General features: G+C 62.3%; 87 protein-coding genes and 1 pseudogene (2 of these 88 only partly in view). 44 read left to right on the forward strand and 44 right to left on the reverse strand.

What is annotated here, in order from left to right; translation table 11 throughout:
* The 13 genes from JFN91_RS08635 to JFN91_RS08695 all read left to right on the forward strand — a co-directional run.
* A protein-coding gene (locus JFN91_RS08635) for a universal stress protein (RefSeq protein ID WP_199388792.1) crosses the window boundary here: on the forward strand, positions 1-330 show its 3' portion. Its footprint begins 153 nt before the window's first position; only the last 330 of its 483 coding nucleotides appear in the window; the start codon falls outside the window, past its left edge; the stop codon is at positions 328-330.
* Between the two features lie 25 nt (positions 331-355).
* Positions 356-526 carry a rubredoxin gene (locus JFN91_RS08640; RefSeq protein WP_199388793.1) on the forward strand — a complete coding sequence of 57 codons (171 nt, stop codon included), beginning with the start codon at positions 356-358 and terminating at the stop codon, positions 524-526.
* 137 nt (positions 527-663) lie between these two features.
* The gene (locus tag JFN91_RS08645) at positions 664-1,344 is read left to right on the forward strand and encodes an ABC transporter ATP-binding protein (protein WP_199388794.1); all 681 of its coding nucleotides are present in this window, start codon (positions 664-666) and stop codon (positions 1,342-1,344) included.
* On the forward strand, positions 1,337-3,835 hold the full coding sequence (locus JFN91_RS08650; RefSeq protein WP_199388795.1) for an ABC transporter permease: 2,499 nt from the start codon (positions 1,337-1,339) through the stop codon (positions 3,833-3,835). Before JFN91_RS08645 ends, JFN91_RS08650 begins: the two co-directional genes overlap by 8 nt.
* Before the next feature lie 212 nt (positions 3,836-4,047).
* Positions 4,048-4,701: an arylesterase gene (locus tag JFN91_RS08655; RefSeq protein ID WP_236015036.1), complete on the forward strand. Its 654-nt coding sequence runs from the start codon at positions 4,048-4,050 to the stop codon at positions 4,699-4,701.
* Positions 4,702-4,954: 253 nt separating this feature from the next.
* Entirely contained in the window at positions 4,955-6,568 is a 1,614-nt protein-coding gene (locus tag JFN91_RS08660; RefSeq protein ID WP_199388797.1) for a PfaD family polyunsaturated fatty acid/polyketide biosynthesis protein, read from the forward strand.
* Positions 6,565-13,890 (forward strand): type I polyketide synthase, encoded by a 7,326-nt coding sequence (locus JFN91_RS08665; protein WP_199388798.1) that lies wholly within the window; start codon positions 6,565-6,567, stop codon positions 13,888-13,890. The genes JFN91_RS08660 and JFN91_RS08665 overlap by 4 nt, the downstream gene beginning before the upstream one ends.
* Positions 13,891-13,892: 2 nt before the next feature.
* Positions 13,893-21,125 carry a beta-ketoacyl synthase N-terminal-like domain-containing protein gene (locus JFN91_RS08670; protein WP_199388799.1) on the forward strand — a complete coding sequence of 2,411 codons (7,233 nt, stop codon included), beginning with the start codon at positions 13,893-13,895 and terminating at the stop codon, positions 21,123-21,125.
* A gap of 314 nt (positions 21,126-21,439) precedes the next feature.
* Complete coding sequence (locus JFN91_RS08675; protein WP_199388800.1) at positions 21,440-22,483, forward strand: 3-oxoacyl-ACP synthase III; 1,044 nt, start codon at positions 21,440-21,442, stop codon at positions 22,481-22,483.
* Positions 22,480-23,382 (forward strand): alpha/beta fold hydrolase, encoded by a 903-nt coding sequence (locus JFN91_RS08680; protein ID WP_199388801.1) that lies wholly within the window; start codon positions 22,480-22,482, stop codon positions 23,380-23,382. Before JFN91_RS08675 ends, JFN91_RS08680 begins: the two co-directional genes overlap by 4 nt.
* Before the next feature lie 3 nt (positions 23,383-23,385).
* The gene (locus JFN91_RS08685) at positions 23,386-25,035 is read left to right on the forward strand and encodes a fatty acid CoA ligase family protein (protein WP_199388802.1); all 1,650 of its coding nucleotides are present in this window, start codon (positions 23,386-23,388) and stop codon (positions 25,033-25,035) included.
* Positions 25,023-26,015: an NAD-dependent epimerase/dehydratase family protein gene (locus JFN91_RS08690; RefSeq protein WP_199388803.1), complete on the forward strand. Its 993-nt coding sequence runs from the start codon at positions 25,023-25,025 to the stop codon at positions 26,013-26,015. Before JFN91_RS08685 ends, JFN91_RS08690 begins: the two co-directional genes overlap by 13 nt.
* Positions 26,012-26,701: a 4'-phosphopantetheinyl transferase family protein gene (locus tag JFN91_RS08695; protein ID WP_199388804.1), complete on the forward strand. Its 690-nt coding sequence runs from the start codon at positions 26,012-26,014 to the stop codon at positions 26,699-26,701. The genes JFN91_RS08690 and JFN91_RS08695 overlap by 4 nt, the downstream gene beginning before the upstream one ends.
* 168 nt (positions 26,702-26,869) lie before the next feature.
* Here JFN91_RS08695 and JFN91_RS08700 read toward each other — a convergent pair whose 3' ends face one another.
* From JFN91_RS08700 to JFN91_RS08715, 4 genes are read right to left on the reverse strand one after another with little or no spacing between them, the layout of a single operon-like run.
* Entirely contained in the window at positions 26,870-27,262 is a 393-nt protein-coding gene (locus JFN91_RS08700) for a type II toxin-antitoxin system YhaV family toxin (protein WP_199388805.1), read from the reverse strand.
* Position 27,263: 1 nt separating this feature from the next.
* The gene (locus tag JFN91_RS08705) at positions 27,264-28,127 is read right to left on the reverse strand and encodes a hypothetical protein (protein WP_199388806.1); all 864 of its coding nucleotides are present in this window, start codon (positions 28,125-28,127) and stop codon (positions 27,264-27,266) included.
* Positions 28,128-28,135: 8 nt separating this feature from the next.
* On the reverse strand, positions 28,136-28,402 hold the full coding sequence (locus tag JFN91_RS08710) for a hypothetical protein (protein ID WP_199388807.1): 267 nt from the start codon (positions 28,400-28,402) through the stop codon (positions 28,136-28,138).
* Between the two features lie 30 nt (positions 28,403-28,432).
* Positions 28,433-28,723 carry a hypothetical protein gene (locus tag JFN91_RS08715; RefSeq protein WP_199388808.1) on the reverse strand — a complete coding sequence of 97 codons (291 nt, stop codon included), beginning with the start codon at positions 28,721-28,723 and terminating at the stop codon, positions 28,433-28,435.
* 204 nt (positions 28,724-28,927) lie between these two features.
* Between JFN91_RS08715 and JFN91_RS08720 the strand changes: the two genes are divergently transcribed.
* From JFN91_RS08720 to JFN91_RS08735, 4 genes are all read left to right on the forward strand, one after another.
* Positions 28,928-29,656: an OmpH family outer membrane protein gene (locus tag JFN91_RS08720; RefSeq protein WP_199388809.1), complete on the forward strand. Its 729-nt coding sequence runs from the start codon at positions 28,928-28,930 to the stop codon at positions 29,654-29,656.
* A gap of 205 nt (positions 29,657-29,861) precedes the next feature.
* Positions 29,862-30,332, forward strand: a complete 471-nt coding sequence (locus tag JFN91_RS08725; protein WP_199388810.1) for a DUF2844 domain-containing protein — start codon at positions 29,862-29,864, stop codon at positions 30,330-30,332.
* On the forward strand, positions 30,319-31,773 hold the full coding sequence (locus JFN91_RS08730) for a DUF3443 family protein (RefSeq protein ID WP_199388811.1): 1,455 nt from the start codon (positions 30,319-30,321) through the stop codon (positions 31,771-31,773). The genes JFN91_RS08725 and JFN91_RS08730 overlap by 14 nt, the downstream gene beginning before the upstream one ends.
* A 258-nt stretch (positions 31,774-32,031) precedes the next feature.
* Complete coding sequence (locus JFN91_RS08735) at positions 32,032-33,417, forward strand: S10 family peptidase (RefSeq protein WP_328746416.1); 1,386 nt, start codon at positions 32,032-32,034, stop codon at positions 33,415-33,417.
* A 6-nt stretch (positions 33,418-33,423) separates the two neighbouring features.
* On the opposite strand, the gene JFN91_RS08740 is transcribed toward JFN91_RS08735, so the two are convergent.
* Together JFN91_RS08740 and JFN91_RS08745 are read right to left on the reverse strand one after the other, a co-directional pair.
* Positions 33,424-34,191, reverse strand: coding sequence for a DNA/RNA non-specific endonuclease (locus JFN91_RS08740; protein WP_236015037.1), 768 nt, complete (start codon positions 34,189-34,191; stop codon positions 33,424-33,426).
* Between the two features lie 86 nt (positions 34,192-34,277).
* Positions 34,278-34,472, reverse strand: coding sequence for a hypothetical protein (locus tag JFN91_RS08745; protein ID WP_199388812.1), 195 nt, complete (start codon positions 34,470-34,472; stop codon positions 34,278-34,280).
* 303 nt (positions 34,473-34,775) lie between these two features.
* Between JFN91_RS08745 and JFN91_RS08750 the strand changes: the two genes are divergently transcribed.
* Complete coding sequence (locus JFN91_RS08750) at positions 34,776-35,612, forward strand: hypothetical protein (RefSeq protein ID WP_199388813.1); 837 nt, start codon at positions 34,776-34,778, stop codon at positions 35,610-35,612.
* On the opposite strand, the gene JFN91_RS08755 is transcribed toward JFN91_RS08750, so the two are convergent.
* The 5 genes from JFN91_RS08755 to JFN91_RS08775 form a co-directional block, all read right to left on the reverse strand.
* The gene (locus JFN91_RS08755; RefSeq protein WP_199388814.1) at positions 35,545-37,548 is read right to left on the reverse strand and encodes a (Fe-S)-binding protein; all 2,004 of its coding nucleotides are present in this window, start codon (positions 37,546-37,548) and stop codon (positions 35,545-35,547) included. The two genes, JFN91_RS08750 and JFN91_RS08755, sit on opposite strands and share 68 nt — an antisense overlap.
* Positions 37,549-37,901: 353 nt before the next feature.
* On the reverse strand, positions 37,902-39,215 hold the full coding sequence (locus JFN91_RS08760; protein WP_199388815.1) for an electron transfer flavoprotein subunit alpha: 1,314 nt from the start codon (positions 39,213-39,215) through the stop codon (positions 37,902-37,904).
* Positions 39,216-39,264: 49 nt separating this feature from the next.
* On the reverse strand, positions 39,265-40,077 hold the full coding sequence (locus tag JFN91_RS08765; protein ID WP_199388816.1) for an electron transfer flavoprotein subunit beta/FixA family protein: 813 nt from the start codon (positions 40,075-40,077) through the stop codon (positions 39,265-39,267).
* A gap of 83 nt (positions 40,078-40,160) precedes the next feature.
* On the reverse strand, positions 40,161-40,880 hold the full coding sequence (locus JFN91_RS08770; RefSeq protein WP_236015038.1) for a GNAT family N-acetyltransferase: 720 nt from the start codon (positions 40,878-40,880) through the stop codon (positions 40,161-40,163).
* Positions 40,881-40,965: 85 nt separating this feature from the next.
* On the reverse strand, positions 40,966-41,823 hold the full coding sequence (locus tag JFN91_RS08775) for a radical SAM protein (protein WP_199388818.1): 858 nt from the start codon (positions 41,821-41,823) through the stop codon (positions 40,966-40,968).
* A gap of 499 nt (positions 41,824-42,322) precedes the next feature.
* Here JFN91_RS08775 and draG point away from each other — a divergent pair, with 499 nt between their 5' ends.
* Positions 42,323-43,228 (forward strand): ADP-ribosyl-[dinitrogen reductase] hydrolase, encoded by a 906-nt coding sequence (gene draG / locus JFN91_RS08780; RefSeq protein ID WP_199388819.1) that lies wholly within the window; start codon positions 42,323-42,325, stop codon positions 43,226-43,228.
* A 334-nt stretch (positions 43,229-43,562) separates the two neighbouring features.
* Here the strand turns inward: draG and JFN91_RS08785 are convergent, their stop codons facing one another.
* The 9 genes from JFN91_RS08785 to nifV all read right to left on the reverse strand — a co-directional run bounded on the left by JFN91_RS08785 (position 43,563) and on the right by nifV (position 54,654).
* Positions 43,563-44,354 carry an NAD(+)--dinitrogen-reductase ADP-D-ribosyltransferase gene (locus JFN91_RS08785; RefSeq protein ID WP_199388820.1) on the reverse strand — a complete coding sequence of 264 codons (792 nt, stop codon included), beginning with the start codon at positions 44,352-44,354 and terminating at the stop codon, positions 43,563-43,565.
* A 73-nt stretch (positions 44,355-44,427) separates the two neighbouring features.
* Positions 44,428-44,757: a NifB/NifX family molybdenum-iron cluster-binding protein gene (locus JFN91_RS08790; protein ID WP_199388821.1), complete on the reverse strand. Its 330-nt coding sequence runs from the start codon at positions 44,755-44,757 to the stop codon at positions 44,428-44,430.
* Positions 44,758-44,937: 180 nt separating this feature from the next.
* Positions 44,938-45,201: a ferredoxin III, nif-specific gene (fdxB, locus tag JFN91_RS08795; protein WP_199388822.1), complete on the reverse strand. Its 264-nt coding sequence runs from the start codon at positions 45,199-45,201 to the stop codon at positions 44,938-44,940.
* A 197-nt stretch (positions 45,202-45,398) separates the two neighbouring features.
* Complete coding sequence (gene nifX, locus JFN91_RS08800; protein WP_199388823.1) at positions 45,399-45,788, reverse strand: nitrogen fixation protein NifX; 390 nt, start codon at positions 45,786-45,788, stop codon at positions 45,399-45,401.
* Positions 45,789-46,028: 240 nt separating this feature from the next.
* Positions 46,029-48,785: a bifunctional nitrogenase iron-molybdenum cofactor biosynthesis protein NifEN gene (locus JFN91_RS08805; protein ID WP_199388824.1), complete on the reverse strand. Its 2,757-nt coding sequence runs from the start codon at positions 48,783-48,785 to the stop codon at positions 46,029-46,031.
* A gap of 138 nt (positions 48,786-48,923) precedes the next feature.
* Positions 48,924-50,393: a nitrogenase molybdenum-iron protein subunit beta gene (nifK, locus tag JFN91_RS08810; RefSeq protein ID WP_199388825.1), complete on the reverse strand. Its 1,470-nt coding sequence runs from the start codon at positions 50,391-50,393 to the stop codon at positions 48,924-48,926.
* Between the two features lie 196 nt (positions 50,394-50,589).
* Positions 50,590-52,035 carry a nitrogenase molybdenum-iron protein alpha chain gene (nifD, locus tag JFN91_RS08815; RefSeq protein WP_199388826.1) on the reverse strand — a complete coding sequence of 482 codons (1,446 nt, stop codon included), beginning with the start codon at positions 52,033-52,035 and terminating at the stop codon, positions 50,590-50,592.
* Positions 52,036-52,226: 191 nt separating this feature from the next.
* On the reverse strand, positions 52,227-53,096 hold the full coding sequence (nifH, locus tag JFN91_RS08820; RefSeq protein ID WP_199388827.1) for a nitrogenase iron protein: 870 nt from the start codon (positions 53,094-53,096) through the stop codon (positions 52,227-52,229).
* Positions 53,097-53,511: 415 nt separating this feature from the next.
* A complete protein-coding gene (gene nifV, locus JFN91_RS08825) occupies positions 53,512-54,654 on the reverse strand; it encodes a homocitrate synthase (protein WP_199388828.1) in 1,143 nt (380 codons plus the stop codon).
* Positions 54,655-55,092: 438 nt separating this feature from the next.
* Between nifV and JFN91_RS08830 the strand changes: the two genes are divergently transcribed.
* From JFN91_RS08830 to JFN91_RS08845, 4 genes are all read left to right on the forward strand, one after another.
* Positions 55,093-56,034, forward strand: coding sequence for a hypothetical protein (locus JFN91_RS08830; protein ID WP_199388829.1), 942 nt, complete (start codon positions 55,093-55,095; stop codon positions 56,032-56,034).
* Positions 56,035-56,120: 86 nt separating this feature from the next.
* Positions 56,121-56,699, forward strand: a complete 579-nt coding sequence (locus JFN91_RS08835) for an antibiotic biosynthesis monooxygenase (protein ID WP_199388830.1) — start codon at positions 56,121-56,123, stop codon at positions 56,697-56,699.
* Positions 56,700-56,919: 220 nt separating this feature from the next.
* Positions 56,920-58,422: a HAMP domain-containing methyl-accepting chemotaxis protein gene (locus tag JFN91_RS08840; RefSeq protein ID WP_199388831.1), complete on the forward strand. Its 1,503-nt coding sequence runs from the start codon at positions 56,920-56,922 to the stop codon at positions 58,420-58,422.
* Positions 58,423-58,725: 303 nt separating this feature from the next.
* Positions 58,726-58,947, forward strand: a complete 222-nt coding sequence (locus JFN91_RS08845) for a hypothetical protein (protein ID WP_199388832.1) — start codon at positions 58,726-58,728, stop codon at positions 58,945-58,947.
* A gap of 78 nt (positions 58,948-59,025) precedes the next feature.
* Here the strand turns inward: JFN91_RS08845 and JFN91_RS08850 are convergent, their stop codons facing one another.
* From JFN91_RS08850 to JFN91_RS08920, 15 genes are all read right to left on the reverse strand, one after another.
* Positions 59,026-59,784 carry a DUF1499 domain-containing protein gene (locus JFN91_RS08850; protein ID WP_199388833.1) on the reverse strand — a complete coding sequence of 253 codons (759 nt, stop codon included), beginning with the start codon at positions 59,782-59,784 and terminating at the stop codon, positions 59,026-59,028.
* A gap of 118 nt (positions 59,785-59,902) precedes the next feature.
* A complete protein-coding gene (locus JFN91_RS08855) occupies positions 59,903-60,904 on the reverse strand; it encodes a methyltransferase (protein ID WP_199388834.1) in 1,002 nt (333 codons plus the stop codon).
* A gap of 358 nt (positions 60,905-61,262) precedes the next feature.
* Positions 61,263-62,744 (reverse strand): ammonia-forming cytochrome c nitrite reductase subunit c552, encoded by a 1,482-nt coding sequence (locus JFN91_RS08860; RefSeq protein ID WP_199388835.1) that lies wholly within the window; start codon positions 62,742-62,744, stop codon positions 61,263-61,265.
* A 185-nt stretch (positions 62,745-62,929) separates the two neighbouring features.
* Positions 62,930-63,832 carry a sensor domain-containing diguanylate cyclase gene (locus tag JFN91_RS22385; protein ID WP_199388836.1) on the reverse strand — a complete coding sequence of 301 codons (903 nt, stop codon included), beginning with the start codon at positions 63,830-63,832 and terminating at the stop codon, positions 62,930-62,932.
* A gap of 199 nt (positions 63,833-64,031) precedes the next feature.
* Complete coding sequence (locus JFN91_RS08870; RefSeq protein WP_199388837.1) at positions 64,032-65,345, reverse strand: hypothetical protein; 1,314 nt, start codon at positions 65,343-65,345, stop codon at positions 64,032-64,034.
* A gap of 101 nt (positions 65,346-65,446) precedes the next feature.
* Positions 65,447-70,657, reverse strand: a complete 5,211-nt coding sequence (locus JFN91_RS08875; RefSeq protein WP_199388838.1) for a choice-of-anchor D domain-containing protein — start codon at positions 70,655-70,657, stop codon at positions 65,447-65,449.
* Positions 70,658-70,680: 23 nt separating this feature from the next.
* On the reverse strand, positions 70,681-70,938 hold the full coding sequence (locus tag JFN91_RS08880) for a hypothetical protein (protein ID WP_199388839.1): 258 nt from the start codon (positions 70,936-70,938) through the stop codon (positions 70,681-70,683).
* Between the two features lie 40 nt (positions 70,939-70,978).
* Entirely contained in the window at positions 70,979-71,662 is a 684-nt protein-coding gene (locus JFN91_RS08885) for an FKBP-type peptidyl-prolyl cis-trans isomerase (RefSeq protein WP_199388840.1), read from the reverse strand.
* Positions 71,662-73,620, reverse strand: a complete 1,959-nt coding sequence (locus JFN91_RS08890) for an NHL repeat-containing protein (protein WP_199388841.1) — start codon at positions 73,618-73,620, stop codon at positions 71,662-71,664. The genes JFN91_RS08885 and JFN91_RS08890 overlap by 1 nt, the downstream gene beginning before the upstream one ends.
* Positions 73,621-74,134: 514 nt before the next feature.
* Positions 74,135-75,037: a Ppx/GppA phosphatase family protein gene (locus tag JFN91_RS08895; protein ID WP_199388842.1), complete on the reverse strand. Its 903-nt coding sequence runs from the start codon at positions 75,035-75,037 to the stop codon at positions 74,135-74,137.
* A complete protein-coding gene (locus JFN91_RS08900; RefSeq protein ID WP_199388843.1) occupies positions 75,034-76,704 on the reverse strand; it encodes a Na/Pi cotransporter family protein in 1,671 nt (556 codons plus the stop codon). Before JFN91_RS08900 ends, JFN91_RS08895 begins: the two co-directional genes overlap by 4 nt.
* A gap of 130 nt (positions 76,705-76,834) precedes the next feature.
* On the reverse strand, positions 76,835-77,110 hold the full coding sequence (locus tag JFN91_RS08905; protein WP_183349941.1) for an HU family DNA-binding protein: 276 nt from the start codon (positions 77,108-77,110) through the stop codon (positions 76,835-76,837).
* A gap of 26 nt (positions 77,111-77,136) precedes the next feature.
* The gene (locus tag JFN91_RS08910) at positions 77,137-78,213 is read right to left on the reverse strand and encodes a tetratricopeptide repeat protein (protein WP_199388844.1); all 1,077 of its coding nucleotides are present in this window, start codon (positions 78,211-78,213) and stop codon (positions 77,137-77,139) included.
* Positions 78,214-78,238: 25 nt separating this feature from the next.
* Entirely contained in the window at positions 78,239-79,552 is a 1,314-nt protein-coding gene (gene rlmD, locus JFN91_RS08915; protein WP_199388845.1) for a 23S rRNA (uracil(1939)-C(5))-methyltransferase RlmD, read from the reverse strand.
* Positions 79,545-79,937, reverse strand: a complete 393-nt coding sequence (locus JFN91_RS08920) for a hypothetical protein (RefSeq protein WP_199388846.1) — start codon at positions 79,935-79,937, stop codon at positions 79,545-79,547. The genes rlmD and JFN91_RS08920 overlap by 8 nt, the downstream gene beginning before the upstream one ends.
* Positions 79,938-80,117: 180 nt before the next feature.
* On the opposite strand from JFN91_RS08920, the gene infA reads away from it, so the two are divergent.
* The 7 genes from infA to JFN91_RS08955 all read left to right on the forward strand — a co-directional run bounded on the left by infA (position 80,118) and on the right by JFN91_RS08955 (position 87,098).
* The gene (infA, locus tag JFN91_RS08925) at positions 80,118-80,336 is read left to right on the forward strand and encodes a translation initiation factor IF-1 (RefSeq protein WP_012530490.1); all 219 of its coding nucleotides are present in this window, start codon (positions 80,118-80,120) and stop codon (positions 80,334-80,336) included.
* A 159-nt stretch (positions 80,337-80,495) separates the two neighbouring features.
* The gene (efp, locus tag JFN91_RS08930; protein WP_199388847.1) at positions 80,496-81,059 is read left to right on the forward strand and encodes an elongation factor P; all 564 of its coding nucleotides are present in this window, start codon (positions 80,496-80,498) and stop codon (positions 81,057-81,059) included.
* Positions 81,060-81,061: 2 nt separating this feature from the next.
* Positions 81,062-81,973, forward strand: coding sequence for an EF-P lysine aminoacylase EpmA (epmA, locus tag JFN91_RS08935; RefSeq protein WP_199388848.1), 912 nt, complete (start codon positions 81,062-81,064; stop codon positions 81,971-81,973).
* 137 nt (positions 81,974-82,110) lie between these two features.
* Positions 82,111-83,097, forward strand: a complete 987-nt coding sequence (bioB, locus tag JFN91_RS08940) for a biotin synthase BioB (RefSeq protein ID WP_199388849.1) — start codon at positions 82,111-82,113, stop codon at positions 83,095-83,097.
* 126 nt (positions 83,098-83,223) lie between these two features.
* Complete coding sequence (gene bioD, locus JFN91_RS08945) at positions 83,224-83,943, forward strand: dethiobiotin synthase (RefSeq protein ID WP_199388850.1); 720 nt, start codon at positions 83,224-83,226, stop codon at positions 83,941-83,943.
* Between the two features lie 156 nt (positions 83,944-84,099).
* On the forward strand, positions 84,100-85,461 hold the full coding sequence (gene bioA, locus JFN91_RS08950; protein ID WP_199388851.1) for an adenosylmethionine--8-amino-7-oxononanoate transaminase: 1,362 nt from the start codon (positions 84,100-84,102) through the stop codon (positions 85,459-85,461).
* 260 nt (positions 85,462-85,721) lie between these two features.
* Positions 85,722-87,098, forward strand: a complete 1,377-nt coding sequence (locus JFN91_RS08955) for a TatD family hydrolase (protein ID WP_199388852.1) — start codon at positions 85,722-85,724, stop codon at positions 87,096-87,098.
* Here the strand turns inward: JFN91_RS08955 and JFN91_RS08960 are convergent.
* Positions 87,095-89,179 carry a sensor histidine kinase gene (locus tag JFN91_RS08960; protein ID WP_199388853.1) on the reverse strand — a complete coding sequence of 695 codons (2,085 nt, stop codon included), beginning with the start codon at positions 89,177-89,179 and terminating at the stop codon, positions 87,095-87,097. The two genes, JFN91_RS08955 and JFN91_RS08960, sit on opposite strands and share 4 nt — an antisense overlap.
* 526 nt (positions 89,180-89,705) lie before the next feature.
* Between JFN91_RS08960 and JFN91_RS08965 the strand changes: the two genes are divergently transcribed.
* From JFN91_RS08965 to JFN91_RS08975, 3 genes are all read left to right on the forward strand, one after another.
* Complete coding sequence (locus JFN91_RS08965; RefSeq protein ID WP_328746492.1) at positions 89,706-91,850, forward strand: sensor domain-containing diguanylate cyclase; 2,145 nt, start codon at positions 89,706-89,708, stop codon at positions 91,848-91,850.
* Between the two features lie 245 nt (positions 91,851-92,095).
* A complete protein-coding gene (locus tag JFN91_RS08970) occupies positions 92,096-94,189 on the forward strand; it encodes a PilZ domain-containing protein (RefSeq protein WP_199388854.1) in 2,094 nt (697 codons plus the stop codon).
* 3 nt (positions 94,190-94,192) lie between these two features.
* On the forward strand, positions 94,193-96,121 hold the full coding sequence (locus tag JFN91_RS08975; protein ID WP_199388855.1) for an HD domain-containing phosphohydrolase: 1,929 nt from the start codon (positions 94,193-94,195) through the stop codon (positions 96,119-96,121).
* Here the strand turns inward: JFN91_RS08975 and JFN91_RS08980 are convergent.
* Complete coding sequence (locus JFN91_RS08980) at positions 96,109-96,924, reverse strand: methyltransferase domain-containing protein (protein ID WP_199388856.1); 816 nt, start codon at positions 96,922-96,924, stop codon at positions 96,109-96,111. The genes JFN91_RS08975 and JFN91_RS08980 overlap by 13 nt on opposite strands.
* A 131-nt stretch (positions 96,925-97,055) precedes the next feature.
* Between JFN91_RS08980 and JFN91_RS08985 the strand changes: the two genes are divergently transcribed.
* A complete protein-coding gene (locus JFN91_RS08985; RefSeq protein WP_199388857.1) occupies positions 97,056-98,279 on the forward strand; it encodes an OmpP1/FadL family transporter in 1,224 nt (407 codons plus the stop codon).
* A 272-nt stretch (positions 98,280-98,551) separates the two neighbouring features.
* Here JFN91_RS08985 and JFN91_RS08990 read toward each other — a convergent pair whose 3' ends face one another.
* The 5 genes from JFN91_RS08990 to JFN91_RS09010 form a co-directional block, all read right to left on the reverse strand.
* Positions 98,552-99,487: a hypothetical protein gene (locus JFN91_RS08990; RefSeq protein WP_199388858.1), complete on the reverse strand. Its 936-nt coding sequence runs from the start codon at positions 99,485-99,487 to the stop codon at positions 98,552-98,554.
* 374 nt (positions 99,488-99,861) lie between these two features.
* On the reverse strand, positions 99,862-100,872 hold the full coding sequence (locus tag JFN91_RS08995; RefSeq protein ID WP_199388859.1) for a transglutaminase-like domain-containing protein: 1,011 nt from the start codon (positions 100,870-100,872) through the stop codon (positions 99,862-99,864).
* Positions 100,873-100,915: 43 nt separating this feature from the next.
* Positions 100,916-101,683 carry a rhodanese-like domain-containing protein gene (locus JFN91_RS09000; RefSeq protein ID WP_199388860.1) on the reverse strand — a complete coding sequence of 256 codons (768 nt, stop codon included), beginning with the start codon at positions 101,681-101,683 and terminating at the stop codon, positions 100,916-100,918.
* Positions 101,684-101,767: 84 nt separating this feature from the next.
* A complete protein-coding gene (locus tag JFN91_RS09005; protein WP_199388861.1) occupies positions 101,768-102,934 on the reverse strand; it encodes a double-cubane-cluster-containing anaerobic reductase in 1,167 nt (388 codons plus the stop codon).
* The gene (locus JFN91_RS09010) at positions 102,931-103,692 is read right to left on the reverse strand and encodes an acyl-CoA dehydratase activase (protein WP_199388862.1); all 762 of its coding nucleotides are present in this window, start codon (positions 103,690-103,692) and stop codon (positions 102,931-102,933) included. Before JFN91_RS09010 ends, JFN91_RS09005 begins: the two co-directional genes overlap by 4 nt.
* Positions 103,693-103,839: 147 nt before the next feature.
* Between JFN91_RS09010 and JFN91_RS09015 the strand changes: the two genes are divergently transcribed.
* Positions 103,840-104,745: a selenium metabolism-associated LysR family transcriptional regulator gene (locus JFN91_RS09015; protein ID WP_199388863.1), complete on the forward strand. Its 906-nt coding sequence runs from the start codon at positions 103,840-103,842 to the stop codon at positions 104,743-104,745.
* A gap of 209 nt (positions 104,746-104,954) precedes the next feature.
* Here JFN91_RS09015 and JFN91_RS09020 read toward each other — a convergent pair.
* A pseudogene (locus tag JFN91_RS09020) lies at positions 104,955-105,275 on the reverse strand (peptide chain release factor-like protein); the annotation flags it as partial.
* Between the two features lie 292 nt (positions 105,276-105,567).
* Here JFN91_RS09020 and dmpI point away from each other — a divergent pair.
* From dmpI to JFN91_RS09035, 3 genes are all read left to right on the forward strand, one after another.
* Positions 105,568-105,759 (forward strand): 4-oxalocrotonate tautomerase DmpI, encoded by a 192-nt coding sequence (dmpI, locus tag JFN91_RS09025; protein ID WP_199388865.1) that lies wholly within the window; start codon positions 105,568-105,570, stop codon positions 105,757-105,759.
* Between the two features lie 16 nt (positions 105,760-105,775).
* Positions 105,776-106,348, forward strand: coding sequence for a flavin reductase family protein (locus JFN91_RS09030; protein ID WP_199388866.1), 573 nt, complete (start codon positions 105,776-105,778; stop codon positions 106,346-106,348).
* Positions 106,349-106,447: 99 nt separating this feature from the next.
* On the forward strand, positions 106,448-106,672 hold the full coding sequence (locus JFN91_RS09035; RefSeq protein WP_199388867.1) for a hypothetical protein: 225 nt from the start codon (positions 106,448-106,450) through the stop codon (positions 106,670-106,672).
* Positions 106,673-106,781: 109 nt separating this feature from the next.
* On the opposite strand, the gene JFN91_RS09040 is transcribed toward JFN91_RS09035, so the two are convergent.
* Positions 106,782-107,564, reverse strand: a complete 783-nt coding sequence (locus JFN91_RS09040) for an ADP-ribosylglycohydrolase family protein (RefSeq protein ID WP_199388868.1) — start codon at positions 107,562-107,564, stop codon at positions 106,782-106,784.
* A 47-nt stretch (positions 107,565-107,611) separates the two neighbouring features.
* Between JFN91_RS09040 and JFN91_RS09045 the strand changes: the two genes are divergently transcribed.
* The 6 genes from JFN91_RS09045 to JFN91_RS09070 all read left to right on the forward strand — a co-directional run.
* Positions 107,612-108,190, forward strand: a complete 579-nt coding sequence (locus JFN91_RS09045; RefSeq protein WP_199388869.1) for an acyl carrier protein phosphodiesterase — start codon at positions 107,612-107,614, stop codon at positions 108,188-108,190.
* Positions 108,191-108,486: 296 nt separating this feature from the next.
* A complete protein-coding gene (locus JFN91_RS09050; protein WP_328746514.1) occupies positions 108,487-108,930 on the forward strand; it encodes a chemotaxis protein CheW in 444 nt (147 codons plus the stop codon).
* Positions 108,923-110,377 carry a CheR family methyltransferase gene (locus tag JFN91_RS09055; RefSeq protein WP_328746503.1) on the forward strand — a complete coding sequence of 485 codons (1,455 nt, stop codon included), beginning with the start codon at positions 108,923-108,925 and terminating at the stop codon, positions 110,375-110,377. Before JFN91_RS09050 ends, JFN91_RS09055 begins: the two co-directional genes overlap by 8 nt.
* A gap of 33 nt (positions 110,378-110,410) precedes the next feature.
* Positions 110,411-111,016 carry a chemotaxis protein CheW gene (locus JFN91_RS09060; RefSeq protein WP_199388870.1) on the forward strand — a complete coding sequence of 202 codons (606 nt, stop codon included), beginning with the start codon at positions 110,411-110,413 and terminating at the stop codon, positions 111,014-111,016.
* Positions 111,017-111,156: 140 nt separating this feature from the next.
* On the forward strand, positions 111,157-113,013 hold the full coding sequence (locus tag JFN91_RS09065; RefSeq protein ID WP_199388871.1) for a methyl-accepting chemotaxis protein: 1,857 nt from the start codon (positions 111,157-111,159) through the stop codon (positions 113,011-113,013).
* A gap of 36 nt (positions 113,014-113,049) precedes the next feature.
* Positions 113,050-115,343 carry the 5' portion of a hybrid sensor histidine kinase/response regulator gene (locus tag JFN91_RS09070; protein ID WP_199388872.1) on the forward strand. Its footprint extends 1 nt past the window's final position, so only the first 2,294 of its 2,295 coding nucleotides appear in the window; its start codon is at positions 113,050-113,052; the stop codon is cut by the window's right edge — 2 of its three bases fall inside, at positions 115,342-115,343.

A 115,343-nucleotide genomic window follows, 5' to 3' on the forward strand; every position in this document is an offset into this window, starting at 1 on the left:
GGAGGCGCGCTCAACGCCCCCAGCGCCATCCCCGACGATGTAAAGAACTACGCCAGTGTCAGGGAACGGGCCAAGGACGAACTGGATCAGATGATCGGGCACGAGATACGCGCCGGGCTCCCCATCAAGGTCATCATCAAAGAGGGCAAACCGGTAGATGAGATCATGCAGGTGGTCAAGGACGAGAAGATCGACCTCATGGTGCTGCTGGCCCATGAAGAGGGGCGTATCGAGCACATGCTCTTTGGCCGCGACAACGATGCCATCCTGCGTCGCATGCCTTGCAGCATTTTGCTGATCAAGAGGGAGCCGGACGCGGTCAAGTGGTAGCTCGCGCAAGCGAAGGGAGATAACCATGCAGCGATGGACCTGCACCATTTGCCAATATGTGTACGATCCCGACGAGGGAGACCCCGTCAACGACGTTCCCCCCGATATCTCCTTCGAGGAGTTGCTGCCCGACTGGCATTGTCCCGTGTGCAAGGCGGCCAAGAGCTTCTTCGAACCGTATCCTGAGGAGCCCTAGCGCTGACGGGAAAGCGATGCGACGACTGGATGAAACCTGCGGGGGCAGGTCCTGGGACCTGCCCTTTTTTATGCCTCTGTCTGTAAACCTCCCCTCGTGGAGATTCACCTTGATCGAAGAAACGGAACCCTGCCCTGATGACCATCCTGCAAGCGCTCGACGTTACCAAGAACTACCGCATCGGCAACCGCGACATAACCGTATTGGACCGTGTCTCCCTGGCAGTATCGGAGGGGGAATTCCTGGTGGTGAAGGGTGAAAGCGGCAGCGGCAAATCGACCCTGCTCACCATCCTTTCCGGCCTGGACCGCCCGGACCAGGGGCGTGTCCTAATCGAAGGACGCGACATCACCGATCTTACCGAGGATGCCCTGGCGCCGCTGCGCAACAGCACCTTCGGCTTCGTGTTCCAGTCCTTCCATCTGGTCCCGTCGCTGACCGCCCTGGAGAACGTCACCTTTCCAGCCGAACTGCGGCAAGACCGCGGGGCCCGGGCCAAGGCCGAGGCGCTTATGGAGCGGGTGGGACTGGCGCACCGCATGACCAGCTTCCCGCACCAACTCTCCGGTGGCGAAAAGCAGCGCTGCGCCATCTGCCGCGCCCTCATCAACGATCCCCGCATCATCTTCGCCGACGAGCCCACCGGCAACCTCGATTCGGTCAACGGTTCCGCCGTACTGCAACTGCTGCTGGAACTGCAGCGCGAACGCGGCACCACGCTGCTCATGGTGACCCACAGCCCGGAAATTGCCGGGAGCGCCGACCGCGTGGTGACGCTTAAGGACGGGCGGGTAGTGACGGACGCGGCGCATGGTTAATCTGCGCTTCATCGTGCGCCAGATGACCGGGGCAAAGCGGCAGTGCGCCGTCTTCATCCTCTGCGTCGCCCTCTCCATGATCACGCTGGTGTCGCTGGGGAGCTTCCGGGAGAGTGTCGAGAGTTCCCTGTTGCGCGACGCACAGTCACTGCACGCCGCCGACATCATCGTCCGATCCCACGCCCCACTCCCCTCAGCCCTGGACCAGGAAATTGCCACTCTGGTCCGGAATGGGCAGGTAAAAAGTGCGCAGTACTGGGACTTTTACTCGGTAGTACAGAAAGTAAAGGGTGAAGGTTCTCTGCTCTGCGACCTGAAGGTGGTCGAGCCGGGATACCCCTTCTACGGCCGCGTTCTGCTGCGCTCGGGCAAGGGGCTCGCCGAGGTGCTCAAGCCGGGGAGCCTCGTCGTCGAGCAGCAGCTTTTGGACCGCCTGCACCTGCAACCCGGCGATTCGCTCAAGGTGGGCAATGCGACGCTGGTGGTGCGCGACGTGGTACTGCAGGAGCCGGACCGGCCGGTGAACTTCTTTTCGCTGGGACCGAGGGTATTCGTTGCCGCCGCGGACAAGGAGTCCTTGGGGCTGATCGGCCTGGGAAGCCGGGTGGAGCACGTGACCCTGCTGAAAGTAGCCCGCCAGAAAGACCTGGACGCCATCGCCTCCCGTCTGGCCGCCACGACCGATGAAACCCGCGTGCGGGTCGCCACCTATAAAAACGCCGGCTCCCGGGTAAAACGTTTCTTCGACAACCTCCTGTTTTTCCTCAATCTGAGCGGCATATTCACGCTGCTCCTCTCCGGTTTTGGGATCCAGAGCACACTCTTTGCGCTGTTGAAGGAACAGGAACGAACCATCGCGGTGCTGAAGGCGCTCGGCGCCAAGAGTCGTTTCATCATCGGCCATTTCCTGACCGTCACCCTGGTCCTCGGCGCCATCGGCACCCTGGTGGGTCTCACCGGCAGTTTCCTGTTGCAGCGCTTTCTCCCCGCCCTGTTCAGCGGGCTCATTCCGGCCCAGGTGACGCTGCAGATCTCGTCCGGCGCGATCTGGCAGGGGATGCTGATCGGCCTCATGGTGGTGCTCCTGTTCACCGCCCTCCCCTTGTACCGGCTCAAGGAAGTCAAGCCGCGCGCCATCTTCGGAAAGGAGGAATCCGCGCGGCTCTGGAACCGCGCCACCTGGATCATCGCCGCGTTGGGTGTACTCTTCTTCCTCGCCATGGTGCTGGTGCGACTGCGCGATCTGAAAACCGGGCTCTATTTCATGCTCGCACTGCTCGGCCTCATCCTGGTTTCCTACCTGCTCGCGGCCCTGGTGCTGCGGCTGTTAAAGAAGAGCACGCCCGGTAACCTTGCGCTCAGGCAGGCCCTCAAGGGGCTGTTCCGTCCGCACAACGCCTCCCTTTCCATCATCGTCACGCTTTCCGCCGCCCTTGGCGTCATCTTCTCGCTCACCCTGGTCGAAAAGAACCTGGATGACAGCTTCATCACGTCTTTCCCTTCCGGTGCCCCCAACGTGTTCCTGATCGACATTCAGCCAGACCAGAAGGATGGTGTAGCGCGGCTGCTGGGGCCAACGGCCTCGTACTACCCCATCGTCAAAGGGACCGTCAGCGCGGTCAACGAGAAGCCGATCAATCCCGAGCAGGAGCGGCAGTCGCGTGGTGACAACCTCGGCCGGGAGATGAACCTCACCTACCGCAACGATCTTCTTGCCGACGAGCGCGTCGTCTCCGGCGGCAGGATGTTCCGCAAGGACTGGGGCGACGCCTTGCAGGTTTCCGTGCTGGACACGGTGCTCAAGATGCACGATATGAAGGTGGGCGACAGCATCACCTTCAAGATCCAAGGCGTTCCGATGACCGCACGTATCGCCAGCATCCGCACCCGCACCAGCAGCGGTTTCACGCCCTTTTTCTACTTCGTGTTCCCGCCGGACGCACTCGCCGGCGCGCCACACACCATCTTTGCCGCGATCCGGGTGGACAAAGAGCGCATCAGCGAGCTGCAGAACCAGGTGGTCGCTCAGTATCCCAACGTGAGCGTCATAGACCTCACCGAGACGGTGGTGATCTTCGGTCGCATCATGGGCAAGCTCTCCACCATCGTCCGCTTCTTCACTTCGTTCAGTATCGCTGTGGGTGTGCTGATTGTGATAAGCTCAGTGTTCGCGACGCGCTACGCCCGGATCCAGGAAGCCGTCTATTTCACCATCCTCGGCGCCAGGCGCAGGTTCGTGCTGGCCGTTTTTGCCGCCGAGAACCTGTTGCTGGGGTTGGTCAGCGGGGTCATCGCTCTGCTCATGTCCCAGGTGGCCAGCCTGCTCATCTGCCGCAAGGGCCTGGACATGGAGTACCGCTCCTACCCTGCCGACAGCCTGCTGCTGGTGGCGGGCACCACGCTGCTGGTGGTTGCGGTCGGCCTGGCGGTGACACTGCCGCTGCTGCGCCAAAAGCCGGTGACCTTCCTGCGCGAACAGTCGGACGAGTAGAAAGGTGTTAAGGGGACTGGCTCCGCAAGGTGCCTGTCCCCCTTGGTTTACCGTGCCCGCTTCACAGTTCAAAGTTTGTGGGACGGGCCTTAGGCCTCCTCCCCCCGGAGGGGGGAGGTCGGGAGGGGGGGCAGGAAGGCCTAAGGGGACAGGCACCTGCGGAGCCAGTCCCCCTCAGGCTGCGGCACATGCTTTACGCAAAGGAGAACCTCATGCGCAATCTTTTCACTATATTCACCCTCGCCCTCTGCACCGTCACCGGTGCCGGACCGGCCCTGGCCGCGGGCGCCGCCAAGCCCGACAGCCACGGCACCATCGTCGCCTTCGGCGACAGCCTCACCGCCGGTTACGGTGTCCCCGAGTCGGAGGCCTACCCGGCCCAGTTGCAACGCAAACTGCACCAGTCCGGCTACCAGTGGACCGTCATCAACGCAGGCATCAGCGGCGAGACCAGCACCGGCGCCCTGGCCCGTGTCGACTGGCTCATGAAGCTCAAGCCCGACATCGTCATCCTGGAAACCGGCGCCAACGATGGCCTGCGCGGCCAGGACCCCGAATTCACCCGCCGCAACATCGACAAGATCGTCTCTTCGCTGCAAGGCAAGGGCGTCATGGTGGTACTGGCCGGCATGAGAATTCTGAGGAACCTCGGCCCCTCCTACACTGCTAAATTCGCCGCCATCTACCCCCGCGTCGCCAAGGAGCGCAAGGTGATCCTGGTCCCGTTCTTCCTGGACAAGGTTGCCGGCAAGGAGGGGCTCAACCTCTCCGACGGCATCCACCCGACCGGCAAGGGGTACGGCATCGTCACAGAGACCGTTTACCCATACGTGGTTAAAGCGATCAAACAAAAGGGAGGAGCATGACTCTCAACCCTCTTCCCGCACTGTTAAAACTTGCCCTGAACCCGCGTCTTGTCTTGCTTTTTTGCTCGATTTAATGTACACGTACTCTGTTAAACTGGGCGCCAATACTTACAGCCGGATCCGGCTTTCGTTGCAGCAATCGACATGATGCGTGGACCTGCCTCCTCGATACCCGAGCTTTGTCCCTCTGCCGATCCAGTACCATTAGGCATCACAACTCCGCTGCAAATTCGTGGCAACAGGAGAATCCCGTTTGGATCTTTTTTCACTTCAGGGTGAGCCTGGCGCTCGCTCTGCCAAATCTGAGAATTCCGAGCCTGCCGTTATGAGTCTAAGAGACGCGCTCCGCGTCGTGCGTCATCCCCTGTACCTGGTACAGCGCGGCGGCGAACTGGTCCCCCAGTTGGGCGGCGCAGGCAGCGTTGCCTCCTGTGTCGGCTATGCCCCGGCCTGCCTCCCGGAAAACCTGGGTGACCCCTCATTCTGCCGCGAGATCGGCATCCGCTACCCGTACCTGGGCGGTTCCATGGCCAAGGGGATCAGTTCAGCAGCCATGGCCGAGGAACTGGGGCGCGCAGGGATGCTCGGTTTCTTCGGCGCTGCCGGCCTTCCCATTGCCACGGTCTCGGACACCGCCGACCGCCTCAAGCAGTCCCTGGGCGACATTCCCTATGGCTTCAACCTGATCCACTCCCCGCACGAGCCGGAGCTGGAAAAGGAACTGGCCGAACTCTATATCCGCAAGGGTGTGCGCATCATCGAAGCCTCGGCGTTCCTCGCCCTGACCCTCCCCCTGGTACGCTACCGCCTGCACGGCATCAAGCGCGCCGCCGACGGCAGCATCGTCACACCCAACCGCATTATCGCCAAGGTCTCCCGCGAGGAACTGGCGGCGAAGTTCTTCGCCCCTGCCCCGGAGAAACTGCTGCGCGCCCTGGTAGAGAACGGCTCCATCACCGCGGAACAAGCCGAACTGGCCGCCCACGTGCCCCTGGCGCAGGACGTCACCGCCGAGGCCGATTCCGGCGGGCACACCGACAACCGCCCGGCCATGGCCCTCTTCCCGACCATCAACTCGCTGGCTGCGCGGCTGGAGCGCCAGTACGGCTATGACTGCAAGCTGCGCGTCGGTCTCGGCGGAGGTGTCTCCACCCCGGCTTCGGCCGCCGCCGCCTTCGCCATGGGCGCCGCCTACGTCATGACGGGATCGGTAAACCAGGCCTGCGTCGAGTCCGGCACCTCCGACACCGTGCGCGGCATGCTGGCCGGCACCCGCCAGGCCGACGTCACCATGGCCCCTGCCGCCGACATGTTCGAGATGGGTGTCACCGTGCAGGTCCTGAAGCGCGGCACCATGTTCCCGATGCGCGCCGCGAAGCTGTACGACCTGTACCGCGCCTACGGCAGCATGGACGAGATCCCGGCCGCCGAGCGCGAAAAGCTGGAAAAGACCATGTTCCTGGCGCCCCTGGAAGAGATCTGGCGCGGCACCCGGGACTACTTCCTCAAGCGCGACCCGTCCCAGGTTGAGCGCAGCGAGCGCGACCCGAAACACAAGATGGCGCTGGTCTTCCGTTGGTACCTCGGCATGGGGGCACACTGGGCCAAAGACGGCGTTGAAAACCGCAAGATGGACTACCAGGTTTGGTGTGGCCCCGCCATGGGTGCCTTCAACGAATGGGCCGCCGGCTCCTTCCTGGATGCAGCCGCCGAGCGCAAGATCGTGACCGTTGCGCTCAATATCCTGCACGGTGCGGCGCACCTGACCCGCGCCAATTTCCTGCGCAGCCAGGGCATAGAGCTCCGCCTGGAAGAGATCGCACCGCAACCCCTCGAAATCGCTCAAATCAAGGAGTACCTTTGTTGAAAACTGATGATCTGAAACCTGCCGTCTCCAGCAACGGAACTCAGCTTGCCATCATCGGCATCGGTTGCCTCTTTCCGCAGGCCGCGGATAAAAACGCCTACTGGGCCAACATCAAGGACGGGGTCGACGCCATCACGGAAGTCCCCTCCACCCACTGGCCGGTGGACGCCTATTACGACGAGGACCAGAAGAGCCCGGACCGCACCTACGGTCGCCGCGGCGGCTTCCTCTCGCCGGTCGATTTCAACCCGATGGAATTCAACATCCCGCCCAACGTGCTGGAGGCGATCGACACCTCGCAGTTGCTGGGACTGGTCGCCGCCGGGCAGGCGCTCAAGGACGCAGGTTACGGCCCCGACCGGGCCTTCGACAAGAGCAACGTCTCCGTCATCCTGGGCGTCACCGGAACCCTGGAGCTGGTGATCCCGCTGGGTGCGCGTCTTGGCCACCCGGTCTGGCGCTCCGCGCTGAAGGACGCCGGGGTCGACGAGGCAACCGCCAAGGACGTGGTCGAGCGCATCTCCGACTCCTACGTGCCGTGGCAGGAAAACTCGTTCCCGGGCCTTTTGGGCAACGTCGTGGCAGGCAGGATCAGCAAGCAGTACGACCTGGGCGGCACCAACTGCGTCGTCGACGCGGCATGCGCCAGCTCCTTCAGCGCGCTGCACCTGGCGTCCATGGAACTCATGTCGGGCAAGTCCGATATCGTCGTCAGCGGCGGCATCGACACCTTCAACGACATCTTCATGTACATGTGCTTCAGCAAGACCCCTGCCCTTTCTCCCACCGGCAACGCGAAGCCGTTCGACGTCTCGGCTGACGGCACCATTCTGGGTGAAGGCCTCGGCATCGTGGTGCTGAAGCGTCTGGTGGACGCCGAGCGCGACGGCGACCAGATCTACGCGGTGATCCGTGGCATCGGCTCTTCCAGCGACGGCAAAGGTGACGCCATCTACGCCCCCAGCTCCGCCGGCCAAAAGAAGGCACTGCTGAACGCCTACAAGAACGCGGACGTCACCCCGGAAAGCATCGGCATGCTGGAAGCCCACGGCACCGGCACCAAGGTCGGCGACGCCGTCGAAGTGAGCGCGCTGCGCGAGGTGTACGGCAAGGCGGAGAATCCGTGGTGCGCCCTCGGCTCGGTGAAATCCCAGATCGGCCACACTAAGGCTGCGGCAGGTTCCGCGGGCCTGATCAAGGCGGCGCTCGCCCTGCACCACAAGGTCATCCCGCCCACTATCAAGGTGCAGACCCCGCAGAGCGTTGTTATTGGTGACGAATCCCCCTTCTATCTCCCGGCCGGCAAGCGCCCCTGGTTCCCCCGTCCCGATGCCCCGCGCCGCGCCGCGGTCAGTGCCTTCGGTTTCGGCGGCTCCAACTTCCACGTGGTCCTCGAGGAGTACCAGCCCAAGAAGCAGTGCGTCGACTGGGACGGCAACACCCAGATCCTTGCCTTCTCCGGTGCCGACGGCGCCGCGCTTGCCGCCAAGCTCGACTCGGTCCCTGCCGATGCGACCTGGCGCGCACTGCGCGACCTGGCGCTCGCCTCCCGCACCTCCTTTGACGCCAAAGCCCCCTGCCGCCTCGCGCTGGTGGTGGAGCGCAGTAAGACCAACCTCGCCTCGCTGGTGAAGAACGCCCGCGCCATGCTGGACAAGAACGCGAAATCCGCCTGGCAGACTCCCGACGGCGCCTACTTCGCCTGCGGTGGGGCCCCCGGAAAGCTCGGCATGCTGTTCCCCGGCCAGGGCTCGCAGTACACCGGGATGCTCAACGACCTCGCCTGCAGCTTCCCGGAAGTGCTGGACGCCGTAGCCGCCGCCAACGAAGGTTTCGTCGGTGCCGACGGCAAGATGCTTTCCGACCTGATCTATCCCCCTTCCGCCTATGATGACGCGACCCGCGCCAGGCAGGAGGAGGAACTGCGCGCCACCCAGGCCGCCCAGCCCGCCATTGGCGCCACCAGCCTCGGAGCGCTGCGCGTGCTGCGGGACTTCGGCGTTGACGCCGACGCGGTTGCCGGTCACAGCTACGGCGAACTGACCGCACTGTGCGCCGCCGGCAGGCTCGACGAGAGCGCGCTGCACGAGCTGTCCCGCCTGCGCGGCAAGCTGATGGGCGCAGGCTCCGGTGACAAGGGGAGCATGCTGGCCGTCTCCGCGCCGCTGGAGAAGATCGCCGAAGTGGTCGCCGCAGAGAAGCTCGACCTGGTCATCGCCAACAAGAACGCCCCCACCCAGGCCGTTCTTTCCGGCGCCAGCGCCGAGATCAAGCGCGCCGTCACCGTCTTCAAGGGGCTTGGCCTCACCTGCAAGGAACTGCCGGTTGCCGCCGCCTTCCATAGCGCGCTGGTCGCCGACGCCGCCAAGCCGTTCCTGGCTGCCCTGGAAAAGATCGACATGCCGCAGGCGAAGATCCCGGTCTACGCCAACACCACCGCCGCCGTCTACCCGGCCGATGCGGCTGCCGCCAAGGCGCAGCTGGCCGCACAGCTCGCCAAACCGGTCGAGTTCGTAGCCGAGATCGAGGCCATGTACGCGGCAGGTATCACCAACTTCGTCGAAGTCGGCCCCGGCAATCGCCTGACCGGCCTCGTGCAGGCCATCCTGGGCAACCGTCCCCACCTTGCCTTCGCCCTCGACGCCTCGTCCGGCAAGCGCGCCGGTGTCGCCGACCTGGCCCGCACCCTGGCGCAACTCGCCGTGCTTGGCTACGGCGTGAACCTCGCGCTCTGGGACGAGGGGCATACCCCCGCTCCGGCACCGACCGGCAAGAAGCCCGCGTTGACCATTCCGCTCTGCGGCGCCAATTACGTGAAGGCCAAGCCGAAAAAACCGCCGGTTCAGCCGAAACCTGCTGTGGTTGCCGCAGCGCCGGTCGCTCCTGCAGTTGCGCCTGCCGCGCCGGTCCAGGCTGCCGTTGTTGCTCCGCAGCAAGCGAGCTACCAGTCTGCTACACCTGCTACACCTGCAACGCCGGCGTACCAGCCGCAGACCGTTGCCCAGCCGGCCTCTCACGCTGCACTGAACGAATCTCTCCGGGTGGCCCGCGAAGGCATGGCCGTCCTGCAGAAGATGCAGGAGGATACTGCGCTGCTGCATCGCCGCTTCCTCGAAGGACAGGAAGCCGCAGCCAAAACCTTCCAGACGCTCCTCGAGCAGCAACAGCGGTTGATCATGGGTGCGCCCTCGGCTCCGGCCATGCAGGCGGCACCGATTGCTGTTGCTCCGGTTGCGCCTGCCGCCCCTGTCCAGGCGCCTGCCTACGTGGCTCCGGCCGCAGCCGTTGTGGCCCCGGCGGTCGCTCCGGTGCCCGCTCCCGCGGTTGCCAAGGCTGCTCCGGCACCGGTGGTCGCCGCCGTTGCGGGGACTGGCTCCGCAGGTGCCTGTCCCCCTTCCCGCGTGACTGAAACTCTTCTGGCCGTCATCTCCGAGAAAACCGGCTATCCCATAGAAATGCTTGAACTCGACATGGGCATGGACTCCGACCTCGGCATTGACTCCATCAAGCGCGTCGAGATCCTTTCCACCTTGCAGGAGCGCCTCCCCGGCTCCCCCGTGATCGGGCCTGAGCACCTGGGCACCCTGCGTACCTTGGGCGACATCGCCGGCCATCTCGCCGCAGGCGCCGCGTCTGCCGTAGCGGCAGCACCGGCCGCCGCCAGCGCAGTCACCAGCACGGGGACTGGCTCCGCAGGTGCCTGTCCCCCTTCCAACGTGACCGAAACCCTCCTTGCCGTGGTCAGCGAGAAGACCGGCTATCCGGTCGAGATGCTTGAACTCGAGATGGGAATGGACTCCGACCTCGGCATCGACTCCATCAAACGCGTCGAGATCCTCTCTACGCTGCAGGAGCGCCTGCCCGGCTCCCCGGCCATCGGCCCCGAGCATCTTGGCACCCTGCGTACCCTTGGTGACATCGCCGGACATCTTGCTGCAGGCGTCGCACCTTCCATTGCGTCCACCGCGTCCATCATGTCCACCACCGCTGCTGCCGATGTGACCGCGACCCTGCTGGCCGTAGTAAGCGAGAAGACCGGCTACCCCGTGGAAATGCTCGAACTTGAAATGGGCATGGATTCCGACCTCGGCATCGACTCCATCAAGCGTGTAGAGATCCTGTCCACACTGCAGGAGCGTCTTCCCGGCTCTCCCGCCATCGGTCCCGAACACCTCGGCACCCTGCGTACCCTCGGCGACATCGCCGGTCACCTTGCTGCAGGCGTCGCACCTTCCATTGCATCCACCGCGTCCATGGTGTCCACCACCGTTACCGCCGATGTGACCGCCACACTGTTGGACGTGGTCAGCGAGAAAACCGGCTATCCCACTGAAATGCTCGAACTCACCATGGGCATGGACTCCGACCTGGGCATCGACTCCATCAAGCGCGTCGAAATCCTGTCCACGTTGCAGGAGCGCCTCCCGGGTTCCCCAACCATCGGTCCCGAGCACCTGGGCACCCTGCGCACCCTGGGTGACATCGCCGGCTTCCTCGGCGCCGGTTCTGCCGCGGCCCCGGCCGCTGCCGCTGTTGCCGCCCCGGCTGCACCCGCTGCACCGGTCGCTGCCCCCTCAGCCGCCGTCGTCGACCATGCCGCCGTCTGCCAAGCCCTGCTCGAAGTCGTCAGCGACAAGACCGGTTACCCGGCGGAGATGCTGGAACTGACCATGGGCATGGATTCCGACCTCGGTATCGACTCCATCAAGCGTGTCGAGATTCTTTCTGCCCTGCAGGAGCGCCTCCCGTCCTGCCCGGCCATCGGCCCGGAGCACCTGGGCACCCTGCGTACCCTGGGTGACATCGCCAACTTCCTTGCCGGTCCGGCACAACCTGCTGCTCCCGCTGCTCCGGCTGCGACCACCGCCGCCGAGATAGCTGCTCCTGCCACTGTAGAGGCCGCACCTGCCGTTACCGCGGCAGCGCCGGTGGAAAGTCCCGCGCACCCCATCGAGCGCAGCTCCATGGCCCCGGTACTGCTCGGCGACAGCGATGACGACGCGATCACCCTCGCCAACGACGGCGAGATCTGGGTCACCGACGACGGCTCCGCGTTTGCTGCGGAGTTGTGCGGCATCCTGCTCGAGCACGGTTGCTCGGTGCGCAAGGTCAACGCGGCGCAGGCGCAACAGATCGCACCGGCCGGCAAGCTTTCCGGCCTGGTCATCTGCGCACCCGTGGCCGGCACCGATGATCTCTTCCTGGAAAACGCCTTCCGCCTGCTGAAGAACGCCGCGGCGGCCCTGGGCGAGTCCGGGCGCGCCGAGGGCGCGGTCTGCGTCACCGTTTCCCGCCTGGACGGCGCCTTCGGGTTCGGCTCCGGCAAGACCTTGAAGGATCCCCTTTCCGGGGCCCTGGCCGGTCTAACCAAGACGGCCGCTTTCGAGTGGCCCGAGGTCGCCTGCAAGGCCATCGACCTGGGTGAGTTCGCCCACCCCGCAGCCGCCGCAGGCGCCGTGGCCATCGAGATGCTGCGCCGCGGCCCGGTCGAAGTAGGCCTGACCCCGGAAGGTCGCTTCGGCCTCCAGACCGTCGTTCTCCCCGCCGCACCGGCCCCGGTTGATCCGGTCCTGGATCAGGGTGACGTCGTAGTGATCACCGGCGGCGGACGTGGCGTCACCGCGGTTTCCGCCCTGGCGCTCGCCAAGGAATACCATCCCTTCCTGGTGCTTTTGGGGCGCAGCCCCGAGCCGCAGGAAGAGCCCACCTGGCTCTCCGGTGTCAGCGATGAGGCCGAGATCAAGCGCGCCATCATGCAGAACGCCACCGGTAAGCTGCACCCCCGCGAGATCGAGGAGCGCTACCGCTCCGTGGTGGCCGGGCGCGAACTGCGCGAAACCCTGACCGCCATCGCTGCAACCGGCGCCGAGGCAATCTACCGCTCGGTCGATATCCGCGATCAAAGCGCGATGGAGCTTCTGCTGGGCGAAATCCGTCGCGCCCACGGCCCGATCCGCGGCGTGGTGCACGGTGCCGGCGTCCTGGCGGACCGTCTCATCGTGGACAAGACCCCGGAGCAGTTCGAACAGGTCTACAGCACCAAGGTGCACGGCCTGCGCGCCCTGCTGCACGCAACCCGCAACGACGACCTCAAGTTCGTGGCCCTGTTCTCGTCCTCCACCGGCCGTTTCGGCCGCGTTGGTCAGGTCGACTACGCGGTCGCCAACGAGGTGCTCAACAAGACGGCCCAGGCCGAGGCGCGCCGCCGCACCGGCTGCCGCTGCGTCAGCATCAACTGGGGTCCGTGGGACGGTGGCATGGTCACCCCGGCACTGAAGAAGGTGTTCGCTGCGGAAGGGATCGGCGTCATCGGCCTCGCCGAGGGTGGCGAGTTCCTGGCGCGCGAAATCTCCGCCGCCGACGCACCGGTCGAGATCGTCGCCATAGCCCAGCTCCCCGAGCAGGTTAGCGCCGCGGCACCCGCAGCGGGCAAGCCGCAGAGCCTGTCTGAGGCCTTCTCGCTCACCCTGACCGTGCCGGAATACCCCTTCCTGCGCTCCCACGTGCTGGACGGCAAGGCGGTGCTCCCCATGGCGGTCATCGTCGAATGGCTCGCCCACGGCGCACTGCACGGCAACCCCGGCTTCCGTTTCCACGGCTTCAACGACCTGCGCATCTGCAAGGGGGTGGTCTTCGAGGACAACACGCCGTTCACGCTCAACGTGATGGCGGGCCGTGCCGAAAAACGCGAGTCATTCTGGCTGGTACCGGTTGAACTGTCCAGCCCGGGCGTCAACGGCAAAACCATCCTGCACGCCCGTGCCGAGATCGTGCTGGCCACCAAGCACCCGGAGGGTATTCGCTCCATCAAGGAGATCCCGAGCACCCCGTACGCCCCGCATGACGGCGTGATCTACAACAACGAGCGCCTGTTCCACGGGCCGGACCTGCACGGCATCGAGCAGGTGGACGGCTGCTCCGCCAAGGGAATCGCCGCCTCGGTCAAGGGCGCCCCGGCGCCTGCCAAGTGGATCAGGCGCCCCCTGAGGAGTTCCTGGCTCACCGATCCGCTGGTCCTCGACAGCGCCTTCCAGATGATGATTCTCTGGAGCTTCGAACGTTTCGGCGCCGGTTCCCTCCCCTGCTTCGCCGGGCGCTACCGCCAGTTCCAGGAGTCCTTCCCGCGCGAAGGCGTGCAGGTCGTCATCCGCGTCACCTCCGAGAGCCAGCACGGCGCCAGTGCCGACATGGAATTCCTGGACCGCAGCAGCGGCAAGCTGGTGGCGCGCCTCGAAGGGTACGAGTGCGTCATCGACCCCTCACTGAAACAGGCCTTCCAGCGCAACAAGCTTAGGACCGTAACGGTTGTGGGGGCGGCATAGGCATGAAGCAGCAGTCGCCTTCCGTGGCAATCGTCGGCCTGGGCGGGATCTTTCCCGACGCGCCGGAACTGACAACTTTCTGGGAAAACATCCGTAACGCCAAGAGCGCGGCGCGCGAGGTCCCGGCCGGACGCTGGGCCCTCGCGGCTGACGCCGCCTTTCATCCCGAGGCCGGCAAGCCGGACCACGTCTACTCCAAGCGTGGCTGCTTCATCGACAGCCTCCCTCCCCTGTCCTCGCTTTCCGGGCTGCAGATCGACCCGAAACTCGCCGACGGACTCGATCCCGCCTGCCACCTGCTGCTGCACGCCGGCAAGAGGGCCTTCGACAGTGCGGTCACCGCCAAGGTCGATCGCTCCCGCGTCGGCGTCATCATCGGCAACCTGGCGCTCCCCAGCGAGAAATCCGCCGAACTCTCCCGCGCCCTCCTGGGGCGGACCTTCGAGGAAAAGCTTTTAGGCCACGCCGGCAGCGACCCGATCCCCAACCCGCTCAACCGCTACGTGGCCGGCCTTCCCGCCGGTCTCCTTGCTGCCGCGCTCGGTCTCGGCGGCGGCTGTAGCACCCTGGACGCCGCCTGCGCCTCCTCGCTCTACGCGATAAAGCTCGCCTGCGACGAACTCCTTTCCGGCCGCGCCGATGCCATGCTCACCGGCGGCCTGTCCCGTCCCGATCCGCTCTATACCCAGATGGGCTTTGCCCAGTTGCGCGCCCTGTCGCGCCGCGGCATCTGCTCGCCTTTCGACGCCTCCGGCGACGGTCTGGTCGTGGGCGAAGGCGCCGGCATTTTCGTGCTGAAGCGGCTGGATGACGCCCTCGCGCACGGAGACAGGATCTACGGCGTTATCAAGGGGATCGGCCTCTCCAACGACGTGGGCGGCAGCCTACTGGCACCGATGGCCGACGGCCAGCTGCGCGCCATGCGCTCCGCCTACGAGAAGGCCGGCTGGCAGCCGCAGGACGTGGACCTGATCGAGTGCCACGCCACCGGTACCCCGGTCGGCGACGCCACAGAAGTCGGCAGCCTCAGGGAACTGTGGGGCGACGCCACCGGCAAGGGATGCGTCATCGGATCGGTAAAGTCCAACATCGGCCACCTGTTGACCGCCGCCGGTTCCGCCGCGCTGACCAAGGTGCTGCTGTCGATGGCCGAAGAAACCCTGCCGCCGACGGCAAACTTCAACCAGGCACCGGATAGCTTTCAGCTGGAAGGAAGCCCTTTCCGCGTCCTCAAAGGCGCAACCCCGTGGCAGCGCCGCGCCGAGGGTGTGCCCCGCCGTGCCGCGGTCTCCGCGTTCGGTTTCGGAGGCATCAACGCGCACCTGCTGGTCGAGGAATGGCTGCCCAGTGGCGTAGCGGCTGAACCTGAAAGCAGGGGGACAGGCACCTGGCGGAGCCAGTCCCCGGCCGTGGCGGTGGTCGGGCTCGACGCCCGCTTTGGCAAGTGGCAGGATCTGAAATCCTTCCAGTCCCGTGCGCTCGGTGGCGATACCGCTGCCAAGCCCTCCCAACCCAAGGACTGGTGGGGCGCCGAGCAAAGTGCCTGGTTTGCAGCGGAAAAGCTGAAGGACACTCCCTTCTCCGGCTTCTACCTGGACGAGTTTGCCCAACCGACCGACCAGTTCCGTATTCCGCCCAAAGAGCTGGAGGAGATGCTGCCGCAGCAGCTTCTGATGCTGCAGTCCGCCGCAGCCGCCATCAAGGATGCGGGCATGGAGCGCGGCGACAACCTGCGCGCCGGCGTCTTCGTCGGTATCGCGCTCGATCTGAATAGCACCAACTTTGCCTTCCGCTGGACCATAGCGGAAAAGGCGCAGGCATGGGCCCGTCAGCTCGGCCTGCAGCTCTCGCCTGAGGAACTGGAGCGCTGGATCGAACAACTGCGTGATCAGGCTGGCCCGGCACTTACCGCCAACCGCACCATGGGTGCCTTGGGGAGCGTGGTCGCCAGTCGCGTGGCGCGCGAATTCCGCTGCGGCGGCCCCAGCTTCACCATGTCCAGCGAGGAGAGTTCCGGCCTGCGCGCGCTTGAAACCGCGGTGCGCCAACTGCAGTCCAACGAGATCGATCGCGCCATCGTAGGTGCCGTAGACCTTGCCGGCGATTTCCGGGCGGTCATCGGCCAGCATCTGAACCGCCCCTACTCCGGCTTTGGCAGCGCCACCCCCTTCGACCAGTCCGCCGACGGCACCGTAGTCGGCGAGGGCGCAGCCACCGTGATCCTGAAGCGCCTGGAAGATGCCGAGCGAGACGGAGACCGGATCTACGCGGTAATCGGCGGTGTGGGGAGCGCCAGTGGCGAAGTCATGCTCCCTGGCGTCCCTGCCTACCGTCACGCCCTGGAACGTGCCTACGGCGAGGCGGAGGTTGCTCCCGCCGGCATCGGACTAATCGAGGCCCACGGCAGCGGCAACGCGGCCGAGGACCGGATGGAAGCCGCGGCACTTACCGAGTTCTTCGACGAGCCGGGGCCCACGGCGCAACCGAGGCGAATCCCCGTTGCCAGCGTCAAGGCCGACATCGGCCATACCGGCGCAGCTTCCGGCTTGGCCTCGCTGGTGCGTGGCTGCCTGGCGCTGTACCAGGAGATCATTCCCGGTACCCGTGCCGGTGAGCGCCCGGTGAGCCAGCTCTCCGGCAACGGCGCCCTCTTCCTGCCCAACGGGTCGCGTTACTGGCTGAGAAACCGCAGCGAAGGCGCACGCCACGCCGGTGTCAGCGTCTTCGGCGTGGACGGCAGCGTGAGCCACGTGGTGCTGCAGGGGTACGACAACGTCCCCGAGCGCGCATCGGTCGAACGGGTGGCACCGCTGGCGGGGTGGGACGAATTCCTGTTCATCATCGCGGCAAGTGATCGCCAGGAATTGGCTGAAAGCGTGCGGCAGTTGCGGGAAACGGCGGAAAAGAGGCCGGCTCCAGAGATGTCCATCCTTTCCCGACGCGTCTGCAAGGAAAGCAGCGCCTCCGGCGCACCGCTTGCGGTTTCCCTGGTGGCCCGCAGCGCCGACGAATTGGTCTCGCTGTGCCAGCAGGGAGAGCGGATCCTGCGCTCCGACGCGGCCTACGCGGAGGCGGTGCTGCACCCGTCCCAGCGCGACCGTCTCTTCTTTAACGCCAACCCCATCGGCAAAAACGGCAAGATCGGCTTCGTCTACCCCGGTTCCGGCAACCATTTCGCCGGCATGGGGCTGGAGCTGTCGGCCCGCTGGCCCGAGGTGTACCGCCGCCAGGACGCGGAAAACCTGTACCTGCGCGAGCAGTTCCAGCCGGAGCAGTTCTGGAACGGCGCGCCCATCGACAGCGTGCACGAGAACCATCTCGCCGTGATCTTCGGGCAGGTGGCCACCGGATGCGCCGTCACCGACGTGGTGCAGCGCTTCGGGATCAAACCGAACGCGGTGATCAGTTACAGCCTGGGCGAATCCGCCGGGCTCTTCGCCACCCGCACCTGGACCGAGCGCGACCTGATGCTGACCCGCATGAAGGCGTCCACCCTGTTCACCCGCGATCTTGCCGGCGAATGCCGCGCCGCCCGTGAGGCCTGGGGCGAGCCGGATGGCAAAGAGATCAACTGGAGCATCGGCGTCGTCGACGCACCCGCGCGCGAAGTGCGCCGCGCCCTCAAGAAGACCAGCCGTGTCTACCTGCTCATCGTCAACACGCCGGACGAGTGCGTCATCGGCGGCGACGTTAAGTGGGTGAAACACCTGGTGGCCATGCTCGACTGCCGCTTCTTCCCGCTGCAGGGAGTGACCACCGTGCATTGCGAGGTGGCGCGCCAGGTGGCCAACGCCTACCGCGACCTGCACGTCTTCAACACCAACCCGCCCGCCGGCGTGACCTTCTACAGCGGTGCCGCCGGCAACGCCTACCAGGTGAACCGCCGCAGCGCAGCCGAGTCGATCCTGGCCCAGGCCGTGGAAGGGATCGACTATCCCAAGGTGATCGAAGCCGCCTACGAGGAAGGGGTCCGCTACTTCATCGAGATGGGTCCCGGCGCTTCCTGCAGCCGGATGATCGGGCGCATCCTCAACAACCGTCCCCACGTGGCCCGCTCGGTCTGCCAGCCGGGTACCGACGCCAACTCCGGGCTCCTGCGTCTCTTGGCCCAGCTCAGCGCCGAGCGTGTACCGGTTGACCTGGAGCCGCTCTTCTCGAACGTGCCCGATGTCCCGGTGCTGGCATCGGTAGTGGCACCCGAGCCCAAAGGCCTTCGCTTCTCCACGGGCGGCGCACCCTTCGCGCCGGAGAGGGGACTGGCTCCGCAGGTGCCAGTCCCCCTAGCACCCACGACCGACGTCGCGCCGTTGGCTGCAGAGAGAGAACTGGCTCCGGCTGCAACCGCCGCACCGGTAATGCCCGGCGTAAATAAACCGGTAAGTACAATCGAAAAAACACCGGTAACGGCAGGCTTTACACCCGCTGCAGCTGTAACTGTCACGACTGTTAACGCACCTCTGGCTTCGGCACAGCCCACACCTATTACGGCTGCATCGGTCGCTGCGGTTGCTCCTCCTGTCGCTCAGGCGGCTGCCGCCGAGCCGGTCGGCGATCCTTTGCTGGGTGATTTTGCCCGTGCACGTGACGCCCACCAGCAGGCACACGATGCGTACCTCCGCGTGGCCAACGACCTGAGCCGCTCTATCGCTGACGCGCTGGCGCTGCAGATCTCCATTCAGGAACAGATGGTGGCTGCAGGGATCGCGGTAGAGGGGCAAATCCCCTCTGTCTCCCCTTCGCAAAGGGGAGGACGTGAGGCATCTTCTGTGGTTGAAGCTGCAGCATTCTCTCCCGTGGCAAGTCAGGCCCCAATTCACGCTTACGCTCCCACTGAGACTCAGGCTCAGGTCCCGGCTCCAGCCCCCTACCCTGGCGCGCTGCCGGCGCTGTACGACTACGACATGTGCCTGGAGTTCGCTATCGGGTCGGTGGCCAAGATGCTTGGTCCGGAGTTCGCCGGGGCGGATAGCTACCCGACCAGGGTGAGGCTCCCGGACGTGCCGCTGCAGCTCGTGCACCGCATCGTGGCGCTCGAGGGCGAGCCGAAATCGATGACCAGCGGCCGCGTGGTCACCCAACACGACGTCCATCCCGGCGCCTGGTACCTGGACGGCGGCCGCATCCCGACCTGCATCGCGGTAGAGGCGGGCCAGGCCGACCTGTTCCTGTCCGGCTACCTCGGCATCGATTTCATCACCAAGGGACTCGCCGTGTACCGGCTCCTGGACGCCGTGGTGACCTTCCACCGCGAGCTTCCTGCGCCGGGCGAGACCATCAACTACGACATCCGCATCGAGCGCTTCTTCAGGCAGGGCGAGACCTACCTGTTCCGCTTCCACTTTGAGGCGACCGTGAACGGAGAGCCGCTTCTCTCCATGCGCAACGGCTGCGCTGGCTTCTTCTCTCAAGAAGAGCTCGATGCCGGCAAGGGGATCGTACGCGGCGCCATTGACCTGCGTCCCCGCACTGGCAAGCTGCCGACTGACTGGCAGTACCTGGTCCCCATGCAGCCCGCCTCTTACGACGCACGCCAGTTGGACGCTCTGCGCCGCGGCGATCTGGCCGGGTGCTTCGGCCCGCTCTTCGCCGGTCTGCCGATCCAGCGGCCGCTCACCATCCCCGGCGGCAGGATGGAACTGGTGCACCGCGTCATGGAACTGGTCCCCGACGGCGGGCGCTGCGGCCTCGGCTTCATTCGCGCCGAAGCGGACATCCATCCCGACGACTGGTTCATCACCTGCCACTTCGTCGATGACCGCGTCATGCCCGGCACGCTCATGTACGAGTGCTGCATGCACACGCTGCGCATCTTCCTGCTGCGCCTTGGTTGGGTCGCCGAGGCCGACGGTGCCGCCTGGCAGCCGGTCCCCGGCGTCGCCAGCCAACTCTGCTGCCGCGGCCAGGTTCTGGAGACCACCAAGGTGGTCACCTACGAGGTCACCGTGCGCGAGCTGGGGTACCGCCCGGAACCGTACGCGATCGTCGATGCTCTCATGTACGCCGACGGCAAGCCCATCGTCGAAATCACCAATATGTCCGCGCGTCTGACCGGCACCACTCGTGAAGCACTGCTTCAGTTGTGGCAGACCAAAGGCTTGCAATCGCTCAACTTTGCCCCCGCTGCAGTGCAGGCGCCTGCCTACGATCAGAAGCCGGCCATCTACACCAAGCAGCAGATCCTGGCCTACAGCAACGGCAATCCTTCCGAAGGGTTCGGCGACCGTTACAAGGTCTTCGACAGTGAGCGGAAGATCGCCCGCCTCCCCGGCCCGCCGTTCCAGTTCATGGATCGCGTCACCGGCATCAAGGGCGAACCGTGGCAAATGGTGCCTGGCGCCATGGCCGAGGCGCAGTACGACATCCCGGTGGACGAGTGGTACTTCGCCGCCGACCGCCAGCCGCGCATGCCCTTCGCCGTGCTCTTGGAAGCAGCCCTCCAGCCCTGCGGTTGGCTGGCGGCCTACGTCGGCTCCGCGCTTACCAGCCCGACCGACATATCCTTCCGCAACCTCGGCGGCACGGCGATCCAGCATCGCCCTGTTACGCCGGGCAGCGGCACCCTGACCGCCACCGCGACCCTTACCAAGGCGGCCACCAGTGGCGGGATGATCATCCAGGAGTTCGACTTCTCCGTTGCCGACCGTCATGGCGTGCTGTACGAAGGCGAGACCATGTTCGGTTTCTTCGCCAAGGAGGCGCTGGCCAACCAGGTGGGAATCAGGGAAGCGGCTCCCTACATCCCAAGTGCCGAGGAAGCCGGTCGCGGCCGTTCCCTCCCCTACCCCGAGCAGCGTCCCTTCCCGGACAAGATGCTACGGATGATTGACAGGATCGACCTCTACGTCGCCGATGGCGGGCCGGCAGGCCTTGGCTATATCAGGGGGACCAAGACGGTCGTAGGCGAGGACTGGTACTTCAAGGCGCACTTCTATGAGGATCCGGTGACGCCGGGATCGTTGGGGCTGGAATCGTTCCTGCAGTTGATGAAGTTTGCCGCCGTCGAGCGCTGGGGCTGGAACGAAGGGGACACCGTCGTCGCCGTAGCCCTGGAGCGCAAGCACCGCTGGCTCTATCGCGGCCAGGTCGTGCCGACCAACAAGGAAGTCACCGTATTAGCCTGGATCACCGCCGTGGACGACGCCAACTGCGTCCTCACCGCCGCAGGCTTCCTGTACGTCGACGGCCGGGCCATCTACCAGATGAACGACTTCACCGTGCAGGTGGAGAGGGGCTAAAACCGGTTCTACGTTCTACGTTCTAGGTTCTAGGTTCTAGGTTCTAGGTTCTAGGTTCTAGGTTGCGATAACTGGACAATGCTGCCCACAAAGCGCTGCACCAGCCCTAACGTCCCCCCCTTTGCGAAGGGGGGACAGGGGGGATTTCCCTCCCCCACAAAACCAAATCCCCCTAAATCCCCCTTCGCAAAGGGGGACTTTCGCCACCGGGGCAACCATTTATTTTTTTCTCTGTGCCCTCCGTGGACCTCCGTGTCCCCTGTGGTCATGCTTTTCGCTTCCATGTTTTCAGCTTCAGTTTCTTAAGGTGATTGATGAAGTATTCCAAGGTATATATCGAGTCTTTCGGTTACGAACTCGCTCCGGTGGTGGTTACCTCGGACGAGCTCGAGGCGCGGCTGGAGCCGCTTTACAAGACGCTGCACTTCACACCGGGACAGCTGCAGGCCCTGACCGGCATCCGTGAACGGCGCTGGTGGGAGCCTGGTTTTCAGCTCTCCAAGGGCGCCATCGCAGCCGGTAAAAAGGCGCTGGCAGCGGCGGGCATTTCCCCCAACGAGATCGGCGCCCTGCTCTACACCGGCGTCTGCCGCGAACGCTTCGAGCCGGCTACCGCCTGCCGCGTCGCCGCCGGCCTGGGCGTCTCGGGCAACGCTGCCATCTACGACCTCTCCAACGCCTGCCTGGGCGTCCTGAACGGGATCCTGGAAGTCGCTAACCGCATCGAGTTGGGGCAGATCCGAGCGGGCCTGGTGGTCTCCTGCGAGAGCGCGCGCGACATCAACGACGTCATGATCGCCAAGATGCTGGAAGACCGCAGCATGGAGAACTTCGCCAGTTCGCTCGCCACCCTCACCGGCGGCTCGGGTGCGGTCGCGGTGCTCCTCACCGACGGCTCCTTCTCTAAATCGGGCCGCAGAAGGCTGCGCGGCGGCATCGCCCAGGCGGCCCCGGAACACCACGGGCTCTGCCTCTGGGGCATGACCCCGGACGGCAAGGGTGGCTACGAGCAGTCCATGAGTACCGATGCCGTCAGCGTCATGAACTACGGTGTGGAACTGGGACGCCGCACCTGGGACGATTTCCTGCCGGAGGTGGGCTGGAGGGAGACCGACGTGGACCGCGTCATCTGCCACCAGGTCGGGAGCGCGCACCAAAGCGCCATCCTGAAAACGCTCGGCATCTCGCTGCACAAGGATTTCACCAGCTACGAGTTCCTGGGCAACATGGGAACCGTGTCGCTGCCGCTGACTGCCGCCCTTGCCGACGAGCGGGAAGTGCTTTCCGCCGGTGATCGGGTCGCCCTCCTGGGCATCGGAAGCGGACTCAATTGCCTCATGCTGGGAGTGGACTGGTGAGAGACGAAGTGAAAAAATATTATCCCTTCACCGGCTGCACCCTCGACCTTGACGGTCTCGCCTACCACTATCTCGACGAGGGGACCGGCGCGCCGGTGGTCATGGTGCATGGTAACCCATCCTGGTCCTTCTATTACCGCAACCTGGTGCTGGCGCTGCGCGACAACTACCGCTGCATCGTGCCGGACCACATCGGCTGCGGTTTCTCCGAAAAGCCCGGCGACGACCGCTACGACTACACCCTCTCGCGCCGCATCGACGACCTGGAGCGCCTGATCGACTCGCTCGATCTGCAGGGGAAGATCACCCTGGTGGTGCACGACTGGGGCGGGATGATCGGCATGGGGTACGCGAGTCGCCACCCGGAAAGAATCGGCCGCATCGTGGTCCTCAATACCGCCGCGTTCCATCTCCCCAAGGAGAAGACCTTCCCGCTGGGGCTTAAGATCTGCCGCGACACCATGCTCGGCACCCTGCTGGTGCGCGGTTTCAACGCCTTCAGCGTCGGCGCCTCCATCGTCGGCTGCAAGAAGAACCCGATGTCGCAGGAACTGATGCAGGCCTACCGCGCCCCCTACGACTCCTGGCAGAACCGTATTGCCACGCTCCGTTTCGTGCAGGACATCCCGCTTGCCCCCGGCGACCGCGGCTACGACCTCGTGAGCGAGATCGCCAACGGGCTCGATCGCTTCCGCGACCTCCCCATGGCCATCTTCTGGGGCGAACTCGACTTCGTCTTCGATACCACCTTCCTGGCCGAATGGCAGCGCCGCTTCCCCAAGGCGCAGGTGAAGAGCTACCCCGACGCCGGCCATTACATCCTCGAAGACATGAAAGAGGAAGTGGTGCCGATGATCGTCCAATTTATGCAGCAGACCGAGACCCGGGAGACTGCCTGACCGATGGCCGAGACCGAATTCGTCAACATTGCCGCACACCTGCCGGAGATGGCCCGGCGCCAGCCGGACACCAGGGCGATCATCTTCCCCAAGGGGAAGCGGAGCCTCACCTTCTCCGAGCTGAACAGCCTGAGCGACAAGATTGCGCGCGGGCTGATAGCCAACGGCATCCGCAGCGGCGTGCGCACCGTGCTCATGGTCACGCCGAGCCCGGAGTTCTTCGCCCTCACCTTCGCCCTCTTCAAGGTGGGCGCCGTGCCGGTCCTCATCGATCCGGGGCTGGGCATCAAGAACCTGAAACAATGCTTTTCCGAGGCGGAACCGCACGCATTCATCGGCATCCCCAAGGCACATATCGCCCGCAAGCTCTTTAGCTGGGGCAAGGAGAGCATCCGCACCTGCGTCACCGTCGGCCCACGCCTGTTCTGGGAAGGGACCACCCTGGCGAAGATCATCGCGGAACAGCAGGACGATACCCCCTTCACCCTCGCCCCGACGCAAAAGGACGACGTCGCAGCCATCCTCTTCACCAGCGGCAGCACCGGCATCCCCAAGGGCGCCATCTACAGCCACGGCAACTTCTCCGCGCAGGTGCAGGCGCTCAAGGAGGTGTACGGCATCGAGCCGGGTGAGATCGATCTCCCAACCTTCCCGCTCTTCGCCCTGTTCGCCCCGGCCTTGGGCATGACCGCCGTTATCCCGGAGATGGACTTCACCCGGCCCGGCTCGGTAGATCCCAAAAAGATCGTGGGACCGATCAACGAGTACGGCGTGACCACCATGTTCGGTTCCCCCGCGCTCATCAACCGTGTGGGGCGCTACGGCGTCGAGCACGGCGTGAAACTGCCGACACTGCGCCGCGCCATCTCGGCCGGTGCGCCGGTCCCGGCTTCCGTCCTGGAGCGGTTCACCAGCCTCCTGAACCCGGGCGTGCAGGTCTTTACCCCCTACGGTGCCACCGAGGCGCTCCCGGTCTGCTCCATCGGCAGCACCGAGATCCTGCAGGAAACCCGCATGATAACCGATGCCGGCGGCGGGGTCTGCGTCGGCCGCCCCGTGAAAGGGATCCGCTTGGAGATCATCCAGATCACCGACAACCCCATCTATGGCTGGGATGACGAATTGCGCGTCCCGACAGGCAAGATCGGCGAGATCGTGGTACAGGGGGAGCAGGTGACCCGCGGCTACTACAACCGCCCGGAATCCGACCACCTCTCGAAGATCATCGACGCGGCAACCGGCTCCTTCTTTCACCGCATGGGTGACCTGGGCGGCATGGACGAAGAAGGCCGCGTCTGGTTCTGCGGCCGCAAGTCCCATCGCGTCGAGACCGAGGCGGGTCCCCTCTACACCATCCCCTGTGAGGCCGTCTTCAATACCCATCCGGCCGTGTTCCGCAGCGCCCTCGTCGGCGTCGGCGAGCCGGGAGCACTTACGCCGGTGATCTGCATCGAGTTGGAGAAGGACGTCAAGGTCGACCAGGAGCAGATCCGCAAGGAGCTGAAAACGCTGGCTGAAGAGCATATTCACACCAGGTCCGTCGAGACCATCCTGTTCCATCCCGCCTTCCCGGTGGACATCCGGCACAACGCCAAGATCTTCAGGGAAAAGCTGGCGGTCTGGGCAGCGGAGAGCCTGAAATGCGCGCGCTAGTCACCGGAGGGGGCGGCTTTCTCGGTTCGGCCATCGTCAGGCAGTTGCGCGCCCGCGGCGACGAGGTGGTCAGTTTCTCGCGCGGCGACTACCCGGAACTTGCCGCGCTGGGTGTCGAGCAGCGTCGCGGCGACCTCTCCGACCTGAACGCGGTGGTCGAGGCGGCCAAAGAGTGTGACATCGTCTTCCACGTGGCCGCCAAGGCCGGCATCTGGGGCGATTTCCAGGAGTATTACCTGGCCAACGTGGTCGGCACGGAGAACGTAATCGCCACCTGCCGCATCCTCGGCATCAGGCGCCTGGTCTACACCGGTTCGCCGAGCGTGGTCTTCGACGGCTCCGACGTGGAGGGTGGCGACGAGTCGCTCCCCTACCCCGCCCATTTCCATGCCCCCTATCCGCACACCAAGGCGCTGGCCGAAAAGGCCGTCCTCGCCGCCAACTCGCGCATCCTCTCCACCGTCTCTCTGCGCCCGCACCTGATCTGGGGACCCAACGACAACCACCTGGTACCCCGCATCGTCGCCAAGGGGCGCGCCGGGGCCTTGAGGCGCATCGGCACCCGTACCTGCCTGGTCGACACGGTCTACGTGGAAAACGCCGCCGAGGCGCACCTGAACGCGGCGGACCGCCTCGCAGTCGATGCCCCGCTGGCCGGCAAGGCGTACTTCATCTCCAACGGAGAGCCGATTGCGCTGTGGGACATGGTGAACGCCATCCTGGATGCCGCCGACGTCGCGCCGGTTAACCGCACCATTCCTGCCGGTGTGGCCTACGCCGCCGGCGTTGCCTGCGAAGTGGCCTGGAAAACGCTGAGGCTTCCCGGTGAACCTCCCATGACCCGCTTTGTCGCCAAGGAACTCGCCACCTCCCATTGGTTCGACATCTCCGCCGCCCGCAGGGATCTCGGCTATGCGCCGCGCATTTCGACGCAGGAAGGGTTGAGGCTGCTGAAAGCGTCTTTCGAGGCAGCGACATGATTGCGGTTCCCGGGCTGGAGTCGGTACGCGCGCATTTCCAGCTCGAACCGCTGCAGCGCCCGGACTACGACAAGGAGCGTCTGGTTGGCTTTTTAAGCGAAGACGAACTGCGGCGCGGGGCAAGGCTGTTCGATCCTGACAAACGTGAGCAGTTCCTTGTCGGGCGCGGTCTGGTGAGGGAGATTCTGGCTGGCCTTGTCGGGGAGGAGCCTTCTAAGCTGGTGATCCTAGATGGTGAGTTCGGGAAGCCGCATCTTGCGCCTCGACACGGAGCAGATGAACTACGCTTCAACGCCTCCCATTCCGGAGGACTGCTGTTGGTAGCGGTGTGTTACGGAGCGGAGATAGGCGTCGATCTGGAAGAGATACGGCAGGACCTGGCGTTTCGCCCCATGGCGGAGCGCTATTTTTCTGTGCGGGAGCGTGAAGAGTTGTTTCGGTTGGACCCGCGGCAGCAGTTGGAAGCCTTTTACCGTTGCTGGACCAGGAAAGAAGCCTACATGAAAGCCACCGGCAGCGGTTTTTCCCAACCCTCCACCGGCTTCGACGTGACGCTGCGCCCAGGTGAACCGGCCGCCCTCCTGGGGCACGATGCCGAGCCCGCCGAGCTTGGTCGCTGGCGCCTCGTAGACCTGCCGGTTCCCGCCGGTTATTGCGCAGCCTTGGCCGTGAGCTCCTCCCCCTGAGGGGGGAGGTTGGGAGGGGGGACCTACCAAGCAACTGCTGACTTGCAGCCCCCTCCCCGTCCCTCCCCCTCCGGGGGCGGGGACGCTGCGGTCCATAGCTCTCTGGAAACGATGCCCCCTACAGTTTTCCCATAAGTCCCATCCTTCCCATCACTCCCATGATTCCCATCACCCTTTGCTCTTACCCCTAAACGCCCGATACGCCTCCATGTGGCTCCTATACTTCACCAGGCTCACCTCGCTGTTGAGCCAGGCGTAGATGATGGCGTTGGTCTCCTTATCCCACTTGAAGAAGAGCCGGTGTTCCTTGGTGGGCTTGGCGCGGCGCCATTGCCGGTAGGCATGCCCCTCGGCCTCTCCCTGGTAGAACGAGGCGTGCTGCGGGTCAGCCGGTATCTCGTCCTTGATGGCGCGATACACCCGCGCCAAGAGCTTCGCCTGGGGCGAGTCCTTGTAGGACTGCGGGTTCCTCTCCTTTTCCTTGGCCACCACGGCGATCAGTTCGTCCAGGACCTGCTCGAACGCGGCATGAAAGCGGATGCGCGACTCGTTGCTGACCATCCTAGACCTCCACGTCCCTGATCAGTTCCTCGATCAGCTTCATCTTGTCGGGGTCCGGAACCTTGATGGTGTCGGCACTGAAGGCAAGTTCCCGCTCCATGCTGTCGTAGAGCTCATACAGAGTGCCGTTCTCGACGGAAAAGGAGAAGGCATCGAAGATGCGGGGATGGCAGGCCATGGTGGCGAGTCTCTCGGAGACGCGGTCCTCGTAATAGGTGGCTACCAGGCTGTCCGGGAGGACGAAACGGTAGTGGATGAATGAGGCGTTCTTGCCGCGCACCAGTTCGTAGCTGTAATGCTGCAGCATGGCGTCGGTTTCGGAAAAGGCAGTCCCGATAGCGCCCAGTACCGTCTTCAGATCCTGTTCCGCTAGCCCCTGGCGAGTAAGCGCTTCGGTCACCTCGTAATCGCCTTGGCGCGGGTGAGGCACCCCTTCGTGATCCTGCTGCCACTGGGACAGCAGTTTCTTCAGCAGTGAAAACCTCCCGGTCAACGGGGCGATACCGATGGCTGCGGCAAGCAGTTTCGGCTCCTGCGGGGCACGATCCAACGCCAGCAGGGCGTACTTGGCGGCCTCGTTCCAAAGGCAGGACTTTTCCAGGGCAAAGGCGTAGTACATCAGGGAGAGGTAGGAGTCCGAGAGTTCGATGGCCTGGAGATACTGGGCGTGCATCGTGGCGATGTCGTGCTCCAGGCAGGCGACCAGCCCAAGCAGGACATGGGCCGAGACGGGGTCTTTCTTCAGCAGCGTCTGCGCCGCTTTCTTGTACTTGGCCAGCTTCAGCCCCTGGGTCACGTCCCGGCGGGTGAAGCCTCCCAACTCGCGCAGGAGTTGGCCGAAATCGGCTTGCTTGCGGAAAAACATGGTGGGGCTCAGCTAAGCGCCGTGCCGCAGAACCTGCACGAGCTCTCGCGCCATTTGCTGAACTCGCTGCAATTCGGGCACTGCCGGTAGTGCCCCTGCACCGGTCGCAGCGGGCGCTGAAAGAGTGTGATCATCACGGTGGGAGCAAAGAGGCCGTTCACCAAAAACCACAGCAGCGGGTTGCGCCCCTTGCTGTAGGCGACATAGGCGCCTATGGTCCCCGGCAGGAGGAAGAAAACGACGACAAAACCCCATTCCATCATGTTGCTAGGCATGTGCGCTCCAATTGGGTGTAAAGGGCGGGATCAGGTTCTAGGTTCGGTCCTGGTGATGGTGCTGCGCAACTCGAGCCCGAGCAGCCCGGCGGCCTCGTGCACCGCGTTCAGGTAGCGTTCCTTGAAGTGCGGCAGGCCGTCGGTCGGGTTGCCATCCTCATCCCAGGGAAACTCGGTGCGCGACAGCACGATCATGATCTCTTCCAGTTCGTCCCTTTGCTTTCTCAGTTCACGGATCTCTTGCACTGCCTCTCGCAAAACCTCCGCGGTGGCCGGGTCATCGGTGGTTGCTCCCTGCAGCTTCTGAAGTATATCGGTCATGTGTCGCTCCTCTTCAAGTTGAGGCATGGTAGCAGTGAGGCGTATACGAGTCAACTGCCTTTATAGCCACGCCTTGCCGGCACTTTCCATCCCCCGGGCGCCACTTCAGCACCACATAGCACATTTCTTTTAATTGCCAAAGCGTAACAAAGGCTTTATGCTCTCCCAGTTGCAGTCAACACTACTCAAACAAAGGAAGATCATATGACCAGGTTCGTGACACTACTCATCGGCTCCGCCCTCACCTCTCTCATTGCCGCCAATGGTTTTGCCGCTGATGCTGCCCCCGCTGCAACTGCAGTAGCCGCTGCGGCCGCAGTGGTTGCACCTACCGCAGTGGTTGCACCTACCGCAGTGGTTGCACCTACCGCAGTGGTTGCACCTACCGCAGTGGTTGCACCTACCGCAGCGGTTGCACCTACCGCAGCGGTTGCACCGGCCGCAGCGGTTGCACCGGCCAAAGACGCTGACGCGACTGCAATAAAAATCGCGTACATCGACATGGCCAAGGTCGCAGCAGAATCTCCGGAAGGAAAGGCTGCCGGCGAGTCGCTGAAGAAGAAGTCCGAGCAGCTGCGCAGCAAGCTCGACGCCAAGACCAAGCAGCTTGAGAAACAGAAGGCCGCCATCGAAGCCAAGCTCCCCACCATGACCCAGAAGGAACGTTCCGCGAAGGCAGCCGAGTTCCAGAAGAAGGTTGAGGAGTACCAGAAACTGGCACGCACGAGCGAACTGGAGGTAACAAAACTGCAGGACAAGCTCACCAACGAAATCGGCGGCGTTATCAAGAAGGCGGCCGGCGACTACGCCAAGGCCCACGGTTACCTGTTGGTGGTGGAGGAAAAAGGTGTTCTCTTTGCCGACGAAAAGGTGAAGCCCAAGGACATCAGCGAAGAGGTTGCTGCGGAGCTCTCCAAGAAGGAGAAGAAGTAACCGTTACCCTGCAGCGCTGTAAACCCGCCACTCTATCGTTTCGCCGCCTCGGAATTCCCAGGCGGCGAAACTTTTTTCAGCCCCGGTTCCCGCCTTAGTTCGACGTCAAAAAAATTAACAAAATCTAAGACAAACTTACAAACGTTGGTAGACTGTCACCTTGTTTCTGGGAAGGACCAATTTCTGAGCGGCACAGGGGACAACGATGATGCTACGACTTTGGCTTATTTCGCTTTGTCTGGCGCTGTTCATCGCCTGCCGGTACGGGGTTGCGGCAGCTACCCTGGGAGAACCGGCCGATACCATCGCCAGGGACACCAGGAAGTTTTCCGGCGTGCTCCAGAAATCATCGGTCCGGGCCAAGTACCGGGTCCAGTCCTTCGCCTCGGGGACCACGGCCACCACGGTGCGTGAGTACGTGACCCCTTCGGGTATCGTCTTCGCGGTAGCCTGGAACGGTCTGGTGCACCCGGATTTGCAGGCGCTGCTGGGCAATTACCACCAGGACTACAGCAAGGCACGTTCCCGCGCCGTGCGTGAGCCGGGGCGCCGGGGTGCGAAGGTGACGACGGAGCGGTTGGTGGTGGAAACCTGGGGACACATGCGTAACCTGCAAGGGCGGGCCTATCTTCCCGAACTCCTGCCCGAAGGAGTGAGCGTCGATGAGATCCGTTAGGCTATCGGCAGTCCTGGCCATGGTGGCGGTGCTCATGGGTCTGGTGGGGTGCGGCGGCGGAGGGAGCAAGGGACCTGCACTCACCTCAATCTCGGTAGCCCCTGTCAATGCCACCATCCCCGTCGGCACGACCGGGCGGTTCACCGCCACCGGCACCTATTCAGACAACAGCAGCCGGGACATTACCAACCTGGTTTCCTGGACCTCCTCCACGGCGGGGATAGCAACCATAAGCAATGTAGCAGGGACCAAGGGGACGGTTACCGCGCTGTCGGTTGGCACCACGACGGTAACGGCAACCTTGGGAACGGTGACTGCCAGCACGATTGTCACCACTACGCCGGCGTCGAATCCTGCCGCCAACGTGATGCCGCTAACCGTCAACGGCTCGCTTTGTTCAGCCGGAAGTTACCTCAACAAAGCCTGCGTGAGCGTCACTATCTGCAACCCTGACCTCTCGGCCTGCCAGACGGTAAATGATATTCTGCTCGATACCGGCAGCTATGGCCTGCGTGTCTTTCAGCAGGCGATCCCCAACCTGACCCTGCCGCCGGTTGCCAGCGGTGCCGGTTCACTGACCGGTTGCGTCCAGTTTGCCGACGGCAGCTCGCTTTGGGGCCCGATCCGCACCGCGATGGTGAAACTGGGCAATGAACCGGTCGTCTCGGTGCCGATCCAGGTCATAAATTCCAGCTTCGGGTCGCTCCCCCTCCCCTGCGTCAACGCCGATCCTACCCCGGTCTCCTCCGGTTTCGCCGGCATCCTGGGGGTCGGCGTGTTCAAGGAGGATTGCGGTGCCGGCTGTGCCGTTGCCGCGAACAACGGCGTCTATTACAGTTGCAACGGGACCACTTGTGTCGGAACGACGGTTCCGCTCGCAGACCAGGTGCAGAACCCGGTCGCGGCGCTTCCGGTGGACAACAACGGCCTGATAGTAAGTCTGCCGCCTGTGCCGGTCGGCGGGGTGCCTTCAGTCGATGGATCCGTAATCCTTGGAATAGGCACCAGCACCAACAATTCCCTGTCCGGTCCGGTCGTTCTCAAGACCGACAACACCGGCGACTTCAAGACCGTCTTCAACGGGATTAGCACCAACGGCTTTGCCGACACCGGTTCCAACGGCTTATTCTTCCCCAATGCCGACCCGAGCGTGCTCCCGGTATGCGCCTCGCCCAATACCGACTGGTACTGTCCGCCGGTGACCCGAACCCTGCTGGCGACCAACGTGAGTGCCACCAACTCCCCCTCCTCCACGGTCAGTTTCCGGATCTCCAACTTCAATACCCTGGTGAGCAGCTCCAATCGCGTTTTCAGCGACCTAGGCGGGCAATCCGGCTTCGGTTTCGACTGGGGACTCCCCTTCTTCATGGGGCGCAGCGTCGCCTTCGGCATCGAAGGAGAGGCGTCGCCACTCGGGACCGGCCCCTACGTTGCCTATTGATACAAGCGCCCCGGGATCAAAAAAGCACCTTGCTTATTGGCAGGGTGCTTTTTTTTGTGACATAGTATCGTTGGTGTCGTGATTGGAATTGGCAGCAAAGGGGGGAGATACTTGTTCAGGTCACTACTGATGGTTCCAGTTTTACTTTTTGCCTTGGCTCACATACCGGCTTCTGCCACGGCCGCGCCACCCGAGAGCAAGCCGCAAGGCGCAGAGCATCAGGAAACGCAGAATAAGCCATCAGCACCGGCAAGAGCCGTGGTAACCACTCATAAGGCGCTCATCGGCGGCAAAGAAATCTCGTACCAGGCCTGCGCCGGTACGCTGCCGGTGCAAAATGAGGCGGGGGATACCGAGGCCGACATCTTCTACGTCTCTTACAGCGTGCCGCAGGCTGCCAGCGCGAAACCACGCCCCCTGCTCTTCGTGTTCAACGGCGGTCCCGGCGCCGCGTCCGTCTGGTTGCACCTCGGCGCGCTGGGGCCCAGGCGCGTGCAGATGATGCCGGACGGGAGCATGCCGGCGCCCCCCTTCCACCTGGTCGACAATGCCTCCAGTTGGCTCGATGTCGCCGATCTCGTATTCGTCGATCCTGTCGGCACAGGCTACAGCCGCGCCGCCAAACCCGAACTCGCCAAGAAGTTCTCAGCGGTGCAGGCGGATATAGACTCGCTTGGGCGTTTCATCAGGCTCTACCTGACACGCAACGGACGCTGGGACGTCCCCATCTACCTGGTCGGTGAGAGCTACGGCACCTTCCGCTGTGCCGGCCTGGCCGAGCACCTGGTGGAACACGGCGTGGCACTGAACGGCGTGATCCTGGTCTCCAGCGTCCTCAACATGCAGACCATAACCTTCGATTACGGCAACGATCTCCCCTACCAGCTTTTCCTTCCCAGTTACACGGCCACGGCCTGGTATCACCATAAACTCGACCCGGAGTTGCAGGCGGACCTGGGGCGAACCCTGGCGCAGGCAGAGCAGTGGGCGGCAACGGAGTACCTCCGGGCGCTGAACCAGGGGGATCGCCTGACTGCGGCGGAGCGCAAGGCAATAGCGGCGAAAATGGCGCGATTCACTGGACTCAGTATCGAACTGGTAGAGAACAGGAACCTCAGGGTCGACAACCGGGACTTCGCAAGGGAGTTGTTGCGCAGCGAGGGACGCGTAGTCGGCTTGATGGACAGCAGGTTCAACGCGGAGAATCCGGAACCGGGCAAACACCTCGGTTTCGATGCGACCGTGGCTAACATCCGTCCTCCCTTTACCAGTGCCGTCAACGCGTACCTGAGGGAGGAACTTGGCTACCAATCCGACTTGGAGTACTTCGTGCTGGGAGGCGGCATCGGCCGCTGGGACTGGGAGGCCAAGAACAGCTACGCCGACACCAGCGAGAACCTGCGTGACGCGATGGTAAAGAACCCTTACCTGAAGGTCATGGTCGCCTCGGGCCTCTTCGACCTGGCCACCCCCCACTTCGCCACCGACTACACCGTGGCGCATATGGGACTGGGGACGGAACTGCGGCGCAACGTCTCGGTCAAGCGGTATCGCTCCGGGCACATGATGTACCTGGAGACGGAATCGCTGGCCCAGCTCAAGGCGGATGCGGCAGAGTTTATCCGTCAAAGCCTGAAGCAGTAGTTTAACTTATTGCCACAGTGCAGTCGGCGTCCGCGTCTCGATCCGGTCCTGCTCTTCCTTCGGGAGAGTCGCAAAAAAATCCAGGCCGGTCTGCCTTTCCACCTCGCGCACCGGCACCAGGTACCTGGGCATGTCCTCGGTCTCCAGAGCCTGGTTCGGCATGATCAGCGCCAGCGCCTCGTGCCGGGCCGGGTCGAGGATGACTTTGTACAGGGCTGACGGCACCGCTACATGGTTGCGGCCGATGGTCTTCACACTCCCTTTCGGGTAGATCGGCCCGCTGTAGATAAAAAGTTCTCCCCGCTGTTCCACCCACCTGCGCACCTTCCCTTCCAACTCGGCCCAGATACCCCGATTCATCCCGGCGCCCGCTTGGGGCACCATGTTGGAAAGATAAAAACTCTCGGACATCGCCTGTTCGTCCCACGCCATGTCTGCTGCGGGCGCCATGTGGCCGCGATCGTAACCAGACCCGCGGTAGTCGGAGAGTTCGGCGCGCTGCCCCTTGGGGAGATCGACATCGGGACGGAAGTTGTCGGAGCGCTTCAGTTTCGCCTGCAACCGTTCCCTGGTCATCCTTTCTACTACCCAAAGCGGCGTCTTTTTTTGCGCGTCGTGGCTCAGCAGGAAGCCTTTGCGGCAGAGCAGGTCGCCGCTTTGCCCGGGCACGCCATAGGTGGTGAATTCCTGGCAGTCCTCGAGAGCACCGCCGAACGCGGCAGTTGCCGATACGAAGAAGAGAAAGACGATTTGGAAGAGATGGCTACGAGGCATGGCACCGCCGCAAGCCCCGTTGGGGGCGGTTGATTGCGCGGCAGTTTAACAGCAGAAAGCAGCCCGGTGCAACCGTCTTGGCAACCTCAGTACAGGTCCCGCTCTGTCTCAACGTTGTTGAGATTCAACTTTCTGTTTATCTCGCGCACGTACTGTGGTTCTTCCGGTTCGAGAGTCTCCCCCTTGAAGTCCAGGAGGAGCTTCAAGAGATAGCAGAACAGCCCAAGCCCGAGACAAGGCAGCACCCCACCCAGCAACAGCATAAATCCTGAATATTCCACGCCGACCTCCTTCGTCAGAATCTTCAGATTTCAGCGGGAACCAATAATATATTAGTGCAGATTAATGTCAAGCGGGTGTTTTGTTAATGTTTCGGGTCTGGTGGGCTGAGCCACGGATGGGCAGGGATTTGCGGCGGGTATGAAAAAAAATTAACCACACTGTTTACACGATGCATTTGTCGTTTATTATAGACGCTGTGAATGTATTCTAATGCTTTAAGCGAGGTGCTACTGACAATGCACGAGGGATTCCACTCAGACCACAGCCAAAGAGCTGCCGCAGAGACTTTCCATCGGACTGGCATGACCGCGCAGATCGCAGAGGTTAAGGCAAAGCTTATTCACAATGTCAGGCGCAACTCGAAGAGATATGGCGCACTGACCTCCTCCCGCATCCTGACCGTACTTGCCAAAGGACTGCCTGGTGAGTTGCAACATGGGGTGATGGACGCAATTTCAGCAGGTGCCCTCGCCAGTGACATCCGCACACTGATAACCCCTTCCGGCCAACTGTTTCTGTATTCCCAGGACTACATGAGCTCCGAAGACGCCGCCGCCAAGGGAGAGCTGGAAGAGGTTAAGCATGCCTTGGCCGAAAAAATCCGCCGTGATTCCAGGGTACTCACCGCACTAACTCCGCTTAGCAGCATGTTTGCGCTGGTCCCCGACATCAAGCCGGTAAAGATCTGTTCGCTGCTCAACGAGATGCAGGCCCAGGTCCAGTACCGGGACATCAAGACGGTCTCCGCCTTCAGCGGCGAGCTTTACCTTTATTGCGACGCCCATATCACCGAGAAATACGCCGGTTTGCTGGTTCGCTCTGCCGTTACCGACGCCTGCAGCACCATCGTGGATACGGTGCGGGAAGAATCGCGGATTTACCCCAGGCCGACCAGGGTGAGCCTTTTCACCAGCCAGGTTTACGGCATCCCTGCCGCTACCCTCCACCCCTGCATCGTCCGGGTTCTCAACTCACCGCAATACTCGGACATCCGCAAACTCGTGCACCCGGAAACCGAAGTCGAGTACCTCTATTCCACCCTCCACATGAACGAGGAGCAGGCGTATTCGCTTATGACGTGGCTGGAGGAAGAAGGGACGGCTGCAGGGAGAGCGCTACCACTTCCGCAATGTCCCTGACCTGGGTCGTGGTCCCGGGCACGTCCTTGATACCATCCTCGAACATGGTCATGCAGAAGGGACAGCTGACGCAGACAGTCTCTGGTTGCTGCGCCAGCGCCTCCTGCACCCGGTTGCGGTTGATAGGTGTCCCTTCGTGCTCCTCGAGCCACATGCGCCCTCCCCCGGCCCCGCAGCAGAAGGCGTTCTCCCTGTTGCGCCCCATCTCCCACACTTTCCGCCCGGTAGTCATCTCCAGCACCTGGCGCGGAGCATCATAGACGTCGTTGTGCCGGCCTAAATAGCAGGAGTCATGGAACACAACGCGTCCTATCTCCGCATTGCCGGTTGTCTCAAGCCTGCCTGACGTGAGCAACTGGTTGATCAACTCGCTGTGGTGTACCACCTCCAGTTCCAGGCCGTACTGGCGGTAGTCGTTCTTCAGCGTCGTGAAGCAGTGCGGGCACTGGGTGATTATCTTGGTGACACCCCGTGCCAGGAACTGCTGCACGTTCTCTATCGCCATCTGGTCGAACAGGTACTCGTTGCCCAGGCGCCGAACGCTGTCACCGCAACACTTTTCCTCCTTGCCCAATACCCCGTAGGACACGCCCGCCGCGTCCAGCACGCGCGTCAGAGCCACCGAAACCTGCTTGTTGCGGGCATCGAAGGCGCCGGAGCAGCCGACGAACAAAAGATACTCCGTCACACCCGCCTCGAACGGGCGCAGGTTCAACTGCGAGCTCCACTTGCTCCGTTCCGACGGCGCCATGCCCCACGGGTTGGAGCGCTGCTCCATGTTCTCGAAGAGGTTCAGCAACTCCTCCGGGAAACGGGCTTCCATCTGCACCAGGTGCCGACGCATCTTGACGATCTTGGGGAGGTGCTCGATGAAGACCGGGCAAACCTCCATGCAGGCGCCGCACGAGGTGCAACTCCAGAGCGCGGCCTCCTCGGTACTCCCCCCCTTCCCGTTGCCGATCAACGAGATCTCGCGCTCGGCCTCGATGTCGCCGGAAATCTTTTCCATGACTGCGCCGTTTTGCAGCAGATTCTCCTTGATGGCGTGGATGACCTCGCGCGGGTTGAGCAGCTTACCTGTGCTGGCCGCGGGACAGGATTGCTGGCAACGACCGCATTCCGTGCAGGAAAAGGAATCGAGCAGATCCTTCCATGACAGCCGCTCCACTGTTGCCGCTCCAAAGCTGTTCCCTTCCAGGAAGGTCTCGCGCTCCTGGGTAGAGCACTTGTCCAAGCTGCGCAGGAAGACATTGGGTATGGCGGTAAGTATGTGCATATGTTTACTGTAGGGAAGAAAGTTCATGAATCCAAGGAGTACCACCGCGTGGATCCACCAAAAGACGTTGCCCGCTGTCTCCAGGTGCGCCGCTGCGGGCGTGGTTTTGACGAGACCTGCGACCAGGTTCGACACCGGTGTGGCTGAAGTCTGCGGCAGCATCCCCTGCGCGATGCGTACTCCGTTCAGCCCGAAGTAGGCCAGCATGAGGGCCGCGATCATAGAGAGGATGAGATAGGCCTCGAAGGTGCGGGCCCCGTCGAAGGGCGGGTTGACCGTGCGGCGCACCGCTGCTGTTGTCACCGCCAGCAGGGTGGCCAGGGAACAGAGGTCGAACAGGAACAGCAGCGCGCCGTGCAGGGGAGCCGGAAGCAGCGCAAAAGAGACCGCCGGGATAAGGCCGGATAGCAGGAATTCAAGGTTGGCCAGCGCCAGCACCAAAAAAGCCCAGAAGATGATGCCGTGGTTCAGTCCGAAGGGACGGCTTACCACCCTCTTCTGCCCGATCGCATACACCAGCATCTCTTTCAGGCGGTCGACCGGGCGGTCGAAGCGGTTCTCGCTCCTGCCGACAGTGACGAGGGACAGCCTGCGGAAGCAGCTGAAGGCAAAGGTGGCCAGGGAAACGGTAAGCAAAGCGGTAAAAAGGGTTTGATTCATTCAAGACTCCATTTGATGCCGGGAGGGGACTGGCTCCGCAAGGTGCCAGTCCCCCTTAGCCTTGGGAAGCTGGCTGAGCTGAAAGAAGCGTTCCGCTAGAGGGACAGGCACCTAACGGGAGCCAGTCCCTTCTGCTGCGCCCCTTAGCAAAGTGCGTCGCGAAGTCCCCCTTTGCGAAGGGGGATTTAGGGGGATTTGCTGTTGGTTGATGATTTGCTGTTGGTCGGGGAGAGGCAAATCCCCCCTGTCCCCCTTTCTCAAGGGGGGAACGTCAGGCCGCGTGCAGTGCTTGGTTCAATCCTTGGCGAGCTTCGCTGATACTCAGCGTTCTTCGCGTATCAGCTTTTAGGTTTTCAAGCAGCTGTCCTTTGTTTCATCTCCTTCACCCGCGCGGTCAGCGCGGGCACCACCTGGAACAGGTCCCCGACGATGCCGTAGGTGGCAACCTCGAAGATAGGAGCCTCGGGGTCGCGGTTGATGGCAATGATCACGTCGGAATCCTGCATCCCCACCAGGTGCTGAATGGCGCCGGAGATACCGCAGGCGATGTAGATCTTGGGCCGCACCGTTTTGCCGGTCTGCCCGACCTGCCGGTCCTGCGGCAGCCAGCCGGCGTCCACGGCGCTGCGCGACCCGCCGACCACCCCTCCCAATTCCTCGGCCAATTCCTCCAGCATGGCAAAGTTATCCTTGGCCATCAGCCCGCGCCCGCCCGAGACGATGAACTCGGCACCGGCCACGTCCACCTTGTCCTTGGCGCCCTTTTCCGTTATCACCTCCAGCACGCGCGTGAAGATGGAGGCTTCCGAAATGGTGCAACTCTCGTGGATGACCGCGCCGGTCCTGCCGCTTTTCTGCTGCGGCATGGGCATCACGTGCGGACGCACCGTCGCCATCTGCGGTCGAAAGCGGTCACACATGATGGTGGCCATTATGTTGCCGCCGAATGCGGGGCGGGTCTGCATGAGGTTGCCTTTTACGTCGATGCCAAGCCCCGTGCAGTCTGCAGTGAGACCGGTCTTCACCCGCGTTGCGACCGCGCCCGCCAGGTCGCGCCCCATCCCCGTCGCGCCCATCAGCACCACCTCCGGCTTGTGCTGGTCGATCAGGTGGCACATCGCCTCCAGGAACGGCTCGGTTCGATACTGGCGGAATACCGGGTCGTTGACCAGGTACGCCTGTTCCGCGCCGTAACTGAAGGCAAGGTCCGCGAGGTGCTCGACACCGCTACCGATGATCACGGCCGATAGAGGCACCCCGAGCTGGTCGGCAAGTTCACGCCCCACTCCGGTCAACTCCCAGGAAACCTTGGCTGCTTCTCCGTCATTGTGCTCGATGAAGACCCAGACCCCCTTGTACGCCGCGATCATGCGGCGGCGTTCCAGCTCTTCTTCGTCCACCTCTTCGCCGCCGTGTTTCTCGAAGCTGGCGATGATGGCCAGTTCCTCCGGGGTGTAGAACATTTCAAGAGCGCCTGCCGGGCAGGCTTTGACGCACTTCACGCAGCCGATGCATTTTGCCGCCTCGATGATCGGTTCGCCCTGCTCGCTCATCTCTACGCCATTGACGGGGCAGACGCTTTGGCAGCGCGCACCGCAGGCGATGCATTTGCCGGTAATGACCCGTGCCTTGCCGCGCGGTTTCTTTGGTTTTTGTGGTTCAGTCATGAGGCACCTATTTTGTTGAATTGTGTCGGACAGGTCCGACAAGAATTGCCTACACCGCCAGCATGTCGCTGTCGATCAACCGGTCCAGCAGCAGGTTCGCCGCCCCCACCGGGTCGTTCATGCCGTCGCCGATGATCTCTCCTTCCTTGCGCTCTGGTGAGAAGATGCGGCTCACCCAGGTCGGAGAGCCCTTGAGCCCCACGCTGTTCACATCCAACTGCAGTTGCTCGTTGCTCCAGCACTCCACCTGCGCCTTGGCAGAAGAAAGCCGCATGGGCACCGTCGGGTAGCGCGGTCGATTCAATTCGCGCACCACGGTTATCATCGCAGGCAAGCGCGCCTCGACGATCTCGTAGCGCCCCTCCAGTTTGCGTCGCACCACGACGGTCTTCTGTACCAGGTCGATCTTCTCGATCCTGTCCACCAGCGTCAGTTGGGAATACCCCAGCCGCACCGCGATGCCTGGACCAACCTGGGCGGTGTCGCCGTCTATGGTCTGCTTGCCGCAGAAGACGATCCCCACTTCCTTCTGTTCGCCCAGCTTTTTGATGGCCGCTGCAATAACGTTACTGGTGGAGAGCGTGTCGGCACCGCCAAAGACGCGGTCAGAAAGGAGGATGCTGCGGTCTACACCCAGGGCCAGTGCTTTTCTGAGCGTTGCCTCCGCGTTGGGCGGCCCCATGGAAAGGGCAACGGCCGTAAAGCCATGACTGTCCTTGAGCCGCAAACTCTCTTCCAACGCGTGGCTGTCATAGGGATTGATGATGAATGGTATGCCATCCCTGATAAGAGTATTGGTGACGGGATCTATCTGTACCTGGGTGGTATCCGGAACCTGCTTTATGCAGGCAACAACTAACATGCGCCCTCCTTATCGACCCCTTCTACTCGTACTTACCGGCTTATTGGTTTATTGCTGTATCGTTTTGCCTGGAACCTGCTTCCCTACCCCATGCTGCCCATACTGGCCAATGCAAACACCTTCTGTGGCGCATACTTAGGCCTCACACCGAGGTACATGAGTGTGTTGCTCCCCCTGATCGAAAAACCGTTACGCGTGAGTAAGGCTGCCGCAGTGACGTTGCCGGCGGGAACATCAAGAAAAACGGATCGGCCGGCCGCAGCCAGGGCGAGCTCGAACATCGGTGCGGCCTGTCCTTCCAGGAGTCCCCCCCAGGGACCGAGCTGTGTCCCGTGGGGCCAATGCTGAACGCACAGAAAGGAGTGATTGCCGCAGATGACCTGGCCGCGGCCGCTGGTGATGGTCAAAAGTGCATCACGCCGGTCACCCCACCCGGAACTGTCCACGCGACGTAGCAGATCAGGGTCATACCAGTTCGACGTGGCCCAGCGCGCGCTCCCGCTCCCCTCCCCTACCCAGCGGTTGACGCTGTCGACGGCGATGAAGCCGAGCTTCTTGTACAACTCCACCCCTTTTGCTGAAGCCGTCAGCCAGACCGTCTCTACGCCGGCATCGAGCAACGCATGCAAGGCCCCCTGCATCAACTCGGTGCCGATACCCCCTCTGCGCGCCTGTGGCGTAACCAGTAGATTCCCGATCCAGCCGCTTTTGTGGTGGCGCAGCGACGTGATGTACCCCACCACCTCATTCCCGTCGCGTTTCACTAAGCATCCTTGCGGAAACGTCTGCAGCAGGAAGTCCATCTCCCATTTCCCGCACACCCACCCTTCTGCCCGGGCCAACTGGAGGAACGCCTCGATATGTGAGCTGTTAAACTGGCTCAGCATCTCATCGGGCCGTTGTCACGGCCAATTGCAGGTTCTCCCCGATCAGGCCGACAGCGTCGGCGCGGCACTGCTTGCAATGCTTGAACTGCCCGATCGTCTTCTCGTTATCGCGGCGCAACGCGTCCAGGCGGTCGGCAGAAGGCGGCTCGATGTGTGCGAAATCCGCCTGCGGGATGAGCGGCATGATGTTCATCACGAACGCCCCCAACTCCTTGACCTGCTTCGAGATGAGCGGTATCTGGGAGTCGTTGACTCCCGGGATGAGCACCGTGTTGATCTTGATGGTCATCCCGAGTTCTGCGGCCTGGCGGATACCTTCCAGCTGGTTGCGCACCAGGATCTCCCCCGCTTCACTGCCGCTATACGTCGTACCCCGGTAGTGCACGTATGAGTAGATCTTGCCGCCGATGACCGGATCGAGGGTGTTCAAGGTGACGGTGAGGCTGTGCAGCCCCAGTGCCTTGAGGATCGGCATCTTGTCCGGCAGCAGGAGGCCGTTGGTGCTCATGCACTTGATGAGTTCGGGAAATTCACGGTCCACCAGTTGGAAGGTCTCGAAGGTCTCGTCGTTAAAAAGGGGGTCACCGGGACCGGCAATGCCGATGACCTTGATGATCGGCCCGGTGACCGGACTGGCCATTACCTCCCGTACCCTGACGATCGCCTCTTCCGGTGAGAGCAGCCGGCTGGTCACGCCGGGTCGCGATTCGTTGGCACAATCGTGGCGCCTGGTGCAGTAGCCGCACTTGATGTTGCACTTCGGGGCGACTGCCAGGTGCATCCTTCCGTTTTTGTGGTGGTTGCCGCCGAAGCAGGGGTGTCCCTGGATTTTCTTCATCTTCTCGCACGAGGTTGCCATGGTATCCTCCTTGACCCGTTCAGGCTTGGCCTGAAAAAGAAAATGCCCGGTCGGATCTCAATCCGCCGGGCATCGTTGCCGTCACTGTCAGATACATCGTTGTACCTTATCCTTGTAAGAGCATTTAGCGTGCCACAGGTATGGTGCGGTGCTGTCTACGGTATGACCTCGGTTTGCAGGGTGATAATGGCTTGCGTGAAGACTTTGCCTAAAAGCGCGCAGAATTGGAGGTTTAGCCAAGAGCCATGACTATAATTATTCTGTCGCGCACATGACGGCAGCATCGCCGGAAGCGATGGCGACGCGGCCGTGTCGTTTCTGGGTTGCTCTGTCACACGTCACCTACCCTCGTCTATTTTTTGGGCAATGCCTAACGTCGCGGCAGTAGACCTTCACTCCTGCTCGGGTGTCGCAAGGCAAAAACAGGCGTACCAAGAGGCCTTGCAACAGTGATCGAGGCACCACTAAAGTACGGATTGGATATTGCAGCATCATCCCTATGGCCATTTCTTCGGGACATAGAGACGTTATCAGCCGGGCCCGCGGTGCATTCCTCGGCCTTGCTGTTGGTGATGCGCTTGGGGCTCCGGTCGAGTTCATGACGCGCGGTGAAATAAAAGATAAGTACGGCGTTCTGAAGGAAATGGTAGGAGGCGGCTGGCTTCGATTGAAACCCGGGCAGGTCACTGATGATACCGAGATGTCTCTTTGTCTGGCGCGTGCAACCGTCAAGGCAGGAAGATGGGACCTGCAGGCGGCGGCTGAGCACCTCGCGGGGTGGCTCAAGTCCAAACCTGTCGATGTCGGTGACACCTGCCGGCGCGGCATCCGGAATTACATGCTGCGCGGCATGCTGGAGACACCGCCCAACGAATGGGACGGCGGCAACGGCGCAGCCATGAGGACATTACCCGTCGCCCTGTGCACCGTTGGGGACCATCTCTTACTGGAACGCCTCACCCTTGAACAGGCCCATCTTACCCACAACCATCCCTACTCCGATGCCGCCTCCATATACCTTGGACGATTGCTGCACCTAGCACTTACCGGGCGCTCCATGCTGCAACTGCGCCGCGAGGCGGACCAACTGATCTCCATGCACCCCTCCTTTGCCTTTGATCCATACAAAGGGTTGGCCACCGGCTACGTGGTGGATACGATGCAGACGGTCTTCCACTGCTTCTTCCGGTCGCGCTCGTTCGAAGGGTGCGTCGTCGAGACCGTCAACCAGGGAGGCGACGCAGACACGACCGGTGCGATAGCAGGTGCCATTGCAGGAGCTTATTATGGTGAAGAGGGAATTCCGTCCAGATGGCGGAAGAAGGTGTCAAAGGAGTTGGTCGCCGAAATCTCAGACTTGGCCGAACAACTGTTGCGGTTGTCGCCGCTGGTGCAGAGGTTGTAGCGCGGCGATTGATGAGTTGTCGGACGGAACTATCGAGTTGTTGGACTGAACTATCAAGTTGTTGGACTGAACTATCAAGTTGTTGGAGGGAACTATCGAGTTGTTGTACGGAACTACCTAGTTGATGGACGGAACTATCGAATTGCTGGGCGGAACTATCGAATTGCTGGGAGGAACTATCGAATTATTGGACGGAACTACCGGGTTGAAGGACGGAACTACCGAGTTGCTCGGATGGAACTGTTGACTTGTTGAGTGATTGATAACGGGTTCGCTCCAAATTGACGAGTGAGGGGCACGATGCATAGGCTATCGCTACGGAGCTTCAACTGAGCTAAACGGTACACATAAGCCGTTTGACGCGGTACTCTCCACCGATTACAAGGCATTCCCCCTCACCCTTCAGGATCGAGTTGGGCAGCAATTCGCTGTAGAAGAATACCTTCGCCAGCGGAACCTGCACCTGCCACACGACAAAACCGAACTCCCAGGCACGTTCCTCGTCGGTCGTGAACGAGTTGAGGTTGTTGAGTCGAACGATATCTTCCCTTTTGGAGATCGTCTCGAGGACATCATACTCGGACCTGTCGAAGGTGCCACGGAACAGGGTGAGGTGCTTGCGGTCGGGATATCTCTTGGCAAGCTCGTACTGGGAGTATTCGTACAGGAGGTCGAGTTGGGAATTGATTGCCGAAGTGCGTGCGCTCCCCTTGGTACGGTCCACAGCATACTGCAGGTAGTTTTCGTCGTGGATGCCGGATACGCGCATGTTGTGAAAGGTTGGCGCGAGTCCCATCCTGCTTTCCACCCAACCCTTCAGAACCGCTCCTTCCACAGAGTTGGAGTCCATCATCCATCCCCGTAGGAAGCGAAGGTAGCTGTTTTTGAGGCTCTTGCGCGCCGTCGCGGTCTCCTGCTGCCATTGGTGCAACTGGAACTTCACCGACATGTAGTCGTTGAAGACAGAGGCACGCTCCTCATGAGATGCAATGCCGTCCAGTTTGTCGAACAGGAAGCGGTTAACGGCGCGTACCCCCTGTATTTCCAGGGGCTGCGGGTTGTCGTTGAAATGGCGGGAAGCGATTACCCAGGGTGGGAGGTTGCAGTGGTTGAATGAATTCTCCATTGAATCACCACTAAAAAGCAGATTGAGATCAAGACTGAGGTTTAGATGAAAAAGGTCCGTTCACGGGCAGCTTCTACAGCACCTTCGCTAGACCCCGCAGGACAGGTTCTATTTCGCCTTCCACGACGTACGGTTCTACGCCCAGGCGGTCGAGCTCCATCTTGGGAGCTTCACCTATCATCGAACAGACCACGGCGCGGCACCCCTGGAGAGCGTCGGCGGTGTCTTTGAGCGTGTGGGCGCGCAGTGGGTGGTCTGGGTCGAACCGGCAGTATTTCTCAACGGGCCGTTCCTCCAGGAAAGTGACCACATCATCCTCCACCTGGTAGATGAGAAAGCGCTCCACGTGCCCGAAGTGCTGGTTAATTTCTTTGCCATCTTTAGACGCTACTGCGAATAACATAGGGACCTCCAATTTTGTCTTACCCTGAACTCCCCTCTCCCCCCCCGGGAGAGGGTGCCCGGAGGGCGGGTGAGGGAGTTGCCTTTAGCCATCAAGGTCGGTGGCGGCACCGCCCTCACCCCTGCCCCTCTCCCTGAGGGCGAGGGGGAACACCCCGCGCTCTCGGGATCAAAGGTGGCTCTACGCCTCCACCGGTGCGAAGCTAAAGCACTTCTTGGAGCAGGTCCGGCCGCAGGCACCACAGCCGATGCAGTTGCCGGGGTTGTCGACTTTCATGAACATCTTGGCCGAATCGTCCTCGTCCAGTTCCTCAAACGACAATACGTCGTGGGCGCAGACCTTGTAACAGCGGCCGCAACCGATGCAGGTTTCGTCGTCGATGGCAACGATGAATTCAGGGGTCCATTCTTTCTTGCTCTTGGTCAAACCGGTGATGTAAGCCATGGTGATTCTCCTTTTGTAAGTCAGTTATCAGCCGATAGTTAATGCATCGAATTAATGTTAAGCAGAGTCTCTCGGTCTTGTTCCCTCCTCAGGAGGGGGAGGGCCAGGGAGGGGGACGCTGTCCGCGCAACACCAAGCTTCCCCCCTCCAACCTCCCCCCTCCGGGGGAGGCTAGTACTCGCCCAGGGGTGTGGAGGCTAGTCCTCGTCCAGGAAAGAACTCACCTGGTCCTTGTTCATTGCCTTGCGCAGCCAGGGGGGCGGGTTTCCCCTCAACACTTCCTGCATCTTCTCGATAGATTCCTTGAGCCCCACCTCGACGTTGGTCTTCATAGGGTGGATCCGTTTGGCCACCAGTTTGGCCGCGGCCGGACCACCAATCTGCATGGTATAGACGATGGCGCAATCGGAGAGCAGGTTGGCGCGGGCGGCGATGCGATCTTCTTCATCGCTACCGTACTCGCTCACGGTGACGGTCTGGACGTAATGCGCCTCATCCGGCCCCACCTCCCAGATATGGAAGAACTCAGCCTGGCCAAAGTGCATGTCGATGGTCTCGCCGGTCCTGGTGGTAAAAGCGATTTTCATAGCGTGGTCTCCTTAAAAGCGAGGTTAAGGTTGAGGCTAAGGTCAAGAAAGGCAGTTAATAGTTTGATCTCGTTCCCAAGGTCCGCCTTGGGAACGCAAAGCCTTTCAGAAGCTCCAGCTTCCCTCGGATACATACCTGGAGCTTTGCACCGTATGGGGTTCCCAGGCTGGAGTTTGGGAACCAGGAAAGACAAAGTAGAAGCAGTCCCCTTAGTCTTAACCTTTGTCTTTATCTGTTTCTCAGTTGTGCGCTAGTTTCTGAGCTTCCTTGGCGTTGGCTTGGAAAATGTTGGCCACTTCGAATATAAGGTTCAGCGTCCCCCGATAGCCTACCCACATCTTGTGATGCGCTCCGAGTCGGTCGAATACAGGCATTCCCGTCCGCAGATGGGCGCCGATTCCCAGTTTTTTCGCGGCCTGCCTCCCGTTGGAGTTGGCGACCAGCAGATCGGCTCCAGCCGCAGTCCGTTCCAGGTCTTCGAGATCCCCGACGAACAGGTTCTCAACCGGTAATTGGTCAAGTCCCCGGGTCCTGGTAGCCGCAATGGCAACCTGGATGTCGCAGCCGAGCCCGGCGAGGAAAGTGGTCATCCCCTTCAGATGATCCGCCTCCAGGGCGAGCGCGATCTTCTTCTGGCCGAACTGGTAGTGGCAGTCCACCATGGCATCCATGAGGCGGCTTCTCCAGCGTCGGAACTTATCCGGAATCGGCCTGCCGGCAATCGCAGAGAGCGTGGTCATCAAATGATCTGACTCGACAAGGCCGGTGATCGAGGTGAAGCCGTAGCTCGGGATGCCGAACCTTTCTTTGAGAATGGTGGCGGCGTCGGCCAGCGAATCACCAAAGTACATGGTGGCGACGCTTCTTCCCGCGGACTTGATCCGCTCGATGCTGACCCCTCCGGTGGACAGGGCCGAAACTGTGGCATCGATATGGCCGTCCAGGGCATTGGATATGTCGGGAATCACCACCGGATCAAGGCCGAAACCACGGCAGATCTCCGCAATTTCTTCGATCTCGGCGGGAGTTAACTGGCACCCGGGTAGGATACTTACCTGCCCAGGTATTGAGATGCCTCCTTCCGGCACGGTTGCGACGATCGCTTCGACTGCGGCGGCATAACCTTCCTGCATCGAGCCGCAGTAATCCGGGGTGGAAGCGTGGATAACGGGGATGTCATCGTGTTCGGGGTGGGCTTCTCTGAACTGCACGATCGCGCTTCTCACGTCGTCGCCCATGGTTTCGGTCAGGCCGGTGGTCATGACCCCGACTACGTCGGGCTTGAATTTCTCCATGACCCGGTTCAGGCCGATCTTCACGTTCTCCCAACCGCCGAAGATGGCGGCATCCTCGCTCATGCTGGTCGAGTTGAGCGCAATGGACTCCTTGAAGTGCCGGGAGAGTTGCAGCCTGATGAAGGTGGAACACCCCTGGGCGCCGTGCAAGAGGCCCAGCATGCCGTCGATGCCGAGATAGGCCAGCGTCGCGCCCAGCGCCGGTGAGTTCTTCTGCGGGTTCACCGTCGCGTTCTTGGTGGGCACCTTGACCCGTGAACCTTTCATCTCGATGGCCGCAAACGCAGCCGCGTGCCCCGCTGTTACGGCCAGATCCGCTTCCAGCGCAGCGGCATCCTTCTCCCAGGGGGCTTTGCCATTGAGAGCAGGCCAGATCGGGTTGTTCACCGTCAAGTCGAGCTGCTTGGCGAAGGTGACCATACCGGCGTATCCGGCATAGGGATGCGAGCGGCCGTGGTTGATATCAAGGAACGGGGTCTTGGTCTTCAGGGCGAGGAACTTGGTCTTGCCGCCCGCCACGATCAGGTCGGGGAGCTTGTCGTACATGACCGAGAGCAGGCCCGCCGTGCTGGTGTCGGAGATGATGGAGGCATCCTCGTGCATCAGCGCCTTCATCCGGTAGAAGTCCTCCAGGGTGGAGTTCTGGGTCCCGGCGGCAAGGATCTCGACGCCCAACTCGGCAAGCGCGTTGACCATGGACCAGGTCTTTACTCCGCCGGTGAAGAGCACCGCCCTCTTCCCTTCCAAGCGGGCCCGGTAGGGAGCAAGTTCGGCGCGGCAGGCAGCCTCGCATTCGGTTATGAGCTTCTCCACGCGATCCTGCATCACCCGCTTTTCCAGGCCGTTCACCCGGTCGTCCAACTCGCGCGCGATGTCCCGTAGCGCCTTGGCCACGTCGGTCATGCCGTAGAAGGATTCCTCGAGGTACGGGATGCCGTAGTTCTTCTGCATCTTCTTGGCGAGGTTGGTCAGGCTCTTGGAACAGACGATGACGTTCAGCTTGGCGCGGTGTGCGTAGCGCAGGTCCTCGAACTTGGAGTCACCACTGATGCAGGAAAGAACGCGAATCCCTAGTCGATCAAAGAGCGGCAGCATCCCCCACAGGTCGCCGGCGATGTTGTATTCGCCGATCAGGTTGATGTCGTAGTCCGTGGTGTACTCCGGCTCGGCGGTCCCGATCACGTATTTGAAAAGGGTTTCGCCCGCAAGACGGTTGCCGATGTTCTTGTCGCCGATGAAGCCGGGCGTGTTGACCGGGATCACCGGGATGTTCACCTTATCCCTGGCGGCATTGCAGACGGCCTCGATATCGTCGCCGGTCATGGAAGTAACGCAGGTGGCATAGACGAAGATCGCATTTGCCTCCGGATAGCGCGCCGCCAGTTCCTGGATGGCGCGGTACAGCTTCTTCTCGCCGCCGAAGATCACGTCGTTTTGCAGCATCTCCGTGGTGAAGCCGCGGCGGTAGATCTGGGAATCCGAGGAGCGTGCCCCGCGGTTGTCCCAGGAATTGCCGGCGCAGGCGATGGGGCCGTGCACCAGGTGGATGACGTCGGTGATGGGCATGAGGACCACGCGCGCGCCGTCATAGGCGCAGCTTCGTTCCGTCCCCTCACCCGGTTCGGACTTCTTGCAAAACTTGGGAGCCCCAGCGTCGTGTGTGTCGCAGTCTGTCGTGTCGTACCAATCCGGCTTCGCCATTGGAGCCTCCTTTAGAAGCGGTAAAAGCAGGGGCTAGGGATTAGGGACTAGGGGCTAGTAAAGTCAAAACCCTTCACGCTGCTGGCAGAGCGAGAGAGATGTTACCAGTCCCTAGCCCCCAGCCCCTAGTCCCTGTTTTTATCTCATCATCTCGAAGTGACGCTCATCGCAGGTTTCGTCGGTCACGTCGATGAACTTGTTGCAGATGGTGGACATCATGTTCATGACTCCCTGGTAGCCGATCAGCGGTTCGCGGTGCAGGTTGACCCTGTCGAAGATCGGGAATCCGAAGCGGAACAGCGGCACCTTGGCGTCACGTGCGGCGAACTTGCCGTGGGTGTCGCCGATGATGGCGTCCACCGGCTCGGTCATCACCAGGCTGCGCAGGTGCCACAGGTCCTTGTTGATGTAGACCTTCCCTTCCTTGCCGAACGGGGAGGAGTCAAGCAGCGCCTGCAGCTCTTTCTCAAGCTTCTTGGTCCCCTTGGAGCAGAGCACGTGGGTCGGCTTGGCACCCACCTCGAGCAGGAAGGAAACCAGGCCGAGCAGGTAATCGGGATCGCCGTAGACGGCGAACTTCTTACCGTGGATGTACTGGTGGGCGTCGGTCATGAGGTCGACTGCGCGCCCGCGCTCCTCCTTCAGCGACGCCGGGATCGGCTTGCCGGTGAGCTCGGAGAGTTTCAGCAGGAAGGCGTCGGTCTTGGCGATGCCAAAGGGCATCGGGGTGCTGGCATGCGCGCCGGAGTAGTTGTCCTTGAGCCAGGCGTAGGTCTTGGCGGTGGAGTACGTCCCCAAGGCCAGGGTAACCTTGCCATTGACCGAGTCGGCAGCGTCTTCGAGCTTGGTCCCGCCGGGGTACGGGCGGTAGGTGCCGTCGTTGGGGGAGTCGAATACTTCGGAGATGTCGGCCAGTACCGTATAGGGGATGCCGAAGGCTTCAAGGATCCTCTTGTACTCCCTGATGTTGCCGGTGTTGGCATCGAAGCCGGGAAGAAGGTTCAGCTTGCCGGTGCAGCGCCCTTCCACCTTCTTCCCCTCGGTCAGGGTCTGCAGGATGGCGAGCAGCATGGCGTCGTAGCCGTGGATGTGCGAGCCGTTGAAGCTCGGGGTGTTGGCGTACGGGATCGGGAGATCATTGGGCACGAACCCTTTGATACGAGCGTTCTTGATGAACGCGGTCAGGTCGTCGCCGATGATCTCCGGCATGCAGGAGGTAAAGACCGAGATCATCTTGGGCTTGTAGAGCTTGTAGCTGTTTTCGAGCCCCTCGTGCAGGTTGTTCTGGCCGCCGAACACGGCGCCGTCCTCGGTCATCGCATCGGAGACCGCCGGAGCCGGCTCGCGGAAGTGACGGTTCAACGTCGAGCGGTAGTAGGAGGCGCACCCCTGGGAGCCGTGCACGAAAGGAAGACTCCCCTCGAAGCCGTGGGCGGCGAGTTCCGCGCCCAGCGGCTGGCAGGCGTGGGCCGGGTTGATCACCAGAGCCTGGCGCGCGAAGTTCTTTTCCTTGTACTCCTCGGTATTGATCCAGGCCGCAACCCTCTTCACTTCGGATTCAGGGGTCTCGGTGACCGGCTTGACTTTTAGTCCAAGATTGTTTGCCATTGCATATCTCCTTTGGCGGGAGACTCATCCGTCACACCGCCATCTGTGGTTATCTACATCTGCATCGAACGCATGAGCGGTTATCGCTCCTTCCCCCGGAGGGGGGAGGCTGGGAGGGGGGAAAGCCTGATATCCCCCTCCCTAGCCCTCCCCCTCCGGGGGAGGGAACTCTCTGGGGAGGGACTGAACCCTGGGCTTAGAACGGCGCCTCGACCAGCTTCCAGGTCGGACTGTTGACCGCCATGTCGATGTCGCGGGCGAAGATGGGGAATCCCTTGTAACCGTGGTACGGCCCGGAGTAATCCCAGCTGTGCATCTGACGGAACGGGATGGCCATCTTCTGGAACAGGTACTTCTCCTTGATGCCCGAGCCGATCAGGTCCGGCTTCAGGATGTGGGCGAAGTGCTCCATCTCGATCTCGGAGGCGTCGTCGTAGACCACCGTGGCGTCAGGCATCTCGGATGCAGTCCGGTCGTAGTCGTCGGTGTGGGCGAACTCGTAGCCGGAACCGACGCAGGTCATGCCCAGATCCTCGTAGGCATTGATGGTGTGGCGGGGGCGCAGGCCGCCCACGTAGAGCATCACCTTCTTGCCGTCCAGGCGCGGCTTGTACTCCTCGATGATCGCCTGCATCTGCGGATCGTACTTGGCGATGACCGCCTCGACCTTGGCCTTGATGTTGTCATCGAAGAGCTCCGCCAGTTTCCTCAGGCTCTCCCTGATCTTGGTCGGCCCGAAGAAGTTGAGCTCGATCCAGGGGATGCCGTATTTCTCCTCCATAACCTTGCACATGTAGTTCATGGAGCGGTAGCAGTGGATCACGTTCAGCTTCACCTGGTGAGTGGCCGCGATGCGGTCCATCTCGCCGTCGCCGGTCCAGACCGCCTTGACGTTGAAGCCGCACTCCTCCAGAAGGGGCTTGGTGGACCAGGCGTCGCCGCCGATGTTGTACTCGCCGATCAGCGCGATATCGTAGGGGCCGATCGGGTCCGGGAACTCGCGGGTCTCGATGATGTAGTCGCGGATGGTGTCGTTGGAGATGTGGTGCCCGAGTGACTGGGAAACGCCGCGGAAACCCTCGCAGTTGCAGGGGATGACCGGGATGTCCAGCTCCTTCGCGGCGACCTTGGCGACCTGGTTGATGTCGTCGCCGATCAGGCCGACCGGGCATTCCGAGAGAACCGAGATCCCCTTGGCCAGCGGGAAGAGGTCCTTCGCTTCCTGGAGCAGGGTGGCGAGTTTCTTGTCGCCGCCGTAGACGACGTCCTTCTCCTGGAAGTCGGAGGTGAACTGCATCGGGAAGCTGTTGACGCCGGTGATGCCGCTCATGAGGTTGCGCCGGGTACCCCAGGAGTACCAGCCGCAGCCGACCGGGCCGTGCGATACGTGCACCATGTCGCGGATCGGGCCCCAAACTACCCCTTTGGCGCCTGCGTAGGCGCAGCCGCGGGCGCTCATCACCCCGGGGACGGTCTTCTTGTTGGACTTGACGCAGGCCGAACCCGAGGCCTGGTCGTTGGGAGCAAGGTGCGCGGCGCGCTTTTTCTTGCCCTTCTCAGGATAGAGTTCCAGGACCTCGTCGATCATCGCCTGGGTCGACTCTTTGGTGATTCCTTCTACGGTCTTTATTTCAGTGGACATATTTCCTCCAGCTCCGGTTGCCCGGGCTCGCGGTTGATTGATAATCCCCTCTCCCCTTGCTACAGCCCCCTCGCCCTCCGGGAGAGGGTTGCCGAAGGCCGGGTGAGGGCGTTGGCAGAAGCGAGATGGCTGCGGGAGCTTGCCCTCTACCGCCCCTCTCTCAGAGGGAGAGGGAGGTAGAGACATCTGGCCTACTTCGCTGCCGCCTCTGCCACCCCGACGACCGACTCGTCGTCGGCTTCCATGATGCCGAACTCCATCAGCAGTTCCTCGAGTTCGTCCATGGTGAGCGGGGTCGGTACCACCAGCATCTTGTTCTCGGAGATCTTGCGGGCCAGTTCGCGGTACTCGTCGGCCTGCTTGTGCTCGGGGGAGTACTCGATGACGGTCATTCTCCTAAGCTCGGCGCGCTGCACCTGGTTGTCGCGGGGGACGAAGTGGATCATCTGGGTGCCGAGCTTGGCGGCGAGCGCCTCGATCAGTTCGTCCTCGCGGTCGGTGTTGCGCGAGTTGCAGATCAGGCCGCCCAGACGGACCTTGCCGGAGGAGGCGTACTTCAGGATGCCCTTGGCGATGTTGTTGGCGGCGTACATGGCCATCATCTCGCCGGAGCAGACGATGTAGATTTCTTCCGCCTTGTTCTCGCGGATCGGCATGGCGAAGCCGCCGCAGACGACGTCGCCCAGGACGTCGTAGAAGACGAAGTCGAGGTCCGGGGTGTAGGCACCGTTTTCCTCGAGGAAGTTGATGGCGGTGATGACGCCGCGGCCGGCACAGCCGACGCCCGGCTCCGGTCCGCCGGACTCGACGCACTTGACGTCGCCGTAGCCGACCTTGAGCACGTCCTCGAGTTCGAGGTCCTCCACGGTGCCCAGCTCGCGAACCAGATCCATGACGGTGGACTGGGCCTTGGCGTGCAGGATCAGGCGGGTGGAGTCAGCCTTGGGGTCGCAGCCAACGATCATGACTTTCTTGCCGAGGGAAGCCAGACCTGCCACTGTGTTCTGGGTGGTGGTGGATTTGCCGATGCCGCCTTTGCCGTAGATCGCGATCTGTCTCATGTTCCTTCTCCTTTTTTGTGTGCCCCACTGCCGCCGCCGTCGTTCCGGTTGCCGCTCGACCAACTTCGTCAGCCACTCTGACGAACCCGCCGGTCTCGTCCGGTCTCCTCCGATGCGGAGGCGGCGCGGGGCTCTTTTGGTTTTTCGAGGCCGATTCCAAATGAAAAAGGGCGCACCGTATTGCTACGGTGGCGCCCTTGCCTTCTTACTCTAGTTGGAATACCTCGGTGTATCCCTATTCGGTTTTGATCTTACTCTTAGCAGCTACCGTGCCAACTTGTAAGTAGTTGCATTTGTGTCGATATATCGTTTACAAAGTATTAATTTCTTCTAGGGGCCGGCTTTGTGTCGAGGCAGCTGCCCAACTATTAGGCACTCAACCGTCGCCGGTTTGGCCGCACGGGGGTCTTGCGACTTACGCCGCCAGCGAGACCGAGCGTGCCTGGTGCAGTTTGACCAGGTCCTTTGCCGCAAGCGGCCCTTTGATGCGCTGCGCGGTGCTCCTCACCAGGGCCATCAGATCCTGAGCCTCGTCGCGCGAGATGGGAATCCCGATCTGGCGATAGCTTTCCACGATGCCGTTGGTGCCGGAGTGCTTGCCTGCCACGATATGCCTGGTGAGGCCGACCTCTTCAGGTGGAAACAACTCGTAGTTGCGCGGATCCTTCAGGACCCCGTCTGCATGCAGCCCGGACTCGTGCGAGAAAACCTTTTCCCCCACCACAGCCTTCCAGGCCGGCACCTCGCGCTTGGAGGCACGTCCTACCAGCTTGGAAACTGCATGAAAGCGCCTGGTGTCGATGCCGACATCGATGCCGCAGGCAACCTTGAGTGCCATGACCACCTCTTCCAGGGCAGCATTGCCGGCGCGCTCACCCAAACCGTTCACCGTCGTGCTGATGTAACGCGCCCCTCCCCTTACCCCGGCGAGAGCGTTGGCGGTGGCCAGTCCCAGGTCGTTGTGCGTGTGCACTTCGATATCCAACTCGGGGACCGCCGACTTCAGATACGCCACCTTTTCATAGATAGCAAAGGGATCCTGGATGCCGAGCGTGTCGCAGTAGCGGAAGCGGTCGGCGCCGTGGTCGCGTGCGGTCCGCATCAACTCGACCAGGAAGTTAACGTCGGCGCGGCTGGCGTCCTCGCCACCGACGCAGACATAGAGTCCCTTCCCCTTGGCGAAACCGAGGGCGCGCTTGAGCTGCTCTTTCACCCATTCTCTGCTCATGTTGATCTTGTGCTCGATCATGATGTCGGAAACGCTTAGCGAGATGTCAACGGCCTCTATGCCGCAGGCTATGCTCGCTTCGATGTCCGAAATAAGGGCACGGTTCCAGGTAATGAGGCGGGCCGACAGCCCCAGGTCGACCAGGGCCCGGATCGATGCGCGCTCCTCTTCGCCCATGGTGGGGATGCCGCACTCCAGTTCATGTACCCCCATCTGGTCCAGATGTCTGGCGATGGCGATCTTCTCGCGGGCGCTGAACACCACCCCTGCAGTCTGTTCACCGTCGCGCAAGGTCGTGTCGCCGATGAATACCTTATTTTGCTCACCCATGCCGCCTCCCTCCGAAGCAAATGCTTCGTGCACAAAGCGTAGCGGGCGCCGTTGCCCTTGTTCCCTGCGATTACGGACCAGAGAGCAGGAGCTGTGCCAGAAGAAAGGAAAGATTGGTATACGCAAGGCCTTCACCCCCCTAAGCGGCTGATAATTCGGGGAAAAGCCGCTCCACAGACTGCGGCGTCCTTGGCCTGATACCGGCAGGGATGACTGGTAACACAAAGAGCAAGTCGCCTAATTTAGTGGCAGGAGCACCCCGGGCAGCGTGGACATGATTCCCTTATCTAGCGGCTGGTCGGGATCTTCTTTGGCAGGACTTCTTGCCGGTGATCGGCCTAGTTCATCTTTTTTCGTTGTTCATCATTAATGTCGATGCTATCCTGCTTCGTCTATGACTCTGAAATCATTACCGCAACTTGGACCAAGGAGGAAAAGATGATCAAGAAGTTGGCCAACGTCATAACCGTGGTGATTATGCTGGCAGCGTTGGCAGGATGTGGCAGCGGAGGTGGAGATGGAACTGCGGGCTATACAGGAAAGACCGCTCCTACTGCTCTTACTACTAGCAATGCAACCGCAATGTCCCTCGACGTCGTCGACGGCCTGGGCAGCGTAACGTCTTTAGGGGGCATTGCCAAAGCCGTTTCCTCCACGCCGCAGGACTCCGTCTCCGTAAAGTCACTCACTGATGCAATTGAAGACAGCATTGCCTCGGTGGCACAGCAACCCTCTTTGGCTAAGACAGTCGCGCAAACAACCAGTGGAACCCAAAATGGTTACTCGGGGTCGTTCAGCTATGACGGCACCTATGACACAACAACAGGCAAGATTGCGGCGACCTTTACCTACAACGCCTACCAGGCGACGGCGGACTCGGCCATCCTTTCAGGCAGTGTGTCCGTAAGCGGTACGATCCTCACGCTGAGAGGCGGCGGCATAGAGCGGCTCAGTATCGTCATTACCTCTCTGCAGATTGCAGAACCGGGTGGGCGTTACGGTTCTGACGCAGGGGTATTTACCACAGTAAAAGGCAGGATGACCATCGTCAACGAAGGCGACAAAACCATTACGTTGTCGATGGTTTTCACCGACGGGGTAACCGGCAAGAGCTACTGGTACAAAGATTTCAGCACAGTGGTTTCCTATAGCACCACAACCATGTCGGGGACCTTCTACCACCCTGACAACGGTTACGTGATCCTGACCACCCTCACTCCTCTTGCCAACACGACCAACAGCTCTGGTGATCCGACTTCAGGGGTGTTGTTGTTCACCGGCAGGAATGGATCAAAAGTTCGTCTCACCTATACCAATTCCGGGATCGGGTATCTGTTAGAACTCGATGCTTCAGGCACGGGTAGCTTCACAGCGTTATAATCACCTATGTTTGACAGGACGGTTGGACAGGAAGGGGTGCACTACCGCACCCCTTCCCTTTTCCGGATCAGGAGGGGCGAGTCAGCATGGGGACAGAACAGAATACGCTGCAGAACATGAATCAAGGTGCCACGGTGGTCATCACCCACCGGGTGAAAAACGGTCAGCAAGACAGCTACGATGAATGGCTGGAAGAGATCGGTCCTTTATGCAGGGCCTCCCGTGGCCATCTTGACTGGCATATCGTCCGCCCTCTTCCCGGCCTGTCTGAGACCTACACCATCATCATCCGCTTCGACACCGTTGATAACCTGCAGGCGTGGATGAATTCGGAGTCCCGCCGGCACCTGATAGAAAAAGTACGTCCTCTGCTAGCCGGCGACGACGACTTCTTCGTGCGCAGCGGGCTCGACTTCTGGTTCGCGCCGCAAGGGGCAAGGGCGAAGGTGCCCGTCCGCTGGAAGCAGTACCTGGTGACGTGGTCGGCGATCTTTCCGCTGGCATCGTGCGTACCACTGGTAGTGATACCGCTGCTGCGCCGGCTCGGCATTCCGCCTCTCCCCTACCTCGACACCCTGGTCGTTTCCGGGGTGATCGTTTTCCTCATGGTTTACCTGGTCATGCCACGCTATACCCGGCTGGTGCAGCGCTGGCTCTTTCGCTGATCATTCCCTGCCCCCTCCCCCAGACCCCATCGCGCTTGAGGCACCTTTCATTGCCGCAAACGCAGGAATCCTCGGAATAATTCGAAAATTATTCACTTCATCTCTCCCCAAAGAGCGCGTGTTTTTTTACTGCTAAAGTCGACAATGTAATTGCCGAAGAGAGGGGACAGTCCGGTGCCGTTTGTGGTTAATGAACCCCAGAATAAAAGGAGTCGCAGTCATGTCTATTTCAAAGAGGTTGTTCCTATTGCTGTTCGTGTCGGTGTTCGCGATGGTGGGACTCACCGTGTTTAACGAGTTCCAGTCCGAGCGGGTGTACAACGCAGCGAACTATGGAAACATCAACACCGTTCCGAGCATCAACGTCCTGAACGAGGCATCCCTCGCGATGCGGGATCTACAGACCGACACCTTGATCCACATCTTGAACACGGATGAGGCGAAGATGGCCGAACTGGATCGCCATGTTCAGGAGGGGAAATCTGAGGTAGACAAGAAGCTCAAAGAGTATGAGCACCTTCTCTCGGATGACAAAGACAGGCAGTTGTTGACGGACGACCGCGCTGTCGTGTCCGAACTGAACGCCCTGATCGACAAGGTGCTCGCCTTGTCCCGCGTTAACAAAAACAACGAAGCGAAGGATGTTTTCTCTTCCAACAAGACTGTCTTCGCCAAAGCAGACGACGTCTTTGCTGCGCACTTGAAGTACAACCTCGCGCTGTCAGACAAGGGGAGCAAAGACGCCATCGCCATCAAGAAATCGTCTCTGGTTTTGGCAATCACCTCTACCATCGTCGTGGTGGCCATCGTAATCGCGGTCGCCCTATTCATCATCCGTTCCGTGCGTGTAGTTGTGGGCGAGGTCATGAACGCTGCCAATAACGTTTCCTCGGGCAGCCAGCAGATGTCGCAAGGTGCGGAGGAGTTGTCCCAGGGGGCAACGGAGCAGGCTTCGGCAGCCGAAGAGGCGTCATCGTCCATGGAGCAGATGTCAGCCAACGTGCGGCAGAACGCGGATAACGCCCTGCAGACGGAGAAAATCGCGCTCAAGACTGCTGCCGACGCCAAGGAGAGCGGTGAGGCCGTCACTAAGACGGTCCACGCCATGAGAGAGATCGCAGGCAAAATCTCCATCATCGAGGAGATCGCGCGCCAGACCAACCTGCTGGCACTGAACGCTGCCATCGAGGCGGCGCGCGCCGGGGAACATGGCAAAGGCTTTGCCGTCGTTGCCAGCGAGGTGAGAAAACTTGCTGAGCGTTCGCAGAAAGCCGCGGCGGAAATCTCCAACCTGTCCCAGGGGAGCGTCGAAGTGGCGGACAAGGCGGGCGAGATGCTGGCCCAGATGCTGCCCAACATCCAGAAAACATCGGAACTGGTGCAGGAGATCACCGCCGCCTGCAAGGAACAGGATGCAGGCGTGGTGCAGATCAACCAGGCCATCCAGCAACTCGACCAAGTGATCCAGCAGAACGCTTCCGCAGCCGAGGAAATGGCCAGCACCGCAGAGGAACTGGCCAGCCAGGCAGAACAGCTGCAAGGGGCGATCTCGCAACTCACGGCGGGCAACAGCGACCAGAAAGCGGCAGCGGCACCGATGCGCAGGACCGTGGTCAAACCGGCCGCCAAGAAACCCGCAACCAAAGGCACCGCCAGCAAGCTTACTTACTCGGGAGCGGTGCTGGACCTTGAAGAACAGGACGAGCGGTTCGAGAAGTACTAGCCCACGCCTCCTCCCCTACCCGCTACAAGTGTGCCCGGGCGATGGCGCCGGGCACACGCTTCTTGCCTTTTTCTCTCTATCTCATCGATCCAGCGTCAATAAGTTACATTCCGGTGTACCGGTATTGCGCCGTGAGGCGTCGATTATGGCGGGTCGAGCCATTGAAGTTCAGAACAAAAATTCACTAACTGTGATCCAAGTTACATCTAAATACCAAGATTTACTCCAATGTTCCGTATACGTGGATGCTTTCAGTCTTGTAGTGTGGCGGGAACAACGTCATTAACTGTAAAGGAGGACGTGATGGCTTCCAAAGATCGCAGTGGCGGTGCCAGGTTGGACTCGGCCGATTTCTGTGTCCTGCAGGTGCAGCTCTCCAGCAAGGGGGCGTTGGCAAGCTCCTCTTCCCAGACGCACTTCGTGACGGTCGACAATCGGATGGAGACACTCGATTTCGTCAACAACAACCTGGACCTTTGCGCGAAGAACATCCTCAAGCTGCTTCGAGTCAAAGAGGATAAATAAAAATCCCCGGGAGCGCTCCCCCGGGGATGAAAACCAGCCTGCATCGATCCTGGCACCGGCGCTAGCCGTGCCCCCGCCTTACTTGTGGCCCGGTGCGATCTTGGCCATGAAGGCGCGCACGCGCTTGGCGTTGGTGCCGACATCGGATATGCCGACCCGCGACACGGAGCGGATGTCGAGTAGCGATCGATCGCCCGCCGGGACGATGCGGATCACGATGTCGTCCTTGAAGCCGAACCACCTCGTCATATCGGTAGCCTCGATAGTCCCCTCCGCCGGCCGCTCGGCCACGATATCCCACCCCAGGTCCCTTGCCGTCAACAGTGCTATTTTATAGGCTTCGTTCGCCGGTACTGCCATGACCATGGTCTTCAGTTCCGGGTACGCCTTCATCTGCTGGGTGGCGACGTCGATCCCGCCGTACCTGACACCAGCGCGGCGCAAGGTGCTGATGGCCACGAAGCGGGGCGGATTGTTGAGGTCCGTGCTGATGTCGTGGATGCGCGGGTAGCTTTGCGCCTGAACCTTCCAGTACAGCGGGATCCCGAACGAGATCAGGGCCAGGATCAAGGCGATCAGCGAGACGAAGATGCCCCGGTAGTGTCTCTTCCTGGCGGAGATGACGCTTGAGGCGAGCGCCACGACGGCGCAGCCCAACCCGATATAGCCTGCCGACTGGATCATGGCAAAGCCGGTCCTGAAGGTCCAGGCATTGAGTCTCGCGCCGGGGCCGGAGGAGAAGAGCAGCAAAAAGGCAAAGGCGGCACAGGCAACCGCGAAAAGCGGCAGTACCATGGCGGTGCTGCGGACGGAAGTTTTATTCTGTTCCTGTTCCATATCGCCTCCTTCCGAGGGGATGCTTGCCTGGGCTCGAGTCCCCCTCCCCATCCCTCCCCCTCCGGGGGCGGAAGATGCACAGCCCGCTACCTATAGCAGAGTACCTTCCCGCAGTGCCTCATGGCACGCCCCCGGCTATGACACCGGCACCGTTGGGGAGTTCGATGGGGAGCCGGCGCACGTCGGTGGCGCCGGCCTGCTCCAGCATGTCGAACAACTCCCCCTGGCTGTAGGCCTGCCCCTCCGGTGTGCCGAGCAGCATGTTCAACGAGAACAGCGCCGGGAACACCGGGGCGTCCTTCTTGTCATCCAGTATGAACTCCTGGATCAGGACCAATCCTCCGTGCTCCAGGGCCTGTACCGCTTTTTTCAACACGCGGACACAGGCATCGGGACCGATGCCGTGCAGCACGTGAGAGAGCCAGGCGACGTCGAACCCCTCCGGAAGGTCGTCCTGCTCGAAATCGGCTGCCACGAAACCGATGCGGTCGGAAAGCTCGAAGCGCGCCACGGTCTGTTCCGCAAAACTCCTGGTGGTCGGCAGATCGCAGATGACGGCATCGAGTTGCGGGTTATGCAGGCAGAAGTGGATGGCGTAGGTGCCCGGGCCGCCGCCCAGGTCCAGCAAACGCCTGCGCCCCTGCAGGTCGATCTGGGGAACGATCTTCGGAGCCAGGAGCATGGCAAGGTTGAACATCCCCATCAGGAAGCTCTCGCGCGAACTCTCGACGTCCTCGTGGGAGACCCGTTCCCGGACCGGCTGCCCTGTTTTGACCGCCTCGTCCAGGCGGCTCCAGCCGGCGACCAGGTGATGGTGGTGCATGATGATGTGGCCGAGATAGTCAGGGGAGGTGCGGCTGAGGAACTTCGCGGTAAACGGGGTGGCGGCGTAGAGACGGCCTTCCTTTTTCAGCAGGCCGAGCGCGGCGAGGGCATCGAGCAGCATGGCAAGCGCGCGTGCATCACAGTTCAGTGCCCCGGCCAACTCCACCGTCGTCATTGGGGTCGAGGCCAGCGGCGTGAAAATGTTCAGTTTGACCCCGGCGTGCAGGGTGCAGGTGCTCCAGTACGAACCGGATAGTTCGAGCAGAGTTGCCGCCGTCCATTCTTTCAATTCCACTGTCCCCTCCCTCAAAGGTGTCCCGGTCAGTCCCGGTTCACATGAAATGAAACGATGCTGCTGAAATCATTAAACGGGGCAAGTCTACCCGCCAGTTTGAGCACCGTCAAGTTGGCGTAACAGCGCATTCCGGAGCTACACAGCAGAAGGGACAGGCTCCGTTAGGTGCCTGTCCCATTAGCGGAACGCTTCTGTCTGCTTAACGCGCTTCCAAAAGCGTCTCCGAAGCTCCCACTTCCCTCGAATGCAAAGCTGGAGCTTTGCGCTACATGCGGTTTCCAAGCTGGAGCTTGGGAACCAGGAATGTCGGCAGCAGAAGGGGACTGGCACCTGGCGGAGCCAGTCCCCTTCCTACCCGCTACTTAACCAGCGTCGGCGGCAGTATCTCGTGCTCCTTCTTGAACTGCAGCTTCTTGGTGCCGCGGTTGTTGGTGTACTTGGCCAGTTCCAGGTCGACCTTGTCCGGCACCCGCTCGCCCGCCTTGGCCAGCAACTGGCGCAGGTGCATGTCGGCGCCGGCGGCGTGGCTCGACGCGTCCTCGATGACGCGCATGGCCTCGGCCGGATTATGGAAGCCGGTGGAGTTCTCGGCCCCGAGGAAGATCAGGCGGTAAAACGCCTGTTCGTAGTGCTCCCTGGCCATCTCGTACAGCTCCCGGTCGATCTGCTTGCCGGCGGCAGCCGCCTTGTTGGCCATCTCGAAGAGCTTGGCATCGGTGGCGACGGTATAGCCGGTCTTCAGGTAGCGGTCGATGAAGCGGTCCTGGATGCCGATCACCTTTTGCCGCAGTTGGGCCGGAGTCTCGCTGTGGCAGGCGGCACAGGCGGACATGCTCCCCTTGAGCGGGCTCATGATCCGGTGATCGGTCAGTTCCTCGTTGTTGGAGATCATCATCGGCATGTGGCAGTCGGCACAGGTTACCCCGGCCAGGTAGTGGGGGCTCTGGTTGGAATAGAATTCGTACTCGGGGTGGCGAATGAAGGCGAGTTTGAACCCGGTGACCGCCTGGACCCACTCTCCGTGTGACGGGGAGCTCTTGATCTGCTTGATGATGTTCTCGATGGTGATATGCCCTTCGCTGCTGCCCGCCCAGGGGAAGACGACATCGGTGGAGTGCATCTCCTTGTCCTTGGGGATCATGTAGGTGACATGGCACTGGGCACAGACGAAGGTGCGCTTCTGATCTCGTGTCAGCTTGTCCTGGTCCAGACCGATCTCTCTCAGCGCCTTGCCCAAAGTAAAGCCGCGGGAAATGCGCAGAGCCATTCCCCTGTTGTCGTGACAGTCGATGCAGGCGACCCCGAGGGTCTGGTTGGCCTTGGGCAGACGCGCCAGCACTTCCTTGTACGGAGTAGAGAAGTAGGCCAGGCCCATCTCCCTGGCAAGTTTGGGCGCATAGGGAGTCTTGCAGGTGAGACAGGCGCCGCCGGCCTTGATCCTGCCTGGATCGACCTCGAGCTGGTCCTGCACCATGTAGTAGTGCCCGCGCGGCTCGTTGTATTCCGCCCCGAAGCCCCAGCCATTGTACAAAAGCGCCAGGAACGGGTATTCGTCGAGCTTGTCCCGTCGTTCCTCACCGACGTCGTAGCCGCGCTTGTACTTGCTGAGCCCGGCCGGTGTCGGCTCGCTGGTCAGTTTCCACTGCTGGTAGTGGACCGGGTAGAGCTTGCCCCAGCGCGCCGGATCAATGGCGGCATCTGCGGGGTCCAGCGGCGCTTCGGTCACCTGCTGGGCGGGTTGCACCTCGGCGGCTCGGTGGCTGCAGCCGGCCCAGATTGCGGTGGCCGCCAGCGTGGCAAGGACGGCGACAGTGTATCTCGTGGCGATCTTCACACCCATCTTTTGTTCCTCCCTTATCGTGACGGTGGACAGCTAGTTAGGAAATCAGCCCAGATGAGTCTACCATCAATTTTTCCAATGGCTGTCGGAGGGAGATGCAAAGTGTAAGAAAAACAAGACGCAGATGCGGGGGGGAACTACTTGTGAACGGAGGGAGGGTGTGGTGGGCGGCAGTTGCCCGCAGATTATCCGATGGTGAGGCGGTTCTTACCGGCAGCCTTGCTCTGGTACATGAGTCCATCGGCGCGCGCCAGGAGCGTCTGCACGGTGTCGTTTTTCACGGCCATGGTCGCGCCGATGGAGATTGTGACGCGCAGCGCTTCCCCTTCCACCAGCACGAATGATTTCTCCACCAGTCGGCGCAAACGCTGCCCCATGTGCTTGAGGTTGGCCGCAGTCACATTGCGGATGATACCGACGAATTCCTCCCCTCCCCAGCGACCGTAGAGGTCGAAGGGACGGGAGTTGGCGCTCAGCGTGCCGGCGACGAACTGCAGCACGCGGTCTCCCGTGTCGTGCCCGTAACGGTCGTTGATCTTCTTGAAGTCGTCCAGGTCCATGAAGAGGATGCCGAAGGGAATGTCGTAGCGGTGCAGCTCCTCGAGGCGGGACTCCAACTCGCGGTCCAGGTAACGGCGATTGGCCAGTTGGGTGAGACCATCCAGCAATGCCAGTTTTTCCAGTTCCTGGAGCCGTTCGTCGTTGTGGACCTGGCCGCTGTTGTCCGAGAACATCTCCACGCCGCCAATCACCTTGCCGGTTTCATCGGTGAGCGGGATGACGCGCACCAGCACCGGGACCCGGTGCCCGTTCTTGTGGTGCAGAAACACCTGGGCATCGTGGGGAGTACCGGTGTCGATGGTCGAGGCGAGGGGGCATTCGCTGCAACAGAGGTTGAGGCCGACGTCGTCGACATGACAGAGGATGTTGTCGGCGCACGGCTTGCCGACCACCTCGTCCGCACTGTACCCGGAGATCCTTTCCGCGGCGTGGTTCCAGAAGACTATCCTCCTTTCGTTGTCGACGATGTAAAGACCATCACGCAAATCGTCGATGATCTTTCTGAACGACTGGTTGCTTAGATCCACGGGCCGGACTCCTTGCCTGATAACATGAGATTAAAGAAGAGACGCAAACTGGCTAATGAGTATAGTCTGCTTCCCGTTTGTTGTCAAAGAATGCAAGCGGGCGGGCATGCCGCATTTCCCTTACCCGCCTCAGCCCCTCACCCCTTTCCAGCGCCACAATCGGGCACCCTCCTCTTGGGCGGAGGACCCACTATACAGATCATTTAGATACCTTTTTGCCTGCGGCAAGGTAGTTGGCGGTGAAGATGTAGTCGTCGTGGTAATCCAGACGCCCGTCGTTGTTAAGGTCGCGCCTCTTGATCGCCGCTTCCCCTTTGGCCTTTTGCAGGTAGACCTCGAAATCGGCCTCGGTCACCTTCCCAGAGCCGTCAAGGTCCACGTCCGCGGCTGGCGCCACGGTGAGGGGGCATTGCTTGATCGCGCCAAGGAGCATGACGACAGTGGCGCTTTCCGCACCAGAATCAGGTTTTACCTCAAGGACCCAGCCACCCTCCCCTGCCCGCAAGGAAAGCGCCTGGCACCCCTGGAAGGCGAAGTTGGGCGCCTTGTCTCCATTGCGCGGGATGGTCAGGGCAAGGACGGAGCCGGGGGTGCTGATCCCGATGGGCGGGTCCTGGTGAAAACAGGGGGACTCCCCTTGGGCAAAGAGCGAGATAAAACCGGCGGCGCTCCTTTGACCGGTGAAGGTGCGGAAGCGTTCCAGTACGCTTGGCACCTCTTGGGGCGCCGCGGATACTGGACTGGCAGCCTGTTCCGCTTCGGCCTGGACGGGAACCACGGGAGTTTGCTGGTCCTGGGTTCGGCTGACGGTTACGGGCTGTTGGATCTCCGCAGGTTCGGTCGGCGCGCCCCCCTCCTGGTCGGCGCGGTCGCGATTCTCCATCCCCCCGGAGACGGTAGGCGCTTCGGCTGCGGAAGGCGAGACGCTCCCGCCGATGAGCCTGGCCAGGCCGGTTCGGGCGGGAACCGCGGCGGAGTCGGCGACTGCGCCGTTTGCACCCCCCCCGGCCTGATCGGAGGTCGCGGCCGGAGCGGCCGCGACGGTTGAGGCGGCCGGCGGCACGGTGTCGACGGCGCTTCCGGCATAGAGCAGCACCGGCTGTTTCAGTCCCAGCGTGTCGATGATGCTCCCCCTGACACTGACTTGCCCCGTGCTTTCCCCTTGCTGATCGAAGGCAACGGTGGCGATCTGGCCGTTTCCAGTGATGGCTGGGGCACCGATGATCGATACCACTAATGTGCCGGGGGCGTTGCGGTTGAGCGCGGTGACGGCGCCCCTGGCGAGCGGCCCCTGGGTCAGGCGCGGGTTCGAGAGCTTCGAGCTGTCGTAGGTGATGGCGAGGTCGATGCCTGCGACGTTGGCGAACCCCGTGCCGTGAAGAACGAATGAACCGTTTCCGGCAGGGTCCACCGAGAGCACCGATGCGGCGGCTGACTGCTGCGGTAGGAGAAGCGGAATGCAAAGCATGAGGGAGCAAAGGAGCGCTCCCCGTAGCAAAAGACGCTGGCACATGAGGACCTCGCAGAGAAGAAGACGTCGAGTTCCCGGTGATACGGCCGGGGGCGACGGAAGTCCGGGGAGGGGTTTCCCCCTCCCCGGTTCAGGGTACCGTACTACTGGGCCACGCCTACCAGCGTGACGCTCTGGGTGCTGGTGTTGTTGTTGGCGTTATCGGTGAAGCTCACCCGGGCGTTGCGGGTGCCGGTGGTCCTGGAAGGTGCGAAGCTGACGCTTACGGTGCAGCTTGCCCCTGCGGGGAGTCCGGCGCCGCCAATCGGGCAGTCGTTGTTGACCAGCGTGAAGTCGGCCGCAGCGGTCCCGCTGAGGGAGATGCTGCTGACCAGCAGGGGGACCCCCCCGGTGGAAGTGAGGGCGATGGTCTGCGGCACACTGGTCGAGCCGCGGGTCACGCTGCCGAAGTTGATCGAGGTAGGGTTGACCCCTGCCGCGGGCCCGCTCATGCCGGTGCCGCTGATAGGTATGCTCTGCGGGCTGCCGGCGGCGCTGTCGTAGATGTACAGGGTGGCGGAGCGGGGACCCGGCGCGGTCGGTCTGAACTTGATGTTGATGGTGCACGATTCGCCCCCCACCAGAGTGGGAGGGCAGCCGTTGGTCTGGGTGAAATCGCCGGGGTTAACCCCGCCCATCGCTATGTCGCTGACCGCCATCGGGAGGTCGCTCGTATTGAGGATGGAGACGATCTGCTTCGAGCTGTTGTTGTTCACCACCTGGGCGCCGAAGTAGAGCGCCTGGGAGCTGAGCGTGATGGTGGTCCCGAGCCCGGTCAGGGGAACGGAGAAGGTGCCGGCAGGTGTCCCGTTGAAGGGATCGTTACTGACGACGGTGAGCGCCGCGCTCTTCGCCCCCTCGGCAAGCGGGGTGAAGCTGATTGCGACGCTGCAGCTTCCTCCCGGCGCCACGGTGGAGCCGCAGCTGCTGGTAAGGGAGAAGTGGGTCGGGTCCGTGCCGGTCAGGGTAATGGCGCTTATCTGGAGCGCAGTGGTTGAGCTCTGGTTGGACACGGTCACCGTCTGCGGCAGGCTGGAGGTGTTGACCAGCACGTTGCCGTAGGAAAGCGAGGCAGGGGCCACGCTTCCGACCGGCGCCACGCCGGTTCCGGCCAACGCAACGTTGACAAGCGGTGTCACAGGGTCGCTGGTGGCCACGGCCAGGTTGGCGGCGCGGTTCCCCATCGCCTGCGGGGTGAAGACGACGTTGACGGTGCAGGAAGCGCCGACGGCTATGGGCCCGCCCGCGCAGTTGCTGCTCTGGGAGAAGTCCCCCGGGTTGGCACCGGCGAACCCGATGCCGCTTACGACGAGGGGCGCTGTGCCTGCGTTGGAGATGACCACCTGCCTGGCTGCGCTCGCACTCTTGGCGAACTGATTGGCGAAATTCAGCGACGTCGGATTGGCAACGGCGATGGGGGCCGTGCCGATGACGCTCAGGGGTACGATGGCGGTGCTGGCCGCCGGGCTCGTAGTATCGATGGCGAGGTCGGCCAGGACGGTACCGGCGAGGCTCGGAGTGGCGGTCACGCTGATGGTGCAGCTGGCGGCGGGAACGAGCGTAACGGGGCAGTCGTGGCTGACGCTGAAATCGGCGACGGTGCCGCCGGTAAGCCGTATCGCCGAAACGCCGAGATCCTGGTTCCCCGTGTTGGCGAGGCTGATCGTTTTGGCGGCGCTCGTCGTTGCCACCAGCTGCGGATCGAAGATCAGCTGCAGCGGGTTGAGGGTTGCCAGCGCGGAGGCGATGCCGGTACCGGTGACCGGGACGGACAGCGCCGGACGGGCCGGGTCGTCGCTGTTGATGGTGAGCGAGGCGTTAGCCGCGGCCGCCACGGTCGGGTTAAAGGTGACGCTTATGCTGCAGCCTGCCGCGGGTGCAAGCGTAGCGACACAGTTGTTGGCGGTGACCGCGAACTCCCCGGGGTTCGCGCCAGCCAGGGCGACCGAGGTGACGGTCAGGTCGGACCTGCCCCCGTTAGTAAGCGTGATGGTCTTGGCCGCGCTCACCGATCCGTACGGCTGATCGCCGAAGGCAAGGGAAGCGGGCGAAGAGAGGGCGATCGGAATCGCCGCCACCGTGGCGATGTTGGACCAGGATGAGCGGCTGGTGGCCGCCTGCCAGTCGGGCCGGTAGCTCGGGGGGGTGGTCGGGGTGTAGTCGTCGAGCGCCTGAACCCGGTAGTAGCTACCCAGCGCAGGGGCCACCGATAGCGTCATGGTATCGCCGAACTTTGCCGCGGGTACGCTGGCGGCAACCATCCGGGTAGACACCCCGGCCAGGAAGGTCGGGTCGTTGCTGATCTGCACTTCGAAGCTCGACTCGCTGGCCGAGTTGTCCTTGAAGGAAAGATCGACGTTCGGGCCGTTGTTGGCGGCGGTGAGTGTAGCCGGCGCCAGCGGCGGCACCAGGAACGACATGGAGCGCATCATGTCGTTTTCCTCGTGGCTCAGGATGTGGCAATGCCATACGTACTCATGCCCGAAGTTGTACAGCTGGTTGACCATGGCGCCGCCGAGGTTGCCGCCGTCCTTCGGGTTCGACTGGGAGAAGCCCATGTCGGAGCCGATGGGGACCGTCGGGTTGAGCGGGCGGACGCTGTCAGGCAGCGGGAACGGCACCCGCGGGGTGATGGGACGCAGTGCGACGATGGTGTCCTCCAGGGGGCTCACCCTGATGGTGTCCTTCCACCCGAGTTCGTTGGCGTCGGGGAGCCTGATGATGCCGTCCCAGGCCACGCGGTTCAGGATCTGCACGTCGAACAGGTGGAAGTGGATCGGGTGCGTGTCGACCCCGTTGTGGGAGATCTTCCAGACCTGGATGCCGCCCGGGGTGAGCTGTTCGGTGACCGGGTCGGCGTAGTTCTGCAGCACGAAGTTGGCGTTGCCCGCGTTGGTGAACGGGAGTTCCAGGCCGAGCTTCGCCGCCATGCGGCCGAACTCGTCGAAGGATGCACCCATCTCGTCGTGGATCGCCTTGGGCTTCATGGCGAAGTTTTCCATCAGGGTGCCGTCGGGCTGCTTGAAGCTGATAGACGTGTCGGTGATCCTCGAAACGCCCCAGGTGGGCCAGTTGGCCGGGAAGAGCTTGTTGTAGGTCTGGTTGTAGGCCGTCTGCCCCACGATGACCGGCTCCTGGGAAAGCGAGAAGGCCCCCGCCTCGGTGGGGGTGGTCTTGAACGCGTTCTGCAGCTCGGTCAGCATCGCCGGGTTGTAGTCGTCGGGGGGGGCGCTGCCGCCCGAGCCGGTGACGGTGATCTGCATTACGGTACGGATGTTGGGGCCGAAGCCGACCGGAGTGCCGGCAATGCCCCCCATGTCGGTGCGGTCGGGGGCACCGGTGTAGTAGTTGTACTGAGGCACCAGCGCCGGGAAGGCCGTGGGCGCGTCGTTGTACAGGATCAGGGTCTTCCCCGCGTACTTCGAGAAGTCGACGATGACGTCGGCGCGCTCCGCAGGTCCCATGATCAGGGTGCCGCCGTTCACGTTGCCGAAGTTGAAGGTGGTCGGGTCGAGGTTCCAGGAAACCGGCTGGTTCGGCAGCACCACCGGCGCGGGGAGAAGTCCCCCTTCGCTTCCCACCTGGATGAAGGCGGGGCCGCGCAGGGCCGGGTCGGGCACCCCCCCTTCCCTCGCGTCAGCAGGCCAATTCGGATAGGCCGGCATCTCGAGCGCCGGGACCATCTTCACCTCGGTCAGGTCGGCGCAGGTGGGGCACCCCTTCGGGACGCTGGCGTCCGCCTGGTAAAGCTGCAGGTTGAGGAACCTGTCGTGGGCCGCGTTCAGGATGCGCAAGCGGTAGGGTTTCGGGTCCACGGTCAGCTTCGGGTAAGCGGTGCCGTTCACCACCATGGTGTCAAGAAATGCCTCCGCGCCCCAGGAGGTATCGGGGGTGCCGGGGATGAGCGGCGGCTGGCAGAAGCCGGCCACGGCAGGGTCGCAGGTAGGGTCGTAGTAGGGGTTCGCAACCGGCCCCTGAGCCACGCACAGGGGAAGCTGCGCGCCGTCAACGCCGCACACCGGCGTTGCCGGGTAGAACCAGGGACCGTAGAACCAGCGCCCAAAGCCGCTCATGCCGGAAAGGTCGGGGTTGAAAGGGTTCTCGGCGGGCATGTAGACGTGGGGCCACCAAAGGTCGCCGGTCTTCGCAGTGCGCTCGTACACCCCCTTGGCGTTGGGGGTTCCTGCCAGGGGGCCCGTCCCCCAGTTCCAGAGCGGGTCGGTCTTCTTGACGTAGGTCGGACTCGCGGGATCGCCGTCGACGAAGGTCTTGTCCTGGATGACGAGCGGGATCTGGTCGGCCGGGATGGTTCCCGCCTTGAAGGTGCGGCCGTTCACCGTGCCGCCGTTCACCAGCGCCAGCTCGACATCGTCCTGCAGCAGGTACCCGGCCGCCTCGCCGGCGTAGACGTTGAGGCGGGTGATCCCCATCGAGTGGTCATGGTAGAACATCAGCCTGGCACTCTGCTGGTTGGTCCAGTAGTAGGTCTGGGAGCCATCGCCCGGGTCGTTGGTCGCTCCTGGCTCGGCGCAGGTGGTGGAACCGGCGCAGGCGGAGCCGGGGAAAGTCGCCTCGGTGATCATGGTGCCGTCGGCCTTGAACCACATGTCAGGGACGTTGACCACGCTCACCCCTTTTTTGTAGGAGGTCGCCTCGCCCGCCGGTGTGATCCACTGGTGCGGCGTGCCGTCGCTGATCCAGGGGGTGCGCCCGCCGTGCAGGTGCAGGTCGGCGCGGTTTTGGGTGTACATCTCGCAGTTCTGCGGCCCCATCGGGTCCGCCGGGTCGACCGGGGTACAGTTAGGCCCCTCGCCGGAGCCCATCACGGTGGTGTCGACCGGAAGGAAGAGGTTGCCGGCGCTGCCGTTGGGGAGGCGGTTGATGAACTTGACGCGGACCGGCCGGTCCTTGGTCGCCATGATCAGCGGCCCGAGGTAATGGAACGAGCTGACGTTCGGATCGGTGGTGTTGACCTGACGGTAGCCGCGCAGCGTGGTCGGGGGAAGGTCGGAGTGCATCTTCTCCGTGTACTCCCCAAGCTCCAGCTCGTAGTAATCCGATCCGGGATAGCTCGTGGTGTCGGGAATGGCCACAGGCAGGTACTGCCCGAGGTTGTTTTTGGCGCCTGCGTTAAGGCCGGGCAGCGTGTCCACGAACTTGCGCAGCGGTGGGGAGTTGGCCCAGTTCGGTGTCTCGTAGTAATCCGGCGTGTAGCCCGGCGCCGTGTATGGTGCAGCCTGTGCGGTAGCGCCCCCTGAGGAGAGGACGGCGACGGCAACGGCAAGGCAGATGTACTGCAAGAATCGCCTGCTCATAGTGTTTTCCTCCTGGAAAGGTTTCATTGCCTGCCTGGGGCCTGGGGGGCGGTATTTTCTTCCATCAGCCTCTTTCTCGCTTCTGCGCCGCGGGCCTTGATTTCGCTTCTAAGAGCCCTCTCCTTGAGCGGGGCCGCGGTTTTTGCCGCGGGCGCCTGCAGCGCCGGTTTCGCCTCCGCCTCTTTAGCCCCCTGCCGGGGCGCCGGTTCCGGGGCCGCCTGCGCTGTCGCAAGCGACATGGTCACGGCCAGGGCCGCTATGGCTGACATCGTTTTTTTCATTGCATCCTCCTGCGGGTTAATCCCGAATATCACTTCCCGTTCAGTTGATGGCGAGAAGCTCGATTTCAAAGACAATGGTTTCATTGGGGCCCACCTTGGTGCCGTTGCCCTTGTTGTCGTAGGCCAGCTTCGGCGGCAAAAAGAGCTGCCACTTGGATCCTACCGGCATCAGCTTGAGCGCTTCCGACAGCCCCGGCACCACCCCGTCCCCGACCCGGCGCGAGGCCGGGTGCCCGGTGCGATAGGAGCTTTCGTACTCGGTGCCGGTAATCGAGGAACTGCGGTAATGGAAAGTGACGGTGTCGGCGTCGACGGGGCGCTTGCCGGCGCCTTCCCTGAGCACCCGGTACTGCAGGCCGCTTGGCAGGGAGACGACCCCTTTTTTGTTCTTGTTGGCGGCCATGAACTGGGCTCCCGCCTTCTCGTTTTCCTGTGCCGCTCCAGCCCTCGTCTTGGCCACCTTCCGGCGCACGTCGTGCTGGTAGAAGCTTATGTACTTGCGCAGGTCCTCGTCGGACATGAGCAGCGGGCCGCCGGCAAGGGCGTCGCGCATCCCCTTCACCACCAGTTCCAGGTCGATGTCGACCTCTTGCTGCTTCAGGTTGCCGATGAGGTTCACGCCTATGGCGTAGTTGATCCGCTCTTTAGTGGTGGAAAGACCTTCGGCCGCGCGAGCCGGCGCCGCCGCGAGTATAACTGCAAGTAAAATGAGGAATGATCGCATTACCGCACCCTGATGACCGTGTTGTCGTGCGCGTCGGCGACGTAGAGCGTGGTGCCGTCCGTGCTGATGCCGTTGGGGTTACGCAGGCCGGTCAGTACGGCGCCTGAGACGCCGGTAGCTATGGCGATCCTGCTTACCGAGCCGTTAGCCGCATCGGTCACGAAGAGGCTGACCCCGTCGGTGGTTATGCCGCTGGCAAAGTTGAAGGTAACGCCGGAGACCGCCATGGGCGAGAAGACGGAGCTTGCCAGCGCGAGCTTGCAGATCCTGTCGTTGCCGCTGTCGGTGATGAAGAGCGTGGTGCCGTCGGTGGTGATGCCGTAGGGAGAACTGAGACCCGCGGAGGGGGCGACCACGGTGGTGACCGCGCCGGTGGCGATGACGATCTTCCTGACCGAGTTGTTGCCGCTGTCGGCGACGTAGAGGTTGGTCCCGTCGGTGGTGATGCCGTTGGGGGAATGGAAGCTCGCCGCGCTCCCGCTGCCGTCGGCCGCACCGGTTACCCCCGCCGTGCCCGCCACGGTGGAAACGGCGCCGGTGGCGATCACAATCTTGCGGATCGTGTTGTTGCCGGTGTCGGAGACGAAGATATTGGTTCCGTCGGTGGTGATGCCGCTAGGGAATCTGAAGGAGGCGGCGGCTCCGGTTGCGTCCACGGAGCCTGGGTGGTCGGCCGTTCCGGCGAGCGTGGTCACTGCGCCGGTGGCGATGGAAATCTGCCTGATCGTGTGGTTGTTCGAGTCCGCCACGTAGACGTTCCTGCCGTCGGTGGTCAGGTCGTAGGGCGAGGTGAAGGCTGCCGCGACGCCTACGCCGTCTGTGGAGCCCACGACACCGGCGACCGTGGAGCTGTCCCCTGTGGCGACGGTGACCTTGCGCAGAAGATCGTTTCCTGCGTCGGCCACGTAGAGTGCTCCTCCGTTCAAAGCCAACCCGGCAGGGGAGCTGAAACGGGCAGCGCCCCCCGATGCGTTGTTGCTCCCGGGGGCACCTGCCACGTCGCCGGCCAGCGTGGAGACCGCATGGGTGGCGATGACCACCTTGCGCAGGTTGTTCATCTCGGTGTCGGCGACGAAAAGGTTGGTCCCGTCGGTGGCGATCCCCGCCGGAGACTCGATTCCGGCCGCAGGCTGTACCAGGGTCGAAACCACACCGGTCGCTATGACGATCCTCCTGATTGCTGAGTTGCCCTCGTCCGCCAGATAAAGGGATGTTCCGTCGGTGGCGATGCCGCGCGGCGAGTTGAAGCTGGCCGCGACGCCGGTGCCGTCGGCGAAGTCCTGCAGGCCGCTGCCGGCAAGGGTCGTGACCGCAGCCGAGGCGAGGACGATCTTACGGATGCGGTGGTTGAGGCTGTCGGCAACGTAAAGGTTGGTTCCATCGGTGGCGACGCCGCAGGGGGAGCTGAATCTGGCCGCGCCCCCCGTGCCGTTAGCGGAGCCCACGCTCCCCGCAGTACCTGCCAGGGTCGTCACCGCGCCGGTGGCGACGTCTATGCTGCGGATGGTGTTGTTGCCGGTGTCGCTGACATACAGCGTGGAGTTGTCGCTGCTGATGGCAATTCCGGTGGGATAGTTGAACCTCGCGGCTACCGCGGCTCCATCGGCCGAACCGGTAACCCCGGCCAGCCCTGCGACTGTTGATGTCGCCCCGGTGGCGAGGACCACCTTGCGGACGACGCTGTTGCCGGTGTCGACGACGTAGAGATTGGTTCCGTCGCAGGCGACGTCACTGGGAAGGCTGAATCTCGCCCGGCCCGCTGCGCCGTCTGTGGACCCGGCGGTTCCGGCGAAGGAGGTCACGCTATTGGTGAGAGCCAGCGATCTCCCCTGCAACGCCCCCCCCATGCTGGTCAGTTGCGGCGCGCCCCCGCCCCCCCCGCCACCCCCGCCGCACGAGGCCAACGCCAATGTCATAACAGCCGCGACAGATACCTTCAGCAAACGTATGAAACTCATTCTTCCCTCCACTTCCTTGTTAATGGTTCGCCTGCCAGCAACAAAATACAGAAGTTCGTAGGTAACTACTGCAGTTACCAGAACCTTTGTAGACATCTAAATTATTGAATTGGATTGTTCAGGTCTGGCTCGGTATGAACACTGCTAACGGGGGAAAACAGTTAGATTCTCCAGCACCGGAAGGTTCAGACACAGTGGCCGTTTTACGTGCTCAGCCACAGTGCAGATATTGTGCCTGCTATAGTAGATACTAAAATACGACAGTGGTTTAGACAGTTATAAGATACGAGCGCGTGGGAAAAGTAACGGGGGGCTGCGCCTAACCGAAAGGGTCGTGAAGTGATAAAGGAGGGAAAGCAGTGCAAACTACGTATTATGGTTAGGTTTTCGAAGGGGTGCAAAAAAACGTACACTGTCGCTTTTTTCGCACCCCTTCGCACGAGGATTCGGGGCTGAAAGGGGCGGGGCCAAAGGGGTGCAGCGGAGATGCGGGGGCGCGACAGCGGCCCCTCCTTTACACCCCGAGTATCACCCCTTCGAGCAGGCCGGAGTCGCTCACCTTGAAGGTCTCGAAGCCGAAGACCCGCATCGTGGTCAGAACGACCAACATCCCGGCGATGATCAGGTCCTCGCGTCCCGGTTCCAGGCCGGGAACCTTGAGGCGCTCCTCGGGAGTGAGCGGCAGCAGCCGGTCGAACATCGCGGCTACCTTTGCCAGCGGGATGGTGTGGTTGTTGACCTTCTTGTAGTCGTAATCGGTCATGCCGATGTCTATGGCCGCGAGAGTGGTGGCGGTGCCCGCGGTCCCGACGAGGGTCGAGGCCGAGAAACGGGCTGCAAGCCCCTCCCCTGCCAGTTCGCCCCGCAACGCGGTCAACTCGCGCCGGATCTTGTCTTCCATCTCCGCCACCCCGACCTTGCCTTCGGTGAGGCGCACCACGCCTATGGGGAGGCTCCTGGAGAAAAGCGGTTTTTGCTCGGCAGCCAGGGTGTACTCGGTGCTCCCGCCTCCGACGTCGAAGACGGCCAGGTCCTCGTCCTTGTTGTCAAGGATCGACGCGACCCCCCTCAGTGTCAGTAACGCCTCTTCGTTGCCGTCGATGATCTCCAGGGCGATGCCGGTCTGCTCCAGGACGCGCCTGCAGAATTCGGCGCCGTTTTTGGCGTCGCGCACGGCAGACGTGGCCACCGCGCGCAGCCGTACCACGCCGTGGCTTGCCATGTCGGCGGAAAACTCCTTCAGCGCGGTCAGCGATCTCTCCTGCGCCTCCGGAGAAAGTCCGGTCTCACGGGTGAAGCCGCCGCCCAGCCTGGTGATGATGCGCTTCAAAAGCACCTGGTGGTACGGGTCGCGGGTGGCAATCTGAAGCCGGGCGGTGTTGGTGCCGAGGTCGATGGCGGCTACCTTGTCTGTCATGGGGTGAGTCCTTTTCTTTGGGCGATTATGGAGAAGCAGAGCTGCGAGATCTTCGAGAAACTGACGATGATGTCCCCGAATAACAGCCCCGCTACGATGTTGCATTTACCGCTTTTGAGACGGCGCAGGTGGCTTGCCTGCAGTTCGCTCTCCAGCGAGGCGATTTCCAGCTTGAGATTGGTGACGTCCGGGACCTCGTCCCCTTTCAGGGCGGCCTCGCACTGGGCCACCACCTCCCCCACCTTGGCCGCGACGCGCTTCAGTTCTTCCATGGCGCTGGCAGAAAACCTGAGCCGCTCTTCCTTCTTGCGCATCAGGTAGTTGAGGATGGCCTCGGCCTGGTCCCCGACCTGCTCGATCTCGTTTACCAGTTCCAGCATGGTCGGTATCTCGACGGCCCGATCCAGGGAGAGCGTCTCCCGGGAAAGCGCCACCAGGAACTGGGACATGTCGCGGTGCAGCACGTCGAGCACCACCTCCTTGTCCCGCACGGCAGCGGCGACCTTGGGGTTGAAGCCGTCGAACTGGGACACCAGTTCCGCGTACATGGCAGCCGCGATCCCGCCCATCCGGGCCAGTTCGTTCCAGGCCTGCACCAGGGCGATGGTCGGGGTCTTGATGACCCGCACGTCGATGAAGCGCGGACGCGGCTCGCTCTCGGAGCGCCTGGTCGGCAGCAGCGTCTCCGCGGAACGGGCGAAGAAGCCGATGGTGGGGAGGAACATGAACAGGGAGGCCACGGTGAAGACGGTGTGGGCGTTGGCCAGGTGCCGGGCGATATGGGGGCGCAGCGCCTGCACCACGGCTTCCGGTGGCGCACCGCGGTGCAAGAGGGAGAGGTCGCCGGGCGACACCAGCGCCACGACCTTCAGGAACCAGGGGAAGAAGATGAGCGCCAGGGAGATGGCGACCAGGCTGATGCCGAGGTAGATGACCACGGCGCGCTTGGCGGTCTGGGTGCCGCCGATGGAGGCGATGAGCGGGATCAGGGCGGCCCCGGCCACCTCGCCGATCACCATGGCGATGGCGGCATCGTAGGAGAGGACCCCGGCCGAGGCGAGCGCGATCACGATCCCGAGCGTCGCGCTCCCCGACTGTACCAGGAAGGTAAGCAGTGCGCCGAGCAGCACCGCGACCAGGCGCAGCGAGGGGAGCCCCTGGTGCAGCCCGGCAATGATGGCGCTTTCGCTGAGCGGCAGGCAGGCCCCTTCCAGGATGGAGAGTCCGAAAAATACCAGGCCGATGCCCAGAAGCATCCCCCCCGCGTCGGCAAGCTTGCGCCGGTGCGAGAAGAAGTTGAGGAAGACGCCGATGGTAATGGCGGGAAGTGCCAGCGCCGAGACGCGGAAGGCGATGAACTGTATGGCGAGGGTGGTGCCGATACCGGTGCCGAGCAGCACGCCCAGGGCCTGGTACAGGGAGAGGAGGCCGGCGTTGACGAAGCCCACGACGAGCACCGAGGCCGCGGAGCCGGATTGGAGGATGGAGGCGAGGCAGCTGCCGATCAGGGGGGCGGCGAGGCGGTTTCCGGTGGTCCGCTCCAGCACGCGGCGCAGGCGCTCCCCGGTGACCTTCTGCAGCCCCTCGGACATGGTGCGCATGCCGAGAATGAAGAGCGCAAGGCCGCCGAGAGCTTCGACGATATAGGACCAAGAGGTGGGAAACATGGTAAGGCCAGTCCAGCAGGTTAAGGCTAAAGACGCTTCGTGAATAATGGGCGCCCGCAGACCTTGGCGGCCGGCGGGCGCAGTGGTGGTGTCGAAAGTCGGTTACTTCCGTGACTACAAAGGGGGAAAGTTAGCCGGAGACCTTCTCCTTGAGTTCCTTGCCGACCTTGAAGAAGGGCAACTTCTTCGCCTTGACGGAGATGGACTCGCCCGTCTTGGGGTTCCTGCCGGTATAGGCGTCGTACTCCTTCACGACGAAACTGCCGAAGCCCCTGATCTCGATCCGGTCACCGGAAAGGAGGGCCTCGGTCATCGAGGCGAAGACGGCGTTGACCACTTCCTCCGCCTTCTTGAAGGAGAGCGTCTTTTTAGCTGCGAGAGATTCAATGAGTTCTGATTTGTTCATTGTCCACCTCCGGAAACCAGCTTCTTTTAACAACATCCCTTTAAATATTTTTTGGTCAGGTACTTCACGTCGTCGCTGCGCCCCTGGCGGTTCAGGATCGGGATCATCCGCTCGGCAGCCGCCTTGGCCATGCTCGGGTGCTCCAGCGACTTGGTCCACAGCTCCATGGCCCGGTCGACGTCGCCTATGGTCTCGTGCAACTCGCCCAGCATGAACTGGGCCTGGTCCGGGAGGATATCCAGTTCCAGCATTTTCTGCACGGTGGCGATCGCCTGCGGGTAGCGCCCTCCGCCGGCAAACAAATGAACGAGTGCCAAATAGACGGCTGCGTTTTGCGGATTGAGCGCCAATGCTCGATTCAGGAGCGTCTCGCTCTCATGAATTTGCCCCGCACGGAACATTATAAGTGCCACTTCGTATAATACAATGTCATTTTCACCAGATAACAACATTTCTTGCAAAATGGGGAACGCATCGCGGTCATTGCCGTCATGAATCATGAGGTACGCCTTGGCGAACTTGGGGCCGAGTTCGGCGTAGCGGCCGGGGAGGTCACCGGGGAGCGGCTGGACCATGAGGAAGAACTGGTCTTCCTCGGACATGCTCATTTCCATGGGAGCCGGCTCCTCGTGGTGGTGGTCGCCGTGCCCTTTGCAGGTGGTGCAGGAACCGCCGCTGTGCGGCTTGTAATTGCCTGCACCAGCAGGTGCAGCGGCGGGTTTGCCGGCAGCGGCGGCGGGCTTGGCCGCTGCAGCCTGGGCTTCGGGCTGTTCCAGCTTGGCGGCCTCGGCATGGGCACGCGCCTTGAGGCCGGGATCGGCAGCGAGGTCGGCGGCAAGGCAGAAGTGGTCGTAGGCCTTCTGCATCTCACCGGCGCGCAGGGCGTGTTCGCCCTCCTGCAGGTTCAGCTCGCCCAGGTGGTTGCAGGCCTGGTCCAGGCCCTGACGGATGGCAGCCGCTTCGTGGGAGGCTTCTGCGGGGCACAGCTTCAGCGCCTCCTCGAAGTCCATGCGCGCGTCGGCATAACGCTCAGCGGCGAGGTGCTTGGCACCCTGGTTCTGGTAGTGACGAAAATCCTTCTTGCCGAACAGTCCGAAAAACATGCAGCCTCCGATAGGTGGATTGAATTTATATACGCACCAGTTCCGTGACGCTCTCCAGGTGGTAGGTCTGCGGGAACATGTCCACCGGTTGTGAGCGGGTCACCTGGTACCCGTTATTGCAAAGTGAAGCGAGATCGCGGGCCAGCGTGGCCGGATCACAGGAAACATAGATGATTTTCTGCGGCGCCAGCCCTGCCAGTTCGGCGGCGGCCTCGGCCCCGCCACGCGGCGGGTCGAGCACCACCAGGTCGAAGCGTTCCTTGCGTTTTACCAGCCTGCGGACGGCCTGCGCCGCGTCGCTCACCTGGAAGGTGGCGTTTACGATGCCGTTATGCTCCGCGTTGGCCACCGCGTCGGCGATGGAGGGACCGTACCCCTCGATCCCCAGCACCTGCGCAGCGTTCAGCGCCAGCGGCAGCGAGAGGTTGCCGTTGCCGCAGTACAGATCGAGCACCCGCTCCTGCCCGGTCAGCTCCGCCCATGCGCAGGCGGTGCGGATCAACTCCAGGTTCTGCCGGTAGTTGACCTGGGAGAAGCCGCCCCGCCCGAAGCGAAGCTCAAGATCCCTGGAGCCGGGCGTAATTTCGGCGGGGACCCGGTAGGTCAACGCGTCGATGCCGAAGGCCCGCTCCAGTTCCCCCTTGCGCCCGGCGGATACGAAGACACCGGCAACGGAAGGAAGCCGGGCCCGGTCCCGGGCCAGACGCTCGACCAGGGCGTTACCCCCTCCCCTGCTGTGCACGATGGCGATCCCCTGGCCGTCGTCCCCGATGGAGAGGTCGACCTGGTGGATCCATTCCAACTGCGGCAGCGTCGGCAGGAGGGCCCGGAATTCGGCGGACATGCGGTTCAACGGCGGCTGGGCCAGCGGACAGCCGGCGCCGAAATCGACGACGTCGTGGGAGCCGGTGCGGAAAAAACCAAGCTGCAACCGGCCGGCACGTGACGCGACCTTCACCTGGACCCGCGACCGGTAGCCGTAGTCAGCGGGCGATGCGGCAACCGGCAGCACCTTGTCCCTGGGCACCTTGCCGATGCGCGCCAGGGTATCGGCGAAGATAGCGCCTTTTTGCTGCAGCTGCTCCCGATACGGCAGAAACTGCCAGTCGCACCCGCCGCACTGGCCAAAGACCGCGCAGTTGGGGGCGATACGCAACGGCGAAGGCTCGACCAGCTCGACCAGTTCGGCTTCGACGAAAGACCGCTTCTCCTTCACCACCCGGATCCTGGCCCGGTCGCCGGGAGCGGTGAAGGGGACGAAACACGCCTTGCCGTCCACCCTGCCGAAGCCGGCACCTCCGTAACAAAGACTCTCTATGGCGACGACCGGATCAGCCATGCATACCGCGCGGCACGAATGCACTCCTGCGCCCGCCGGCGCGGGTCAGTTCGGACTGGACCAGCTTCTTCGGAAAGGCCGGCGTATTGAAATAGCCCAGGGAATGGGCGGCAAAGTCGGCCACGACCCGCTCCACGGTCTGATCGATAGAGAGCGTAGGGACCCCCTGGTGCTCTATCTCTTTCTTATAGACCACGCTGCCCCCGAGCAGTTTGCGGGCGGCCTGGTGGGATTCTTCGTCCGGGAAAAGATCGGGCGTGAGCGGAACTTCACAGCAGATCTGTATGCGGACCTGGTGATAGTCGCCGAAATAGCGGCGGGTGGCATCGAAGAAGCGAACGGTGAGACCGTTGGACAGCGGGATCTCCCTGATCAGTTTTTGCATGTAACGTCGGTACTCCTTGGAAAATTCTGGTCATTTTTTTAGCATGTTATGGGAGTTCTGTAAATAGCGATGATATCGAAGGGAAAAAGGCAGTGACAGCGAAATGCAGCTTGCTTTTTGCAGTAAAAATTTGTAGACTCACAGATTGTTAAAAGATGCCACAAACTCCCAGGAGCAAAAATGAGCAAGGAAGAAGCAATTGAAGTAGAAGGGACGGTCATCGAGCCGCTTCCCAACGCGATGTTCAAGGTGAAGCTGGAAAACGACCACATGGTGCTGGCGCACATATCCGGCAAGATGAGGAAGTTTTTCATCAAGATCCTGCCTGGCGACAAGGTCACCGTGGAGCTCTCTCCCTACGACCTCAGCCGCGGCCGCATCACCTATCGCGCCAAATAATACCCTTCCCCGTACGTCACCGGCGTCTGTCCCTGCCACCCTCAGCATCGCTGCAAGGCACATACGGATAACATAGGACCCAATACCGGTTTAGCTGCGTGCCCTGCGCGCAGCACACTGAACCTTTATTCAATCTCACTGTAAGAAGAGGAAGAACCCATGTACACTGCAGCCGATCTGAGAAAAGGCTTGAAGATCACCATCGACAACGAGCCTTACATCATCACCCACTTCGACTTCGCCAAGCCGGGCAAAGGGCAGGCCCTTTACCGCACCAAGATGAAGAACATGATCACCGGCTCCACCCTGGACCGCACCTACCGCTCCGGCGAGACCTTCGAGCCCGCCAACCTGGAAGACCGCGTGATGCAGTACCTCTATAAGGAAGACGATCACTACTGCTTCATGGACAACACCACCTTCGAGCAGATCCACATCAGCGAAGATGCCATGGGCGACGCCAAGAACTACCTGATCGACAACCTCCAGGTGGACGTGCTCCTGTTCAGGGAGAAGGCGATCGGCGTGGACGTGCCCAACTTCGTCAACCTGCGCGTCGTGCAGACCGACCCCTGGGTCAAGGGCGACACCTCCGGCAGCGACTCCAAGCCCGCTACCGTCGAGACCGGCTACGTCCTGCGCGTGCCGCCGTTCATCGAGGAGGGCGAACTGATCACCATCGACACCCGTACCGGCGAGTACTCCACCAGGGTCAAGGGGTAATCATGTCGGGAAGTTGGCCACTGGCCAGGCGCTCTCAAGCCCTGGCCCGGCGTGGCGCGATCTTCACCAGGATCAGGATGTTTTTTCAGGAAAAGGGGTATCTCGAAGTCGAGACCCCTTTTCGCATTCCTGCTCCCGCCCCCGAGGCGCAGATCGATGCCATACCCAGCGACGGCTGGTTTCTGCAGACCTCGCCCGAGCTCTGCATGAAGCGCCTTTTGGCCGCAGGCTACCCCCGTATCTTCCAGATCTGCCGCTGCTGGCGCGCCGGCGAACGCGGCACCCGCCACCTGAGCGAGTTCACCATGCTCGAGTGGTACCGGGCCGAGGCCGATTACCGGGTGCTGATGGACGAGACCGAGGAACTGGTGAGGAGTGCCGCCGGCGTCGACAGCATCACCTATCGCGGCACCCACATCGACCTCTCGGCACCCTGGGAACGGATCACGGTCCGCGCCGCCTTCGAGCGCTACACCGGCACCACCGCGGAAGCAGCCCTGGCCGCTGGGACCTTCGACGAACTCATGGTCGAAGAGATCGAGCCGCGGCTGGGTATCGGCCGCCCCACCTTCATCTACGATTACCCCGCCAGTTGCTCCGCCCTCGCCCGGCTCAAGAGCGACGACCCTTCCGTCGCCGAGCGCTTCGAGCTCTACCTCGGCGGGCTGGAGATCGCCAACGCCTTCTCCGAGCTCATCGACCCGGTGGAACAGCGCTCGCGCTTCGAGGCGGAAGCCGCACAGCGGGCGGGCGACGGCAAACACGGCTATCCCATGCCGGAAAAGTTCCTGGCCGCACTGGCCGATATGCCGGAGGCCGCGGGGATCGCGCTGGGGCTCGATCGACTGGTGATGGTGCTGCTCGACGCGCAGAGCATCGACGAGGTCGTGGCTTTCACCACCGAGGAACTTTAAACACCCTTCCCTCACCCCAGAGTCCACCCTGCTCCTTTGCCGCTTCGTCACCTTTTCCTGCTCAATCGTCAACCATTAACTCCGATTTGGTTGACAAGCACCTCTTGCGCGTGCTAAATCACCCGCTGGAGGATCTCATGGAAAAACTCATCACTGAAATAGCAGAAAGAATCATCGCAGGCGGCTCCATCACCCAAGAGGAGGCGGTACGCCTGTCGGACGCGCAGGGCTGCGAGCTCTACGACCTGTTCCGCGCCGCCAGCCGCGTCAAGGAGCACTTCGTGGGCAACGAGGTGCACCTCTGTTCCATCATCAACGCCAAGTCCGGCCGCTGCGCCGAGAACTGCGCCTTCTGCGCCCAGTCCGCCCATCACACCACCGACGCGCCGGTGTACCCGCTGGTCCAGGAAGAGCAGATGGTTGAATGCGCCAAGACCGCGGAAACCAACGGCTCCGCCTGCTTCGGCATCATCACCAGCGGCACGACCGTCAAAGGGCAGGAACTGGAGCAGATCCTCGCCGCGCTGCGCCGCATCCGCAAGGAAACCTCCATCCTCCCCTCCTGCTCGCTCGGCATCATCGACGAAGAGACCGCGCTGAAGCTCAAGGATGCGGGGATGGACACCTACCACCACAACCTCGAGACCGCGGAGAGCTTCTTTCCCAACATCTGCACCACCCACGAATACCGTGAAGACGTGGACACCGTCCGCGCCGTCAAGAAGGCCGGCGTCAAGGTCTGCTCCGGCGGCATCTTCGGCATGGGCGAGAGCGCGGCACAGCGCGTCGAGATGGCCTTCACACTCAAAGAACTCGACGTCGACTCCGTACCGATGAACTTCCTGAACCCGATCGAGGGGACCAGGCTCGAAGGTGCGCGCAACATCACCGCGCAGGAGTGTCTGAAAACAATCGCCATCTACCGCCTGATCCTGCCCAACAAACGGATCACCATCTGCGGCGGGCGGGAAAAGAACCTGCGCGACCTGCAGTCCTGGATCTTCTTCGCCGGCGCCAACGGCACCATGATCGGCAACTACCTCACCACCGCCGGGCGCAACGTCGACACCGATCTGACCATGTTCAGCGACCTCGGCCTCACCACGGTGATGTGCGCCCACTAAAGGGGACTGGCTCCTTAGGCTTGGGAAGCTGGCTGGGCGGAAAGGAGCGTTCCGCTAAAGGGACAGGCACCTGACGGAGCCAGTCCCTTCCGCAGCAGAGCCTCATTGTATTGAAAGGAAAGAGATATGCCTGCCAAAAGCATCTTCATCACCGGCACCGACACCGGTGTGGGAAAAACTATCGCCTCGGCAACCATCGCCATGCTGCTGCGCCGCATGGGGCACAGCGTCGGCATCATGAAGCCGGTGACCAGCGGCTGCATCGAGCGCGACGGCGCCCTGGTCTCCGAGGACGCCGAACTGCTCGCCTTTGCCGCCGACATCCCGGTTACCCGTGACTCCGCCCCCTACCTGCTCCGCGCACCGCTGGCGCCGTCCGTTTCCGCCAGCCAGGACGGCGTCCGCATCAGCTTCGACGTCATCAAGGAGGCCTACCAGAGGCTCGCCGAGCGCCACGACTTCGTCATCGTCGAAGGTGCCGGCGGACTGATGGTCCCCCTCGCGGGGGGGCTGCTGGTGGCCGACCTCGCCCTGCACCTGGGGCTTCCCATTGCCGTCATTGCGCGCCCGAACCTTGGCACCATCAACCACACCCTGCTCACCACCTTCACCGCACGCACCCTGGGGCTCAAGGTGAAAGGGGTCATCGTGAACCGCTATCCGGACACGCCGGACCAGGCGGAGTCCTATGCGCCGCACATGATCGACTCCCTCTCCGGATCGCAACTCCTCGGCCTCTTCCCCGATCTCCAGGCAGAAAACGAGCGCGAGCTGGTGACCAAGCTGACCGACCGGCTGCTGCAGATGCCCGCGACCGGGATCATGCTCAGGGAAATGTTTGAATAAGCAGCACCCGTTCAACGTTCAACGTTCAACGTTCAACGTTCAACGTTCAACGTTCAACGTTGACGGCACTACATCCTTGATGGACACTTCATCGTGACTTGCTCCACCGCTTGATGCCACCAGGGCGCGGCGGTGGTTCTTTTTTGGGAGGACGATATGGCCGAACTGGATACCGAAACACTCAGACGCTACGACAGCGAATACCTCTGGCACCCCTTCACCCAGATGAGCGAGTGGGAGAACGCAGAAAACCTCATCATCACCAGGGGGGAAGGCTCCTACATCATCGACTCCGACGGGAACCGCTACCTCGACGGGGTGGCCGCCATCTGGACCAACGTGCACGGACACTGCCGCAAGGAGATCAACGAGGCGGTCAAGGAACAGGTGGACCGGCTGGAGCACTCGACGCTGCTCGGCCTCTCCAACGATCGCGCCGCGCTACTGGCCAAACGCCTGATCGACATCGCGCCCCCGGGACTCGCCAAGGTCTTCTATTCCGACAACGGATCCACCGCCGTGGAAATCGGCGTCAAGATGGCCTTCCAGTACCAGCAGCAGACCGGTAACCCACAGAAACAGAAATTCATCCGTTTCGACAACGCCTACCACGGCGACACGGTCGGCTCCATGAGCGTGGGCGGCATCGCCATCTACCACGAGGTGTACGCCCCCCTGCTCTTCCCGACCATCAAGGCGCCCTCCCCTTACTGCTACCGCTGCCCCCTTTCCCCCGAGGGTGACTGCCACAGCTGCGGCCTTTTGTGCCTGCAGGAACTGGAGCGGCTCATGAAGGAACACGCGCACGAACTGGCCGGCCTGGTGATCGAACCGTCGGTGCAGGGCGCGGGTGGCATGATCGTGCAGCCTCCGGGGTTCGTGAAGGGGGTGCGCGAACTGTGCGACCGCTACGACGTCCTCATGATCGCCGACGAGGTCGCAGTCGGCTTTGGCCGCACCGGCGCCATGTTCGCCTGCGGCAAGGAGGGGGTGACCCCGGACATCATGGCCATCTCGAAAGGGATCTCCGCCGGTTACCTGCCGCTGGCGGCAACGCTTACCACCCGCAAGGTCTACGACGCCTTCTGGGGTGCCTACAGCGAACTGAAGACCTTTTTCCACGGCCACACCTTTACCGGCAACCCGATCGCCTGTGCGGCGGCCCTGGCGAGCCTCGATCTGTTCGAGACGGACCGCCTGTTGGAGCAGTTACCCGAAAAGATCGATTACCTCCAGGACCGCCTGCAGTGCCTCATGGAGTTGCCCCACGTGGGCGACGTGCGCCAGGAGGGGATGATCGCCGGCATCGAGCTGGTGCGCGACCGCCACAGCCGCGAGGCGTACCACTGGGAAGAGCGCGTCGGCGTCCGGGTCTGCCTGGAGGCGCGCAAGCACGGCCTCTTCCTCCGCCCCCTGGGGAACGTGATCGTGGTGTTCCCTCCCCTTTCCATCTCGCTGGACGAGCTCGCCCTGCTCATGGACGGCATCGAGGCGTCCATCCGCAGCGTCACCGAATAGGGCGACCGCCCTGAGCCTGACGTAGAAAGATCTGGCATCCGGCAAATTCATCCAGTAATATAATGAGCTTCGCCTCCACACCCCTCTCCCTCTGGGAGAGGGGCAGGGGTGAGGGTGTAGCAGCCAGCACAGAGCTTGCCTCTGGCATCGCCCTCACCCGCCCTACGGGCACCCTCTCCCACAGGGAGAGGGGACAGGCAGTAGATCGTCGTTGGCGAAGAACCAATGAAGATATCAGGCAATAGCTCAAGGAGTACTTCATGGAACTGATCGACAGCCATTCCCACATATACGGCAGCGAATTCGCAGAGGATTTCGAGGAGATGATGGCTCGCGCCCGTGAGGCGGGGGTCGGCACCATCATGGCGGTCGGCGCCGACATGGAGTCGAGCCGCGAGGCCGTGGCGCTCGCCGCCAGTCGGCCCAACATCTACTGCTCGGTGGGGATCCACCCGCATGACGCAGCGGGCGTGACCGAAGCAGACTACCAGGCCGTGCGTGAACTTGCCCTGGGTAACCCCAAGGTGGTCGCCATCGGCGAGGTGGGGCTCGACTTCTTCCGCGACCGATCCCCGCGCGCCGACCAGGAGGAGGTGTTCCGGCGCTTCATCCGCATGGCGCGGGAGCTTTCGCTGCCGCTCATCATCCACGACCGCGACGCCCACGACCGCATCGTCGCCATCCTGAAGGAGGAAAAGGCGCACGAGGTTGGAGGCGTCTTGCACTGCTTCTCGGGCGACCTGGCCATGGCGCAGGAGTGCATCGAGATGAACTTCATGATCTCCATCCCCGGGACCGTCACCTACCCCTCCAACGAGGCATTAAGGGACGTGGTCCGCGGCGTCAAGATCGAGAAGCTCATGGTGGAAACGGACGCACCATACCTCACCCCGGTGCCGCACCGCGGCAAGCGCAACGAACCGGCCTTCGTCCGCTACGCAGCGGAGCGGATCGCACAGGTGAAGGGGCTCTCCCCGGAGGACGTCGGACGCATTACCTCGTTCAATACCCGGCGCCTGTTCCGCATCGACCAGCCGGCACAGGAAGACACCATCGCCTACAAGATCCGCAATTCTCTCTACCTCAACATCACCAACCGCTGCTCGAACTGCTGCACCTTCTGCCCCAAATTCGAGGAGTTGTCGGTCAAGGGACACGAGCTCAAGCTCTCCCACGAGCCGAATTTTGCCGAGGTGATCGCCGCGGTGGATGCGGCATCGAATTACGACGAGGTGGTCTTCTGCGGGTTCGGCGAGCCGTTGATCAGGCTGGACCTGATCAAGGAGGTGGCGGCAGAGCTGAAGCGGCGCGGTCTGCGGGTGAGGATCAATACCGACGGGCAGGCGAACCTGGTGCACGGCAGGAACATCCTGCCCGAACTGGAGGGGCTGATAGATGCGCTCTCGGTGAGCCTCAATGCCGCCAACGCCGCCGATTACGACCGGCTCTGCAACACACCCTTCGGTGCGGCGGGTTTCCAGGGAATCTGCGACTTTCTCAGGGAGGCTCCCAAGCACGTCCCGCAGGTGACGGCGAGCGCGGTGACGGTGCCCGGACTGAACGTGGACGAGGTCAGGGAACTGGCGGAGTCGCTCGGGGTCATTTTCCGCGAGCGGGAATACTCCGAGGTCGGCTAAGGGGTCTCGGCCGGCGGGAGGGTGAAGTAGAAGGTCGCCCCCTCGCCGGGCCTCCCCTCGCCCCACACCCTGCCGCCCATGCGCTCCAGCATGCGCAGCACCATGGACAGACCCAGCCCGTGCCCCTGGAAACGGCTGCCGTCGTGCAGCTTCTGGAACGGGATGAAGAGCTTGCCGGCCTGGGCCATCTCGAACCCTTCGCCGTTGTCCCTTACGTAGCAGACCCCGTCTTTTTGTCCGAAGGCGATCCTGGTGCACCCTTTCAGGGCGCTGTACTTCCAGGCGTTCCCCAGCAGGTTTTCCATCACCCCCGACAACAGCCTCTGGTCACCGGTGACCAGCACGCCCTCCTGGATCTCCAACTCCACCTCACGGTCGGGGTCGGTGATCCTCAGGTCGGCCAGGATGCGCTGTGCCATGAGGCTTAAGTCGACCGTTTCGAGGGTGAGCTGCGCCGATTTCACCGCGGAGAAATCGAGCATCCGGTCCAGGGTCTGCTCCATCCTTTCACCGCCGCTGATGATGCTGGCCAGGTATTCCCTGGCGGGGCCGTCCAGCGTGTGTCCGTACCCATCCAGCAGCAGTTCCCCATAGCCGTAGATCACCCGCAGCGGGGTGCGCAGGTCGTGGGAGACCGAGTCGTAGAGGAATTCGAGCTCGGCATAGGCCCGGCTCAACTCCGAAGTCCGCTCCGCCACCCGCCGTTCCAGGTGCTCGGAGGCCTTCCTGAGCTGCTCCGACAACCTCCTCTCGTTGGCCAGGCGCATTGCGTTGCGGACGCTGATCCCGATCACCGGGGCGATCCCCTGGATCAGGTTGAGGTCGCTTTGCAGCAGCCCCCCCTCCCTGCTGGCGTCGTCTACCGCCAGGACCCCCAGGGCCTCCCCCTCGCACAGGATGGGGGCGCAGATGAAGGAGCGGACGCCCAGCGCGCTGATCAGGGCGAAGTTTTCCGGCACCGCCTGACCGCGGATTTCCTCGATGTCGCCCACGAGCACCGGCTGCTGGGTATGGAAACAGGTGACCAGCACCCCGCGCGGGGCCGGTGCGGACAGCGGGAACTCGATGCACCGCACCGTCTCCTCGTCCTCGGGGCTGAACCCGAAACAGCCGCGCAGAACCAGGATGTTGCGCTGCGGGTCGAGCAGGTAGACGATGCCGCGGCCGTAGCCCAGGCGCTTGTGCAGCACCTGGTTGACGCTGGAGAGGATCTCGGACAACTCGGTCCTGGTGGAGATAATCTGGCCGATCTCGTTGATGGCCAGGGCACGGTCGAAGTTTTCCTGGACCTGCGAGAGGAGCCGCTCACTGGAATTACGCATACTGGTCAGCGACGAAAGCAGCGCCTTACGCTCGATGTGGCGACTGAGCAGGGTGAACCCCAGGTAGCTGAGCAGCCCGAGGAACAGGGGCAGCCCCAATACGCTGTGGTTGTAAAGCAGGTCGGCCAGGAGTCCGCCGACCAGGAGCAGCGTGCTGATGCGCTGTGCCAGCAGCAGCCGGTAGGTGGCCGAAGGGCGCCACCTGATCAGGTAGCGGCACACCTTGCCCCCTTTGAAAATGCACTCGGTGTGCTCGATCTCGGGGAAGTCGTGGTCGAAAAGCAGGAAGGCCGCCTCGAAGAAACCAATCCGGTTCTCGCACTGGCGGGGATTCTCCTGGACGCCCTCATGGAAGGCGACGGTAAGTTCAACTTCGCGCGGACCGGTCTTGCGCGCACTGCAACGGGAGGAGCGCGTGAAGCGTGGGGCGATCCTGTTGACGAGGTAAAAGATGTACTCAGGGCCGACCATGCCCAGCAAGAAGGATCGCAACGGCCCCAGGGCGTCGGGTGAAGCGGAGTAGCGTCCGGCTTCCCGCGCGATGCCTGGTTCGCCGGTGATCTGCACCAGCTTGTCGTGAAACAGGTTCACCTGGCGCTGGCTGAACCAATGCCCCGGGTCGCTAACCTCGTGCTGTTTCATGCCGGCGTGCGCCAGCAGGGCCTGGGTATCGACGCTCGGATAGCGCTTGCGCAGGAGTTTAAGATAGGAGTCGAAGATACGACTGTTATATAGAGGGGTGTCAGGGGACGTTGGCATCTGCAACCTTTCAAGCATCAGTGGCGCAAAATTTTACCGATTACGTAAGCGATAATCAAGTCAGATTATTTCCTGCCGGACAAGTTCGGTGCGAAGAAACAGTCAATCGACACCAATTGCGAAGCACTGTTTAATCAGCAGGATCTAGCACTCGCCGTGGAGAGGCCTGCCGCTTGACAGCGTCACGATTTTTCCCCGCCAACCTGCCGGACAATACGACGCGCACAAAACACATTAAAATGTGATTCAAATTACTGACTTTATTGTGCCATACTCCGATATTAACATTGCCGCATTCCCTATCAGCAAAAGACATGAGAGTCTACAAAGAAAACAGCGGCGGCAACTCCAGACAGAGCTAAAGACCAATAATGATACGAATGTAATTTATTTAGTCTGTGAGTGACTGCTGCTCCACTCCTGCGACAAGACTCAGTATTTTTTGGCACAGAATGTGCGGTATTCTGACGAGCATGCCTCTTTCGTCACCAGAAATGGCATGCACCACTGAAGCCGGAGCCGACCTGTGAAACAGGACCTCGCGAACATGCCTTTTGGGGATTTGCTGTCGGAGTTGAAGGCCCTCCCCATGCTGGCGCGCTACAGCCTTACGCTCTATCGCAGGCGTGACGGCACCGTTGCGTCTAACGGGCGCTTCGAGTCCTGCGCCACCGTCGTCGAGGATCCCCTGTGCCGGGAGGTGTCGCGACACTTCTTCGAAGAGGACATGGAAGTGTTCTTCGAGGAAGGCACCCCCTCGGTCTGCCGCTACGGTGGCGGCTTTTTCGGCTTTCTCATCCCCTTTACCCTCTCCGGCGAGGACTTCTGCCTGGTGGGTGACGGCGTTCGCGAGGAATCGATAGATCTGTGGCAGTTGGCGTCACTGGCCCGCAACGGCGGGGATGCCTTTTCGCTGCTTCCTTACGTCGAATCGCTTTGCACTGCCAGCTACGAGGAGGTCGAAGAGGTCGCCGAGCAGGTCAGGCGCAGGATCGAGTCGTACCGCCTTCCGTCGCAGCGTCACCACGAGCGTGCCGCCGTCGCCCGCGCGCAGGAACCGGTCGGCGACGAGGCGCTGTACGCCGTGTCCCAGGCCCTGGAACGGCTGGACAAGATGGGCACCGTCACAGGCTGCATCGCCATCTGCTGCGAAACCATCGTCAGCGCCTTCCAGGCCGCGCGCATCGCGGTCGCCCTCCCCGACTCGGAACGAAAGTCCTTCTCGGTGACCGGCGTCTGGGGCCTTCCCGAGGAACTGGGCACGCTGAGCGTCGAGGCGCTGCAACTTTTCACCGCACCGGACAAGGCCAAAAAGACCGTGCTCTGGGACGGCAAACTGCGCGCAGCGCTTCCCGAGGTGCAAGCCACCGTCTGCACCACCTTCCCGCTCAGGGCCCAGGGGGAGCGGCTGGGGTTCCTGGTTATCTTCGACACCGACATCCTCCCTAACGCCGCGATGCTCATCTCCATGCTGGCCGGCGCCATGGCGGGGAAACTCTCCACGCTGGACAAGGACGCCACCCGCAGCAAGGAAAACGCCCTGTCCGAGCGTCTCATGTCCCTTACCGACACGCTGCTGCAGATCGACAGCAAGGACCTGCTCTACGAGTCCATCCTGAAGATCGCCTCCGACCTCATCGAGGCCACCCAGGGATCGATCATGCTCATCGACAAGGACGGCGTCGGCATGCAGATCGTCTTCACCCTGGGCATGACGCTCAACATCGCCCGTTGCCTGCAGCTCAAGGTCGGCAAGGGAATCGCCGGCATGGTCGCCAAGACCGGGCAGCCGCTCCTGGTCAACGACGTGGAAAAGGACAGCAGGGTCGCCATGGCCAACCGGCTCCGGTTCAAGTCCAAGTCGCTGATCTGTATCCCGCTCAAGCTCAAGGACAAGGTGATCGGGGTCTTGAACCTCTCCGACAAGAAGAACCTGCGCCCGTTCACCCACGCCGACCTGATGCTGCTCACCTCCTTCGCCAACCTCGCCTCGCTCATGATCGAGCGCACCGAGGTGCTGGAGGAGTCGGAGCGCTTCGAACAGCTCTCGGTCACCGACCCCCTCACCGGCCTTTACAACCGCCGTTTCCTGAAAAGCCGGCTCGAGGAGGAACTGAACCGGAGCGCGCGCCAGGGGCTCAACCTCACCGTCATCTTCATCGACCTCGATTTCTTCAAGAGCTACAACGACCTGTGCGGCCACCTGGCCGGCGACGAGGCGCTCAAGCTCACCGCGGACATCATCAAGGATTCCCTGCGGGACATGGACATCGTGGCTCGCTACGGGGGAGAGGAGTTCTGCGCGGTGCTGCCGGGAACCTCCAAAGCGGAGGCGATGATCGTGGCGGAGCGGATCCGTTTCGAGATCGAAAGCAAGCGTTTCCCCGGCGAGAGCGACATCCCGCTGCGCCGCCTCACCGCGAGCCTTGGCGTAGCCTCCTTCCCCGAGGACGGCAGGACCTTCAACGACCTGGTGCACGCCTCCGATATCGCCCTGTACGAAGCCAAGGCGCGCGGCCGCAACCGTATCGTGGCGGCACGGACCTCGTCCCAGCAGGGCGAATCCAAGCGGGAGGTCTCCGAGGCGCGCCCCGCGGCCACGCAGTCGAACCTTGCCAAGACCCTGGATTTTAACGCTTATCTCGAAGCATCCCTGCAGTCCAAAGGGTAACCCCCGCCGCGGCGCCGCCCCCTTGCTCCCCCCGCCTATTTCACCCGGAAAGCTCCTTCCCCGTCATATTCAAATTTTTCTAAGTCACACAGCTTTTTAATAGTGAAAAACTATCGAATTCATGGTAATAATCCCTACGCGTAATGGATGGATGCTTTGCATCCCTTTGAGAAACTTTGGCACACTCACAAAACCGCCAACGCCATAGTTTCTCCAGTCGTCCTTAAGGCGGCTAAGAGGTACCGATGAAAGACGCCAGCAAGATTTTGCAATTTGCCCGTCCTGATATAGTAATAGAGGTCTCTCCTGGCTCCGAAAAAGAGGTGGGGCTCAGCAAGCTGATCAACAAACTGAACTTCATCAATTTTCAAGAACAATCAATCCTCGTCAACTTCAAGCATTCGAAATATCCCCGCACGGTAACACTTGAAGCAACTCCCCTGCCCTGCCTGAACAACAAACTGGAATGCCGGTGGGTCTCAGTCGACTCCGTCGAGGTCAAGACCAACGGCTGCGTTTTCGACAGCATCCTGGTGGTCAGCGGCCACAGGATGATCACCGCCGCCCCCGAACTGATCAGCATGAGCGACGAGGGGGCCACCTTTCTCCTTCCCGAGAAGTGCACCGAAGTAAACTACCGCAAGTCCCGGCGCTACCCCTGCTCTGACATCTCCGCGGAGCTTTTTCAAAACGGCGCGCGCTTTGAAGGCATGCTTGTCGACTTCAGCGCCGTTTCTTTCCGGGTCCACGTCCCGGGCGACGACAGCCGCAACTTCAACTGGATCAACTGCGAGGTGCCGTTGCAGGTTGTTTTTAGTAGCGGCAGCACCACCCTGTACTCGGCCGAATGCCAAATCGCGACGCAAACGCCCGGGCAACGCAGCAGGATCTACGTGTTGGAGCCGGTGCAATCGCGCATGCAGCGCTTCAAGGCGAAAGAGATTCGCAGCGACCGGCACGAGCTTCTTCCCCTTCCCAACGCGGTCTTCAACCACCCGTTCAGCCAGAAAAGCGTGGACCTTAAAGTGCTGGACCTGTCAGGTTCCGGCTTCTCAGTCAGTGAAGATGCAGAGTTGAGCGTACTGCTGCCGGGGATGATTATCCCGGAACTGGAACTGCGGATAGGCAACGGCTTTGCCACCAAATGCACCGCTCAGGTCGTATACCGCGACGGTGTGCAGAAGGACGTGAAAGGGGCTACCGTTCGCAGCGGGCTGTGCTTCCTGGACATGGACATACGCGACCACGTGAATCTGCTGTCGTTGCTCTACCTGGCCAAGGACAAGCACTCCTACGTGAGCACCCAGGTCGACCTGGAGGACCTGTGGCAGTTCTTCTTTGAAAGCGGCTTCATCTACCCGGAAAAATACCACTTCTTCCAGACCAACAAGACGCTCCTGAAGGAGACCTACAAAAGGCTTTACACCGAGAACCCCAGCATCGCCAGGCATTACATCTACCAGGAGCACGGAACCATCCTCGGGCACCTGGCAATGCTGCGTTTTTACCAGAGTAGCTGGCTTGTGCACCATCACGCCGCCAACAAGTCCGAGTCGCTGAGCGCCGGGCTGGTCGTTTTGAACCAGCTTGCCAACTCCATAAACGACTCCTACAACCTGAAGTCAGCGTACATGGACTACATCATCTGCTACTACCGGCCAGACAACAAGTTTCCCAACCGCGTATTCGGCGGCGCAGCGAAGGCCATCGGCAGAAAGAAAGGTTGCTCCATCGATACCTTCGCCTATTTTCATTACCACCGCACCTTCTCGGATGACTGGAATTTCTCCGGCCCCTGGAGCCTTACCCAGACGACCCGGGAGGACCTTTATGAGTTGGAGGCCTTCTACGAGCAGGAATCGGGGGGCGTGATGCTCCATGCGCTGGACCTAGAGCCCGCCATGGCGAACCAGGACCAGCTCGCCAAAGAGTACGACCGCGCCGGCCTGTCGCTCAAGCGCTACCAGTACACCCTTAAGAAAAACGGTGACACCAAGGCCATCATTCTGGTGAACATATCGGACATCGGCCTCAACCTCTCCGACCTTACCAACTGCATCCATTTGATCGTTCTGGACCAAGCGCAGTTCCCGCGTGACATAGTCTACATACTGCTCTCCATCCTGACCCACAAGCACCAGCAAAACGATATTCCGGTGCTGGCGTACCCCATGAGTTACGTCGAAGCCGCCAATCTCCCCTATGAACGAAAGTACGCTCTGTGGGCCATAAGTTCCCACGAACACGCCTCTGACTTCATCAAGTACATTAACGACATGCAGACGCGGCATAAGACCAAGCGTACGCACGCAGCGGAACACTTGGAATCATCGGAATAAAAGATGAGCACTCCGCTTTACAACAGCAGCATCATCGACACGTACATCAAGCTCATCAAGAGCAAGTACAACTTTGTCAACGTCGGTGAGTTGTTGAGCTACGCCAACATGACCTACCTTGAGGTGTCCGACCAGGGGCACTGGTTTTCCCAGGAACAGGTGAACCTGTTTTACGAAAAGCTGCTGAAGGTGACCGGTAACGAGAACATTGCCCGGGAGGCCGGACGCTACGCGGCTTCCCCCGAGGCCATGGGCATCATCAGACAGTACTTCCTGGGCCTGGTCGGCCCCGCCAAAGCCTATAGCCTCATCGGCGAAGCAGCCAACACCAAGATCGTCCGCTCTTCTATCTATGCCTCCAGACAGATTGCCAGCAACAGCGTTGAAATAACCGTCACGCCGCGCCCCGGGACCCACGAGGAGCCCTTCCAGTGCCAAAACAGGATGGGGTTCTTCGAAGCGGTCGCCAGTGTCTTCAACGCGAAGCTCCCCCACATCGAGCACCCGGAGTGCATGTTCAAGGGGGACCGGGTCTGCCGGTACATCGTGTCCTGGGACAAGGCCGCATTCACCTTGCGGAACCACACCCGCAATGCCGCGGGGCTCTTCTTGCTGGCGCTCACCGGATACTTCCTGAAGGTCGACCCAGCCACTGCGCTGCGGGTCGTCGCGCCCTGGTCCATCACTGCGTTCCTCGCGCTCACCCTGATTTCACTCAGAAGCGAGAAAAAGGCCCTGATCCTCAGCCAGCAAAGCCTCGTCAACCTGACGGACAGCCTGTTCGAGCGAGTGGAGATCAACTACAACAACGCCCTCGTCACCAACGAGATCGGGCAGGCGATCAGCAGGCTGACCGAGGTGCACGACATCCTCTCCAACGTGATCCAGATCCTGGAAAAGCGTCTCGATTACAGCCGCGGCCTGATCCTGCTCAGCAACCCCGAGAAGTCGAGGCTCGTGTTCCAGGCCGGCTTCGGCTACCACGATGAACAGCTCGCCTTCCTGGGCAAGACCACCTTCCACCTGGACCGCCCCGACTCCAAGGGAGTCTTCGTGATCTCCTTCCGCGAGCAGCGCCCCTTCCTCGTGGCCGACGTGAAGGACATCGAGGGCAACCTCTCCGGGAAAAGCCAGAACTTCGCCAAGCAGCTCCTCTCCCAGACCTTCATCTGCTGCCCGATCATCTGCGAGGGGGAATCCCTGGGCATCATCGCCGTCGACAACCTGAAATCCAAGCGCCCCCTGGTGCAAAGCGACGTCTCCCTCCTCATGGGGATCGCCCCGGTGATCGGCATCAGCATACGCAACGCCAAGCTGCACGAGGCCAAGTCGAACCAGTTCAGCTCGTTTCTGAAGGTCATGGCGGCCTCGATCGACGCCAGGGACCCGCTCACCGCCGGCCACTCGGAGAAGGTGACTGAGTACTCCGAGGAGATCTGCGAGGAACTGGGACTGCCGCGGAACGAACGGGAGATGATCAGGGTGGCGGCCCTTCTGCACGACTACGGCAAGATCGGCGTGCCCGACGCCATTTTGAAGAAGAACGGCCGGCTTTCCGACCTGGAATACGAGATCGTCAAGACCCACTGCCACAAGACGCGCGACATCCTTGAACAGGTTAACTTCGAGGGGATTTACCGCGAGGTCCCCGAGATAGCCGGCGCGCACCACGAAAAGATCGATGGCACCGGCTACCCCAAGGGGCTGAAAGGAAAGAACATACCGCTGGGGGCGAAGATCATCGCCGTGGCGGATTTTTACGAGGCGGTGACCTCACAGCGTCATTACCGGGCCCCCATGCCCAGGGAAGATGCCTTCCGCCTGCTCAGGGAGGGGGCGGGATCCCATTTCGACAAGCACATCGTCGACGCCCTGATCGCCTGCCGCACCCGCGCCAACGAGGAAGACACCTCTGCGGCTCAGGAGGCCTGAGGCTTTCTGCCGCGGCAGGAAATGATCGGGGTATAGGTGAAACGGCGGGGATTGGCGAAGAAGGTGCGGAACTCGTCTAAAAACTCCTCGTAGCCCCCTTCGTACTCGTTGAAGTCGTAGCCCGACCGCTTGGCGGCCACCTCGACCTTCCTGGTCCAGTTGAATTCGTCCACCTCCTTCAACTCGCCGAAGATCTGGTGGTGCGCTTCGACCTTGACGTCGATGTCCTGGAACCCCAGGTCGTACAGGAAGGAATACAGCTTCCTCCCGACGTAGGGATCGAAATTGTCGTTTTCCTCGAGGCTCTTGATGGTGGCGGCGACGGCGCGCTCCATGCGCGGGGAATGGCCGAAGTGACTCAGGCAGTTGTGGTCGAGATCGATCAGGCAGAGGATGCCACCGGGTTTGAGCGCCGCCGCGATGTTGCGCACCAACTCGAAGCAGTTGGAGAGGTGGTATTCGAGCACGAAGCGGCACCAGGCGAAATCGAACTGTCCCAGCCCGGTAAGCGGCTGGTACAGGTCGCAGCGTTCGAAGCTCACCGTGGAGGAGCCGTAGTGCTCGCGGGCGAAGGCGAGGCGCTGTTCGGAAAGGTCGACGCCGACGGCGCGCCCCCCGGGCTGCACCAGTTCCCCAAGCATGCTGGTCGTTTTGCCGGGGCCGCAGCCGATGTCGATGACGCTCATCCCCGGCGTAAGGCCGGCCCAGCGGGCCTGTCTCTCGGTCACCGCGTTGTCGGTTTTCATGTCAAGCCGGAGGGATTCCCCGGCGTGTTCCATCAGGTACCGTCTTTCAGAGTGCATCACTGCTCCCGTTAACAGATTCGAATAATTAGACTTTTAGCACGAACCTTTGTGGCCAGTCAACCACGACAGCCATGTTACCTGCAGCCGCGACGATTCGTCAACGTCGCACTTTAATTCCAGGAGGATCTATGAACTACAGGAAGAGCCTGATCGCCGGGATGCTGGCTTCGGCGGTCGCGCTGGGAGCCGGCGCACCTTCGTCCGCACTTGCCGCCGGCTATGCCGTCTTCACTCACGGGGCCAGCGCCCTCGGCCAAGGTAACGCCGTGACCGCTCACACCAGCGATGCCAGCACCATCTTTTACAACCCGGCGCTGATGAGCAAGCTGGACGGGACCCAGGTACTGGCCGGCACCACCGCCATTTTCTCCTCGCGCGAGTACACCAGTTCCGTCGGCGGCAACGACGCCTCCGACGACTCCGTCTTCTTCCCGAGCCACCTCTACGTGACCCACAAGTTCAACGACCAGGCCAGCGCCGGTCTGGGCATCTTCAACCCCTTCGGGCTGGGTACCAGGTGGGACAGCAACTGGGACGGCCGCTACATCGCCACCAAGTCCACCCTGAAGACCTTCGATATCAACCCCGTCTTCTCTTACCGCGTGATCCCTTCCCTCACCCTGGCGGCCGGTCTCGACGTGATGCTTCTCGATGCCACGCTGGAGCGCAAGGTCTTCACCGGAGGCCCGGACGTCGGCTCCAGGTTCAAGGGTGACGGAACCGGTGTCGGCTTCAACATCGGCGCGGCCTACGACATCACCCGCGACCTGACCGTCGGCGCCTCGTATCGCAGCCAGGTGCATGTCGACATCTCCGGCGATGCCACCTTCTCGGTCCCCGCTTTCAACAGCGGCGGCAAGACCGACCTCACCCTCCCGCCGCAGTTCACCGCGGGCGTCGCCTACAAAGGGATCGACAAACTCACCATGGAAGCCGGCGTGCGCTGGGAAGGGTGGTCGAAGTTCAAGAACCTGGACATCCGGCTGGACAACGGCCAGTCCGTGTCCACCCAGAGGGACTGGAAGGATAGCTGGGGGCTCAACCTCGGCGGCAGATACCAGTTCGACCCGAGGGTCGCCCTTTCGGCCGGCTACGTCTACGGCGGCACCGCCGTGCCCGACAGCACCTTCGACCCCTCCATCCCGGACGCCAAGACCCACGTCTTCTGTGCAGGCACCGATATCGACCTGAAGCCCTTTACCGTTGCCGTCGCCTACGGCTACCAGTATTACGAGAACCGGAACAAGAACAACAACACCGGCCTGAATCCCTTCGTCCCCACCAGCACCGCCAACGGCAAGTACCAAAGCGACGCCCACCTCGTCGCCCTGTCGCTGGGGTACAAGTTCTAGCAGAAGGGACAGTCTCCGTCAGGTGCCTGTCCCTCTAGTGGGACACTCCCTTCAGCACAGCCACCGTCTACAAAAACTAAGGGGACAGGCACCTGGCGGAGCCAGTCCCCTCCTCCGCAGCAGCCGCGCATGATGCATGAAAAAAGGCCTCTCCCAGATAAGGAGAGGCCTTTTTTACGTTTCCCCTCGCCCACCGGGAGAGGGCGGCCGAAGGCCGGGTGAGGGCGTCGGCAGCTGCGCCTATGGTGCGCTGAGCTTTGCCCTCCCCTCCCCTATTTCTTGGCGAACTTCGGGTCCAGGCTGCGCGCCAGGTCGTCGTAGGCGACCAGCGCCTTGATCTGCGGGGCCGTCTTCTTCACCGTGGCGTCGAAGAGTTGCAGCTTGCCGTTGAAGACCTGGGCCTTGTTGCGCAGCGAGGTGGTGCTCTCGGCCAGGAAGCTCTTCTCGGCCTTCTCGTCGCTCTTCAGGAAGGACTTCGCCTTGGTCAGCGCCTCGTCGCCGGAACCCACGTAGTGGTTCACGCTCTCCAGGAAGGAAAGCGAGGAGGCGGAAAGCTGGCTGGTGGTGGTGAGACGGTCCTGCACCTCGGACATCCCCTTCAAAAGGTCCTGGTCGGCGAAGCGCACCAGGTCGGAGACGTCCTGGTTGTAGGTCGGCTTGTTCGGGTCCAGTGCGTCGGCCCTGGACAGGAACTGCTGCGAGGTCCCCAGGTACTTGTTGATGGAAACCGAAGCAGCGCCGAGGGAGACCGCCGAGTCGGAGACGAACTTGGTAAAGAGCGAGGCCTGCCCCGCGTAGGGAATCGGGAAGAATCTCACGAAGCGTGCGGCGACGGAGCTCGCCTGGATGTACTTGGAGTAACTGGCGACGTGGCCGGACATCCACTTCACGTAGCTTTCGAACTCGGCCATGGACTGGCGCTGGGCGCGCACGTCGGCGGTGATTTCCTTGAGTTTCTTGGAGTTACGAGCTGCGAGGTCGGTGGAGCTGATGCTGCAGCTCTCCATGGCCTTCAGCTTCTCCTGCAGAAGCGCGTTCTCCCTGGTGAGTGCCGCGATGGTGGCGGCCTGATCGGCAGGCGCCGCGGCGACAGGGGCCGGGATGGCACTCGTCGGCAGAGTAGTCGGGATGGCTTCGGAAGCCCCGGCCGGGGCGGTGATCAAGCTCGCGCCAAGCAGGGACGCGGCGATAACGATGCGAATCTGCACGGTATGCTCCTGGTAAGAAATTCGAAACAACTGCGTGGGAAGATACATCAATCGCCGCAGCCACACAAACAAAAAAGGTTCAGCGCTTAGCAGAAGGGACTGGCTCCGCTTCGGTGCCTCCCTCTAGCGGCACGCTCCACTCCGCTCACCCACCTTACCCAAGCCAGGGGGACAGGCACCTGGCGGAGCCAGTCCCCTCCTTCACGGTTCCTTCAAAGGACAGAGAAGCCCTCACGTCCCCCCCTTTTGCGAAGGGGGGACAGGGGGGATTTTGCTTTGCCCCTCTTTTGCAAGGCGCGCTTCCTCACCAAAAAAAGAGCCGCGCATCGCTGCGCGGCCCAAATAAAGGAACAACTGATGAAGCTGCTACTCTATTACTTTTCCTTGAAGCTGATGCGGTAGCTGAACCCCTTGGGATCGTACCAGTCCGGCACCTTGCCCCCCACTTCCGCGTAGGGATAGCCGAAGGTGTTGAGCGGAGCGCCCGCCTGCGGCGGGTTGAGCACCAGGTCGCGCCCGGAAGCGATCTTGAAGCGGTAGGGATCGATGCCGCCCCAGAAGTAGTCGCGGTACTCGCGGGTCTTGGCGTCTTTCAGCTCCAGCTTTTCCACCAGCATCGCCTTTCTCACGTCAGCCGGGTCAACCGGCACCCAGCCGGTCCCCGGGAGGAAGAACTCGACCCAGCAGTGCTGCCAGGTAGTGACATCCTCCTCCGCCTTCTTGCCCAGGCGCAGCCCGAACACCTCGCGCGCCGGAACGCCCGCCGCACGCGCCAGCGCGATGTACACCGAGGAGATGTCGGTGCACTTGCCGCCCGGCTTTTTCAGCAGTTCGCAGACGTCGCCCTTGCCGCACCCTACCGTGGCCGGGTCGCGGTACATGTTCTCGCAGGCCCAGTCGTAGATCGCCTTGGCCTTGTCGAGAACCGTGGTCTTCCCCTTCACGATGCTGTCGGCAAGTTTCTTCACCTCGCCGTCCACCGGCCCCATCGAGGTCGGCTTCAGGTACTCAGCGTAGTCGGCGCGGTTCCAGGCCGGCTCCTTTGCGGACAGGTCCTTGATGCGGATCTCTTCGCGCTGGACGTTGAAGCTGTAGACGAGCTTCCTGCTCTTGGCATCCTTGTCCCACTGGGCGTACAGCATGGGAGTGCCGTTGGCGCGGTCGGTGTAGACCGCCGATGCGGCAAAATCGCCGCTCACCTTGACGTCGGTCACGTTCTGATACGCGTCGGAGACCGCGTAGGGGATCCAGAGCCTGGTTTCCTTGCCCGCCTCCTGCTTGGAAAGATCGACCTCGACGGTCACCTGGCCGCTGCGGCTTTTGGCCCAGGCGGCGGGGGTGACACAGAGGGAAAGCGCCAGCATTGACAACAACAACCTTTTCATTCGTGCTCCTTTGTTTCTGGAAGTATTGGAATAACTACGGGTGTTAAAGTTTTGATTTTACGACGGGAAAACCAGCATCCTTCCATTCGGCCAGGATGGCCTGGAAGATGGAAGGATAGGCGAGCTTCATCAATTTTCTGTAGGCGGAATAGCTGCGCCCGCCGCTGTTGCAGTACACGATGATCCCCTTCTCTTTGGGAAGCACACCCGATTTGGCGGCGAAGCTCTCAGCGGGGATGTTGATCGCCCCATCGATGTGCCCCTCGGCAAACTCGAACTCGTCGCGGACGTCGACCAGCACGTAGGCGTCCTTTTTCTCTGCCAGGATCTGCTTGAGCTGCACCGGGCTAAGCTTGCGGGTATCGATCTTCTTGGCATACTCGGGGCCGGCTACGATCGGGAACCCCTTCTCTTCCCAGACCGGGAACCCGTCGGCATAGATGACCAGGTTGGTGTACCCTGCCTCCTTCGCCTTCTGGGCCACCTTCTTGCTTTTGCCGCACTTGACGCCGTTGCAGTACAAGACGATCAGCGCCCCTTTGTCCTTGGGGAGCAGCGCGATGTTCTTCTCGAACTCCTTGTCCGGGATACTGATCGCACTCACCAGGTGGGCCACCTGGTATTCGTCGTTGGTGCGGGCGTCAACCAGGGTGAAAGCCCGTTTCTCTTCCAGCATGTCCCTCAGGACTTCACTGGAGACCGTCTTGAACTCGGCATCCGCGGCGATAGCCGGCATCGCGGTGGCCAGCAACAGGAACAGCGCTAACAGGGAAAGGACCGAACTGCCGACAAAGCGGGTGATGCTTTTCATGGTGACCTCCATTCAATTGAAATGACATGACAGAATCGACATGGTACCTGCAGTCGTCAAACAGCTCTCCGCGCCGTGGAACTCTCAAGGGCGCCCACCCCTCCTGGTGCCGATCAACTCCAGGAAGGCTTCGATCCGCACCTTCAACTGCTCCGTGTCCGATTCGGAATAATCGGTCTCGATCTGCAGGAAAGGGACCTGCACCGTCTCCTGCAGGTGGCGCTTCACCGTAAACGATTCGACGTTGTAGGTGTGGCACCCTTGCCAGGTGAGATCGATCACCCCGTCCGCCTCGAACTCCCGCACCAGTTCCTCGAGCAGCTGCAACCGTCCCTTGTTGGGCGACATGCACGAACAGGGCACACGCAGGTACTTTTGCGCTATGGACCGGAGCAGATCCTTGCCCGGCTGCACCGGGTCCACCTTCTTGTAGGCGCCGCAGCTCTCGAAGCAGACCACGCTTCCCCCCAACTCCTCGACCAGGCGCACGACCTTATCGGAGCCGATCCCGACCGGTACCCCGGTCAACAGGATGCGCGGCGTCTTCAAGGTGAAGGGAGAGATGCCCTGCTCGCTCAGCTCGGTCAGTTCTGCGGTCAGCCGGTCGATAAGGTCGATCGCCTCGCGCTTGTCCACGGTGAAGCCGCGGTTGTGCAGCACGGTAAGCAGGTCCATGCCCGAGATCGGCGCCGGCTTTCTTTTCTGAAGATCCTGCAGGGCTTTGAGAGAACGGCGCTCCTCGTTGAGCAGCAGTATTGCCGCAGCCAGCTTCTCCGGGGTGATCTTGACGTCGAAGGCCTCTTCCAGGCGCCCTATCAGCCGCTTCAGCTCCAGGACCCAGTACTCCAGCGCCGCCTCGTCCTGCACCTGGGGCAGTTGCATCAGGTGCAGCGGTTTCATCTCCCCCAAAAGCTCGTACATCTTCTTCTTGCCGTCGCAGGTGGTCTCGGCGAGTAGCAGGTCGGAGAAGTGGAAGAAGGGACAGGTGTCGGTAAGCGCAAAACCGTAGCTGGACTTGATCAGCGGGCAAAGCGAGCGCGGCAGCACCTTCTCGGCAGCGGGGATGGGCGTCGGGCTGGTGCCGCATAGCGATACCGGGATAGCACCGGCGGCGACGATCAGTTCCACCGGAGAGAATAGGCAGTAAGTGCCGACCACCTTGCGGCCCCGGTCCTTGGCGACCTTGAGCGTGATAGCGTTTTTTTCCCTCAGGCCCGCGATCTCGTCGAAAGCTGCACAGATTTCGCTCATGCCTCGTACCCCAGGATGGCGGCACCCAGGGCACCGACCATCTGCGGCGCCTGCGGGACGCACATGTCCACGCCCAGGCTGGTACCGATAGCGCGACAGAGTTCACGGTTCAACGCGACACCGCCGCTGAAGGTGACCCGGTGCGAAAGGGATACCTTTCCTGCCAGCCCCTGGATGCGGCCGGCGATGGAGTGGAAGATGCCGGCTGCGATGCTCCCCTTGTCGGTGCCGCGCGCCAGCAGGCCGATCACCTCGGACTCCGCGAACACGGCGCACATGCTGGAGATGGGTACCGGCGTTGCCCCGACGGCCAGCTGGCCCAACTGCTCCAGGGATACGTCGAGCACGCCGGCCATGACCTGCAGAAAACGGCCGGTGCCGGCGGCGCACTTGTCGTTCATGGCGAACTCGGCCACGCGCCCCTGCGCATCCACGCTGATCACCTTGCTGTCCTGGCCGCCGATGTCGATCACGCTGCGCGTTTCCGGGTACAGGAAATGGGCCCCGCGGGCGTGGCAGGTGATCTCGGTGACCTTGCGGTCGAATATGGGGAGGGAAACCCGGCCATAGCCGGTCCCGACGATGCTTTGCACCTCATCTGCCTCGATGCCTGCGCACTCAAGCGCCTGACGATAGGCCTCGAGCCCTGCCGCCTTGGGATCCCAGCCCGTGGGGACGACCACGCTGGCGCGGATCTCGCCATCGAAGATGACCGCCTTTGTCCCTGTCGAGCCTATATCGATACCTGCTGCTACCATCTTTGTCACTCACTGAAAAGGGATGCCGAAAGGAGGAGGGGATGAAGGAAAACCACTGACATGAATAACTAATTGACCCGCGGGAGTCAAATTGATAAATTCGATGAAATTAATAACACCGATCGCATTCTCTAATAGGAGGGTATGGTGAATCTGAAACAGCTGGAAGTTTTCATCAACGTTGCCGAAACTGGCAGCTTCTCGAAGGGCGCAGAAGTCTCCTACATCACTCAATCCACCGTAAGTCAGCACATCTCTGCTCTTGAGAGCGAATTCGGCATGAAACTGCTGGATCGGACCGGCAAGGGAGCACTTCCTACCGAGGGAGGCAAGATTCTCCTGGAGCGCGCCCGCAAACTGCTGGAGTACGCCAGGGAGATACCGGTTGCGCTGGCCCGTTTCAAGGGGATCGAGGAAGCAGAGTTGAACGTCGCGGGGAGCAGCATTCCGGGGGAATACATGATCCCGGCTGCTCTCCCCCTGCTGATCGACCGGTTCCCCGGTGTGACCATAGTGCTCAGGCAGGGCGACAGCCGTGACGTGCTGGGGAAGTTACTATCCGAAGAGGTGGAACTGGGCGTGGTGGGCGGCCGTTTCGAGGAGGAGACCCTCGAATTCGTACCCTTTGCCGAGGACGAACTGGTGCTGATTGCCCGCGCCGGGCATCGTTGGGGTCAGGTGAAGGCGATCAGCAAGGAGGAACTGCTCGGTGACCCCGTGGTGCTGCGCGAAACGGGCTCCGGGACCGGCAAAGCTGCCGCCCAGGCCTTGCGTGAAGCGGGCATCGATCCGGCGCGGCTGCGGGTGGCTGCGCACCTGGGGAGCAACGAGGCGGTGAAGCGTGCGGTGATCTCGGGGATCGGCGTTTCCTTCGTCTCCGCCATTTCGGTGTGGCACGAATTGGAACAGGGCACGCTGATCCAGGTGCCGGTGGATGGCGTGTCCATCAAGCGCCAGTTTTACCTTGCCAGTCGCAAAGGGCGTGAAATGTCCCCGGCGGCACAAGCCTTCAGGAACATCATGCTGGAGATGTTCAGGCCGGTGGAGCAGTGAACCTGTAGGTGGTTCCTGGTTCCCAAGCTCCAGCTTGGGAACCCCATATGGTGCAAAGCTCCAGCTATGTATCCGAGGGAAGCTGGAGCTTCTGAAAGGCTTTGCGTTCCCAAGGCGGACCTTGGGAGCGAGATCGTATCGATACAGGGGGGCCTTCGTGCGCCCTATCCCCTGGCGAGACAAGGGCATCACGCCCCCCCCTTAACCTCTCAGCCATCGTTCGATCTGGACCTCTGCTTCTTCCTCTCCGACACCGCCTTCTTATCCGAAAGCCGCTTCTCCTTGGCGCCGCGGGGCACCTTGGTAGCGATCCGCTTCTTCCTTTTCAACTCGCGCCTGCGCAGCAGTTCAGCCAGGCGCTGCAGCGCCATCTCCCGGTTCTGCGCCTGCGAGCGGCTCTCGCTGGCCTGGGCCACGATCCCCGTCGGCAGGTGCCGGATGCGCACGGCCGAGTCGGTCGTGTTGCGATGCTGCCCTCCCGGCCCCGACGCGCGGTAAAACTCCACTTTGATTTCTGATTCCTTGATTTCTGCCATTTACCTCTTCCTTACCGCTGCCGCAAGGGGACTGGCTCCGCAGGTGCCTGTCCCCCTTACCTGAAATCCCCTTTGCTACAATCACGTGAATATATCACGACTGCACCAGCCCCCCAAGCTTTCTCACCTGGGACCGACACAACACTCGCAGTTACTTACCTGTACGGGTAATACCGCCTGTACTGCTCAAACTGTGCGAACGCCGCTTCCCGCGGTTGATGTCACGGGCAATATTTGCTACATTGGCCACCTTCAACACTACATCCGCTATAAGGAGAGTAGAACCATGCCCGTTATCACCATCGACCTCGGCATCATCGAGAACAAAGAGAAAAAAGGCCAGCTCGTGCAGGCTTTGACCGAAGCAGCCAGTTCCGTCACCCAGATTCCCGCGGAAAAGTTCATCGTCTTCATCAAAGAGATGGAGCGCGAGAACATCGGCGTGGGCGGCAAGCTGCTGTCCGACATCCTCAAGTAAAGGCACAGGAGAACATATGAAAAAGAGCGTGGGCAAAGGCCCCCACGCCATGCCGACCCCGGTATGGCTGGTGGGCACGTACGATATAACTGGTAAAGCGAACCTGGCCACCGTTGCCTGGGGCGGCGTCTGCTGCTCCGACCCTGCCTCGGTCACCATCTCCTTGCGCAAGTCGCGCCACAGCTACGACGCCATCCTGAAGCGCGGAGCCTTTACGGTCAACATCCCGTCGCAGCAGTTCGTCGTCGCCGCCGACTATGCCGGCATCGCTTCCGGCAAGAACGAGGACAAGTTCGCCCAGGCGGGACTCACCGCTGTGAAGAGCGACCTGGTCGATGCACCCTATGTCGGCGAATTCCCCCTGGTCATCGAATGCCGCCTGCTGCAAACCGTCGAAGTCGGAGTGCACACCCAGTTCATCGGCGAGATCGTCGATGTGAAGGCGGACGAGTCCGTTCTCGACGCCAAGGGGCTTCCCGATCCGGCCAAGGTGCAGCCGCTCGTCTACAGTCCGACCAACCGCGCCTACTACGCTTTGGGCGAGGTGGTCGGCCAGGGATTCGACATCGGCAAGCAGTTGATGAAGTAACTGGATGGTTGCCGTTCCTACGGTATAATCGTTCCCGTCAATAAACCAAGGGGCGCTGGATCCTGCCGGAGGCGGGCTGGGCCCGGACCGGGGACGACCATGGACAACGAGACCTTCGAGGGTGAGGTGCTGGATCGGCTGCAGCAGATCATCGAGATGCTGGCCTCCATTCTACCTGAGGCGTGTATCGAAGAAGCAGAGGCAGCGCGGGCGCCCCTACCGGGTCCGGAACCCGCGCAGGCACGTGATGCCTACGGCATACTCGAAGAAATGCAGGACGACTACCATACCGCCATGGACAAATGGCACCTCGAACACGGCTAAAGGGACTGGCTCCGTGAGGTGCCTATCCCTTTAGCGGCACGCTCCTTTCAGCTCAGCCAGCTTGCCAAACACCAAGGGGACAGGCACCTGGCGGAGCCAGTCCCATCCCTCATACCCCCCGCCCCCCCACGAACCGCCCCTCGAACTCCAGCGTCACCCTCCTCAGCGGCTCGTCCAGAAAACCGAGCGCGCTCTGCGCGATAGGAGCCGGCACCCCGCCGTAAAAGGCCTGGGCAATCCCCCCGGTGATGCAGGCCAGGGTGTCGGAATCGCCGCCCAAGGAGACGGCCAGCCTCACGGCACTCTCGAAATCCGTGGAATCAAAGAAGGCGGCCAGCGCCTGCGGCAGCGTGCCCTGGCAGGAGACGTCGAAGCGGTAATCCGGACGGATGTCATCACAGCCAAGGGACAGGTCATAACCGAAGCGACCCGCAATGAAACTGCGCATCTCCTCCTTGCCGGCGCCACTGCGCCCGAGGTAGATTGCCGCCGCTGCGGCCTGCGCCCCACGCACCCCTTCCGGGTGCCCGTGGGTGGGAAGGGAATACTCCTCAGCCTTTTTCAGCACCTCGTCGAGAGAGTCGAAAGCCCAGGCGGCAGGCGCGATACGCATCGCCGAACCGTTGCCCCAGCTGTCATAGGGCGCGGCATGGTCATCTGCCGCCCAGCGCGCGAAGTTCTTGCCGTACCCGGCATCTGGATACCTGCGGTAATAGCGCCGCATCACTTGTGCGTACGGTTCACCGGTCATGATGGCGTCCGCCAGCGCCACGGTGAGCACGGTGTCGTCGGTGAAACGGCAGTGGTCCTGGAACAGCGGAAAGTCCGTGGTCTTGATGTTGTTCCACTCGTAGATGGATCCGACGATGTCGCCGGTCAGCGCACCCAGCATGTCATCCCCCTACCCCTTCTGCCGGGGTTTTGGTATCATCACCTGCCATGAACTATCTTTTCCATCTCTACCTCTCCGGAGACGACCCCGCCATCCTCACCGGCAACTTCATGGGCGACTTCGTCAAGGGGCCGCTCGCCGGCCGGTTCCCCGAGCGCCTGCGCCGGGGACTGGCACTGCACCGGCGCATCGATTCCTTCGCCCAGGGGCATCCCGCTTTCACCGCCAGCCGCCTGCGCATCGCGCCCGAATTCGGCCTGTACCGCGGCATCCTCGTCGACCTGTACTACGATCATTTCCTCGCCGGCGCATGGCGGCAGTGGCACGATGAACCGCTACCGGTCTACCTCGGCCGGGTCAGGAAGATCGTAGAGGGGAACCGCGACCTGCTGCCGGAACGGCTGCAGAGGCTGGTCCCGGTCATCTTCGAGGACATGATCCCCTCCTACCTCACCACCGACGGCATTGCCGACGCTCTGCAGCGCATGTCCAGGCGCGTGCCGCGCGCCAATCCGCTGGCGGGCGGCGGCAGGGAGCTTACCCGCAACTACCTTGCATTGCAAGAGGATTTCCTGCAATTCCTACCCGAGGTGCACCGCTACACACAGGATTTCTTACACGGTTGAAACAGGATCAACAGACGCACCTTTGCCACTGTCAGCAAACGGAAGCAGTTTGTTTTCCCTGTGGCCGGGATTGTCACAGCAACATCGGCCACTGTAATTCGCCAACCTGATGATCATCCCCTCAAGAGCCCAGGCTCCCCACCAGTACTCCAACCCGAAACTACTGTTGCAAAAAATCACAAGATCAGTCATAAAATCGCAACAATCCGCTTGAATAGAAGCCAAGCCCGCGGTAAATTAGAGCGCCGTATTGATGTCGCACATGGAGAAGAACCATAGACACGATCCACCTGCTCATCTTCGCCCTCGACGGCACACGCTACGCCCTGAGACTCGACCAGGTCACCAGGGTGATCAGGGCTGCGGCACTCACCACGATCCCCCATGCCCCGGACGTCGTACTCGGCATCCTGGACCTGCAGGGGGAAGTCATTCCCGTCATAAATCTGAGAAGACGCTTCGGCCTGCCCGAGCGGGGCATCGGCTGCGAAGACCAGTTCGTCGTCGCCCGTACCCAAAAGCTTGCCCTTGCCCTCCACGTGGACACGACCGAAGTGGTCTGCGAACAGGCAGACGGGGGAGTGGTGCCGGCCGACGAGATCGTCGCTGGGACCCGGTTCCTGGCCGGTGTGACCCGGACGGCGGACGGGCTGGTGCTGATCCACGACCTGGACACGCTGCTCTTCCCCGAGGAACAGGCGCAGATTACGGCCACGCTGGAGCAGGTGGAGCGTGGCTAACCATCAGCACCACGCGCTGCGCAGTTTCGCGACCTTCGTAGGCAGGAATACCGGGCTGCACTTCCCCGAGGCGCGCTTTGGGGATCTGGCCCAGAAAATGACCGCGCTGGCACGGGAGGCCGGCTTCGAGGATCTCGACCACTACCTGTTCCAGCTCATGGCGGCTCCGCTGTCCCGGGAACAGATGAAGGCCCTCTGCGGCGCCCTGACCATCGGCGAGACCTACTTCCTGCGCGATCCCAAGAGCTACCGGGTGCTCGAGCGGCAGATACTTCCCGGGCTCATCGCGGCACGACGGCGCGGCGGCAGGACCCTCAAAATCTGGAGCGCGGGTTGTTCCACCGGTGAAGAGCCCTACTCCATTGCCATTGTTCTGAGCCGCCTGCTGCAGGACCTCCCCGAGTGGGACATCACCCTCCTCGGGACCGACATCAACGAGGAAGCGCTGGAGCGCGCTCACCGTGGGGTGTACAGCAAATGGTCCTTTCGCAATGCCCCGCAATGGCTCATGGAGTATTTCACTCCCGTGGGGGAAGGCCACTTCGAGATCGTGCCCCACATCCGCAACATGGTGCACTTCAGCCAATTGAACCTGGCGGCGGAGAGAGGCAACGCACTCACCGGCGGAACCGACATCATCTTCTGCCGCAACGTGATGCTCTACTTCCACCCGGAGCAGATCGAAAAGACGGTGGCGAGGTTCCACGCCGCATTGAAACCGGGAGGTTGGCTTTTCGTTGGCCCCACCGAGGTGGACCACCAGAGACTGCGCGGTTTCAGCTGCCATCACTACGACGGGGCCCTGGTGCTCAGGAAGGGGGAACCGCGCCGGAAAACGCCGCGTCCCCCCGCACCGGTGCCGGTACCGATGGCCGCGTCGAGCGTTGCTTCAGCGCCCCCTGCTGCGGCAACCGACCGACTTTATCACGGGGCCTCTGCCCTGCCGGTGGGGCCCCTGCCGGACAGCATCGAGCAGGCACACGCCGCGTACCGCGCCGGAGAGTACCAAGAGGCGGCCCGCCTGGCCCTGCTCGCGCCGCACCTCCCTGAGAACCTTGCCCTGGCGGCGCGCTGCTACGCGAACCTGGGGCGCTATCAGGAGGCGCGGGAACAATGTGAAAAGGCCCTGCTGTTGGAGCGTCTCAACGCCCACACCCATTACCTGCTTTCCATGATCCTGGAACAGATGGGTGACGGGGCCGCTGCCGAGGCGGCCTTGAAAAGGGCGCTCTACCTGGACCACGACTACCTGCTCGCCTACTTCGCCCTGGGTAACCTGTGCCGCAAGCGTGGGGAACTGCGGGAAGCAGAGCAGAGTTTCGCCAACGCCCTGCGCCTGCTGCAGCGCTACGACCCTGCGGAGGTCCTGCCCGACGCCGAGGGGATCACGGCGGGGCTTTTGACGCAGTTGATCAAGGGGATGAACGCCGGCCTGAACCGCAGGTAGCACCGGCGGCAGTACTGTATCTGGAGAAGGCGCATGTCGCTAAAGAGTTCCAACATAGACTGGACCGCCCTGCTCAAGCGCCAGGAGGCGGCCTTCACCGCGGCAGATGCCCCCTCACGTGACCCGGAGCGTGAGAAGTCGCTGCTCGAGGAACGGGCCCGCCAGCTGAGCCGGCAGCCTGAGGCGGACGCCGCAGCGGCCGGCCTGGAGTGCCTGGAGTTCATGCTGTCCGGTGAACGCTACGCCATCGAGCTCTCCTACATTGCCGCGACCCTGCCGCTCACCGACTTCACGCCGCTATTTTGCGCCCCGTCCTTCGTGCTCGGGATCACCAACCTGCGCGGCCGCATCATCTCCATCGTCGATCTGCGCCGTTTCTTCGAACTGCCGGCCCTGGGGCTCTCCGACCTGAACCGGGTCATCGTGGTGTGCGACGACCGTATGGAGTTTGGCGTCCTCGCCGACAGCATCGTCGGCACCAGGACCGTCGCGAGCGGAGAGTTGCTCCCCATTCCGGACACCTTCACCGGGCCTAGGGAAGAGTTCGTCGCCGGGGTGACCGCCGAGCGTCTGGCCCTGCTCGACATGGCCCGCATCCTCGCCGATCCGCGGATGGTGGTGCACGAAGAAGTGGGCTGAAAGGCAGACTAAGATTGAGACTAACACTGAGATTAAGGTTGAGCAGTGAGTGTGGTGACGTTTTGACAATGACATAAAGATCGGGTCGTTGAGGTTTTCTTTATCTCGATCTCAATCTTTATCTGTTTCTAGGGGGTTCCATGCTGAGCAATATGAAGATCCGTTCCCGACTGGCCGCCGGCTTTTCGGTGCTGGTGCTGTTCCTGATCCTGATCGGGGCGCTTTCCCTGAAAAACATCGCCGCCGAGGGCGACCTTCTAAGCGAGTTCTACGAACACCCCTTCACGGTCACCAACGCCATCCACCAGGTGGACAGCAACATCGTGCGCATGCACCGCGACATGAAGGACGTAGTGCTCTACGCCAACGACGCGGCGGACCTGGAAAACTCCCTCACCGACATCGATCACTGCGAGCAGATCGTCTACCAGCAGCTTGCCGTGGCCCGCGAGAAGTTCCTTGGCGACAAGGCCAAAATCGACCAGATCAAGGAGTCGATGGACCAGTGGAAGGAGGTCCGGTCCCGGACCGTATCCCTGGTGCGACAAGGCAAGATCAAGGAAGCGATGGCGTTCCACAAGACCTACGCGCGCCGGGTCGTCGCCAAGGTCGACGCACAGGTCAACGAAGTACTGAAATTTTCCTTCGGCAAAGCAGAGTCCTTCGCGCAGGAGTCCAAGCGCAACCAGCGCTCCACCTTCGCCATCACCGCGATACTGGTCACCCTTGCCGGCATCCTCGCTGCCCTCATCGCCTTCGCCATCACCGCCTCCATCACCAGGCCCCTCTCCGATGCGGTGCAGGCCGCCGACCGTTTGTCCCAGGGCGACGTCTCGGTTGAAATCGACAGCAACTCCGCCGATGAACTCGGCCAGTTGCTCAGGGCCATGGGTAAGGTGGTACAGTCCATGCGCGGCATGGGGGAGACCGCGAACCGCATCGCGCTGGGGGACCTCGACGTGGCAGTCGTGCCGCTCTCCGAGCGCGACGTCTTCGGCAAGGCCATGCGCGACATGGTGGCATCGCTCAACAGCCTCGCCGACAACGCCGACCGCATCGCGTCGGGCGACCTCACCATCGAAGTGCTCCCCGCCTCCCCCAAGGACAGGCTGGGCAACTCCTTCCGGACCATGACCGCCAACCTCAGGAACCTCACCGTCGAGATCGCCGAGGTGGTCAACGTGCTGGCCGGTTCCGCCGCCGAGATCATGACCACTGTGAGCGAGCTTGCCTCGAGCTCGGCCCAGACCGCCACCTCCATCTCCGAGACCAACGCCACCGTCCAGGAAATCCGCCAGACCACCGACCTCACCTCGCAGAAGTCGCGCCAGGTGTACGAGAGCGCGCACCGCTCCACCCAGATCGCACGCACCGGCCGCGAATCGGTCAACAGCGCCATCGGCGGCATGCAGGGGATCGACGAACGCATGGGCTTCATCGCCGAGCGCATCGTCAACCTCTCCGAGCAGAGCCAGGCCATCGGCGAGATCATCGCCACCGTCGCGGACCTTGCCGAGCAGTCCAACCTGCTCGCCGTCAACGCGGCCATCGAGGCGGCCAAGGCGGGTGAGCACGGCAAGGGCTTCGCCGTCGTGGCCCAGGAGGTGAAGAACCTGGCCACCCAGTCCAAACAGGCCACCTCCCAGGTGAGAAGCATCATCGGCCAGATCCAGAAGGCGACCACCGCCGCGGTCCTCGCCACCGAGCAGGGGAGCAAGGCGGTCGAGGCGGGGGTGAAGCAGTCCAGCGAGGCGGGCGAATCGATCCGCCAGCTCGCCGCCAGCATCGAGGAATCCTCCAACGCCACCCTGCAGATCGTCACCTCCACCCAGGAGCAGGCCATCGGCATGGACCAGATCGCCATCGCCATCCAGAGCATCAACCAGGCCAGCGACCAGAACGTCGAGGGATCGCGCCAGATCGAGGCGGCGGCCCGCAACCTCTACGAGCTGAACCAGAAGCTGCAGCAGCTGGTCAGCGGCTACAAGGTGGCATGACAGCCATGACCGCAGCCAACCGGAGACCATCGCCGCATGCTTGACAGCGACGCCCTGCTCAAAGAGCTCCTGGCGACCTTCGAAATGGAGGCGCGCGAGCACCTCGGGGAACTGGCATCCCTGCTCCTGGCACTGGAGCGCGACCCGGAACCATCCGAGGGGCGACGCCTGCTGGAGTCGGTGTTTCGCCGCGTGCATACGCTCAAAGGGGCGGCGCATGCGGTGAACCTCCCGGACATCGCCCTTGCCTGCCAGCGGCTCGAGGACGTGCTCGCCGACCTGAAGCGCGGCGACGTCCCGCTCGGGCTGGCACAGTTCGACTCGCTGCATGCCAGCGTCAACGACCTGGAGCAGCGGCTCGCGCTGGCGCTGTCCGCGGCAGCTGCGGTTGCGCCCCCCCCCCCTCGCCCCGAGCCGCCCCCCCCGGCCCCGGCTGTTCCGCCAGCGTCTCGCGAGGCCGAAAAGGTTGCCGCTGCGCAGCCGACGGGGCAGCCTGCCGCACCGGTCGCCGCTCCCCCGGCTGCCCCGCCCCCCCAACGTGCTGCCGGGTCGAAACCGGCGCAGCAGCATCCCGTCGCCGCGCGTCCGCTGGGGGACGAGACGGTCCGGGTCTCGGCGCGGCTCCTGGAAGAGCTCCTGCTGCAGTCGGAGGAGCTGGTGTCGGCGAAACAGTCCGCCTCCGCACTGCACGAGGAACTGGCGGCGCTGGCCGGCGAACTGGCCCTGCGCCAGGGTGAACGCGGACGTGCCCTGGAGAGCGCGCGCCGCGCCATGAAGGCCGCCGCCGGGCGGGAGGGCGCGCTGGCCGGCCTCTTGGAGCAGAACTGCCAGGCCGAGCGGCACATCGAGGGGCGCCTGCGCCTGCTGGAAAAAAGCTGCGACAAGCACCTGAGATCGCTGCAGGGGATGATCGATCCCCTCTTGGAGGAGATGAAGAAGCTGCAGCTGCTCCCCTGCGCCACCGTCTGCGACCCCTTCGCCAAGCTGGTGCGCGACCTGGCCCGCGAACTGGGCAAGGAGGCGGAATTCAGCTGCCAGGGGGGCGAACTCGAGATCGACCGCCGCATCCTGGCCGAACTGAAGGAGCCGCTGTTGCACCTGGTGCGCAACACGGTCGACCACGGCATCGAGGCACCGGGGCTGCGCGAGGCCGCGGGCAAGCCCGCCAGGGGGGCGATCCGCATCGACATCAGGCTGCAGGACGCCAACCGCGCCGAACTCATCCTGGAAGACGACGGCGGCGGCATCGACGTGGCGCGGGTGAAGGAAGCCGCGCTGCGGCTCGAAGCGGCCCCGGCCGAGCTTTTGGAACGCATGGCGGACCAGGAAGCGCTGCAGCTCATCTTCGAATCCGGCCTCTCCACCAGCCGCTCGGTGGGCAACGTTTCGGGGCGGGGCGTCGGCCTCGCCATCGTGCGCGAGTCCCTGGAGCGCCTGGGGGGACACGTCACCGTCGCCAGCACCCCGGGCAGGGGCACCCTGTTCCGACTGGTCTTCCCGCTCTCCTTTGCACGGATACGGGGCCTCTTGGTACAGGTGCGCGGGCGGGAATGCGTCATCCCGGCCAACAACGTGGAGGTGAGCGCGCGGGTGGCGCTTGCCGACGTGAAACGGGTGGAGAACCGCGACACGGTGCTGGTGAACGGCGAGGTGGTGGCACTGGTATCCCTCGCGCGCATCCTGGAGCTGGAGCGAAGCGCGCCGGCGCAGGAGCAGAACCTCTCTTTCGTGCTGCTGCACGCCGGCGACAAGCGGATCGCCTTCGCCGTGGACCAGGTGCTGGGGGTGCAGGAGATCCTGGTCAAGCCGCTGGGGCGCCAGCTGTCCCGGGTGCGCAACGTCTCCGGCGGCACCGTGCTCGGCAACGGCAAGGTGGTGCCGGTCCTGAACGTGGCGGACCTGTTCCGTTCCGCACTCGCCGTCGAAGCGCCTGCGCTCCCCTCCCCCGCCCCGGCAGGCAAGCCCAGGCCGGTCTCGGTGCTGGTGGCCGAGGACTCCATCACCTCGCGCACGCTGCTCAAGAACATCCTGGAAGCCGCGGGGTACCAGGTGCGCACCGCCGTGGACGGGGCGGATGCCCTCTCCCAGTTGCGGGCCGAGCCCTGCGACGTGGTCATCTCCGACATCGAGATGCCGCGCATGGACGGCTTCCAGCTCACCGCGGCCATCCGCGCCGACAGCAGGCTCGCCCTCCTCCCCGTGGTGCTGGTGACGGGGCTCGAGTCACGCAGCGACCGGGAGCGTGGCATCGACGTGGGTGCCAGCGCCTACCTGGTAAAGAGCAGCTTCGACCAGGGCAACCTGGTCGAGGTCATCCAAAAACTAACCTG

The sequence above is a fragment of the Geomonas anaerohicana genome (assembly GCF_016458305.1).
Lineage (GTDB): Bacteria > Desulfobacterota > Desulfuromonadia > Geobacterales > Geobacteraceae > Geomonas > Geomonas anaerohicana.

Excerpts from the sequence above, each read along its gene's own strand:
- bioD (WP_199388850.1), top strand. The coding sequence starts at position 83,224 with ATGCCTGCCAAAAGCATCTTCATCACCGGCACCGACACCGGTGTGGGA.
- JFN91_RS09000 (WP_199388860.1), bottom strand. The coding sequence starts at position 101,683 with ATGAAAAGCATCACCCGCTTTGTCGGCAGTTCGGTCCTTTCCCTGTTA.
- JFN91_RS09065 (WP_199388871.1), top strand. The coding sequence starts at position 111,157 with ATGCTGAGCAATATGAAGATCCGTTCCCGACTGGCCGCCGGCTTTTCG.
- efp (WP_199388847.1), top strand. The coding sequence starts at position 80,496 with ATGTACACTGCAGCCGATCTGAGAAAAGGCTTGAAGATCACCATCGAC.
- nifK (WP_199388825.1), bottom strand. The coding sequence starts at position 50,393 with ATGGCAAACAATCTTGGACTAAAAGTCAAGCCGGTCACCGAGACCCCT.
- JFN91_RS08750 (WP_199388813.1), top strand. The coding sequence starts at position 34,776 with ATGACCGCGCAGATCGCAGAGGTTAAGGCAAAGCTTATTCACAATGTC.
- dmpI (WP_199388865.1), top strand. The coding sequence starts at position 105,568 with ATGCCCGTTATCACCATCGACCTCGGCATCATCGAGAACAAAGAGAAA.
- JFN91_RS08765 (WP_199388816.1), bottom strand. The coding sequence starts at position 40,077 with ATGTTAGTTGTTGCCTGCATAAAGCAGGTTCCGGATACCACCCAGGTA.
- JFN91_RS08690 (WP_199388803.1), top strand. The coding sequence starts at position 25,023 with ATGCGCGCGCTAGTCACCGGAGGGGGCGGCTTTCTCGGTTCGGCCATC.
- JFN91_RS08790 (WP_199388821.1), bottom strand. The coding sequence starts at position 44,757 with ATGTTATTCGCAGTAGCGTCTAAAGATGGCAAAGAAATTAACCAGCAC.
- JFN91_RS08755 (WP_199388814.1), bottom strand. The coding sequence starts at position 37,548 with ATGAATCAAACCCTTTTTACCGCTTTGCTTACCGTTTCCCTGGCCACC.
- JFN91_RS09035 (WP_199388867.1), top strand. The coding sequence starts at position 106,448 with ATGGACAACGAGACCTTCGAGGGTGAGGTGCTGGATCGGCTGCAGCAG.
- JFN91_RS09060 (WP_199388870.1), top strand. The coding sequence starts at position 110,411 with ATGTCGCTAAAGAGTTCCAACATAGACTGGACCGCCCTGCTCAAGCGC.
- nifV (WP_199388828.1), bottom strand. The coding sequence starts at position 54,654 with ATGGGTGAGCAAAATAAGGTATTCATCGGCGACACGACCTTGCGCGAC.
- JFN91_RS08650 (WP_199388795.1), top strand. The coding sequence starts at position 1,337 with ATGGTTAATCTGCGCTTCATCGTGCGCCAGATGACCGGGGCAAAGCGG.
- bioB (WP_199388849.1), top strand. The coding sequence starts at position 82,111 with ATGGAAAAACTCATCACTGAAATAGCAGAAAGAATCATCGCAGGCGGC.
- JFN91_RS08985 (WP_199388857.1), top strand. The coding sequence starts at position 97,056 with ATGAACTACAGGAAGAGCCTGATCGCCGGGATGCTGGCTTCGGCGGTC.
- JFN91_RS08830 (WP_199388829.1), top strand. The coding sequence starts at position 55,093 with ATGATCAAGAAGTTGGCCAACGTCATAACCGTGGTGATTATGCTGGCA.
- JFN91_RS08980 (WP_199388856.1), bottom strand. The coding sequence starts at position 96,924 with ATGCACTCTGAAAGACGGTACCTGATGGAACACGCCGGGGAATCCCTC.
- JFN91_RS08835 (WP_199388830.1), top strand. The coding sequence starts at position 56,121 with ATGGGGACAGAACAGAATACGCTGCAGAACATGAATCAAGGTGCCACG.
- JFN91_RS08895 (WP_199388842.1), bottom strand. The coding sequence starts at position 75,037 with ATGACAGACAAGGTAGCCGCCATCGACCTCGGCACCAACACCGCCCGG.
- JFN91_RS09045 (WP_199388869.1), top strand. The coding sequence starts at position 107,612 with ATGAACTATCTTTTCCATCTCTACCTCTCCGGAGACGACCCCGCCATC.
- JFN91_RS08775 (WP_199388818.1), bottom strand. The coding sequence starts at position 41,823 with ATGGCAACCTCGTGCGAGAAGATGAAGAAAATCCAGGGACACCCCTGC.
- JFN91_RS08730 (WP_199388811.1), top strand. The coding sequence starts at position 30,319 with ATGAGATCCGTTAGGCTATCGGCAGTCCTGGCCATGGTGGCGGTGCTC.
- JFN91_RS08785 (WP_199388820.1), bottom strand. The coding sequence starts at position 44,354 with ATGGAGAATTCATTCAACCACTGCAACCTCCCACCCTGGGTAATCGCT.
- JFN91_RS08975 (WP_199388855.1), top strand. The coding sequence starts at position 94,193 with ATGAGCACTCCGCTTTACAACAGCAGCATCATCGACACGTACATCAAG.
- JFN91_RS08720 (WP_199388809.1), top strand. The coding sequence starts at position 28,928 with ATGACCAGGTTCGTGACACTACTCATCGGCTCCGCCCTCACCTCTCTC.
- nifX (WP_199388823.1), bottom strand. The coding sequence starts at position 45,788 with ATGAAAATCGCTTTTACCACCAGGACCGGCGAGACCATCGACATGCAC.
- JFN91_RS08850 (WP_199388833.1), bottom strand. The coding sequence starts at position 59,784 with ATGGAACAGGAACAGAATAAAACTTCCGTCCGCAGCACCGCCATGGTA.
- JFN91_RS08920 (WP_199388846.1), bottom strand. The coding sequence starts at position 79,937 with ATGCAAAAACTGATCAGGGAGATCCCGCTGTCCAACGGTCTCACCGTT.
- fdxB (WP_199388822.1), bottom strand. The coding sequence starts at position 45,201 with ATGGCTTACATCACCGGTTTGACCAAGAGCAAGAAAGAATGGACCCCT.
- JFN91_RS08970 (WP_199388854.1), top strand. The coding sequence starts at position 92,096 with ATGAAAGACGCCAGCAAGATTTTGCAATTTGCCCGTCCTGATATAGTA.
- nifH (WP_199388827.1), bottom strand. The coding sequence starts at position 53,096 with ATGAGACAGATCGCGATCTACGGCAAAGGCGGCATCGGCAAATCCACC.
- infA (WP_012530490.1), top strand. The coding sequence starts at position 80,118 with ATGAGCAAGGAAGAAGCAATTGAAGTAGAAGGGACGGTCATCGAGCCG.
- JFN91_RS08960 (WP_199388853.1), bottom strand. The coding sequence starts at position 89,179 with ATGCCAACGTCCCCTGACACCCCTCTATATAACAGTCGTATCTTCGAC.
- JFN91_RS08710 (WP_199388807.1), bottom strand. The coding sequence starts at position 28,402 with ATGCCTAGCAACATGATGGAATGGGGTTTTGTCGTCGTTTTCTTCCTC.
- JFN91_RS08695 (WP_199388804.1), top strand. The coding sequence starts at position 26,012 with ATGATTGCGGTTCCCGGGCTGGAGTCGGTACGCGCGCATTTCCAGCTC.
- JFN91_RS08760 (WP_199388815.1), bottom strand. The coding sequence starts at position 39,215 with ATGACTGAACCACAAAAACCAAAGAAACCGCGCGGCAAGGCACGGGTC.
- JFN91_RS08725 (WP_199388810.1), top strand. The coding sequence starts at position 29,862 with ATGATGCTACGACTTTGGCTTATTTCGCTTTGTCTGGCGCTGTTCATC.
- epmA (WP_199388848.1), top strand. The coding sequence starts at position 81,062 with ATGTCGGGAAGTTGGCCACTGGCCAGGCGCTCTCAAGCCCTGGCCCGG.
- JFN91_RS08875 (WP_199388838.1), bottom strand. The coding sequence starts at position 70,657 with ATGAGCAGGCGATTCTTGCAGTACATCTGCCTTGCCGTTGCCGTCGCC.
- JFN91_RS08955 (WP_199388852.1), top strand. The coding sequence starts at position 85,722 with ATGGAACTGATCGACAGCCATTCCCACATATACGGCAGCGAATTCGCA.
- JFN91_RS08645 (WP_199388794.1), top strand. The coding sequence starts at position 664 with ATGACCATCCTGCAAGCGCTCGACGTTACCAAGAACTACCGCATCGGC.
- nifD (WP_199388826.1), bottom strand. The coding sequence starts at position 52,035 with ATGTCCACTGAAATAAAGACCGTAGAAGGAATCACCAAAGAGTCGACC.
- JFN91_RS08870 (WP_199388837.1), bottom strand. The coding sequence starts at position 65,345 with ATGTGCCAGCGTCTTTTGCTACGGGGAGCGCTCCTTTGCTCCCTCATG.
- JFN91_RS08700 (WP_199388805.1), bottom strand. The coding sequence starts at position 27,262 with ATGGTCAGCAACGAGTCGCGCATCCGCTTTCATGCCGCGTTCGAGCAG.
- JFN91_RS08880 (WP_199388839.1), bottom strand. The coding sequence starts at position 70,938 with ATGAAAAAAACGATGTCAGCCATAGCGGCCCTGGCCGTGACCATGTCG.
- bioA (WP_199388851.1), top strand. The coding sequence starts at position 84,100 with ATGGCCGAACTGGATACCGAAACACTCAGACGCTACGACAGCGAATAC.
- JFN91_RS08845 (WP_199388832.1), top strand. The coding sequence starts at position 58,726 with ATGGCTTCCAAAGATCGCAGTGGCGGTGCCAGGTTGGACTCGGCCGAT.
- JFN91_RS08740 (WP_236015037.1), bottom strand. The coding sequence starts at position 34,191 with ATGCCTCGTAGCCATCTCTTCCAAATCGTCTTTCTCTTCTTCGTATCG.
- JFN91_RS08860 (WP_199388835.1), bottom strand. The coding sequence starts at position 62,744 with ATGGGTGTGAAGATCGCCACGAGATACACTGTCGCCGTCCTTGCCACG.
- JFN91_RS08705 (WP_199388806.1), bottom strand. The coding sequence starts at position 28,127 with ATGTTTTTCCGCAAGCAAGCCGATTTCGGCCAACTCCTGCGCGAGTTG.
- draG (WP_199388819.1), top strand. The coding sequence starts at position 42,323 with ATGGCCATTTCTTCGGGACATAGAGACGTTATCAGCCGGGCCCGCGGT.
- JFN91_RS08640 (WP_199388793.1), top strand. The coding sequence starts at position 356 with ATGCAGCGATGGACCTGCACCATTTGCCAATATGTGTACGATCCCGAC.
- JFN91_RS08910 (WP_199388844.1), bottom strand. The coding sequence starts at position 78,213 with ATGTTTTTCGGACTGTTCGGCAAGAAGGATTTTCGTCACTACCAGAAC.
- JFN91_RS08670 (WP_199388799.1), top strand. The coding sequence starts at position 13,893 with ATGAAGCAGCAGTCGCCTTCCGTGGCAATCGTCGGCCTGGGCGGGATC.
- JFN91_RS08890 (WP_199388841.1), bottom strand. The coding sequence starts at position 73,620 with ATGAGTTTCATACGTTTGCTGAAGGTATCTGTCGCGGCTGTTATGACA.
- JFN91_RS08995 (WP_199388859.1), bottom strand. The coding sequence starts at position 100,872 with ATGAAAAGGTTGTTGTTGTCAATGCTGGCGCTTTCCCTCTGTGTCACC.
- rlmD (WP_199388845.1), bottom strand. The coding sequence starts at position 79,552 with ATGGCTGATCCGGTCGTCGCCATAGAGAGTCTTTGTTACGGAGGTGCC.
- JFN91_RS08840 (WP_199388831.1), top strand. The coding sequence starts at position 56,920 with ATGTCTATTTCAAAGAGGTTGTTCCTATTGCTGTTCGTGTCGGTGTTC.
- JFN91_RS09010 (WP_199388862.1), bottom strand. The coding sequence starts at position 103,692 with ATGGTAGCAGCAGGTATCGATATAGGCTCGACAGGGACAAAGGCGGTC.
- JFN91_RS08805 (WP_199388824.1), bottom strand. The coding sequence starts at position 48,785 with ATGGCGAAGCCGGATTGGTACGACACGACAGACTGCGACACACACGAC.
- JFN91_RS09030 (WP_199388866.1), top strand. The coding sequence starts at position 105,776 with ATGAAAAAGAGCGTGGGCAAAGGCCCCCACGCCATGCCGACCCCGGTA.
- JFN91_RS08770 (WP_236015038.1), bottom strand. The coding sequence starts at position 40,880 with ATGGACTTCCTGCTGCAGACGTTTCCGCAAGGATGCTTAGTGAAACGC.
- JFN91_RS09040 (WP_199388868.1), bottom strand. The coding sequence starts at position 107,564 with ATGCTGGGTGCGCTGACCGGCGACATCGTCGGATCCATCTACGAGTGG.
- JFN91_RS08715 (WP_199388808.1), bottom strand. The coding sequence starts at position 28,723 with ATGACCGATATACTTCAGAAGCTGCAGGGAGCAACCACCGATGACCCG.
- JFN91_RS08655 (WP_236015036.1), top strand. The coding sequence starts at position 4,048 with ATGCGCAATCTTTTCACTATATTCACCCTCGCCCTCTGCACCGTCACC.
- JFN91_RS09005 (WP_199388861.1), bottom strand. The coding sequence starts at position 102,934 with ATGAGCGAAATCTGTGCAGCTTTCGACGAGATCGCGGGCCTGAGGGAA.
- JFN91_RS08685 (WP_199388802.1), top strand. The coding sequence starts at position 23,386 with ATGGCCGAGACCGAATTCGTCAACATTGCCGCACACCTGCCGGAGATG.
- JFN91_RS08905 (WP_183349941.1), bottom strand. The coding sequence starts at position 77,110 with ATGAACAAATCAGAACTCATTGAATCTCTCGCAGCTAAAAAGACGCTC.
- JFN91_RS08675 (WP_199388800.1), top strand. The coding sequence starts at position 21,440 with ATGAAGTATTCCAAGGTATATATCGAGTCTTTCGGTTACGAACTCGCT.
- JFN91_RS08900 (WP_199388843.1), bottom strand. The coding sequence starts at position 76,704 with ATGTTTCCCACCTCTTGGTCCTATATCGTCGAAGCTCTCGGCGGCCTT.
- JFN91_RS08885 (WP_199388840.1), bottom strand. The coding sequence starts at position 71,662 with ATGCGATCATTCCTCATTTTACTTGCAGTTATACTCGCGGCGGCGCCG.